Annotated in this window: 116 protein-coding genes, 4 tRNA genes and 4 pseudogenes (2 of these 124 only partly in view); 48 read left to right on the top strand and 76 right to left on the bottom strand. The window is 42.6% G+C overall.

Features of this window, described 5'->3' with window-relative positions; translation table 11 throughout:
- From NYE53_RS20130 to iolA, 8 genes are all read right to left on the bottom strand, one after another.
- Window positions 1-110, bottom strand: the start of a protein-coding gene (locus tag NYE53_RS20130) for a sugar phosphate isomerase/epimerase (protein ID WP_015250852.1). The gene continues 760 nt to the left of window position 1, outside the view; 110 of the gene's 870 nt are visible here — the first part of the coding sequence; its start codon is at window positions 108-110; its stop codon lies beyond the left edge, outside the window.
- A 19-nt stretch (window positions 111-129) separates the two neighbouring features.
- Window positions 130-1,164: a bifunctional inositol 2-dehydrogenase/D-chiro-inositol 1-dehydrogenase gene (gene iolG / locus NYE53_RS20135; protein WP_003244482.1), complete on the bottom strand. Its 1,035-nt coding sequence runs from the start codon at window positions 1,162-1,164 to the stop codon at window positions 130-132.
- Between the two features lie 22 nt (window positions 1,165-1,186).
- Window positions 1,187-2,503, bottom strand: a complete 1,317-nt coding sequence (iolF, locus tag NYE53_RS20140; protein WP_064671728.1) for a myo-inositol transporter IolF — start codon at window positions 2,501-2,503, stop codon at window positions 1,187-1,189.
- A gap of 14 nt (window positions 2,504-2,517) precedes the next feature.
- Window positions 2,518-3,411, bottom strand: coding sequence for a myo-inosose-2 dehydratase (gene iolE / locus NYE53_RS20145; protein ID WP_041338079.1), 894 nt, complete (start codon window positions 3,409-3,411; stop codon window positions 2,518-2,520).
- 15 nt (window positions 3,412-3,426) lie between these two features.
- Window positions 3,427-5,340, bottom strand: a complete 1,914-nt coding sequence (gene iolD, locus NYE53_RS20150) for a 3D-(3,5/4)-trihydroxycyclohexane-1,2-dione acylhydrolase (decyclizing) (protein WP_032725033.1) — start codon at window positions 5,338-5,340, stop codon at window positions 3,427-3,429.
- Between the two features lie 32 nt (window positions 5,341-5,372).
- Window positions 5,373-6,350, bottom strand: coding sequence for a 5-dehydro-2-deoxygluconokinase (gene iolC / locus NYE53_RS20155; RefSeq protein ID WP_339246494.1), 978 nt, complete (start codon window positions 6,348-6,350; stop codon window positions 5,373-5,375).
- 23 nt (window positions 6,351-6,373) lie between these two features.
- Window positions 6,374-7,189, bottom strand: coding sequence for a 5-deoxy-glucuronate isomerase (iolB, locus tag NYE53_RS20160; protein WP_041338083.1), 816 nt, complete (start codon window positions 7,187-7,189; stop codon window positions 6,374-6,376).
- Window positions 7,190-7,263: 74 nt separating this feature from the next.
- Window positions 7,264-8,727 (bottom strand): methylmalonate-semialdehyde dehydrogenase, encoded by a 1,464-nt coding sequence (gene iolA, locus NYE53_RS20165; protein ID WP_003243682.1) that lies wholly within the window; start codon window positions 8,725-8,727, stop codon window positions 7,264-7,266.
- Between the two features lie 416 nt (window positions 8,728-9,143).
- Here iolA and iolR point away from each other — a divergent pair, with 416 nt between their 5' ends.
- From iolR to NYE53_RS20190, 5 genes are all read left to right on the top strand, one after another.
- Complete coding sequence (gene iolR / locus NYE53_RS20170; RefSeq protein WP_339246497.1) at window positions 9,144-9,899, top strand: myo-inositol utilization transcriptional regulator IolR; 756 nt, start codon at window positions 9,144-9,146, stop codon at window positions 9,897-9,899.
- Window positions 9,900-9,952: 53 nt separating this feature from the next.
- Window positions 9,953-10,885, top strand: coding sequence for an aldo/keto reductase (locus NYE53_RS20175; protein WP_003227049.1), 933 nt, complete (start codon window positions 9,953-9,955; stop codon window positions 10,883-10,885).
- Between the two features lie 261 nt (window positions 10,886-11,146).
- Window positions 11,147-11,797 carry a hypothetical protein gene (locus NYE53_RS20180; protein ID WP_251187510.1) on the top strand — a complete coding sequence of 217 codons (651 nt, stop codon included), beginning with the start codon at window positions 11,147-11,149 and terminating at the stop codon, window positions 11,795-11,797.
- 3 nt (window positions 11,798-11,800) lie between these two features.
- The gene (locus tag NYE53_RS20185; protein WP_003227046.1) at window positions 11,801-12,109 is read left to right on the top strand and encodes a YxcD family protein; all 309 of its coding nucleotides are present in this window, start codon (window positions 11,801-11,803) and stop codon (window positions 12,107-12,109) included.
- Between the two features lie 236 nt (window positions 12,110-12,345).
- On the top strand, window positions 12,346-13,731 hold the full coding sequence (locus NYE53_RS20190; RefSeq protein WP_326236917.1) for a sugar porter family MFS transporter: 1,386 nt from the start codon (window positions 12,346-12,348) through the stop codon (window positions 13,729-13,731).
- A gap of 42 nt (window positions 13,732-13,773) precedes the next feature.
- Here NYE53_RS20190 and htpG read toward each other — a convergent pair whose 3' ends face one another.
- On the bottom strand, window positions 13,774-15,654 hold the full coding sequence (htpG, locus tag NYE53_RS20195; RefSeq protein ID WP_339246502.1) for a molecular chaperone HtpG: 1,881 nt from the start codon (window positions 15,652-15,654) through the stop codon (window positions 13,774-13,776).
- A gap of 167 nt (window positions 15,655-15,821) precedes the next feature.
- A complete protein-coding gene (locus NYE53_RS20200) occupies window positions 15,822-16,073 on the bottom strand; it encodes a hypothetical protein (protein ID WP_003244458.1) in 252 nt (83 codons plus the stop codon).
- A gap of 116 nt (window positions 16,074-16,189) precedes the next feature.
- Here NYE53_RS20200 and NYE53_RS20205 point away from each other — a divergent pair, with 116 nt between their 5' ends.
- Window positions 16,190-17,011 (top strand): SDR family oxidoreductase, encoded by an 822-nt coding sequence (locus NYE53_RS20205; RefSeq protein WP_064671723.1) that lies wholly within the window; start codon window positions 16,190-16,192, stop codon window positions 17,009-17,011.
- A gap of 29 nt (window positions 17,012-17,040) precedes the next feature.
- Here the strand turns inward: NYE53_RS20205 and NYE53_RS20210 are convergent, their stop codons facing one another.
- Window positions 17,041-18,183: a TetR/AcrR family transcriptional regulator gene (locus NYE53_RS20210; RefSeq protein WP_339246505.1), complete on the bottom strand. Its 1,143-nt coding sequence runs from the start codon at window positions 18,181-18,183 to the stop codon at window positions 17,041-17,043.
- Window positions 18,184-18,325: 142 nt separating this feature from the next.
- Here NYE53_RS20210 and NYE53_RS20215 point away from each other — a divergent pair, with 142 nt between their 5' ends.
- A complete protein-coding gene (locus tag NYE53_RS20215; protein ID WP_339246508.1) occupies window positions 18,326-19,663 on the top strand; it encodes an aldehyde dehydrogenase family protein in 1,338 nt (445 codons plus the stop codon).
- A 206-nt stretch (window positions 19,664-19,869) separates the two neighbouring features.
- Complete coding sequence (locus NYE53_RS20220; RefSeq protein WP_339246511.1) at window positions 19,870-20,337, top strand: RDD family protein; 468 nt, start codon at window positions 19,870-19,872, stop codon at window positions 20,335-20,337.
- Window positions 20,338-20,485: 148 nt separating this feature from the next.
- Here the strand turns inward: NYE53_RS20220 and NYE53_RS20225 are convergent, their stop codons facing one another.
- Entirely contained in the window at window positions 20,486-20,911 is a 426-nt protein-coding gene (locus NYE53_RS20225; protein ID WP_339246514.1) for a DUF5391 family protein, read from the bottom strand.
- A gap of 255 nt (window positions 20,912-21,166) precedes the next feature.
- Between NYE53_RS20225 and NYE53_RS20230 the strand changes: the two genes are divergently transcribed.
- Window positions 21,167-21,622, top strand: coding sequence for an RDD family protein (locus NYE53_RS20230; RefSeq protein ID WP_123374096.1), 456 nt, complete (start codon window positions 21,167-21,169; stop codon window positions 21,620-21,622).
- A gap of 29 nt (window positions 21,623-21,651) precedes the next feature.
- Here NYE53_RS20230 and NYE53_RS20235 read toward each other — a convergent pair whose 3' ends face one another.
- The 3 genes from NYE53_RS20235 to yxaF all read right to left on the bottom strand — a co-directional run bounded on the left by NYE53_RS20235 (window position 21,652) and on the right by yxaF (window position 24,650).
- Window positions 21,652-22,860, bottom strand: coding sequence for a DUF418 domain-containing protein (locus tag NYE53_RS20235; protein ID WP_339246517.1), 1,209 nt, complete (start codon window positions 22,858-22,860; stop codon window positions 21,652-21,654).
- 107 nt (window positions 22,861-22,967) lie between these two features.
- Window positions 22,968-23,981: a quercetin 2,3-dioxygenase gene (qdoI, locus tag NYE53_RS20240; protein ID WP_339246520.1), complete on the bottom strand. Its 1,014-nt coding sequence runs from the start codon at window positions 23,979-23,981 to the stop codon at window positions 22,968-22,970.
- A 93-nt stretch (window positions 23,982-24,074) separates the two neighbouring features.
- Window positions 24,075-24,650 (bottom strand): transcriptional regulator YxaF, encoded by a 576-nt coding sequence (gene yxaF, locus NYE53_RS20245; protein WP_014478503.1) that lies wholly within the window; start codon window positions 24,648-24,650, stop codon window positions 24,075-24,077.
- Window positions 24,651-24,781: 131 nt separating this feature from the next.
- Between yxaF and NYE53_RS20250 the strand changes: the two genes are divergently transcribed.
- A complete protein-coding gene (locus NYE53_RS20250; protein WP_339246524.1) occupies window positions 24,782-25,852 on the top strand; it encodes an SDR family oxidoreductase in 1,071 nt (356 codons plus the stop codon).
- Between the two features lie 58 nt (window positions 25,853-25,910).
- Here NYE53_RS20250 and NYE53_RS20255 read toward each other — a convergent pair whose 3' ends face one another.
- Window positions 25,911-26,342, bottom strand: coding sequence for a MarR family transcriptional regulator (locus NYE53_RS20255; protein ID WP_339246527.1), 432 nt, complete (start codon window positions 26,340-26,342; stop codon window positions 25,911-25,913).
- Between the two features lie 226 nt (window positions 26,343-26,568).
- Between NYE53_RS20255 and NYE53_RS20260 the strand changes: the two genes are divergently transcribed.
- Both NYE53_RS20260 and NYE53_RS20265 read left to right on the top strand, forming a co-directional pair.
- The gene (locus NYE53_RS20260) at window positions 26,569-26,973 is read left to right on the top strand and encodes a CidA/LrgA family holin-like protein (RefSeq protein WP_339246530.1); all 405 of its coding nucleotides are present in this window, start codon (window positions 26,569-26,571) and stop codon (window positions 26,971-26,973) included.
- Window positions 26,943-27,635 carry an LrgB family protein gene (locus tag NYE53_RS20265; RefSeq protein WP_014478506.1) on the top strand — a complete coding sequence of 231 codons (693 nt, stop codon included), beginning with the start codon at window positions 26,943-26,945 and terminating at the stop codon, window positions 27,633-27,635. Before NYE53_RS20260 ends, NYE53_RS20265 begins: the two co-directional genes overlap by 31 nt.
- Before the next feature lie 39 nt (window positions 27,636-27,674).
- Here NYE53_RS20265 and NYE53_RS20270 read toward each other — a convergent pair whose 3' ends face one another.
- Entirely contained in the window at window positions 27,675-28,706 is a 1,032-nt protein-coding gene (locus tag NYE53_RS20270) for a polysaccharide pyruvyl transferase family protein (protein ID WP_339246533.1), read from the bottom strand.
- Window positions 28,707-28,798: 92 nt separating this feature from the next.
- Complete coding sequence (locus NYE53_RS20275) at window positions 28,799-29,947, bottom strand: glycerate kinase (protein WP_339246536.1); 1,149 nt, start codon at window positions 29,945-29,947, stop codon at window positions 28,799-28,801.
- 195 nt (window positions 29,948-30,142) lie between these two features.
- Between NYE53_RS20275 and gntR the strand changes: the two genes are divergently transcribed.
- The 6 genes from gntR to ahpF all read left to right on the top strand — a co-directional run bounded on the left by gntR (window position 30,143) and on the right by ahpF (window position 37,782).
- Window positions 30,143-30,874 (top strand): gluconate operon transcriptional repressor GntR, encoded by a 732-nt coding sequence (gene gntR, locus NYE53_RS20280; protein ID WP_014478509.1) that lies wholly within the window; start codon window positions 30,143-30,145, stop codon window positions 30,872-30,874.
- Window positions 30,867-32,408 (top strand): gluconokinase, encoded by a 1,542-nt coding sequence (gene gntK, locus NYE53_RS20285; RefSeq protein WP_339246539.1) that lies wholly within the window; start codon window positions 30,867-30,869, stop codon window positions 32,406-32,408. The genes gntR and gntK overlap by 8 nt, the downstream gene beginning before the upstream one ends.
- Before the next feature lie 28 nt (window positions 32,409-32,436).
- Window positions 32,437-33,783 carry a gluconate permease GntP gene (gntP, locus tag NYE53_RS20290; RefSeq protein WP_003243139.1) on the top strand — a complete coding sequence of 449 codons (1,347 nt, stop codon included), beginning with the start codon at window positions 32,437-32,439 and terminating at the stop codon, window positions 33,781-33,783.
- Between the two features lie 22 nt (window positions 33,784-33,805).
- Window positions 33,806-35,212 carry a decarboxylating NADP(+)-dependent phosphogluconate dehydrogenase gene (gnd, locus tag NYE53_RS20295; protein ID WP_339246541.1) on the top strand — a complete coding sequence of 469 codons (1,407 nt, stop codon included), beginning with the start codon at window positions 33,806-33,808 and terminating at the stop codon, window positions 35,210-35,212.
- 463 nt (window positions 35,213-35,675) lie between these two features.
- Window positions 35,676-36,239 carry an alkyl hydroperoxide reductase subunit C gene (gene ahpC, locus NYE53_RS20300; protein ID WP_015483942.1) on the top strand — a complete coding sequence of 188 codons (564 nt, stop codon included), beginning with the start codon at window positions 35,676-35,678 and terminating at the stop codon, window positions 36,237-36,239.
- A gap of 13 nt (window positions 36,240-36,252) precedes the next feature.
- A complete protein-coding gene (gene ahpF / locus NYE53_RS20305; protein ID WP_003226996.1) occupies window positions 36,253-37,782 on the top strand; it encodes an alkyl hydroperoxide reductase subunit F in 1,530 nt (509 codons plus the stop codon).
- A 111-nt stretch (window positions 37,783-37,893) separates the two neighbouring features.
- On the opposite strand, the gene NYE53_RS20310 is transcribed toward ahpF, so the two are convergent.
- From NYE53_RS20310 to NYE53_RS20325, 4 genes and pseudogenes are all read right to left on the bottom strand, one after another.
- Complete coding sequence (locus NYE53_RS20310; protein ID WP_339246545.1) at window positions 37,894-39,246, bottom strand: polysaccharide pyruvyl transferase family protein; 1,353 nt, start codon at window positions 39,244-39,246, stop codon at window positions 37,894-37,896.
- Window positions 39,247-39,534: 288 nt separating this feature from the next.
- On the bottom strand, window positions 39,535-40,974 hold the full coding sequence (gene bglA, locus NYE53_RS20315; protein WP_327828825.1) for a 6-phospho-beta-glucosidase BglA: 1,440 nt from the start codon (window positions 40,972-40,974) through the stop codon (window positions 39,535-39,537).
- Between the two features lie 13 nt (window positions 40,975-40,987).
- Window positions 40,988-41,137, bottom strand: a complete 150-nt coding sequence (locus tag NYE53_RS20320) for a PTS glucose transporter subunit IIA (protein WP_339246548.1) — start codon at window positions 41,135-41,137, stop codon at window positions 40,988-40,990.
- A 57-nt stretch (window positions 41,138-41,194) separates the two neighbouring features.
- Window positions 41,195-41,384: pseudogene (locus NYE53_RS20325) on the bottom strand (PTS transporter subunit EIIB); the annotation flags it as partial.
- 157 nt (window positions 41,385-41,541) lie between these two features.
- Here NYE53_RS20325 and NYE53_RS20330 point away from each other — a divergent pair.
- Together NYE53_RS20330 and NYE53_RS20335 are read left to right on the top strand one after the other, a co-directional pair.
- On the top strand, window positions 41,542-42,252 hold the full coding sequence (locus NYE53_RS20330; protein WP_327828824.1) for a GntR family transcriptional regulator: 711 nt from the start codon (window positions 41,542-41,544) through the stop codon (window positions 42,250-42,252).
- 28 nt (window positions 42,253-42,280) lie between these two features.
- Window positions 42,281-42,439 (top strand): hypothetical protein, encoded by a 159-nt coding sequence (locus tag NYE53_RS20335; protein ID WP_327828823.1) that lies wholly within the window; start codon window positions 42,281-42,283, stop codon window positions 42,437-42,439.
- 130 nt (window positions 42,440-42,569) lie between these two features.
- On the opposite strand, the gene NYE53_RS20340 is transcribed toward NYE53_RS20335, so the two are convergent.
- From NYE53_RS20340 to NYE53_RS20360, 5 genes are all read right to left on the bottom strand, one after another.
- Window positions 42,570-43,292 carry a peptide ABC transporter permease gene (locus tag NYE53_RS20340; RefSeq protein ID WP_014478516.1) on the bottom strand — a complete coding sequence of 241 codons (723 nt, stop codon included), beginning with the start codon at window positions 43,290-43,292 and terminating at the stop codon, window positions 42,570-42,572.
- A 20-nt stretch (window positions 43,293-43,312) separates the two neighbouring features.
- On the bottom strand, window positions 43,313-43,942 hold the full coding sequence (locus NYE53_RS20345; RefSeq protein ID WP_014481448.1) for an ATP-binding cassette domain-containing protein: 630 nt from the start codon (window positions 43,940-43,942) through the stop codon (window positions 43,313-43,315).
- A 149-nt stretch (window positions 43,943-44,091) separates the two neighbouring features.
- Window positions 44,092-44,850 carry a zinc metalloprotease LiaK gene (liaK, locus tag NYE53_RS20350; protein WP_017697257.1) on the bottom strand — a complete coding sequence of 253 codons (759 nt, stop codon included), beginning with the start codon at window positions 44,848-44,850 and terminating at the stop codon, window positions 44,092-44,094.
- Window positions 44,831-45,790: a YydG family radical SAM peptide epimerase gene (locus NYE53_RS20355; RefSeq protein ID WP_003242609.1), complete on the bottom strand. Its 960-nt coding sequence runs from the start codon at window positions 45,788-45,790 to the stop codon at window positions 44,831-44,833. The genes liaK and NYE53_RS20355 overlap by 20 nt, the downstream gene beginning before the upstream one ends.
- A 57-nt stretch (window positions 45,791-45,847) precedes the next feature.
- On the bottom strand, window positions 45,848-45,997 hold the full coding sequence (locus NYE53_RS20360) for an epipeptide YydF family RiPP (RefSeq protein ID WP_339246552.1): 150 nt from the start codon (window positions 45,995-45,997) through the stop codon (window positions 45,848-45,850).
- A gap of 491 nt (window positions 45,998-46,488) precedes the next feature.
- Between NYE53_RS20360 and fbp the strand changes: the two genes are divergently transcribed.
- Window positions 46,489-48,414: a fructose-1,6-bisphosphatase gene (fbp, locus tag NYE53_RS20365; protein ID WP_327828822.1), complete on the top strand. Its 1,926-nt coding sequence runs from the start codon at window positions 46,489-46,491 to the stop codon at window positions 48,412-48,414.
- 482 nt (window positions 48,415-48,896) lie between these two features.
- On the opposite strand, the gene NYE53_RS20370 is transcribed toward fbp, so the two are convergent.
- From NYE53_RS20370 to NYE53_RS20390, 5 genes are all read right to left on the bottom strand, one after another.
- A complete protein-coding gene (locus NYE53_RS20370; RefSeq protein ID WP_339246556.1) occupies window positions 48,897-49,472 on the bottom strand; it encodes a hypothetical protein in 576 nt (191 codons plus the stop codon).
- Between the two features lie 980 nt (window positions 49,473-50,452).
- A complete protein-coding gene (locus NYE53_RS20375; RefSeq protein WP_339246557.1) occupies window positions 50,453-51,541 on the bottom strand; it encodes a hypothetical protein in 1,089 nt (362 codons plus the stop codon).
- A gap of 456 nt (window positions 51,542-51,997) precedes the next feature.
- Window positions 51,998-53,857, bottom strand: a complete 1,860-nt coding sequence (locus NYE53_RS20380; RefSeq protein WP_339246560.1) for an AAA family ATPase — start codon at window positions 53,855-53,857, stop codon at window positions 51,998-52,000.
- A 108-nt stretch (window positions 53,858-53,965) separates the two neighbouring features.
- On the bottom strand, window positions 53,966-54,445 hold the full coding sequence (gene rlmH, locus NYE53_RS20385) for a 23S rRNA (pseudouridine(1915)-N(3))-methyltransferase RlmH (RefSeq protein WP_339246562.1): 480 nt from the start codon (window positions 54,443-54,445) through the stop codon (window positions 53,966-53,968).
- A gap of 80 nt (window positions 54,446-54,525) precedes the next feature.
- Window positions 54,526-54,696, bottom strand: a complete 171-nt coding sequence (locus NYE53_RS20390) for a CxxH/CxxC protein (protein WP_003219122.1) — start codon at window positions 54,694-54,696, stop codon at window positions 54,526-54,528.
- 184 nt (window positions 54,697-54,880) lie between these two features.
- Here NYE53_RS20390 and NYE53_RS20395 point away from each other — a divergent pair, with 184 nt between their 5' ends.
- Window positions 54,881-55,294, top strand: coding sequence for a hypothetical protein (locus NYE53_RS20395; RefSeq protein WP_339246564.1), 414 nt, complete (start codon window positions 54,881-54,883; stop codon window positions 55,292-55,294).
- Window positions 55,295-55,327: 33 nt separating this feature from the next.
- Here the strand turns inward: NYE53_RS20395 and fdhA are convergent, their stop codons facing one another.
- The 6 genes from fdhA to NYE53_RS20425 all read right to left on the bottom strand — a co-directional run bounded on the left by fdhA (window position 55,328) and on the right by NYE53_RS20425 (window position 59,679).
- On the bottom strand, window positions 55,328-56,554 hold the full coding sequence (fdhA, locus tag NYE53_RS20400) for a formaldehyde dehydrogenase, glutathione-independent (protein ID WP_339246567.1): 1,227 nt from the start codon (window positions 56,552-56,554) through the stop codon (window positions 55,328-55,330).
- A gap of 62 nt (window positions 56,555-56,616) precedes the next feature.
- Window positions 56,617-56,787: a hypothetical protein gene (locus NYE53_RS20405; protein ID WP_327810364.1), complete on the bottom strand. Its 171-nt coding sequence runs from the start codon at window positions 56,785-56,787 to the stop codon at window positions 56,617-56,619.
- Window positions 56,788-56,891: 104 nt separating this feature from the next.
- The gene (locus NYE53_RS20410; RefSeq protein ID WP_339246572.1) at window positions 56,892-57,140 is read right to left on the bottom strand and encodes a DUF2651 family protein; all 249 of its coding nucleotides are present in this window, start codon (window positions 57,138-57,140) and stop codon (window positions 56,892-56,894) included.
- A 15-nt stretch (window positions 57,141-57,155) separates the two neighbouring features.
- Window positions 57,156-58,319, bottom strand: coding sequence for a hypothetical protein (locus NYE53_RS20415; RefSeq protein WP_339246575.1), 1,164 nt, complete (start codon window positions 58,317-58,319; stop codon window positions 57,156-57,158).
- Between the two features lie 10 nt (window positions 58,320-58,329).
- Complete coding sequence (locus NYE53_RS20420) at window positions 58,330-59,067, bottom strand: YiiX/YebB-like N1pC/P60 family cysteine hydrolase (protein ID WP_339246578.1); 738 nt, start codon at window positions 59,065-59,067, stop codon at window positions 58,330-58,332.
- A 141-nt stretch (window positions 59,068-59,208) separates the two neighbouring features.
- On the bottom strand, window positions 59,209-59,679 hold the full coding sequence (locus NYE53_RS20425; protein WP_339246580.1) for a GNAT family N-acetyltransferase: 471 nt from the start codon (window positions 59,677-59,679) through the stop codon (window positions 59,209-59,211).
- Between the two features lie 110 nt (window positions 59,680-59,789).
- Between NYE53_RS20425 and rapG the strand changes: the two genes are divergently transcribed.
- Together rapG and NYE53_RS20435 are read left to right on the top strand one after the other, a co-directional pair.
- Window positions 59,790-60,887 (top strand): response regulator aspartate phosphatase RapG, encoded by a 1,098-nt coding sequence (rapG, locus tag NYE53_RS20430; protein ID WP_014478534.1) that lies wholly within the window; start codon window positions 59,790-59,792, stop codon window positions 60,885-60,887.
- Window positions 60,888-61,004, top strand: coding sequence for a Phr family secreted Rap phosphatase inhibitor (locus NYE53_RS20435; RefSeq protein ID WP_003226961.1), 117 nt, complete (start codon window positions 60,888-60,890; stop codon window positions 61,002-61,004). It abuts the gene before it with no gap.
- A gap of 234 nt (window positions 61,005-61,238) precedes the next feature.
- Here the strand turns inward: NYE53_RS20435 and rocF are convergent, their stop codons facing one another.
- The 3 genes from rocF to rocD form a co-directional block, all read right to left on the bottom strand.
- Window positions 61,239-62,129: an arginase gene (gene rocF / locus NYE53_RS20440; protein ID WP_003226959.1), complete on the bottom strand. Its 891-nt coding sequence runs from the start codon at window positions 62,127-62,129 to the stop codon at window positions 61,239-61,241.
- A gap of 72 nt (window positions 62,130-62,201) precedes the next feature.
- Entirely contained in the window at window positions 62,202-63,605 is a 1,404-nt protein-coding gene (locus NYE53_RS20445) for an amino acid permease (protein WP_077670829.1), read from the bottom strand.
- A gap of 222 nt (window positions 63,606-63,827) precedes the next feature.
- Entirely contained in the window at window positions 63,828-65,033 is a 1,206-nt protein-coding gene (gene rocD, locus NYE53_RS20450) for an ornithine aminotransferase (RefSeq protein ID WP_033882758.1), read from the bottom strand.
- 240 nt (window positions 65,034-65,273) lie between these two features.
- On the opposite strand from rocD, the gene rocR reads away from it, so the two are divergent.
- On the top strand, window positions 65,274-66,659 hold the full coding sequence (gene rocR, locus NYE53_RS20455; protein WP_003244510.1) for an arginine utilization regulatory protein RocR: 1,386 nt from the start codon (window positions 65,274-65,276) through the stop codon (window positions 66,657-66,659).
- A 147-nt stretch (window positions 66,660-66,806) separates the two neighbouring features.
- Here the strand turns inward: rocR and NYE53_RS20460 are convergent.
- The 14 genes and pseudogenes from NYE53_RS20460 to dnaB form a co-directional block, all read right to left on the bottom strand.
- A pseudogene (locus NYE53_RS20460) lies at window positions 66,807-66,938 on the bottom strand (hypothetical protein).
- 20 nt (window positions 66,939-66,958) lie between these two features.
- Window positions 66,959-68,161, bottom strand: a complete 1,203-nt coding sequence (gene htrC, locus NYE53_RS20465) for a serine protease HtrC (RefSeq protein WP_327828813.1) — start codon at window positions 68,159-68,161, stop codon at window positions 66,959-66,961.
- A gap of 81 nt (window positions 68,162-68,242) precedes the next feature.
- Window positions 68,243-69,037, bottom strand: coding sequence for an MBL fold metallo-hydrolase (locus NYE53_RS20470; protein ID WP_268556091.1), 795 nt, complete (start codon window positions 69,035-69,037; stop codon window positions 68,243-68,245).
- A gap of 21 nt (window positions 69,038-69,058) precedes the next feature.
- Window positions 69,059-69,901 carry a WalRK two-component regulatory system regulator WalI gene (walI, locus tag NYE53_RS20475; RefSeq protein WP_003226937.1) on the bottom strand — a complete coding sequence of 281 codons (843 nt, stop codon included), beginning with the start codon at window positions 69,899-69,901 and terminating at the stop codon, window positions 69,059-69,061.
- Window positions 69,888-71,255 (bottom strand): WalRK two-component regulatory system regulator WalH, encoded by a 1,368-nt coding sequence (gene walH, locus NYE53_RS20480; RefSeq protein ID WP_032722849.1) that lies wholly within the window; start codon window positions 71,253-71,255, stop codon window positions 69,888-69,890. The genes walI and walH overlap by 14 nt, the downstream gene beginning before the upstream one ends.
- Window positions 71,245-73,080 (bottom strand): cell wall metabolism sensor histidine kinase WalK, encoded by a 1,836-nt coding sequence (gene walK, locus NYE53_RS20485; RefSeq protein WP_009968432.1) that lies wholly within the window; start codon window positions 73,078-73,080, stop codon window positions 71,245-71,247. The genes walH and walK overlap by 11 nt, the downstream gene beginning before the upstream one ends.
- Before the next feature lie 7 nt (window positions 73,081-73,087).
- Window positions 73,088-73,795, bottom strand: a complete 708-nt coding sequence (gene walR / locus NYE53_RS20490; RefSeq protein ID WP_003244363.1) for a cell wall metabolism DNA-binding response regulator WalR — start codon at window positions 73,793-73,795, stop codon at window positions 73,088-73,090.
- A 383-nt stretch (window positions 73,796-74,178) separates the two neighbouring features.
- Window positions 74,179-74,251: transfer RNA gene (locus NYE53_RS20495), tRNA-Phe, on the bottom strand.
- Between the two features lie 35 nt (window positions 74,252-74,286).
- Window positions 74,287-74,363: transfer RNA gene (locus NYE53_RS20500), tRNA-Asp, on the bottom strand.
- Between the two features lie 81 nt (window positions 74,364-74,444).
- Window positions 74,445-74,516: transfer RNA gene (locus tag NYE53_RS20505), tRNA-Glu, on the bottom strand.
- 9 nt (window positions 74,517-74,525) lie between these two features.
- Window positions 74,526-74,601, bottom strand: a tRNA-Lys gene (locus NYE53_RS20510).
- Window positions 74,602-74,825: 224 nt separating this feature from the next.
- Entirely contained in the window at window positions 74,826-76,118 is a 1,293-nt protein-coding gene (purA, locus tag NYE53_RS20515) for an adenylosuccinate synthase (protein ID WP_003226929.1), read from the bottom strand.
- A gap of 204 nt (window positions 76,119-76,322) precedes the next feature.
- The gene (locus NYE53_RS20520; protein ID WP_339246586.1) at window positions 76,323-76,742 is read right to left on the bottom strand and encodes a VOC family protein; all 420 of its coding nucleotides are present in this window, start codon (window positions 76,740-76,742) and stop codon (window positions 76,323-76,325) included.
- Between the two features lie 121 nt (window positions 76,743-76,863).
- Window positions 76,864-78,228 (bottom strand): replicative DNA helicase, encoded by a 1,365-nt coding sequence (dnaB, locus tag NYE53_RS20525; RefSeq protein ID WP_003226923.1) that lies wholly within the window; start codon window positions 78,226-78,228, stop codon window positions 76,864-76,866.
- Window positions 78,229-78,397: 169 nt separating this feature from the next.
- Between dnaB and NYE53_RS20530 the strand changes: the two genes are divergently transcribed.
- A complete protein-coding gene (locus NYE53_RS20530; RefSeq protein WP_003226922.1) occupies window positions 78,398-78,598 on the top strand; it encodes a DUF2188 domain-containing protein in 201 nt (66 codons plus the stop codon).
- 47 nt (window positions 78,599-78,645) lie between these two features.
- On the opposite strand, the gene NYE53_RS20535 is transcribed toward NYE53_RS20530, so the two are convergent.
- Window positions 78,646-78,849: a hypothetical protein gene (locus NYE53_RS20535; RefSeq protein ID WP_015250806.1), complete on the bottom strand. Its 204-nt coding sequence runs from the start codon at window positions 78,847-78,849 to the stop codon at window positions 78,646-78,648.
- A 120-nt stretch (window positions 78,850-78,969) separates the two neighbouring features.
- Here NYE53_RS20535 and NYE53_RS20540 point away from each other — a divergent pair, with 120 nt between their 5' ends.
- The 3 genes from NYE53_RS20540 (at window position 78,970) to NYE53_RS20550 (ending at window position 82,548) form a co-directional block, all read left to right on the top strand.
- Window positions 78,970-79,110 (top strand): YycC family protein, encoded by a 141-nt coding sequence (locus tag NYE53_RS20540; protein WP_003242786.1) that lies wholly within the window; start codon window positions 78,970-78,972, stop codon window positions 79,108-79,110.
- Window positions 79,111-79,182: 72 nt separating this feature from the next.
- Window positions 79,183-80,391 carry a CynX/NimT family MFS transporter gene (locus tag NYE53_RS20545; RefSeq protein WP_003226917.1) on the top strand — a complete coding sequence of 403 codons (1,209 nt, stop codon included), beginning with the start codon at window positions 79,183-79,185 and terminating at the stop codon, window positions 80,389-80,391.
- 105 nt (window positions 80,392-80,496) lie between these two features.
- Window positions 80,497-82,548 carry a glycosyltransferase family 39 protein gene (locus tag NYE53_RS20550; RefSeq protein ID WP_339246589.1) on the top strand — a complete coding sequence of 684 codons (2,052 nt, stop codon included), beginning with the start codon at window positions 80,497-80,499 and terminating at the stop codon, window positions 82,546-82,548.
- Between the two features lie 35 nt (window positions 82,549-82,583).
- Here NYE53_RS20550 and rplI read toward each other — a convergent pair whose 3' ends face one another.
- The 4 genes from rplI to NYE53_RS20570 all read right to left on the bottom strand — a co-directional run bounded on the left by rplI (window position 82,584) and on the right by NYE53_RS20570 (window position 86,349).
- A complete protein-coding gene (gene rplI, locus NYE53_RS20555; RefSeq protein WP_003226915.1) occupies window positions 82,584-83,033 on the bottom strand; it encodes a 50S ribosomal protein L9 in 450 nt (149 codons plus the stop codon).
- Window positions 83,030-85,009, bottom strand: coding sequence for a cyclic-di-AMP phosphodiesterase GdpP (gdpP, locus tag NYE53_RS20560; protein ID WP_003242517.1), 1,980 nt, complete (start codon window positions 85,007-85,009; stop codon window positions 83,030-83,032). Before gdpP ends, rplI begins: the two co-directional genes overlap by 4 nt.
- Before the next feature lie 36 nt (window positions 85,010-85,045).
- Entirely contained in the window at window positions 85,046-85,975 is a 930-nt protein-coding gene (locus NYE53_RS20565) for a YybS family protein (protein WP_003243969.1), read from the bottom strand.
- 224 nt (window positions 85,976-86,199) lie between these two features.
- A complete protein-coding gene (locus NYE53_RS20570) occupies window positions 86,200-86,349 on the bottom strand; it encodes a hypothetical protein (RefSeq protein WP_003226909.1) in 150 nt (49 codons plus the stop codon).
- A gap of 145 nt (window positions 86,350-86,494) precedes the next feature.
- Between NYE53_RS20570 and cotF the strand changes: the two genes are divergently transcribed.
- Window positions 86,495-86,977 (top strand): spore coat protein CotF, encoded by a 483-nt coding sequence (cotF, locus tag NYE53_RS20575; RefSeq protein WP_003243364.1) that lies wholly within the window; start codon window positions 86,495-86,497, stop codon window positions 86,975-86,977.
- 29 nt (window positions 86,978-87,006) lie between these two features.
- Here the strand turns inward: cotF and hypR are convergent, their stop codons facing one another.
- Entirely contained in the window at window positions 87,007-87,384 is a 378-nt protein-coding gene (gene hypR, locus NYE53_RS20580; RefSeq protein ID WP_122895658.1) for a transcriptional regulator HypR, read from the bottom strand.
- Between the two features lie 205 nt (window positions 87,385-87,589).
- On the opposite strand from hypR, the gene NYE53_RS20585 reads away from it, so the two are divergent.
- Window positions 87,590-88,519 (top strand): manganese-dependent inorganic pyrophosphatase, encoded by a 930-nt coding sequence (locus tag NYE53_RS20585; RefSeq protein ID WP_003226902.1) that lies wholly within the window; start codon window positions 87,590-87,592, stop codon window positions 88,517-88,519.
- 234 nt (window positions 88,520-88,753) lie between these two features.
- On the opposite strand, the gene NYE53_RS20590 is transcribed toward NYE53_RS20585, so the two are convergent.
- Together NYE53_RS20590 and NYE53_RS20595 are read right to left on the bottom strand one after the other, a co-directional pair.
- Window positions 88,754-89,200 carry a DUF6376 family protein gene (locus tag NYE53_RS20590; RefSeq protein WP_339246591.1) on the bottom strand — a complete coding sequence of 149 codons (447 nt, stop codon included), beginning with the start codon at window positions 89,198-89,200 and terminating at the stop codon, window positions 88,754-88,756.
- 11 nt (window positions 89,201-89,211) lie between these two features.
- The gene (locus tag NYE53_RS20595) at window positions 89,212-89,532 is read right to left on the bottom strand and encodes a hypothetical protein (protein WP_003226899.1); all 321 of its coding nucleotides are present in this window, start codon (window positions 89,530-89,532) and stop codon (window positions 89,212-89,214) included.
- Window positions 89,533-89,632: 100 nt separating this feature from the next.
- Between NYE53_RS20595 and NYE53_RS20600 the strand changes: the two genes are divergently transcribed.
- Together NYE53_RS20600 and NYE53_RS20605 are read left to right on the top strand one after the other, a co-directional pair.
- Complete coding sequence (locus tag NYE53_RS20600) at window positions 89,633-90,943, top strand: MFS transporter (RefSeq protein ID WP_268554110.1); 1,311 nt, start codon at window positions 89,633-89,635, stop codon at window positions 90,941-90,943.
- Between the two features lie 160 nt (window positions 90,944-91,103).
- Window positions 91,104-91,841 carry a MerR family transcriptional regulator gene (locus NYE53_RS20605; RefSeq protein ID WP_336155445.1) on the top strand — a complete coding sequence of 246 codons (738 nt, stop codon included), beginning with the start codon at window positions 91,104-91,106 and terminating at the stop codon, window positions 91,839-91,841.
- Between the two features lie 37 nt (window positions 91,842-91,878).
- On the opposite strand, the gene NYE53_RS20610 is transcribed toward NYE53_RS20605, so the two are convergent.
- On the bottom strand, window positions 91,879-92,667 hold the full coding sequence (locus NYE53_RS20610) for a hypothetical protein (RefSeq protein WP_336155427.1): 789 nt from the start codon (window positions 92,665-92,667) through the stop codon (window positions 91,879-91,881).
- A gap of 67 nt (window positions 92,668-92,734) precedes the next feature.
- Window positions 92,735-93,124: a nuclear transport factor 2 family protein gene (locus NYE53_RS20615; RefSeq protein WP_339246596.1), complete on the bottom strand. Its 390-nt coding sequence runs from the start codon at window positions 93,122-93,124 to the stop codon at window positions 92,735-92,737.
- A gap of 147 nt (window positions 93,125-93,271) precedes the next feature.
- Here NYE53_RS20615 and NYE53_RS20620 point away from each other — a divergent pair, with 147 nt between their 5' ends.
- Window positions 93,272-94,111 (top strand): pentapeptide repeat-containing protein, encoded by an 840-nt coding sequence (locus tag NYE53_RS20620; protein WP_339246597.1) that lies wholly within the window; start codon window positions 93,272-93,274, stop codon window positions 94,109-94,111.
- A 32-nt stretch (window positions 94,112-94,143) separates the two neighbouring features.
- Here NYE53_RS20620 and NYE53_RS20625 read toward each other — a convergent pair whose 3' ends face one another.
- On the bottom strand, window positions 94,144-95,358 hold the full coding sequence (locus tag NYE53_RS20625; protein WP_339246601.1) for an MFS transporter: 1,215 nt from the start codon (window positions 95,356-95,358) through the stop codon (window positions 94,144-94,146).
- A 187-nt stretch (window positions 95,359-95,545) separates the two neighbouring features.
- Between NYE53_RS20625 and NYE53_RS20630 the strand changes: the two genes are divergently transcribed.
- The 3 genes from NYE53_RS20630 (at window position 95,546) to NYE53_RS20640 (ending at window position 97,443) form a co-directional block, all read left to right on the top strand.
- Window positions 95,546-96,424, top strand: coding sequence for a LysR family transcriptional regulator (locus NYE53_RS20630; RefSeq protein ID WP_339246604.1), 879 nt, complete (start codon window positions 95,546-95,548; stop codon window positions 96,422-96,424).
- A gap of 13 nt (window positions 96,425-96,437) precedes the next feature.
- On the top strand, window positions 96,438-96,881 hold the full coding sequence (locus NYE53_RS20635; RefSeq protein WP_339246607.1) for a GNAT family N-acetyltransferase: 444 nt from the start codon (window positions 96,438-96,440) through the stop codon (window positions 96,879-96,881).
- Window positions 96,882-96,963: 82 nt separating this feature from the next.
- Entirely contained in the window at window positions 96,964-97,443 is a 480-nt protein-coding gene (locus NYE53_RS20640) for a DUF2798 domain-containing protein (protein ID WP_339246610.1), read from the top strand.
- A 36-nt stretch (window positions 97,444-97,479) separates the two neighbouring features.
- On the opposite strand, the gene NYE53_RS20645 is transcribed toward NYE53_RS20640, so the two are convergent.
- Entirely contained in the window at window positions 97,480-98,355 is an 876-nt protein-coding gene (locus tag NYE53_RS20645) for a LysR family transcriptional regulator (protein ID WP_339246612.1), read from the bottom strand.
- A 128-nt stretch (window positions 98,356-98,483) separates the two neighbouring features.
- On the opposite strand from NYE53_RS20645, the gene NYE53_RS20650 reads away from it, so the two are divergent.
- Together NYE53_RS20650 and NYE53_RS20655 are read left to right on the top strand one after the other, a co-directional pair.
- Window positions 98,484-99,062 carry a LysE family transporter gene (locus NYE53_RS20650; RefSeq protein WP_339246613.1) on the top strand — a complete coding sequence of 193 codons (579 nt, stop codon included), beginning with the start codon at window positions 98,484-98,486 and terminating at the stop codon, window positions 99,060-99,062.
- An 87-nt stretch (window positions 99,063-99,149) separates the two neighbouring features.
- Window positions 99,150-99,527, top strand: coding sequence for a VOC family protein (locus NYE53_RS20655; protein ID WP_339246615.1), 378 nt, complete (start codon window positions 99,150-99,152; stop codon window positions 99,525-99,527).
- 49 nt (window positions 99,528-99,576) lie between these two features.
- On the opposite strand, the gene NYE53_RS20660 is transcribed toward NYE53_RS20655, so the two are convergent.
- Window positions 99,577-100,239, bottom strand: a complete 663-nt coding sequence (locus NYE53_RS20660; protein ID WP_339246618.1) for an MBL fold metallo-hydrolase — start codon at window positions 100,237-100,239, stop codon at window positions 99,577-99,579.
- Window positions 100,240-100,368: 129 nt separating this feature from the next.
- Window positions 100,369-100,821: a MarR family transcriptional regulator gene (locus tag NYE53_RS20665; protein WP_217019865.1), complete on the bottom strand. Its 453-nt coding sequence runs from the start codon at window positions 100,819-100,821 to the stop codon at window positions 100,369-100,371.
- A gap of 119 nt (window positions 100,822-100,940) precedes the next feature.
- On the opposite strand from NYE53_RS20665, the gene NYE53_RS20670 reads away from it, so the two are divergent.
- Window positions 100,941-101,381, top strand: a complete 441-nt coding sequence (locus NYE53_RS20670) for a GNAT family N-acetyltransferase (RefSeq protein WP_339246621.1) — start codon at window positions 100,941-100,943, stop codon at window positions 101,379-101,381.
- 1 nt (window position 101,382) lies between these two features.
- Entirely contained in the window at window positions 101,383-101,985 is a 603-nt protein-coding gene (locus NYE53_RS20675) for a YitT family protein (protein ID WP_339246624.1), read from the top strand.
- Window positions 101,986-102,052: 67 nt separating this feature from the next.
- Here NYE53_RS20675 and satA read toward each other — a convergent pair whose 3' ends face one another.
- Window positions 102,053-102,574 (bottom strand): streptothricin N-acetyltransferase SatA, encoded by a 522-nt coding sequence (gene satA / locus NYE53_RS20680; RefSeq protein WP_339246626.1) that lies wholly within the window; start codon window positions 102,572-102,574, stop codon window positions 102,053-102,055.
- Between the two features lie 414 nt (window positions 102,575-102,988).
- Between satA and NYE53_RS20685 the strand changes: the two genes are divergently transcribed.
- From NYE53_RS20685 to NYE53_RS20695, 3 genes and pseudogenes are all read left to right on the top strand, one after another.
- The gene (locus NYE53_RS20685) at window positions 102,989-103,345 is read left to right on the top strand and encodes an MmcQ/YjbR family DNA-binding protein (protein ID WP_339246629.1); all 357 of its coding nucleotides are present in this window, start codon (window positions 102,989-102,991) and stop codon (window positions 103,343-103,345) included.
- A gap of 159 nt (window positions 103,346-103,504) precedes the next feature.
- Entirely contained in the window at window positions 103,505-104,071 is a 567-nt protein-coding gene (locus tag NYE53_RS20690) for a dihydrofolate reductase family protein (RefSeq protein WP_015715072.1), read from the top strand.
- A gap of 241 nt (window positions 104,072-104,312) precedes the next feature.
- Window positions 104,313-104,484: pseudogene (locus tag NYE53_RS20695) on the top strand (DUF255 domain-containing protein); the annotation flags it as partial.
- Window positions 104,485-104,847: 363 nt separating this feature from the next.
- Here the strand turns inward: NYE53_RS20695 and NYE53_RS20700 are convergent.
- Entirely contained in the window at window positions 104,848-105,684 is an 837-nt protein-coding gene (locus NYE53_RS20700; RefSeq protein ID WP_339246631.1) for a helix-turn-helix transcriptional regulator, read from the bottom strand.
- A 102-nt stretch (window positions 105,685-105,786) separates the two neighbouring features.
- Here NYE53_RS20700 and fabF point away from each other — a divergent pair, with 102 nt between their 5' ends.
- Together fabF and NYE53_RS20710 are read left to right on the top strand one after the other, a co-directional pair.
- Entirely contained in the window at window positions 105,787-107,019 is a 1,233-nt protein-coding gene (gene fabF / locus NYE53_RS20705; protein WP_339246634.1) for a beta-ketoacyl-ACP synthase II, read from the top strand.
- 171 nt (window positions 107,020-107,190) lie between these two features.
- Window positions 107,191-107,355, top strand: a pseudogene (locus NYE53_RS20710) (DUF255 domain-containing protein); the annotation flags it as partial.
- A 126-nt stretch (window positions 107,356-107,481) separates the two neighbouring features.
- Here the strand turns inward: NYE53_RS20710 and NYE53_RS20715 are convergent.
- From NYE53_RS20715 to NYE53_RS20730, 4 genes are all read right to left on the bottom strand, one after another.
- Window positions 107,482-107,853 (bottom strand): DUF1304 domain-containing protein, encoded by a 372-nt coding sequence (locus NYE53_RS20715; RefSeq protein WP_339246636.1) that lies wholly within the window; start codon window positions 107,851-107,853, stop codon window positions 107,482-107,484.
- Window positions 107,854-108,301: 448 nt separating this feature from the next.
- Window positions 108,302-109,315 carry an NADP-dependent oxidoreductase gene (locus NYE53_RS20720; protein WP_339246639.1) on the bottom strand — a complete coding sequence of 338 codons (1,014 nt, stop codon included), beginning with the start codon at window positions 109,313-109,315 and terminating at the stop codon, window positions 108,302-108,304.
- A 268-nt stretch (window positions 109,316-109,583) separates the two neighbouring features.
- Complete coding sequence (locus NYE53_RS20725) at window positions 109,584-110,333, bottom strand: SDR family NAD(P)-dependent oxidoreductase (RefSeq protein ID WP_339246642.1); 750 nt, start codon at window positions 110,331-110,333, stop codon at window positions 109,584-109,586.
- A gap of 59 nt (window positions 110,334-110,392) precedes the next feature.
- On the bottom strand, window positions 110,393-110,968 hold the full coding sequence (locus NYE53_RS20730) for a TetR/AcrR family transcriptional regulator (RefSeq protein WP_339246644.1): 576 nt from the start codon (window positions 110,966-110,968) through the stop codon (window positions 110,393-110,395).
- A gap of 478 nt (window positions 110,969-111,446) precedes the next feature.
- On the opposite strand from NYE53_RS20730, the gene NYE53_RS20735 reads away from it, so the two are divergent.
- Window positions 111,447-112,313, top strand: coding sequence for a DUF1259 domain-containing protein (locus tag NYE53_RS20735; protein ID WP_339246647.1), 867 nt, complete (start codon window positions 111,447-111,449; stop codon window positions 112,311-112,313).
- 87 nt (window positions 112,314-112,400) lie between these two features.
- Window positions 112,401-114,470: a thioredoxin domain-containing protein gene (locus NYE53_RS20740; RefSeq protein WP_339246650.1), complete on the top strand. Its 2,070-nt coding sequence runs from the start codon at window positions 112,401-112,403 to the stop codon at window positions 114,468-114,470.
- On the opposite strand, the gene NYE53_RS20745 is transcribed toward NYE53_RS20740, so the two are convergent.
- Window positions 114,467-115,343, bottom strand: partial view of a type II CAAX endopeptidase family protein gene (locus NYE53_RS20745; protein WP_032724963.1) — the 3' portion only. The gene runs 23 nt beyond the window's last position; the window shows 877 of its 900 coding nt (coding positions 24-900); its start codon lies off the right edge, out of view; its stop codon occupies window positions 114,467-114,469. The two genes, NYE53_RS20740 and NYE53_RS20745, sit on opposite strands and share 4 nt — an antisense overlap.

The following is a 115,343-nucleotide window of genomic DNA, read 5'->3' on the forward strand; positions in this document are numbered from 1 at the left end:
TCACGCGGAGACAACTCGATATATTCATAGCCAAGCTCCGCCGTTTTATAGACCGTTTCCTCTAAAGTTAAATCATCACGATACATGGATGGATCCAATGCTAACTTCATATTTTCACTCCTCTGTTTTTTAGTTTTGAACTGTTGTAAAAGATTGATAGAATTCCGGTTTTTCCTTCAATTCAACCTTTTCTTTTTGTCCAGATTCCTGGGCTTTTACACACGCGTCAGTCGTGACAGCAGCAATATAGCCGTCCCATGCCGTCGGTCCGCTGACCTCGCCTTTCTTTTGAATCGAATCAATAAAGTCTTGGATTTCCACATCGTACGCAGCAACAAAGCGTCTCTGCCAATCCATCAGAATATCTGTGCTGAATCTGCCTTCTTTTCTCAAGCTGATGCTTGATGGTTCTGGAAGCTTGATGATGCCGTCTTCTCCGACGATTTCACATTGAATGTCATAGCCGTATTTACAGTTCACATAGATTTCAGCATTGATGACGATACCGCCTTTTGTTTCAATCACGACGATTTGCGGATCTTTTAAATGCGGCAGCGCGTTTTTCGATTTTTTCGGGTAGATGACTTGAACGGACTCGTAGTCATCGTTGACGAGCCAGTGCAGTACATCAATTTCATGAACGAGCGTGTCGACTACGGCCATATCGGTTGTGTAGTTATCTCCTACAGTCGGGTTGCGGTGCGCGCAGTGAATCATAAGCGGTTCGCCAATCACATGGTTATCGAGTGCTTCCTTCAGCTGTACGTAACCGCTGTCATAACGGCGCATGAAGCCTACTTGAACAAGGCGTTTGCCCACTTTGATTTCTTCTTCGACGATGCGCATGCATCCTTCAGCCGTTGTCGCGAGCGGTTTTTCACAGAACACATATTTCTGGGCTTTAATCGCTTTCAGCACGCTTGACTCATGCGCAGGCCCCCAGCTTGTCACTAAGACAGCGTCTACATTTTCGTCTGCAAGCAAGCTGTCATCATTCGGATAAACCGTCGCGTTTAATTGGTATTGCTCAACGACCTTTTGTGCAGCTTCTTGATTAACATCCGTTACAGCTACAATTTCTGCGCCGGACAGCTTGTTCGTGATGCGGTTAATATGTTCTTTTCCGATTGCTCCAGTTCCAATTACGCCAATACGTAAACTCATTGACAGCCACTCCTTCTGTTGGTTACATGATTTTGCTTTCTGTTCCTTGCTTTACTTGGCTCTGAGGAGATCCGTAGAGTTCCTCTTGAATTTGTTCAAGCGACTTGCCAGACGTATTCGGCGCAAAGAGCAGCCCGATGATCATACTGGCCGTCACACATCCGAGAAGAATTGCAGCCATCGTTCCAATGCCGAAATTGGTGATAATCATTGGGACAAACAGACTCCAAATCCCTATTGAAATACGGACAAGGAAAAACATCAGCCCTTGTGCGGAAGCACGATATTGCGTAGGAAAGATTTCACTGGCCCATAACTGATAGTTCGCTTGCTGCCCTGCTCCGTTATTGATGCCGATCACGACAATAAACAGGAGCAGAATCGGCAGGCCTTCAACTGGCAGCAGAAACAGTGTCCACCCGATCACCGCCATGAAAGCGGCGATTCCAAATACGGTTTTTCTATATTTGTCGGCAAAGGGCATGAAGATCAAAGCGACCCCCAATCCTGTGAAGATAAACAGCCCCATTTGCAAAAGGTTGGCCATGTTGGCAGATACACCGCCGACCTGCTGATAAATGTATGGCATAAAGAAGCCCATGACCCCGGCGGCTAAGTTCCAAACCAAATACACACCCATCAAAAACAGTATGCTTTTTAGATACATAGGCTTGAGCAAATCAAAATACGATGTCTTATTCAATACAGCCGGCTTCTCTGCCTGAGCATCCTCCGGCTGATTTTTTGACTGCCAGGCGTCTGATTCCGGAAGCCTGATTCTCAGGATATACGTAATCAGCGCAATCACAAGCAGATGGGCAAATACGATTTTATTCCCCAAGAGTCCCAAGTCACCGGCCAGTACGGAGAGGAGCAGTACAACGACAGCGCCCGCGGCCCAAGCAACTTGTGCTACGCCGCAATGCCTGGCCCGATTCTTCTTTGGCGCATTTTCCGCAATAATGGTCCATGACGCGGTTATGTCAGCTCCTACTGATAAACCGATAATGATGTAACCGCTTAACAACATGGGGAAATTAACCCCGAACAAAACCAAACAAATCCCTAGTGCATAAACCAGCATACTATTGGTATAAACAGCCTTCCGTCCGACTTTATCAGCCAGAAACCCGCCAAGCAGCGCGCCGACAGCAGCAGAAATCGCGTTTGCGCTCAACGCGCCGAGCAGCCCGATTTGTGTATCGGATAGCTTAAGGTAACTGACCCATAATGATAAACCGGCGGAGCCTGCCACAATTGAACCGGCATCAATATAGTTGGCCAATGCTGCCGCGATTGTCCGTTTATTGAAGGCTGAATCTCCATTGGTATTGCCCATATGTTCATTCCCCATTAAGCCAGATCCAACAACTGCTGATCAATATAGTTTCTCGCAATCAATGCATACTCCAGCGGGTTTGCAACATCGGGGTCTTGTTCAGCTTCAATGACAATCCATCCGGAATAACTGTGCTTCAACAGCAGCTGATATACTTCTCTAAAGTCAATGCAGCCGTCACCGGGAACCGTAAACATGCCTTTTAAAAATGATTGCCGGAACGATTGTCCTTCGAGCCTGCATTGTTCCATGACATTCAGGCGGGCATCCTTAAAGTGCACATGCTTAATGCGGCCGATATGCTTCTCAAGCATCCCCATGTAATCGCCGTCAGAAATATACGCATGGCCTGTATCATAGAGGAGGTGTACATGCGCAGGGTCAGTTCCTGCCATCAGGCGGTCCACTTCTTCCGCTGTTTGGACACCAGTGCCGAGATGATGATGATAGACAAGCTTCAAGCCATGCTGAGCGGCAATTTCGCCAAGGTGATTCAGCCCTTCGCAAAGCCGCTCCCATTCATCATCCGTAAAGTGCGGCTTCTCTGTGAACACGTTTTTCTCCAAGCTTTGCACGCTGTACGTTTGTTCAGAGACAACTGCGACATCCGCGTTTACTTGCTGCAAATACTCACAATGCAGGGTAAATGCCTTTGCCGCTTCACCAAGTCCGTCACGCAAAATAAAACTGCTGAACCATTTTCCTGCAATGCGTAAGTTCCGAAGCTTCAGCTCTTTGTTCAGGATGGCAGGTTCGGGGAAAAAGCCCCCGACCTCCGTGCCTTGAAAACGCGCGACAACGATATCACTTAACAAATGCTGAAGTGTATTTCCCGCTCCAATTTCAGGCATGTCATCATTCCGCCACCCAATGGGAGCGATTCCCCACAGGATTTCATTTTTGCCCATCTTGGTGCCTCCCCTCTAATACTGCTTCGCAGATTCCAGCTTTTTCTCTTTTGCTTCGTATGCCTTCTGAACGCTTTCTTGTTCAGATACCTCTGCCACCCCGACATGCCACCAGCTGTCATAGCCGTCCGTCATTGTTTTAGGCAGCACCTTCATTTCAATTAATGTTGATACATCCTGTTTCTTCGCATCCTCTAACGCCGCTTTTAATTCTTCTACTGTGTTTGCGCGGTAGGTTTTCGCGCCGTATCCCTCAGCGACTTTCGCGTAATCGACATTCAGGATTTGGTTGTCATCTGTGCGGAACTCGCAATAGTAGCTGCCGCTGCCGTGATCCATTTGCAGGTTGTTGATGCATCCGAACCCTGAGTTGTCAAAGAGCAGCACATTGATTTTCTTGTTGTACTGAATCGCCGTGATCAATTCAGAATGAAGCATCAGGAAGCTGCCGTCTCCGACGATTGAATACACTTCTCTGTCAGGGTGGGCCAGTTTAAGACCGAGTGTCCCGGACACTTCATAGCCCATGCAAGAATACCCATACTCCAGGTGATACGTATTCGGAACATTAGAATGCCACAAACGCTGCAAATCTCCTGGGAGTGAGCCTGCTGAACAGATGATGACGCTGTCTTCAGGAATCGTCTCGTTGATTGTCAGCAATGCCGTTGTTTGCGGAAGCTCAGTATTCAACGCGTCAGCATATTCATTCAGAACCTCTTGAGAAAAATGATGTTTGATTTCCGGGTCAAATGCTTCCCGCTTAAACGTCACTTTGCTGAGACGCTCGCGTTCAGCGAGCCATTCGTCCTTCAGCTCCCGGATCGTTGTGCCGAACTCGCTCTCATAGCCTTCAAGCAAGCCGTGCAGTTTGCCAAGCGTCACTTTCGCATCCGCCACCACTTGGAATGCATCAAGTTTATACGCCTGCATTCGGCTGACGTTAATGTTCAAAAACTTCGCTTTATCAAAATCAAAAGCGGTCTTAGAGGATGTCGCAAAATCTGTATACCTTGTGCCGATGCCGATAATCAAATCAGCTTGGCGGGCCGCTTTGTTTGCCGCAAGTGTACCTGTGATGCCCATTCCGCCAAGGTTGTTCGCAAAATCTGCCTCAACAGTAGACTTTCCTGCCTGCGTTTCAACTAACGGAATGTTATAGGCTTCAGAAATGGCAACCAATTCATCGCGCGCACCGGAATATTTTGCGCCTCCGCCGACGAGAATCACAGGTTTTTTGCTGGATTTAATCAGCTCCGCCGCACCTTGAAGCTCGCGCTCGCTCGGCTGCATGCGATCAATATAGTGAACCCGTTTGACGAAGAAACTTTCATCAAAATCGTATGCTTCCCCTTCAACATCCTGAGAAATACAAATCGTTGCCGGACCTGCTTTTGCCGGATCAGTCATGACTTCAAACGCGCGCAGCAAACTGCTCATCAGCTGCTCAGGGCGCGTAATGCGGTCCCAGTATCTCGATACAGGTTTCAATGCATCGTTTGTCGTAATCGCCGCACTGTATTCTTGCTCCATTTGCTGCAGTACAGGGTCTGGCTGTCTTGTCGCAAATGTGTCTGCCGGAATCAAGAGAACTGGGATATTGTTTGCCAATGCAGTGCCGGCTGCCGCCACCAAGTTAGCCGCTCCAGGTCCGACGGATGTAGACACCGCATATATTTTTCTTCTCAGCATTTGCTTGCTGTACGCCATGGCCGCATGCGCCATTCCTTGTTCATTTTTCCCTTGATAGACTTTCAAATGGCCTGCATCCTGCTCAAGCGCCTGCCCGATCCCTAATACGTTTCCATGGCCGAAAATCGTGAAAATCCCTTCGACAAAAGGCTCTTCCTTTCCATCTACATGGATGTACTGCTGGTTTAAGAATTTAATCAGCGCCTGTGCTGTTGTTAAGCGAATTTTCTTACCCACAAACGATCCCACCTTTACTCGATCTTTTTCAATTATGACTGTGCTTCAATAAGCTGTACGATTTCATCCGCAGTCGGCATCGCTTCTGACGAACTGTGCTTGCTCACCACAATGGAGGCTGAAGCGCTGCCGTATTTCAATGCCGTTTCGATGTCTTTTCCGCTGACAAGGCCATAGATAAAGGCTGACGCATAGGAGTCACCGGCTCCAAAGGTTTTCAGCACTTTTGTCTTGTACGCTTGAGCGCGGAATACCTCTCCGGATTTGCTGTATGCGTAAGAGCCTTCGACGCCGTGTTTGATGACAACGAGGTCGGCTGAATGGCCAAATAAATGATTGACGGATTCTTCATTGCTTCCGCCTGTGCGGTTTTCCATCACATCAAATTCATCGCGTGTGCCGATGACGATATCAGACTGCTCGGCAACCAAAGAATAATAAACGGCTGTTTCATCTGATGACTGCCACGTATACGGGCGGTAATCCAGTTCGAACACCACTTTAACCTGATGCTTCTTCGCGTATTGAACAGCTTTTAATACCGCTTCCCGTGACGGGCTTTTGGCGAGCGCTGTCCCGGAAACAAGCAGCATTTTCGCATTTGCGATATAATCCTCGCTTACCTCTGAAGGCTCAAGATAAAGATCCGCCACATCATCGCGATACATTAAGATGCTGCATTCTTCAGGGCTGAGGATTTCTGTAAATGCAAGGCCTGCTTTGTGTCTATCTTGATCAACAACCATCTGTGTTGTATCAACGCCGGTCTTTCTCATATAGGACTCTATGAATCTTCCATGCTGGTCATCCGGAATTTTGCCGATGAAGCCCGCTTTTAAGCCAAGCTTCGCGCTGCCGATCGCGATATTCGCAGGTGAACCGCCGACGTATTTGGAAAATGTCATCGTCTCTTCCATTGGGCGGTTGTATTCCACTGCGTTCAGGTCAATACATGCCCGGCCGATGGCAATAATGTCAAAAGCCTTCTCTTCATTGAATGTATACTTCATCGTAAACAGCCACTCCTCACTTGTTAGCGTTCTAAAATCCACTCATGCACCGGGTCGTTATGAAACTTCCATTTTCGCGTCGGCCCTGCCATGACATTTAAATAGTAGGATGTGTATCCGTCCGGAACGCCTACCGGGTGGTATCCCGCAGGAACGATGACAACGTTTTCATTTTCCACAGTCATTGTCTCGTCAATAGAACGGTCATCTGTGTATACGCGCTGAAATACAAAGCCCTGTCCCGGGTCTAACTCATGGTAGTACGTTTCTTCTAAGAAAGATTCTTCCGGCAAGTTGTCTTGGTCATGTTTGTGAGGCGGGTAGCTGGACCAGTTGCCGCTGTCTGTATAGACTTCAACTACTAATAGACTGTTAGCTGAAGGGTCTGAATCCGGAAGAATGTTATGAACAGTACGTTTGTTTGAAAATTGCCCGCGATGCTCAATTCCGTTGTCTTCCGCTTTGATCAGCTTTGTCGGAAGCTGCTTTTCCGATGGAGAATAGCAAAGCGCCACTCTTGCGTCGCTAACCGCTGTGATCTCAAATGCACGGTCATTTGACATATAGACGCTGTCTGTCGGTTTTCGTTCAAATACGCTTTCGCGGGTGCCGATATTCTCAAAAGTCGACTCATGATCTGTCACTGTAATTTTCCCCGTTACCGCCACAATACAGATTTCTTGTTTTTTCAATTCTTCTGTATAGCTTGAACCTGATGCAAGATCTAACACTTTAAACTCTACATAAGTGAGATCAGAGTTGGATGTCGTTACTTCGTGCACGAGTTTGACCCCATTAGACACTTCATGCGACTGCGGCTTACGCAACAAATAACTCATAGTGAAGCCCTCCTCTTTCTATTGGCAGAATGAGTCCGAACAGCGCACATGGACGCCGTTCGGCTGTTCGTCGTTTAGTTGAAATCAGGTGCCGGATATCTTGCCGTTACCACTTTTTTACGTGTATAGAAGTCGACGCTGTCTTTTCCGTTCGCATGCAGCGTTCCAAAGAATGAAGATTTCCAGCCTGAGAACGGGAAGAACGCCATTGGAGCCGGCACACCAAGGTTGATGCCTAGCATTCCCGCATCAATGTTTTCACGGAAGTAGCGGATTGCGTTTGAGTTGGATGTGAACAAGCAGGCGCCGTTCGCAAACTCAGACTTATTGGCGATTTCAATCGCTTCTTTCAGGTTTTTCACACGGATGACAGATAAAACCGGAGCGAAAATTTCATCTTTCCAGATCGTCATCTCTGTTGTGACATTGTCAAAGATCGTCGGGCCGACAAAGTAGCCGTCGTCTGACACATTTTCACGTCCGTCACATACGAGTCTGGCACCTTCTTCAAGACCTTTTTCGATATAGCTGAGCGTGCGCTTCTTGTTGTCTTCGCGAATCACCGGTCCTAAGAACACGCCGTCATCAAGGCCGTTACCGATTTTAATGTCCGCCACTTTTTCCTGCAGCTTCGCCATAAATTCATCGGCGATTCCTTCTTCAACTGTCACAACCGCACAAGCCATGCAGCGTTCACCGGCAGAACCGAAGGCAGCTCCAACGATGTTTGTGACCGTGTCTTCAAGATTCGCATCGTTCAAGACAATCGTATGGTTTTTCGCGCCAGTCAGAGATTGAACGCGTTTTAAGTTTTCGCTTCCTTTTTTGTAGACGTATTCGCCTACTGGCTTGGAGCCTACAAATGAAATTGCTTTAATTTCGGGATGCTCAAGGATGCCGTTCACAACGTCATGCGCACCGTATACGACGTTGAACACCCCTTTCGGAAGGCCCGCTTTTTCAAAAAGCTCAACCAATTTCTCTGTTAACAGCGGAGTCCGCTCAGATGGCTTTAAAATAAATGTGTTGCCGAGCGCGATCGCCATCGGGAACATCCAGCAAGGAACCATCATCGGGAAGTTGAATGGCGCGATTCCGCCGACAACTCCGATTGGGTAACGGTAGTTCGCCGCTTCAACGTCCGTTGCGATGGAAGCAAGTGAGTCACCCATCATCAGGGAAGGTGCTCCAGCGGCGAACTCTACGTTTTCAATCCCGCGTCCCACTTCACCTAAAGCTTCTTTCGTGTTTTTTCCGTTTTCAATGGTAATTAGATGAGCCAGTTCTTCTTTATGCTGAGACAGCAGCTGCTGAAAGTTAAATAGAATTCTGGCACGGCGCGGAACCGCCACCTTTGACCATGTTTTAAATGCTTCAGCCGCCGTTTGCGCTGCGTAATCAATATCCTCTTTTGTAGAAATCGGCACTTGGCATAGTACTTCTTTCGTCGCCGGATTGACGACATCTTCATATTGATCTGTTTTGCTTTCAACCCATTCACCGTTGATGTAGTTTTTTAATTTTCTGATTTCTGCCATTCTTATTGCCTCCTTCATTAGTAAACACATACACTTGTATGGATGGTTCCGGATAGATTCATATCAATATCCACTTTTCAGCAAGCCAAGAATTAAACGCTTTCAAAAAAACCAAAAAAATAAATGGCGGATGCATATTTACATACAAGCAACCATTTCATGCACAACAGGTTACTTTTTGGTCATTTCTTGGTTATATTCTAATCGCATAATACCCATAAGTCAATCATAAACACTAAATTTTTTCATTATTTTTATTATATTAATCTTTTAATCAAGTAAGAGAGGTAAGAGAAGCCCGCCGAATCTTGCAAAAGATATACACTGATGTTATCATTTTTTAAGCAACTATTGATTAACTTTTGGTTTTTATTATATATTTATGTTACGTAAAGATTCAAGAAGGAGTTTTTAATATGAAACTGATGCGGATTCAGGAAATGGAGGAGTACATTTTATCGCATGGCACTGTTTCCTTAGATGAGCTGTGCCAGGTGTTCAATGTCTCCAAAAACACAGTCAGACGTGATATCAACAAGCTAACAGAAAAGGGTGCGATTGAAAAAGTTTACGGCGGCGTAACATCTATTGAAAAAACCGCATTAGTTCCTTTTGAAAATCGCACCATTCAGCACCAGGATGAAAAAACAAAAATCGCCCATTATGCTTCCCGATTTATTGAAGATCACGATTTGGTCTTCATTGATTCAGGAACGACGACAAAGTCTATTCTTGATACGCTTGAGCCAGCCAAAAATGTCACCATCTTAACCAACAGTTTAGACATTATCAATGCGGCGTCAGCTTTGAAGAATATTAACTTAATCATTATCGGAAACAACTATAAGAGAAAAACCCGCTCCTTTGTCGGCATGGACGACCCGGCTATGCTTGATAAGTACAATATCAACAAAGCCTTTATGTCCGCTACCGGAACGACGCTGACACACGGATTGACCAACTCGGATCTGCTGGAGTATGAAATTAAAAAGAGGATTTCAGAAAAAGCAAAAGAAGTGTATCTATTGGCTGACCATTCTAAATTCGGAAAATCAACGCTTCTGACATATGCGCCGTTTGACAGGCTGCATTGCATTGTGACCTCTCAGCCATTAGACGACGAGTACACGCAGTACTGCAATGAGCATCAAATCGGCATTCACCTGGCCTAACGTTTACAATAGTGTTGAAAGTCTATCATCCATTTTATTCTAGGAGGCAGATCATGAAAAAAGCGAAGCTCGGAAAATCAGACTTGCAGGTATTCCCTATCGGATTAGGAACAAATGCTGTCGGAGGACATAACCTCTACCCGAACCTAAATGAAGAAACCGGAAAAGAATTGGTGCGCGAGGCGATCCGTAATGGCGTGACAATGTTAGACACCGCTTACATTTACGGGATCGGCCGTTCCGAAGAATTAATTGGTGAAGTGCTGCGTGAATTCAACCGTGAAGATGTTGTCATCGCGACAAAAGCCGCTCACAGAAAACAAGGCAATGACTTTGTCTTTGATAATTCACCAGAATTTCTTAAAAAATCAGTTGATGAAAGCCTGAAGCGCTTGAATACCGATTATATCGATTTGTTCTACATTCACTTCCCTGACGAACATACGCCTAAGGATGAAGCCGTTAACGCGCTGAATGAGATGAAGAAAGCCGGAAAAATCCGTTCCATCGGTGTATCCAACTTCTCTTTAGAGCAATTGAAAGAAGCAAACAAAGACGGTTTGGTAGATGTATTGCAAGGCGAATACAACCTGTTAAACCGTGAAGCGGAAAAAACATTCTTCCCGTATACGAAGGAGCATAATATTTCATTTATCCCTTACTTCCCGCTCGTATCAGGTTTATTGGCAGGAAAGTATACAGAAGATACAACGTTCCCAGAAGGCGACCTGCGAAACGAACAGGAACACTTCAAGGGTGAGCGTTTCAAAGAAAATATCAGAAAGGTCAACAAGCTTGCGCCGATTGCCGAAAAACACAACGTGGATATCCCTCACATCGTATTGGCCTGGTATTTAGCAAGACCGGAAATTGATATTTTAATTCCGGGAGCAAAACGTGCCGATCAGCTGATTGATAACATCAAAACAGCCGACGTGACGCTTTCTCAAGAGGATATTTCATTTATTGATAAGCTGTTCGCATAAGAAGAAAACAGCCTTCTCCAATGGAGAAGGCTGTTTTTTTGTGCGATAAATTCCTAAACAACTGATTTTGAAGCAAAACCTTACAAAATGAGCCATAAATCCGATAAAATAAAGGTAGTTTATCTCAGAAAGAAAGTGATTGAGAAAGCAAAAGTATGAAACGTTCATATCATCCAGCTCATATGAAATAAAGCTGACCCAGCTTCTTTTATTTGCTGGTCAGAATAGCGGACCGTTTCGATGGTCTATGGAGGAAACAGAATGAAACTTAAATATGTAAAAGCCTTAGTTGCAGTAACCGTTGCTTTAGGTGTACTGCTGCCATCAACGATTTCTCATGCAAAGAGCTTTAGCGGCCGCTCATCATCTAGTTACAGCAGCCGAAGTTCAAGCTCGTCATACAGCGGAAGCTATAAATCAAGCCCGAAATCAAGCTACAGCTCAGGATCAAGCTCTTCTAGCAAAAAATCCAAGACGTCTGACGATTCATCATCATCGATTTCGCTTAAAAAGAAGCCTTCGGAAAAGGCAAGCTCATCAAGCTCTAAAAAATCGTCAGGCACCTTTTCCGGCGCTACATCAAAAGTAACCGGAAAGACATACAGCGGAAAAACGTCTAAAGCTTATGTTGGCGGACGTTATGTTTCAGTCAATCATTACTATCACGCAGGTTTCGCGCCATCAGGATGGTTTGGATATTATAGCGGATTCACAATGGGTATGTTCATGACCAGCATGATGCACCCATGGGGTTACACCTATCATCCAGTCGGAGGCCCAGGCTATGTTTCTTATGGCGCTTCACCCATTGCCTGGATCGTTGATATCATTGCTTTGATCATTATTTTAATCATTGTCATCGCATTGATTCGCGCATTTAAAGCACCGAAGACGTACAGAAGGAGATTTTAGGCAATGAGATTAATATTAAATGAGCAAGAAATTGTAGACGGAATTTGCGTGTATATTTCCAATGAAGAAGATATCTACCCTGAAGACGTTGAAGTAAAAGAACTATCGTACAACAAGCGTACAGGGTTCTTCGCTGAAGCCACATTTGGCCTGCACCACAAGCAGCTTATGTCAGATGACATTTCAGAAGGCATTATTCAGTTCTTAGAGGAATACCACAACTTCAATCCGGACGTTACCGTCGTTGAATTGCAATTTGATAAGAAAAAAGGCTTCTCCGCCTTGGTTTTCGTCAACGAAGCAGAAGAATAAAAATGTCTTAATCAAACCTTACTCCGCGCGGGTAAGGTTTTTTTAATGGTTTCTCTGAGCATAAAGTTATTTCGTTTTTCCTAAACTCAGCGGATCTGTGATCATCTCTTTTGGCTTCAACGTTTCCGTTTTTTCAAAACAAATGTTTCAAATGAGATAGGAAATGGGTACTAATCTATTAACTTTGTTATACATTTTAGATACTCATTGGCTCAACAACTGAGGAGGAGACATTTGTGAAGAAAGACACAAGGAAATATATGATCTACTTTTTCGGCGCTTTAGGGGGACTGCTATATGGTTACGATACAGGTGTTATCTCCGGAGCACTCCTGTTTATCAATAACGATATTCCTTTAACGACATTGACAGAAGGATTGGTTGTCAGCATGCTGCTCCTTGGCGCGATTTTCGGTTCTGCCTTGAGCGGCACATGCTCAGACCGCTGGGGCAGGAGAAAGGTTGTATTTGTCCTTTCCATCATTTTTATTATCGGTGCGCTCGCTTGCGCATTTTCTCAAACAATCGGCATGCTGATTGCATCTAGGGTGATACTCGGGTTGGCCGTCGGCGGTTCAACGGCGCTTGTGCCCGTGTATCTTTCCGAAATGGCACCGACGAAAATTCGCGGGACACTCGGCACAATGAACAACTTAATGATTGTCACCGGGATTTTGCTCGCCTATATCGTTAACTACCTGTTCACACCGTTTGAAGCGTGGCGCTGGATGGTCGGTCTGGCCGCAGTGCCTGCCGTGCTTTTATTAATCGGCATCGCGTTCATGCCAGAATCGCCAAGATGGCTCGTGAAGCGCGGCCGTGAAGAAGAAGCGAGACGAATCATGAACATCACTCATGATCCAAAAGACATCGAAATGGAATTGGCAGAGATGAAGCAAGGAGAAGCAGAGAAAAAAGAAACGACACTCAGCGTCCTAAAAGCCAAATGGATTCGCCCCATGCTTCTGATTGGCGTCGGCCTTGCCATTTTCCAGCAGGCGGTCGGCATTAACACGGTCATCTACTACGCGCCAACCATTTTTACGAAGGCCGGTCTTGGCACATCAGCTTCGGCGCTCGGCACAATGGGAATCGGCGTCCTTAACGTCATCATGTGTATCACTGCCATGATCTTAATTGACCGTGTCGGACGCAAAAAACTTCTGATCTGGGGAAGTGTCGGCATCACACTGAGCCTTGCTGCTTTATCAGGCGTGCTCCTGACACTGGGGCTTTCCGCATCAACAGCGTGGATGACAGTAGTCTTTCTCGGCGTCTATATCGTCTTTTACCAGGCGACATGGGGTCCGGTAGTGTGGGTGCTCATGCCTGAGCTCTTCCCGTCCAAAGCGCGCGGAGCCGCGACAGGGTTCACGACTTTGGTGTTATCGGCAGCCAACCTGATCGTGTCGCTCGTCTTCCCGCTGATGCTAAGCGCAATGGGCATCGCATGGGTCTTTATGGTTTTCTCAGTCATTTGTCTTCTCTCATTTTTCTTCGCGTTCTACATGGTACCGGAAACCAAAGGGAAAAGCTTGGAGGAAATTGAAGCAAGCCTGAAAAAACGGTTTAAAAAGAAGAAAAGCACCCAAAACCAAATGCTGAATGAGCGTACTTTATAAAAAAAAGGAATCGTCTCCTTATGGGACGATTCCTTTTTCTGTTTACACCATGACCTTGCAAATATTGTTGGTAAATTCCACAGGGTCCTGAATCGGCAGGCCTTCGATGAGAAGCGCCTGATTGTACAGAAGGTTTGTGTATAGGCTCAGCTTTTCTTTATCCTGTGCAAACGCGTCCTGCAGCGTTTGGAATACTTCGTGATTTGGGTTGATTTCCAGCACTTTTTCCGCCTTCACATTTTGGCTGTCAGGCATCGCGTTTAAGATTTTTTCCATCTCAATTGTCACTTCGCCGTCAGCAGCAAGGCAGACTGGATGTGATTTAAGCCGTTTTGAGATTCTGACGTTTTTCACTTTGTCTGACAGAATGTTTTTCATTTCCTCAAACAGATCCTTATACTTGCTTTCCTCTTCCTCGGACTGCTTTTGATCCTCATCCGTGTCTATGCCAAGGTCTCCGCTTGATACGGACTTGAATTCTTTTTCCTGATAAGAAGCCAGCATTTTAATTGCAAACTCATCGATGTCCTCAGTAAAGTAGAGGATTTCATAGCCTTTGTCCGCCACCATTTCCGTTTGCGGCAGTTTCTCAATGCGGTCGTAAGAATCACCGGTCGCGTAATAAATGAATTTCTGCTCCTCTGGCATTCTGGAAACATACTCGTCTAAGCTGACCAGTTTTTTCTCTTTTGAAGAGTAGAATAATAGGAGATCCTTCAATTGATCCTTATTCGCGCCAAAATCATTGTACACGCCGAATTTCAGCTGTCTGCCGAACGACTTGTAGAACGTCTCGTATTTCTCGCGGTCTTTTTTCAACAGGCTTTGCAGCTCGCTTTTGATTTTCTTGCTGATGTTTTTCGCGATCAGCTTCAGCTGGCGGTCATGCTGCAGCATTTCTCTGGAAATATTCAGCGACAGATCCTCAGAATCGACCATGCCCTTCACAAAGCTGAAGTGGTCCGGAAGCAGATCTGCGCACTTATTCATGATCAGCACGCCATTGGAATACAGCTCCAAGCCTTTCTCATATTCCTTGGAATAGTAGTCGAACGGCATGTTTTCAGGGACGAATAGAATCGCATTGTAGCGAACGGCTCCATCCACACTGATATGAACGTGTGTCAGCGGTTTATCAAACCCGTAATGCTTTTCAGCATAGAATTTTTCATAATCCTCATCTGTCAGCTCGCTTTTGTTTTTTCTCCAGATCGGCACCATGCTGTTGACCGTCTGCTCTTCCTGCACCTCTTCAAATTCATTTTCGCTGCCTTCCTTCGGCTTATTAATGGTTGTATCCATTTTGATCGGGTAGCGAATGAAGTCGGAGTACTTCTTGATGATCGCTTTTAAACGATATTCCTCTAAAAACTCGTCATAGCTATCATCTTCTGTGTTCTCTTTGATTTTCAGGATAATGTCTGTACCGACAGAATCCTTTTCACACGGTTCAATCGTATAGCCGTCTGCACCCGCAGACTCCCATTTATAAGCTTCTTCGCTGCCAAGCGCTTTACTGATAACTGTCACAACATCGGCAACCATAAATGCCGCGTAAAAACCGACACCGAACTGCCCGATAATGTCATGTCCGTCTTTCAGCTCGTTTTCCTTTTTAAACGCGAGGGAACCGCTTTTTGCAATTGTTCCAAGATGCTGTTCAAGCTCATCCTTTGTCATTCCGATCCCCGTATCAGAGATGGTTAATGTTCTCGCATCTTTGTCAGCTGCGACCTTTATGTAGTAACTGTCTTTATCAAACGTAAGCGCATCGTCCGTAAGCGCTTTGTAATAGATTTTGTCAATCGCATCACTCGAATTGGAGATTAACTCGCGCAGGAAAATTTCTTTTTGGGTATAAATGGAGTTAATCATCATATCCAGCAAGCGTTTAGACTCTGCTTTAAACTCTTTTTTCGCCACTCTTGATCGCTCCTTTACCATTATGTAAACCCTTTTCAGCATCTATTTATCACATAAGATGACAATTGTCAATTAGATTGATAGATGCATATATATGTAAATTTAACATTAGTTGGATTTGTTTTCACTCTTTTTCTCACTCATTCTCATAAAAAAGAGAGGCTTCATCATCCTCTCTTTTTTTCTGTGTCATTCCAGCGGCCAAACTCCCGCTTCATCCATATATGCACCGGGTAGAAAAACAAACCGAACGGTATCAAAAACAAAAGATTATGCCATGAAGCATTCAGAAATGCGCTTGCAGTCACCGGAAACGTAATCTCTTGCAATAAAAAAGAGATGACAGTCAGCACAACAAATGCAGATGGAATGGTCACGATGCAATAAAACTTGAGCTCCTTCTTATGCTGTACCTTCAAACATACAAACCTCCCAACAATTTCTAATTCATCTTAACATATGCTGGCCTTTCTTTTCTCGCATGTTTATCACTGCACATAGAGGGAAGACAAATAGAAAAAGGAGGTCTCGTATCATGGGAAGACTTGAAAACAAAACAGCAGTGATCACAGGCGCCGCGACAGGCATTGGGCAAGCGACGGCAGAGGTTTTTGCCAATGAAGGCGCGCGTGTGATCATCGGAGATATCAATAAAGATCAAATGGAAGAAACAGTTGACGCAATCAGAAAAAACGGAGGACAGGCCGAATCCTTTCACCTCGATGTGTCAGATGAAAACAGTGTGAAAGCATTTGCTGATCAAATCAAGGATGCATGCGGAACGATTGATATTCTGTTTAATAATGCCGGCGTTGATCAGGAAGGCGGAAAGGTGCACGAATATCCGGTTGACCTGTTTGACCGCATTATCGCCGTCGACCTGCGCGGCACGTTCCTTTGCAGCAAATATCTGATTCCGCTCATGCTCGAAAAAGGAGGCTCCATCATCAATACCTCCTCCATGTCAGGCCGTGCCGCGGACCTTGACCGCTCCGGCTACAACGCAGCAAAAGGCGGCATCACCAACCTGACAAAAGCGATGGCGATCGACTACGCACGGAACGGCATCCGCGTCAATTCCATTTCACCGGGTACGATCGAAACCCCGCTGATTGACAAATTAGCAGGCACCAAAGAACAGGAAATGGGCGAGAAATTCCGCGAAGCCAACAAATGGGTCACGCCGCTCGGCCGCCTTGGCCAGCCGAAGGAAATGGCGACAGTGGCCCTGTTCCTCGCGTCAGACGACAGCTCATACGTCACAGGAGAGGACATCACCGCAGACGGTGGCATCATGGCATACACATGGCCAGGGAAAATGCTGATTGATGAGAAATGGAAGAAAGAAACGAAATAAGAGAGGGGATGTCCCTCTCTTTTTGTCTTTCAAAGCAATACAACCTTATACTTTTTCACATCCAAAAACTGCAAAAATTCCCTCGCCAGCACTTCAGGCGGATGCGCCTTTCCTTCATCCAGCCGATACAAAAGCAACCCGATAATCATTGCGGATACATAATGGGCATAAAGCTTTTTCTCTGCGTGAATATCAGTTTGATGATGCAGATAAAACGATTCCAGCGCTTTGAACATATCAGGTATCACATGAGGAACACCCCATTCCTGGTTCAGAAAATGGACAATGGGCATGTTTGTCAAAGCAGAAAGCAGACTGGCGAGCGCCTTCTCCGCTTCCTTTAAGGAAAATTCATTCGGGCTGAAGGCAATCGTCAGGTGATCAATGATCTCCGCACATGATCGCTGTATCATGGTTTGGAGCAATTCCTCTTTATTGGCATAGTGATCATAAAAAGTTGCGCGGCGGATATTGCTTTTCCGGGTAATATCCGAAATTGTCATGGCTGCGTAGTCTTTTTTCTCCGCCAGCACGTCCAGAAATGCCTTCTGGAGCGCTTCTCTCGTTCGAACCACACGCCTGTCGATTTGCTTGTCCTTCTCTCGCTCTCCTGGCACAGCTTGTCCAAACAGCCAATAAAATCTCTTTTGAGAAACAAGCTCCCATACCTTTTGGCTGATAGCTTCCGGAGTCGCGGCCGCATCCTCATTCAGCCAATACAGGATAATTGCGTACGTGTACAAGGCCCGGTAATGTCCGTAAATGTCCCGTTCAATCGGCGTCAAATTCACATGAATTGGAGCGAGCAGCACATCCTGCTGAAACACATCCTTAAAAAAACGGTGAAAATGCCCTCTGTTCATCATCACTGAAAAAAAGGATCGATGCTCATGAACAAAGGACAGCGTCGGATGCACCGTTTGCCGTTTTTTGTTCAAATGAAGGGTATCCATATGACTGAAGGCGTCAAAAAGCGCTTTGCCCAGCCCTTCCTTCATGTCTTCGATCACATCCTCAATGATTGCAAACTTATCCTCATAGTAAAGGTAGAGCGATCCGCGGCTCACTTTGGCCTTCTCAGCGATTTCTTTCATTGTGATGTGTTGAATATCTCTTTCTTTCAATAAAGCCAGCAGCGCCTCTTTCACTTGAGCTTCAGCAGATTCCGGCACAAAAGACACCTCCAATCATTAGACAGATCTTCGATATATGTACGGTAACGTATAGATGGTTCATCGTTGTCTTTCTTACAGAAAAGGTACCACCTTATAATAGGTCCGAGAAAAGAAGAAAGCAAATGAGGGGGATTTTACAATGGAACAGCAAGTAAAGGACGACATCCAGCGTGTCTTTCAGCTTCAGAAAAAACAGCAAAAAGCCTTGCGCGCTTCAACAGCGGAACAGCGGAGAGAAAAGCTTCAACGCTTTTTAGATTCCGTCATCGCCCATGAAGAAGAAATCATCGAAGCGATCCGCAAAGACGTCCGCAAACCATATCACGAAGTCAAAAAAGCGGAAATCGAAGGAACAAAAAAAGCGATCAGAGATAATATGAATAACCTGGAACAATGGATGGCGCCTAAAGAAGTCGGTTCATCGTTAAGCCCTGACGCAAACGGAATTCTTATGTACGAGCCTAAAGGCGTCACACTCATCCTCGGCCCGTGGAACTATCCGTTTATGCTGACGATGGCGCCGCTTGCCGCTTCTCTCGCAGCCGGAAACAGCGCGATTGTGAAGCTGTCCGATTTCACGATGAACACGAGCAACATTGCCGCTAAAGTGATCAGAGACGCGTTTGATGAAAAAGAAGTCGCGATTTTTGAAGGAGAGGTTGAGGTGGCAACCGAGCTTCTTGATCAGCCGTTCGACCATATTTTCTTCACTGGAAGCACAAATGTCGGGAAAATCGTCATGACAGCGGCGGCCAAACACTTGGCATCTGTCACACTTGAGCTTGGCGGCAAGAGCCCGACGATTATCGACAGTGAATACGATCTGATGGACGCAGCGAAAAAGATCGCCGTCGGGAAATTCGTAAACGCCGGCCAAACCTGCATCGCACCTGATTACCTGTTCATTAAAAAAGACGTTCAGGACAGGTTCGCGGGGATTTTACAAACAGTCGTCAACGCTGGATTTATGGAGGATGATCATACCCCAGACCGCAGCAAATTTACGCAGATCGTCAATGACCGCAACTTCAACCGTGTCAAAGATCTGTTCGACGACGCCATCAAAAAAGGGGCGGAAGTGGTGTTCGGCGGCGTATTTGATGCCAGCGACCGCACGATCTCGCCAACCGTTTTGAAAAACGTCACGCCTGACATGAAAATCATGCAGGAGGAAATCTTCGCTCCGATCTTGCCAATGATGAACTATGAAGACATCGACGAGGTCATCGATTACGTAAATGACCGCGATAAACCGCTTGCACTTTACGTGTTCAGCAAAAACCGAGACCTGATTGACAACGTCCTTCAGCACACGACATCAGGAAATGCCGCCATCAATGATGTCGTCGTCCATTTCAGTGACGTCAACCTGCCATTCGGCGGTGTCAACACAAGCGGAATCGGGTCCTATCATGGGGTATATGGATTTAAAGAGTTTTCTCATGAGAAAGGTGTATTTATTCAAGCCTCTAAATAATCATAGTGAAGAGAATCTGCATCATCTTGCGGGTTCTCTTTTTATCATTCTATTAACCTAAAATCAAAAAGGAAAAACAAAGAAATAAATAGTAATAAAATACTGTTTTTATTACGAGACAAAATTCCTCTAGTCTATCTCATTGAAACCCTACAGCCCCCTAACGTATAATATCCCAGAAAACTTCAAAGGAGAGAATATTATACATGGAAAAACCAGCTGGATTTTGGATTCGGGCAGTTGCCTCTATTATTGATGATTTAATTATCTATTTTTTTGCTTTTATTATGATCCAAATTAACACCTTAATTGTCCTGCCTCTCATTGATGCAGGAAGCTCCTCTATGACAGAAGGTCAATATAAATTTTATATCCTGATATTCGGGACGATCCCTGTTATCGCCATCATATATATCTTCGGCATTCTTTATTATAGCTTGCTGACTTCTTTAAAAATGCAAGCAACACTAGGCAAAAAACTCATGGGTATCATCGTTGTCAATCAATATGGCGAGCGAATTTCATTTTGGCAAAGCTTTGGCCGTTTTTTCGCTTACATACCATCAGGAATTTTGTATATCGGTTACATTATGGCAGCTTTCCCCTCTAAACTGGCATTACACGATTATATTTGCGGGACAAAGGTTGTTTATAAAAATAAATATCTTGATTGATCAAAAAAACAGGCTGCCGAGTTAACCTCGCCAGCCTGTTTTACTATTCCCCAAAAGCCATCGGCGCTTTCATACGAAATGACTTGACCATCATAACATATTAACCCATTTTATAATTCTACTTCACAAAACATCACAAACTAGAAAACTATGTAAGAGTATGCGCAGACGTTTTTTCAGCACCCGGCCGAAATGCAGCCACAAACCAAATGACGTTGACAGCAGCCGCAGCGAGACTAATTCCGAAAACAAAGATCACCTCAGAAAGCAGATGGTCACTAAAGAAACTAAACATCAAGATAAAACCGGCCGAAGACAAATGAATCAAAAGCCCGAAGCCGCAAAGCACCGCCATGACATACCTCATTGCATCGACTCCGAGCATATAAACGAGAAATGGAATGAAATACAATACAAGGATCATACCGATAGCTGACCACATGCCTGCTGAATTAAACTGATTGGCCGCCGCTCCCGTTCCGGCCAGCGGCGAAAGTGAAGCCGCCACGATCACAGCGCAAAAAAGAAACGCAGAAATGGCTGTCATGATCGCCACGCTGTTTTTTCTAGACATCAAACTCCTCCTTAGATAGAAATATTAACCTTTTCATTATAAGTAAGTTGAATGTTATATTCATTATATTTTTAAAAAATTCCAGAATACATACACAAATGCTCTGCTTCTTTCTAGTATATTTATATAGTAAAAAACAAAGGATAAAAGACTCATTTTTCTGTAATATCAGGATTTTATCACCATATCATATTGCATGTACTTCTTTTTCAAAGTATACTATTCCAGATTAATTCAGAGGAGAGAGAAAAATACATGGAAAAACCAGCAGGATTTTGGATTCGTTTTTTAGCTTATTTTATTGATGGCATTATTGTATCTGTTCCTAGTTATATTATTCTATTTGTGATCAATTCTGTGTTTGTAGCTGGGGCTGTGGCAACAAACCCTTACATGACGGAAGAAGAGTATTTAGTGAAATACATGACGATTGCATTTTTGCCTACTATGCTGATCATGATCGTCATCAGTGTGTTATATTACGGACTGCTCACAGCTTCTAAAATGCAAGGCACACTTGGCAAAAAAATTCTTGGCCTGAAAGTGGTCAATGAACAAGGTAAACGGGTTTCTGTCGGACAGGCAATTGGCCGTTACTTTGCCTATATCTTATCTGGAATCATCTTTTATATTGGGTTTATCATGATCGCCTTTGGAGAGAAAAAAGGCCTGCATGACATCATTTGCAAAACACGTGTCGTGTATAAATAATAGAAAAAAGTCTAGACGCCAATAGGCGTCTAGACTTTTGTTTTCTTTACAATAGGCTGCCACGACAGATACGTAGCGCTTCTCCACAGCCACTCAAACGGCCCCATCCGAAAGACACGAAGCCAAAGGTGGCTGAAGACCATTTGAACGGCACAAACAGCAATTGTAATGAGCACACCGACAGCAGGGTACACTTTTCCATACAGGCCCAAGCCGTAATGATAAAAAATCCAAGTACATACAATAGACTGCATCAGATAATTGGTAAATGCCATCCTCCCAACAGCGGCGAATGATTGCAGCACTGTTCTCACTCTTGTTTTATGATAAAGATAGACAACCGTTGTAACATAGAAAAACATGAGGAAAGGCGCGCCAATCAGCAGAAATAGTTCCTTTTCCGTTACACTGTACAGCACCTGGGCGCCGATGCCGATGACAAGCCCGGCTATCCATAATCGTTTTAATCCTTTCCGATGCTTTTCCGGTTCGTGCAAATACCGTGACTTTGCCGCCGCAGTCCCCAGCAAAAACATGCTGAAATAAGGAATGGATGCAAAGAAGAAGTTGAGAGGATTATACGTAAGCATGCCATTCGAAGACATGTAAACAAGACGGTCATGGACCCGTTGTTCTGCAATGTCCCTCAGGCTGCCGCTTCCATAAACATGAATCGCTTGTTTTGCCTGCTGTGTTACCGCTTGTACCCATTCCTGTCCGTTTGATTGATCAAAACTTGTCAACATGAACGGAATGGAAAACAGAAGATACAAAGAGACCGCCCATATCAGCAGTGTTTTCGGCTTTGCTTTTCGAAACAAGAGCAGGACAAAACCGAGCAGGGCATATTCTGTTAAAATATCCCCGTCCCATATCAAAAAGGCATGAATCGTTCCAAACAAGAGAAGCGCCATTAACCTTCTCACATATAACGGAACAAACCGTTTCCCTTTGTTTTCTGCTCTCTCCATCATGACAACCATGCCAAATCCAAATAAAAAGGAAAACAATAAAATACATTTTGTTTGAATGAAGAATCTCAGTATGTCTGCGGCGGCAAAATCAGCTTCAGACCACTTATCCATGAAAAAATTCTCTTTTCCAAGCATAGACAAATACATATCCGGATAACTGAAATGTGCCAGATTGACAAATAAGATGCCGAAAATCGCCATTCCTCTCAGCACATCAAGCACACCGATCCGCTCATTTGTTAAAGTCGGCTGTAATGAAGACATAGCCATCACGCTCCTTTTTTCTGTACCTTAAGGGTATGAAAAAATGAAGCGCGGAAACATCGATTTAGGTGTCAGGCCGGCATGAAAACCTTACAATCTTGTCATCTTTATGGTTTCATCACCTTTAAATCTAATGCTTCGATATTCTGCAAAACGCGATCAAAGCGCAAAGCCTTAGGCTCACATGGGAAGATGTGGCCTTCATACGGGTCGCCTAGCGTCCGGAAAAACGGTTCAAATAAACCAGGAACCAATACGCCCACCATCTTTGTATAGTAAGAATCAAGGCGATAGGAGTGAACGGTATTTGCAGGGACATGCAGGAAATCTCCCGGATTCAGCTGAATTTCCTGGCCATCTGCCCACATCGTCATCTGGCCTTCAAGGCAATAAAATGTTTCTGTATGATGTTCATGGTAGTGATCAACGATTCGGTCACCTTTAGGGCCTTCAGAGGATACGACGATAAACTGGCCATCTGTATTTTTTTGTGCAGCCACAATGCGGTGAAGCTGATCTCCAGTCAACAGGCGATCTCCTTCTCCAGATTCAAGAACGTATGGAACGGCTCCATCTGGCAGCTCTGTAAGTTCCGCTAATTTGGCCGAACATGCAGGCTTTCCTTCATCTAGAAATACAATGTCCGCTACAGCGGCTGCTTCTGCAAATCGCTCGTTTGAGACTTCTTCGCTTGCGTACGGCGGATGTTCAGCGTGATCATATGGATTCCCAATAACGGAATACATGTGTGCTACGTTTCCTCTCATCGTGTAGGACACCAGTCTTGTTCTGTGGCTCTGCATCCGGTAGCTGTGCGGTGTTCCCGCCGGAATGTTGGCATAATCACCTGATATTAATAAATAGTGTTCTCCATCAAGTGTCAGTTCCAGTTTCCCGTCCAAAACGAGAATTCCTTCATGTGTGTCCTTGTGGACGTGAAGCGGAAAGGCATCTCCTTTTCCCCCGGAAAGAAGCACGATCTCAAACAAATCACCTGTGCTCCTGCCATTCGCCATCACCGCGGCAACCTGTCTGCCGAACAGATAGCGCTCGCCTTCTCCGCTCCGGAGCAAATAAGGCATTTTTTCTTTAGGCAATGAATGTGTACATAATGTTTTCATATTATCGCTTCCTCCAATTTAGACCAGTCTATATATTATTATTTATTTGTCTAGACCGTTCTATATAATTGTAGGAGAAAGGATAACAAAATGCTACCCTTTTTTTCTCACCAGCACTGGTATTTGTTCGGCAATGAGAAGAAGAGGCGTTTTGTCTTTATTCGTTAACGAAAGCATGATGCCGCCCTCAATCATCGAATTAATCAGCGTTCCAAGCTGATTTGCTTCTTCTTCTGCAAATCCGTTTTCCATTAATTTTCTGGCAAAAACCGCTTCCCAGCTTTTAAACACCTTCATGCAAACCGTCCGCAGCGGTTCACTGATTAACGCTGTCTCACTCGCCAGCAAACCGACTGGAATACCTTTTATGCTTTCTGTGTTGTCAAATTGGCTGGCTGTTTTTTTGATAAAAAGCTGAATCGCTTCAACAGGATCAGAGGATTCATCCATGCTTTTCTGTATCACATGTTCAACGATCTTACCTGTATATGTAACCGCTTCAATTGCTAGTTCTTCTTTGCCCTTCGGAAAAAAGTGATAAAGCGATCCCTTAGGAGCACCGCTTTCTTTTACAATCTGGTTCAAACCTGTCGCGTGATATCCTTGCAGCTGGAACAGACGTGACGCCGTGTGAAGGATTTTTTCACGTGAATCTCCTCTGCTAGTCATTAAAACATTCCCTCCTAGGTATGGTAGAGCGACTTATATAATATAAAAAAGAACCCTGTGAATGTCAAAAGGGGTAAGACCCTCCCGGATGGGGTAAATGTAGAAAAACAGCGTCTAGGAGGGATCTCTCAATGACAAACGATCATTCAGTCACGAATACAGAGCAGCTTGAACAACAAAACCCCGGCATGAAAACAAAGCTCAAACTGAAAAAGCTTAAGGATCAGGTGATCGTCATTACCGGCGCTTCAAGCGGAATCGGACTTGTCACGGCACGTATGGCAGCTGAAAAAGGCGCCAAGGTCGTGGCAGCAGCGCGAAATGAAGACGCGCTGAAGGAGCTCACTGATGAACTTAAGGAAAAAGGGCACGACGCCATATGGGTAAAGGCGGATGTCGGAAAAGAAGAGGACGTCAACCGCATCGCAGAAACCGCGATCAGCACATTCGGCCGCTTTGACACATGGGTCAACAATGCGGCCGTCTCGACTTTCGGACATGCCATGGACGTCACCGTCGAAGACATGAAGCGCATGTTCGACACAAATTTCTGGGGACCTGTTTACGGAACAAGAGCGGCTGTCAAACACTACACCGGCAGAGGTGTGCCGGGCGCACTCATTAATGTAGGAAGCCTGTTCGGAGACAGGGGAACGGTCATTCAATCCACATATGCATCTGCCAAATTTGCGCTTCACGGCTGGACGGAAAGCATCCGAATGGAGCTCGAAAAGGAACAGGCGCCCGTCTCGGTAACGCTCATCCACCCGGGCAGAATTGACACACCTTATAACGAGCATGCGCACAGCTACCTCGACAAACAGCCGGCTCATTACCGCTCCATGATCTATCCGCCGGAAGCAGTCGCCGAAGCTATCCTGTTTGCCGCCGAACACCCTAAGCGCGACATGTACATCGGGTCACAGGCCAAAGCCATCGCCATGCTGGGCACGCTTTTCCCTCGTCTGACCGACAGACTGATGGAAAAAATCATGTATCACAGCCAGCATGCCGAAAAACCGTCCAAACCGCGAGAAGAAAGTGCTCTTTATGATGCGGGCTGCGGTATGCATGACAGAGGAACAAATAAAGGATGGATGAGGTCAAGAAGCTACTACACGAAAGCGACGAAGCGCCCCATTGTATCTGCGGCTGTTGTTGCCGGACTAGTGGCTTGGGCTGCCGCCAAACGATGCAGATAATCTCTGACCATGATAAAAAAACCCATGCTGTTCCAGCGAACCATGGGTTTTTCAGCTGTTAATCGATAAAAGCCTTGTTCATACGCTGCAGCAGCTCGCCGAACATCTCTTTTTCCTGTGTTGACCATTCTTTCAGCATCTGTTCATAACGTTCAAGGCGCTTTTGCTGATCGGCTTTTAATAGTTGTTTGCCGAGTTTTGTAATGGTAAACAGGCTGACTCTCCCATCAGACGGGTCTGAGAAACGATAGATGAGCTCCTTTGCCTCTAATGCAGCTGCTTGTCTTGAAAGAGTAGAAATATCAAGCTTAAACGATTCTGACAATTCCTTAACACGAGCAGGCCCAAACTCATCCAATTGTCTCAGCAATAAGTACGAAGATCTCTCCAAATTCCCTGTTCTTTTCTCTGATTGATCCAGATAAACAGCTCTCCTGATAAAAGTCGTCAGCTCATATTCAATTAATTCAACTGGATTTTGATTTTGCAATCGCTCTCGCTCCCTATTCCAATCTCCGGCATTGACAACACCATATATACTTGTATAATACAAATGTATATTAACTGAATAAATACAAGTCGTTATATGACTTAATCAATTATTATACTTGTATAGTACAAGCATATAAAAAGAAAGTAAAGCGATTCCTCAGAACCATCCTAGAAGCAAGCACCAGAAAGGAGGAAGCTGTTCTAATTGGAGAGCAGCACTTGATGTGAAAGTCATACGAATTATCTTGCAAGTGTTGATATTATATGTGTTTTTTATGATCGGGGAAGCCATTCAGCATCTGTTTCATTTACCCGTGTCAGGAAGCATCGTTGGGTTGGTATTGCTTCTGATCTGCTTGGGCCTCCGTATTGTTCCCGTCTCCATCATTGAAGACGGAGCAGGGTTTTTATTATCCTTCCTTCCATTGTTGTTCATCCCGGCAATGACAGGAGTGATAAACTATCCGTCTCTCATTTCATTCAATGGTCTGATGCTGCTGATTACAGTCGTTCTGAGCACCATCGTCACGATCATTGCGGCTGGATTCACCAGCCAGCTATTAGAGAAAAAAGCAAAAAAACGGGAGGAGAAAGAGAAATGCAGCAAGCATGTATCGCGATCATTATAATTCTATTAACAGTTGCCGCTTATTTAGCGATGGTCAAACTCTATAAGCGATTCCCGCTTCCATTTCTGATCCCCGTTCTGACAACGACCATTTTGATTGTAGCGGTTTTGATGATGTTTCATGTTTCCTATGAAGGCTATATGATCGGGGGGAAATGGATTAATTCTTTGCTTGGGCCGGCTGTTGTGGCACTGGCCTATCCGCTTTATAAACAATGGCATATCATTGTCAAACATTGTGTTCCCATTTTAGGCGGCGTCCTGGTCGGATTATGCATGGGAATGATCAGCGGGCTGATCTTCGCAGAAGCATTCGGGATTGATCATGATCTCTTATTATCCATTCTGCCAAAGTCGATCACAACACCTGTCGCTATTCAGATCGCCGCCGGTCTTGGCGGCGTCCCTTCCATGACAGTCGTATTTGTCATGATTGCGGGCTTTTCAGGCGTCATCCTCGGGCCGCTTTTCCTAAAATGGCTTCGCATACGCAGTTCCCTTGGACAAGGCATTGCATTAGGCAGCGCCTCCCATGCACTGGGCACCTCCAAAGCATTGGAATATGGGGAATTGGCCGTATCCATGAGTTCCGTCTCCATGACGCTTTGTGCGGTGCTCGGCTCATTCTTCGGCCCGCTCGTCGTCTGGCTGTTTCATATTTAACAAAGAAAGACTGCCCCGGGGGAGGGCAGTCTTTTTCGTTTAAGAAGCAAAAAAATCAATCAGCGGCTGAAAGTCCTTAGATAAATCAACGTCATTCGGTTCTGCTTGAAGCAGGCGGTCAATCATGCGCTCCAGCTCCTCAACATCATTCTTATCCGTATACTCAATGAAGTTTAAGCTTTCAAGCCAATCCCGGTATGAATGTTTGGCTTTGCCATAGCTGTTTCCAAAGACAAGGCAAGGTGTTTTGGTGATAATCGAGAAAATCATCGCGTGAAGGCGGTCAGTAATCACCAATTTACTGGAGCCGATGCGGTCTAGCATCTCCATAAAATGCTTTTCACGATCGGCGTAGTCGATGGTGTCTACCGTATCCAGCACCGTATCGGTACGCTCTGTGTAAGTTGTTTTTTCTGCCCATTTCTTCATCTGTGAAATAAAATCTTCGTCAGTCACTTTCTCCTTATCCGCTCTTAAAATAAAGAGAACGCCGTCCCGATCGAGCTCTCGCGGCACAATATCCAAGGAAAGCACCATGTCCGGTGTAAAGATCACATTGGAGTTGAAGGTCTCTTTCACAACATCCAGTGTTTGCGTCTCACGCGCAGCAATCGTTAAGTTTGTATTTTGATGGTACGCATCCTGTGTTTTTTTCTTTTCCTTCTGCCCTTTCTCTGTATCCTCAAAATAAACGGATTGTGGCAGAGAAATTGATTTGTAGTCTTTAAACGCCGAAAAGACCTTTCTTCTGTCTTCCTCAATATCGAGATAAAGGTTTCCTAAGTTCCCTCCGCCTGTAAAGCAGACAATATCGTCTTCACGAATGATCTCCTTCACCAGTTCAATGCCCTCATCCGTCGCATAATCCATAATCTCAATGTATTCATAATACGGAAAATGATTTTTGATAAATTTCTCTTCCGCATACGCAATCGCTTGGTCTCCAATGTTTGTGTAACTAGGGGAACCAAACAAAAATACTTTTCGTTTATCATTTAACAGAGCTTCCGGCTCCACATTTGGCGCAATGCCTTTTACTAGTTTTTTGCCTTTGATTTCTTGTACAGTCATATCTGTGTCCTCCTTCTGGGATGAATTCCTCATTGTGTGTTAACTGTCTCTACCCAAAAAGAAGGATGGCTATGCATTGGCATGTGCATCGGCTATATCAGAAACATCGTTTTCGCCAATTTGATAGACGCTGCAATGTCCCGCGCCGTTCTTTCCATATATTCCGCGGCATGTTCAAACGCGTCTTCTAGCGGCACGGCTCCGGGGACGATGCTGAAAAGCGCATCGATTCCGTGTTGATAGACGGCATTACTGTCTCGGGAAATTGATCCCGCAATGCCGATAACGGGCACATCGTATGATTTAGCCGCCTTGGCCACCCCGATCGGCGTTTTTCCATGAACCGTTTGGCTGTCGATCCGTCCCTCGCCGGTAATCACAAGATCTGCATCCTGAACGATACTTTCAAAATCAACAGCATTAAGGACAATATCAATGCCTCTTTTCAGGTCAGCCTGAAGATAAGTCAGCAGGCTCCATCCAAGACCGCCCGCTGCACCGGCGCCCTCTGTATCTCGGAAGGTTGATCCGAGCTCTTTTTCTGCCATATCAGCGAAATGGCTTACGTTCTTGTCTAGTACATCCAGCATGTCGGCCGTCGCGCCTTTTTGCGGCCCGAAAACAGCCGTAGCACCCTTTGGTCCTGTTAACGGATTGTCCACATCACAGGCAACTTCCAGTTTGACATTCCGCAATCTGGAATCAAGCCCGCTGACATCTATTGATGCAAGCTGAGATAACGCGCCGCCCCCTGGGCCAATCTCGCTGCCTGAGTTATCAAGAAGCCTTACGCCCAATGCCTGAATCATCCCGGCTCCCCCGTCGTTCGTGGCGCTTCCGCCGATTCCGATGATCAATCGCTCCGCTCCCGCATCAAGAGCTGCTCCGATTAATTCTCCCGTTCCCCTTGTTGTAGTGATGAGCGGATTTCGCTTATCTACAGGCACCAGATGCAGCCCTGAAGCAGCAGCCATTTCAATCACAGCTGTTCTCCCATCTCCCATCATGCCAAAGAAAGCTCTCACCGGTTCCCCCAGCGGCCCCGTGACAACTTGCTCTATGATCCTTCCATTGGTCGCATCGACCAGAGATTGAACGGTTCCCTCGCCGCCATCCGCCACCGGCAATTTTCTGTAATCAGCACCCGGAAAGACCGATTTGAAGCCTCTTTCGATCGCTTCGGCTGCCTCCAGAGCTGATAAGCTTTCCTTAAAAGAATCAGGTGCAATGATGATTTTCATCCAAATCGCCTCTTTCAAAACATGATTCACTTATGCTAGTTATCTCCAATGTACCATATTCCATTTAGAAATAAATACCATAATGATTGGGAAAAATTTTATTAAAAATTAGAAATGAAAGTGTTTGCATAAAAGAAATATTCACGTTATCATACTTGTATACAAGTATACTCCTTGAGTGAGGAAGGTGAGTGTATGCTAGACTCCAAAGACCTGTTGTATCCCGCAAAATGGCTCTCAAAAGCGTCAACCGGGGTTCGTGTCGCATACGAGCTGAGAATGCGGATCGTTTCAGGCCTGATTGAAAGCGGTACCATTTTATCAGAAAATACAATCGCCGCCGAGTTTTCAGTAAGCCGTTCGCCGGTTCGCGAAGCGCTAAAAATACTCGCATCCGAAAAAATCATCCGCTTAGAACGAATGGGAGCGGTCGTAATTGGTTTAACTGAGAAGAAAATCGCGGAAATTTATGATGTGCGGTTACTATTAGAAACATTTGTCTTTGAACGGCTTGTCAAAATAGACATTGAGCCTTTAGTTAAGGATCTCAGCAAAATTCTTGAAATGATGAAAGTCTCAATCAAATATGAGGACGCTGACGAATTTTCATTTCAAGATGTGCTGTTCCATGAAACCATTATCCGAGCGATTGATCATTCATACATTCAGATGATCTGGAACAATCTAAAACCCGTCATGGAAAGCTTTATTCTTTTATCGATGCGGGTACGGTTAAAGGAAAAGTATGAAGACTTCACAAGGATTTTAGATAACCACGAGCTTTATATTCAAGCCATCAAAACAAAGGATAGGGCGCTGATGATTCAGTCTCTTCACCAAAACTTTGATGATGTGCAGGATAAGGTAGAAGACCTATGGCTCTCACAACAAATGCTGGCAAAAGGAGCTGAATACAGCAATGACTAGTTATATGTTAGGAATCGATATCGGCACGACAAGCACAAAAGCTGTGCTGTTCAGTGAAAACGGGGATGTGGTACAGAAAGAAAGCATCGGCTACCCGCTCTATACACCGGACATCTCAACAGCAGAACAAAACCCGGAAGAGATATTTCAGGCAGTCATCCATACAACAGCGAAAATTACTAAACAGCATCCCGAAAAACAGATCTCTTTCATTTCATTCAGCAGCGCCATGCACAGCGTCATTGCAATCGACGAAAATGACAAGCCGCTGACGCCATGCATCACATGGGCCGACAACCGAAGTGAAGGCTGGGCGCATAAGATCAAAGAGGAATTGAACGGACATGAGGTATACAAACGGACGGGAACACCGATTCATCCGATGGCACCGTTAAGTAAAATTGCCTGGATCACGAATGAAAGAAAAGAAATCGCTTCCAAGGCAAAAAAATATATCGGCATCAAAGAATACATTTTTAAACAGCTGTTCAATGAGTATGTCATCGATTACTCATTGGCATCAGCGACAGGCATGATGAACCTGAAAGGCTTGGATTGGGACGAAGAGGCACTGCGCATCGCAGGCATCACGCCGGATCACTTATCCAAACTCGTGCCGACAACCGAGATCTTTCAGCACTGCAGACCGGAAATAGCGATCCAGATGGGAATCGATCCGGAAACGCCTTTTGTCATCGGGGCCAGCGACGGCGTGCTGTCCAACCTCGGCGTCAACGCCATTAAAAAGGGCGAAATCGCCGTCACCATCGGAACAAGCGGTGCCATCCGGACGATTATAGACAAGCCGCAAACCGATGAAAAAGGGAGAATTTTTTGCTATGCCTTGACGGACAAGCATTGGGTTATTGGGGGACCTGTGAACAACGGGGGCATCGTCCTTCGCTGGATCAGAGACGAGTTTGCCTCCTCCGAAATCGAAACAGCGACACGGCTGGGCATTGATCCATATGACGTGCTGACGAAAATTGCCCAACGCGTCAGACCTGGTTCTGACGGTTTGCTGTTCCACCCATATCTCGCCGGAGAACGCGCTCCGTTGTGGAATCCGGATGTACGCGGCTCATTTTTTGGCCTGACCATGTCGCATAAGAAAGAGCATATGATACGCGCGGCATTGGAAGGCGTCATTTACAACCTGTACACTGTGTTCTTGGCGTTAACTGAATGCATGGATGGCCCGGTAACCCGCATCCAAGCGACAGGGGGATTTGCAAGGTCAGAGGTTTGGCGCCAAATGATGTCGGATATCTTCGAATCAGAGGTTGTCGTTCCGGAAAGCTACGAAAGCTCATGTCTCGGCGCCTGCATTTTAGGCCTGTATGCAACAGGAAAAATTGACTCTTTCGACGCCGTGTCCGACATGATCGGCAGCACATACAGACATACGCCGATCGAAGACTCAGCCAAAGAATACAGAACATTAATGCCGATTTTCATCAATCTATCAAGATTATTAGAAAATCAATATACACAAATTGCAGATTATCAGAGGGGCTTAATCACACACAAATAGTACATGACATGAAGGGGAGGGCATTACCATGCCGTTAATCATCGTTGCACTTGGGATCTTAGCATTACTATTTCTGATTATGGGCTTAAAATTAAACACATTTATTTCCCTGCTGGTCGTATCGTTCGGCGTGGCACTGGCACTCGGGATGCCGTTCGATAAAGTTGTCAGCTCCATCGAGGCAGGAATAGGGGGGACTCTTGGCCATATCGCGCTCATCTTCGGACTCGGTGCGATGCTGGGCAAGCTGATCGCGGATTCAGGAGGCGCACAGCGCATTGCGATGACGCTCGTTAACAAATTCGGTGAGAAAAATATTCAATGGGCCGTTGTCATTGCCTCATTCATTATTGGGATTGCGTTATTTTTTGAAGTAGGACTGGTTCTATTAATTCCGATTGTCTTTGCGATTTCAAGAGAATTGAAGATTTCTATTTTATTTCTCGGAATCCCGATGGTCGCGGCACTATCCGTCACACACGGTTTCCTGCCGCCGCACCCGGGACCTACGGCGATCGCCGGTGAGTATGGCGCAAACATTGGAGAAGTGCTGCTGTACGGCTTTATCGTTGCTGTTCCGACAGTGCTCATCGCAGGGCCGTTATTTACAAAGTTCGCGAAAAAAATCGTTCCTGCATCATTTGCGAAAAACGGCAATATTGCATCACTCGGCACACAAAAAACGTTTAATCTTGAAGAAACACCCGGCTTTGGAATCAGTGTCTTTACTGCAATGCTCCCGATTATCATCATGTCGGTCGCGACCATTATCGACCTGCTTCAAGAAACAATCGGGTTTGCAGATAACGGAGTTTTAGCTTTTATCAGATTGATTGGAAACGCATCGACTGCTATGATTATTTCGTTATTGGTCGCAGTCTATACAATGGGCATCAAGCGCAACATTCCAGTCAAAACCGTGATGGATTCTTGTTCAACTGCCATTTCACAAATCGGCATGATGCTTTTGATCATCGGAGGAGGCGGCGCCTTCAAACAAGTGCTGATCAACGGCGGTGTCGGCGATTACGTAGCAGACTTATTCAAAGGAACGGCATTATCGCCAATCATTCTGGCATGGCTCATCGCGGCGATCCTGCGCATTTCTCTAGGATCAGCGACTGTTGCCGCACTAAGCACAACAGGTCTGGTCATCCCGTTATTGGGCCATTCTGATGTTAACCTGGCGTTAGTCGTGCTCGCAACAGGCGCCGGAAGTGTCATCGCTTCACACGTCAATGACGCCGGCTTCTGGATGTTCAAGGAATACTTCGGATTAAGCATGAAAGAAACATTCGCCACATGGACATTGCTGGAAACCATTATTTCCGTTGCTGGACTGGGATTCATTTTATTGTTAAGTTTAGTTGTATGAAATTAAGAAGGAGCTGTAACACATGTTCAATACGATTGGTGTCATAGGCTTAGGCGTAATGGGAAGCAACATCGCCTTAAACATGGCAAATAAAGGTGAAAACGTCGCTGTCTATAATTACACCAGAGATTTAACGGACCAGCTTGTCCAAAAGCTGGATGGACAATCTCTCAGCCCGTATTACGAGCTTGAGGACTTTGTTCAATCGTTAGAAAAACCAAGAAAAATCTTTTTGATGGTCACAGCGGGAAAACCCGTAGATTCCGTCATCCAATCATTAAAGCCTTTGCTTGAAGAAGGCGACGTCATCATGGACGGAGGAAACTCCCACTATGAAGACACAGAAAAAAGATATGACGAGCTGAAGGAAAAAGGGATCGGCTACCTGGGAGTCGGCATTTCCGGCGGTGAAGTCGGTGCATTAACAGGACCTTCTATCATGCCGGGCGGAGATCGCGACGTCTATGAGAAAGCCGCTCCTATCCTGACGAAAATCGCAGCTCAAGTCGGAGATGACCCTTGTTGTGTCTATATCGGACCAAAAGGGGCAGGGCACTTTACAAAGATGGTGCACAACGGCATTGAATATGCAGACATGCAGCTGATTGCAGAAGCGTATACGTTTCTAAGAGAAACGCTTCGTCTGCCGCTAGATGAAGTTGCATCTATTTTTGAAACATGGAATCAAGGTGAGCTGAAAAGCTATTTAATAGAGATTACAGCTGAGATTTTACGCAAAAAAGACGAAAAAACAGGACAGCCTCTGATCGATGTCATCCTTGATAAAACCGGACAAAAAGGCACTGGGAAATGGACGAGCATGCAGGCGATTGATAACGGCATCCCGTCCACGATCATCACAGAGTCCTTGTTCGCCCGCTACTTGTCATCCTTAAAAGAAGAACGGATGGCAGCTCAAGACGTATTAGCAGGCCCGGAAGCCGAAGAAAAACACTTGGATAAAGACACCTGGATTGAATACGTCAGACAGGCTCTTTACATGGGGAAAGTATGCGCCTATGCACAAGGCTTTGCCCAATATAAGATGTCATCTGAGCTTTACGGCTGGAATCTGCCGCTCAAAGACATTGCCTTGATTTTCCGAGGCGGCTGCATCATCCGCGCTGATTTCCTAAACGTGATCAGCGAAGCATTCAGTGAGCAGCCAAATCTGGCTAACCTGCTGATCGCGCCTTATTTCACAGATAAGCTCCATGCCTATCAAACAGGCCTGCGAAAAGTCGTTTGCGAGGGTATCAGCACCGGAATCTCTTTCCCATGCTTAACTACCGCGCTCTCTTATTACGACGGCTACCGCACAGGGCGTTCCAATGCGAACCTCTTGCAGGCGCAGCGCGATTACTTTGGCGCTCACACGTACGAACGGACTGATATGGACGGCGTTTTCCATACGAATTGGTCTGAATAACCTGTATTAAAAACACGGTCAGTTTCAACTGAACCGTGTTTTTTTCTTCTATCCCAAACAACAGAAGACATAAGTTATGTTTTAAATATCATAAACAGTGATACAATAATAGCTAGAAACAATCCCCAAGATCATCATGTGACAGCAGCTTGCTGTTCCGTTCTATTCTGCTTTTGGCCATTGTCCTTTGCCCTTGACCATGGTGTCATAAAATGTTCAAATGCCAAAACGGCCTGTCATTCTGATTTACAAAAGTCCCTGAAAACCTTGTCTAATTGAGAATCAGCCTCTCATTTGTTATAAAAGAAATGCATAAATCCTACCTGTCACACCTTTAGTAAGATGAAAAAAAGTAGGTTATGGCTTGACAAAAAATATATATTAATTAATAATTCATATATAATTAGAATTATTATTGAAAGCGAATATGCTTTCTAATACATTTTTAGGAGGAATATACATTATGTCTTTAATCGGTAAAGAAGTACTTCCATTCGAAGCAAAAGCATTCAAAAACGGTGAATTCATCGATGTAACAAACGAAGATTTGAAAGGCCAATGGAGCGTATTCTGCTTCTACCCAGCAGATTTCTCTTTCGTATGCCCAACTGAGCTTGAAGATCTTCAAGAACAATATGCTGCTCTTAAAGAATTAGGTGTTGAAGTCTACTCTGTTTCTACAGATACTCACTTCGTACACAAAGGCTGGCATGACAGCTCTGAAAAAATCGGCAAAATCACTTACGCAATGATCGGTGACCCATCTCAAACAATCTCTCGCAACTTCGATGTTCTTGACGAAGAAACTGGTCTTGCTGACCGCGGAACATTCATCATCGATCCAGACGGCGTCATCCAAACTGTTGAAATCAATGCAGGCGGTATCGGCCGTGACGCAAGCAACCTTGTAAACAAAGTAAAAGCAGCTCAATACGTTCGTCAAAACCCAGGTGAAGTTTGCCCGGCGAAATGGGAAGAAGGCGGCGAAACTCTTACACCTAGCCTTGATCTAGTAGGTAAAATCTAAGGAGTGCATTCAATTGGTACTTGATGCAAACATCAAAGCACAATTAAATCAATATATGCAGCTAATTGAGAATGACATTGTTCTCAAAGTTAGCGCAGGCGAAGATGACACTTCTAAGGACATGCTGGCTCTCGTTGATGAGCTGGCTTCCATGTCATCGAAAATTTCAGTTGAAAAAGCTGAATTAAACAGAACGCCAAGCTTCAGTGTCAATCGTGTCGGAGAAGACACTGGCGTGACTTTCGCCGGTATCCCTCTGGGCCACGAATTCACATCATTAGTGCTGGCGTTGCTCCAAGTGAGCGGCAGACCGCCTAAGGTAGACCAAAAAGTCATTGATCAGGTGAAGAAGATCAGCGGTGAATACCACTTCGAATCTTATATCAGCCTGACATGCCACAACTGTCCTGATGTTGTACAAGCTTTAAACATGATGAGCGTGCTGAACCCGAACATTACGCACACGATGATTGACGGCGCAGCATACAAAGCAGAAGTTGAAAGCAAAAACATCATGGCAGTGCCGACCGTTTACCTGAATGGCGAATCCTTCGGAAGCGGCCGTATGACGCTTGAAGAAATCCTTGCGAAAATGGGCAGCGGCGCAGATGCATCTGAGTTTGCTGACAAAGAGCCGTTTGACGTTCTTGTGGTCGGAGGCGGACCTGCTGGTGCAAGTGCAGCGATCTACACTGCACGTAAAGGCATCCGCACTGGTGTTGTGGCTGAGCGCTTCGGCGGACAGGTTCTCGACACCATGAGCATCGAAAACTTCATCAGCGTCAAAGCGACGGAAGGACCGAAGCTAGCGGCAAGTCTTGAAGAGCATGTGAAGGAATATGATATTGATGTCATGAACCTTCAGCGTGCGAAACGCCTTGAGAAGAAAGATCTGTTCGAACTTGAACTCGAAAACGGCGCTGTCCTGAAAAGTAAAACAGTGATCCTTTCAACAGGTGCACGCTGGCGCAATGTCAACGTACCTGGTGAACAAGAGTTCAAAAACAAAGGTGTCGCATACTGCCCGCACTGTGATGGGCCATTGTTTGAAGGCAAAGACGTTGCGGTAATCGGCGGCGGAAACTCTGGTATCGAAGCAGCGATTGATCTTGCAGGTATTGTGAATCACGTTACTGTGCTAGAATTCGCGCCGGAACTGAAAGCAGACGAAGTCCTGCAAAAACGTCTCTACAGCCTGCCAAACGTCACTGTCGTGAAAAACGCACAAACAAAAGAAATCACAGGTGATCAGAGTGTTAACGGCATCACATACGTAGACCGCGAAACAGGCGAAGAAAAGCACGTTGAACTTCAAGGTGTATTCGTCCAAATCGGTCTCGTGCCAAACACAGAATGGTTAGAAGGAACGGTTGAACGCAACCGCATGGGCGAAATCATTGTCGACAAACACGGCGCAACAAGCGTACCAGGCTTATTTGCTGCCGGCGACTGCACAGACAGTGCGTACAATCAAATCATTATTTCGATGGGATCAGGAGCAACGGCCGCTCTCGGCGCGTTTGATTACCTTATCCGAAACTAATATAAGAAAGCCGCAATATTGCCAGATTGGCAGCATTGCGGCTTTCTTTTTTATTCCAAAAATATTGCAAGTTTTATACAACTGTAATATAGTTGTAATGTTAGTGAATGGTCACTTCACACTCAGCATATTTGCTGTTTTTAAAGCGATACGCACTGATTTTCTATTTAACGTGCCCTGATACTTTTTGACCTTTTTTTTCAAATCTTTAATGGTTTTTTCCTTTTTGGCATTTTCTAATGCCATCAGCGCTTCCCAGCGTTTCGCTGTTTCTGTGGAACTGCAGCCGCTAACTGTAGTCACAGGCGGAAGAAGCTTCGTGTTAGATAGTTTTTCGTCAAAAGGAACGGTATCAGGAATCGCTTTCTCTTTATAAATATGGTCTAATTCATTTTGATTCAAGAAGCTGATGAAATGGTCAAAGTTTTGCGCTTGCCGTTTCTCAGGCTGATGAAAATCAAGTGTTTCAATTAATTCTGACAGTTTTGTCTGATCGGTTATCTCATTTGCCATGACATGCGTTAATTGATGGTACTCAGCTAATTCACGCATTCTGGCATCTTTCGGAAGCAACAGGCTCGGTGTACCGGCAATCGTCGCTGCGATATTTCCATGCAGCCTTGCGCCAAAGCTCAAATCGGCTTTTCTCAGGAAATCCAGCCAAGTCGGCACATTTAAAAAGAATCGGACTTTATCATTCTGATAAGCCGGGTCTTCCATGCTGACCGGATAATTATCAGCAGGCTTCGCCAGCGCAGGCGCACCCGCATACGTCAGAATCATTTCTTTTCGCCATTGCGGGATAAAGTAATGATTCGGAAACTCTTTCATGCTTCTCGTAATGAAGTCCAGCACATGCTTTGGAGACAGTCTTGATGAGTTAACCGTCACCATAGATTCTGTTGTGATATTAGTTTCTCTTATCTTCAGTTCTCTGCCAAACGCATACATAGAAGGACACCCAATCACCGTATGGTCAATGCCTTCACGGAAGCCTAATCTGGAAAGGTATTTCGCTGTAATTTCACCGCGGACACCGATCATATTTGATCTCTCCAGCACAGCACTTACAAACGCTTTTACATCCTCATCAAAAGGAAAACCTTCATTTAATTTTGGTTCAAACGGAGCCCGCAAACCAACACCAATCACAACAACCGGAATGGTTAGTTTCTTAATTAATTGGGTATATTTCCGTAAAGAAGGCACGAAATCCTCGCGGAATGCATCTGCCAGCGGAATAATATACATATCATAATTTTTATTAATTTGTTCAGCATCCGCTGGATGAATCCGATAATAATCAGGAGTAATCGTCGTTCCTTCTGTCATCAGCGTGCGAAACACACTGTAGGCATATACTAGGTTTCCTACGTTGCCGCCAATGGAGTTGCGAACAATCATTTCAGCTGCATTAAATGTATCAAATGGTGATATGCCAGCTCTTATTAAAATGTTTTTCAATGTGATGTTGCCCCTTCCTCGCCAAATTTTTTTCAGGAGATTTGCTTAGGGAACTCTATCATGATCTTAAAACTTCAGCCGGACACCCGCTTTCATCCCTTTTTACTCACAAACTCTCTCCCTTTCTTCCATTCTAATATTAAATTATACAAAAAAGGATCTTACAGGTGAAATCATAACATAGCAATCAGCGCTAGTAATCTATTCCCATTATTGGATATCGGATCGGATCATGCCAAAAACCCGAACCAGGCACTACGGTAAAAGTGCTCGATTCGGGCCAGATTCTTATAGTTCCTCGCCGTTCGTTTGAATGACATTTTTGTACCACTCAAAGGAATCTTTCTTATACCGCTTCATGGATCCGTTTCCTTCATTGTCACGATCAACATAGATCATGCCGTAGCGTTTTTTCATTTCGCCAGTTGTGAAGGAGACAATATCAATAATGCCCCACGGCGTGTAGCCAATTAAATCAACACCATCGTACGTGACCGCTTTTTCCAATGCTTCAATATGTGATTTTAAATATTGAATGCGTTCCGGATCATGAACCTTGCCGTCCTTCTCCAGCGTATCCACTGCGCCAAAACCATTTTCAACGATGAATAACGGGATTTGGTATCGGTCATAAAAACGATTTAACGTATATCTCAGCCCGGTTGGATCAATCGCCCATCCCCAGTCACTCGAAGTGATATACGGATTTTCGACACCATTCGGCAAGCCGCCATTTACAATATCGCCAGTGTTATCATTCTTCACATCGCTTTTCACGGTTGTTGACATGTAATAGCTGAAGCCTAAGTAATCGACGGTTCCGTTTCTTAAAATCTCATCATCGCCGTCTTCGAATGTGATATTGTAGCCTTCTCGCTCAAATTCCTTCAACGCGTAGCTTGGATAATAACCGCGAACCTGCACATCAGGGAAGAAATAGCGCTGCCTCATTTCTTCTTCAGCCAGCATCACATCTTTAGGATTGGAGGAGAAAGGATAAATCGGCACGTGTGATACCATGGCCCCGATCTGGAACTCTGGATTGATGTCTTTTCCTTTTGCCACTGCTAATGCGCTCGCCACTAATTCGTGGTGCGCCGTTTGATACATGACTTCCTTGGCGTTTTCGTTTTCGCCAACCACAACACCTGAATTCGTCCATAGGAACAGCGGATTGTTCACATCCATTTGGTTGTTGATCTCGTTAAATGTCATCCAGTACTTCACTTTATCTTTGTAACGGGTAAAGCAAGCATCTGCAAAGTTGACGAAGAAGTCCACGACTTTCCGGTTTCTGAAGCCGCCATATTCTCTTGCCAGGTGCAGCGGCATTTCAAAGTGAGACAGGGTAATGACCGGCTCGATCCCATGCTTCAGCAATTCATCAAACACATCATCATAAAACTGCAAACCCGCTTCGTTCGGTTCAGCCTCATCGCCTTTCGGAAAAATGCGGCTCCAGCCGATAGACGTCCGCAGGCATTTTAATCCCATTTCTGCAAACAAAGCGATATCTTCCTTGTATCTGTGATAGAAATCAATGGCTTCATGGTTCGGATAAAACTCGTTCTCTTCAATCGTATCCGTGATTTTTCTCGGCACGCCGTGCGCACCCGCTGTCATCACATCGACGACACTCGGCCCTTTACCTCCTTGATTCCATCCGCCTTCAAATTGGTGGGCAGCTAAAGCACCGCCCCATAAAAAATCTTTCGGCATGTTTCCCATGTTTCATTCCTCCTCAGCTTACGACTGTAAATATTTTTTGATGCAATGCACTTTCCTCAATCTCTTCAATGAAAGCTTTATCAAACTCAACAAGCACTTCGCCTTTTTTTACGGTATCGCCTTCTTTTACCTTCAAGGAAAAAGGAGTGCCGTCTAATGTCACCGTATCCAGCCCGATGTGCGCAAGCAATTCGACGCTGAACGCAGGTCAATCGCATGCTTTGACAACCGTAATGACGCCGGGATGGTGGCATCGATTTCACGATTTCCTTCGCTTTAGGGGTAGACCGCTTCAGCACCAATCGAAGTCTGGTAGCGCAGCGAGAAGCCCCAATCACATTCTCTTCCTCGCCTACGGCCTCTAAAATGTCTTTTGCTAGTCTCGTATAATCTCTCACTTTCCCCGACATTTTCACCCACCCCTTTGTTTTGGTTACGCTTTCATTATAATTGTACCGGTATAATTTATCAATACCGAAATAAAATATTTACGCACTAACTATCATTGTAAGCGGTTTATGCTATAATTTTGACAAGTGAAACTAAACGAATAAATGAGGAATGCGTATGTTAAAATACCAGCAAATCGCAGCGGAAATTGAAACATATATAGAAGAACACCAGCTTCAGCAGGGAGACAAACTGCCAGTCCTGGAAACCCTCATGGCCCAGTTTGAAGTCAGCAAAAGCACCATCACAAAGTCCCTGGAGCTATTAGAGCAAAAAGGCGCGATCTTTCAGGTCAGAGGAAGCGGCATTTTCGTCAGAAAACATAAACGAAAAGGCTATATCAGCCTTCTGTCGAATCAGGGATTTAAAAAAGATCTCGAGGATTTCAACGTCACCTCAAAAGTCATCGAACTGGACGTGAGAAAGCCAACGCCGGAAGCGGCGGAAAATCTGAACATCGAAATAAACGAGGACATCTACTATGTCAAAAGGGTCCGCTACATCAACGGCCAGACCCTTTGCTACGAAGAATCCTATTACAACAAATCCATCGTGACGTATTTAAACAACGAAATCGTCTCCCACTCCATCTTCCATTACATCCGCGAAGGACTGGGGTTGAAGATTGGTTTTTCTGATTTGTTTCTGCACGTGGGCCAGCTTAATGAGGAAGAAGCAAAGTATCTAGAGTTGGAGGCTGGACTGCCGAAGCTGTATATAGAAAGTATTTTTCACCTGACAAATGGGCAGCCGTTTGATTACTCGAAGATTTCGTATAATTATAAGCAGTCGCAGTTTGTGGTGCAGGCTAATAGTTTTTTGCTGTAGAGCTGCTGCACTATGGAAGGTGGTCGACATGTATAAAATTATCATTCCTGCCATACTAGCTATCTTTACACTCTGGATACTCTTACAGATTTCACTAGAGATGAGCATCGTTAAGAATCCAATGAACTACTTTATCGTATTCATTATCTTTTTCCTCTTTGTAAAGATGGTGAAAGAAAAACAATAATAGTTTGGGCGATGCAAACAGAAAAACATCCTTCCCTTAACAAACTCAGTCAGTCACATGCATTAATCTTGATGTTAATGATATATAGGTGCACATAAAAAGCTACTTCACTGTGAAGTAGCTTCCTCTATTAAATGCCCATTTTGATCCATCTAGTTTTAGAAAAGCGAAGGATAATCGCATTTATGATAATGATTGAAACTAAATACAAAATAATAAATAAAACATCATTACTCCCAAGTGTCATGTTATCAGATTGCAGCACTCTTTCTATTCGGGGATACATAGTGTTGCCTGCCTCAAAAGGAGCAATGAAACCAAACGTTTTATTGCTTATAGCTACTAAGATAACAGAAGTCATCCAATAAACGATACTGACACCTATACTAATTAATATATTAGGACATAACATGCTTATAGTTCCGATAATTAGAATATACTGCAGTATAACTGCAGAAAATAAAAAAAGTAATAATGCAAAATGCGAAAAATCATGGTACATCAACGATATGATTAGCAGGCCTAGCGTTATAAATGCAAAACATTCTAAAAATAAAACAGCTATCTTTTTATAAAAGAAAGTATAGATGTTCTCTCCAATTAATTTGTAAAAGAGAATATTTTTGTTTGAATACTCTCTATTAATAAAGAAAGCTATAACAAATGAAAATAACATCAAACCAAACTGGGTCGCAACAGTATAGGAGCTAAAGAAAAACATTTCAGGTGTAACATTGCTGACTTTATCAATTCCAACAAGTAAAAAATAACCCAGCAAAAATAAAAATACAAACATTGCTCCTAAAATAATGATAACTTTGTTGCTAATACTCTTTTTAAACTCTAATTTCATCTCAAGCCCCCACTGTTTTATTACTCATTTATATACACTTCAATTAATTTATCCACTGAATGATATTGTTGAATTTCTTGGTGATTAAATATATAATAATCCCCTTCTATCGCCTTTAAATCAGACAAATCATGTGTAATGTTGATGATAATCTTCTCGGGGTTCTCCTGAATATACTTGTTTAAGAAGCCATGAATCTCTATAACCGTTTTTTTGTCTAATGAATTCGTTATTTCATCTAAAACAATAATATTTTTATCCTCTAATAAGAAACTGAGCAATTTTAACTTTTGCTTTTGTCCATCACTCAAATTTTTGATCAGAACTTTCCCATCAATATTATCCAGATTAAGTAAATGTGCGATTTTATCTATCATTTCTGCATCAAATTTTTTACTCAAAAAGTGTAATAAAAAGTCCTTAGAAACATCATTAGGTATATTCGACGAGCTGGATATTAAAGAAACATTTTGACGAATATCTCTACCAATTCTTTTGCTATTATTCAACAAAAAGTCTTTAGCAAGCTGTGATTTACCGACTCCATTTTTTCCGACAACGTGATTAATTTTCCCGCTCGAAAAATGCAAGTCTGTGTCCTGAAGTAACGTTTTGCCTTTCACTTTTAAAGTGTAATTCGCTATATTCATATACATACTCCTAGGAAATATTTGCATAATAATAAAATGTTCTGCCTTGTGATTTGTTACTAATGTCTAAGCTTTTGAGGTACCTCTTTCGTTTCCGACCCGGAAGCGCAAGAAATATTTTTAGATGGCTAATTTGGAGATCTTTTACTCTAGTTTACAATATATAATATCCAATGTACAACTGAATTCACTGCAAGGCCAATCCCTATAATTTGAATCGTAAGAACTAACCAATGATTTGTCTTAAAACGGCTATATTCATCTAAGCTCAGAAAAGCTAAAAGAATTTTGTAACCATCAGAATTCAGTATTGGAATTAAGTTCCACAATAAAGTAGACGAGAAAAGCATAAATGCCATAGTTAATGCTTCACTGGAAAATGTAAATTGATTTATTAATTCTAATGTGTTTATTAAAAAATAATTGATAAACAAGCCAAATAAATGAACGATTATCTTTTCATTTCTTGATAGCATATAGGTTTCATTCAATTGGACATAAAAAGCAGGAAATACATAAAAATTCAGTTTGAATCCCACTTTATCAAAGTTTTTCCCGAAAAATTTTAAGGAATAAATATGTCCCAGTTCATGAAGCACTATATTCATTATAAAGTAAATAACTATAATTATCCACATTTTCCAGCCGTAAAATACTGAGGACAATCCATTTTGCAATTTTATTAAATGAATATAATTTAATATGAACATGAGAGCCGTAAAGGATAAGAACAGATAAAAAAACTTTGGTGATACTTTCTCTTTATACATTTTAAAACGTAATAATTGTTCATCTGACAGAGAATTTAAACTATTTTTATAGTATTCTCCGCTTTTTTTGTCTTTTATAAATACGTTGTTTTGCACAAGCACTTCATATTTTTCATCTTCATACTTTAAAATTTTCATTATAGTATTTTTCCATATAAGGATAGAAGTAGTTTATTTTTTCTGCAGAGTTGAATAAGGAACCACAAACTCCACAAATAGAGGAAAATTCATAAGGAATGTCAAATTCCTCTATTTTGTTATTTTCTTTTAAAATATTCAAAAACCATTTGAATCCTTCTTTTCGGAGAATAAATAATAGCAAATTGGAATTTAACTTTTCCACGGTTCTTTCGAAACTTTGGTTATATTCTTCCCTTAGGGTTATTTTCGTTTCAAAAATAGCAGGGGAACAACATGGATAAATTTCTCCATCATGATGATATACAATGTCATATCCGGGACAATGTAAGGAATCTTCATCTTCAAGACTGTAAAATTTATGTATGTTTTCTTGCTTAATTCTAGTTTTAGCAGCGCCAACTGATATCATTGGAAATTTTGTTATCTTTACACCTAAGATTGAATCCCCCAATTCCTCTAAAATATGGTTGGACATTTTGTCTTTGGTAACTGCCATATTAAGAGAAATATCGATATCAGGGTATTTCCTGCTATGTTCTAATATGTTTTTAATACTGGAAGACTTGACAAATGGAGCATGGTACTCATCATAACTTATAGTCAGTGCTATCACATTTAAAGAATTCATATCATGAAAGTACTCCTGGACCTTTTTCTTGCTCAAACCCCAAAATCCATTAGAGATCAACGTTATTTGTTTTTCATATGGTTTAATGATTTCCATTAGTTCTTTTAAAAATTTATAATCTAAAAAAACTTCCCCACCTGTAAAAGAAATCACTTGAATGGTTTTGTTTTTTGCAAATTCAGTTACTAACTCTCTTATGTATTCTTTTTCCATCCTGGTTGTTGAAGTTGGTGAACTAGAAAAACAACAATGGTCACAGGATGCATTACACCTTGAATCTAAATTGATTGATACTGTTTTATTATACATGAAATATCCCCCAACAAATGGTAAAGGAGAGTTAGACTCTCCTTTGTACCCCTCTAATTAATGACCACTTCCAAGAATCCAGCGATTTTCTTTTGATTTTACAAAATACCAAAGATCATTCACTTTTGCTAACTTTTGTGATTCATCTAATAGACCCTTAAATTCTAAGTTTTTCACAGTCTCATTGTTAGAGTTTTCCTTTTTCATATTATCACTCCTCCTTTTCTAATATAACCCAATTATTCTATATGATTCAATACATGTCAATATATTGTACCTAAGAAATCTGAAAAATGTCACTATTCTTGGTATATAAAACCTATAGTCCTCTAGCCCCTCTAAGCTATACCGAATGAAAGGCCATAGTTTGATTTAAAGCTTCGTAATGAAAAGTAAAACATCAATATTGACTACACTAGTTAAGGGATATACAGATTTTAAGTGGAAGAAATGAGGCAAACAATCTTACCCCAAACCAACCTGCAAGATCCTCTATGGATACTACTGAAAAGCTGTTTTAAGCTCTTGCTTACCCCATTTGAACATCTCTTTCTCTCGTTTCAATTGTCTATAAAAGCAGTTATGCGGTACTATCATATAAAGGTCCAATGATGAAAAATAATGTCATACTTTTAAATTCACCTTATCATGCACATGCTCATAAATAGGGGTTTATTCTAAAAAGGGGATGGACGATTTTGGAAAGCAAGTACCTAGATCTACTCGCGCAAAAATACGATTGTGAAGAAAAAGTGGTAACAGAAATCATTAATTTGAAAGCGATATTGAACCTGCCAAAGGGCACTGAGCATTTTGTCAGTGATTTGCACGGGGAGTATCAGGCATTCCAGCACGTGCTGCGCAATGGTTCAGGACGAGTCAAAGAGAAGATACGCGACATCTTCAGCGGTGTCATTTACGATAGAGAAATCGATGAATTAGCAGCATTGGTCTACTATCCGGAAGACAAACTGAAGTTAATCAAACATGACTTTGATGCGAAAGAAGCGTTAAACGAGTGGTATAAAGAAACGATTCATCGAATGATTAAGCTCGTTTCATATTGCTCCTCCAAGTATACCCGCTCCAAATTGCGCAAAGCACTGCCTGCCCAATTTGCTTATATTACGGAGGAGCTGCTATACAAAACAGAACAAGCTGGCAACAAGGAGCAATATTACTCCGAAATCATTGATCAGATCATTGAGCTTGGCCAAGCCGATAAGCTGATCACCGGGCTTGCTTACAGCGTTCAGCGATTGGTGGTCGACCATCTGCATGTGGTCGGCGATATTTACGACCGCGGACCGCAGCCGGATAGAATTATGGAAGAACTGATCAACTATCATTCTGTCGATATTCAGTGGGGAAATCACGATGTCCTTTGGATCGGCGCCTATGCCGGTTCCAAAGTGTGCTTGGCCAATATTATCCGCATCTGTGCCCGCTACGACAACCTGGATATTATTGAAGACGTGTACGGCATCAACCTGAGACCGCTGCTAAACCTGGCCGAAAAATATTATGATGATAATCCAGCGTTCCGTCCAAAAGCAGACGACAACAGGCCAGAGGATGAGATTAAGCAAATCACAAAAATCCATCAAGCGATTGCGATGATCCAATTCAAGCTCGAGAGCCCGATTATCAAGAGACGGCCGAACTTTAATATGGAAGAGCGGCTGTTATTAGAGAAAATAGATTATGACAAAAACGAAATCACGCTGAACGGAAAAACATATCAACTGGAAAACACCTGCTTTGCGACAATTAATCCGGAGCAGCCAGATCAGCTATTAGAAGAAGAAGCAGAAGTCATAGACAAGCTGCTATTCTCTGTCCAGCATTCCGAAAAGCTGGGCCGCCATATGAATTTTATGATGAAAAAAGGCAGCCTTTATTTAAAATATAACGGCAACCTGTTGATTCACGGCTGTATTCCTGTCGATAAAAATGGCAATATGGAAACGATGATGATTGAGGATAAACCGTATGCGGGCCGTGAGCTGCTCGATGTATTTGAACGATTCTTGCGGGAAGCCTTTGCCCACCCGGAAGAAACCGATGACCTGGCGACAGATATGGCTTGGTATTTATGGACAGGCGAATACTCCTCCCTCTTCGGAAAACGTGCCATGACGACATTTGAGCGGTATTTCATCAAAGAGAAGGAAACGCATAAAGAAAAGAAAAATCCGTATTATTATTTACGCGAAGACGAGGCAACCTGCCGAAACATCCTGGCAGAATTCGGCCTCAATCCAGATCACGGCCATATCATTAACGGCCATACACCCGTAAAAGAAATCGAAGGAGAAGACCCAATCAAAGCAAACGGAAAAATGATCGTCATCGACGGCGGCTTCTCCAAAGCCTATCAATCCACAACAGGCATCGCCGGCTACACGCTGCTATACAACTCCTACGGCATGCAGCTCGTCGCCCATAAACACTTCAACTCCAAGGCAGAAGTCCTAAGCACCGGAACCGATGTCTTAACGGTGAAACGATTAGTGGACAAAGAGCTTGAGCGGAAGAAAGTAAAGGAAACGAATGTCGGTGAGGAACTGTTGCAGGAAGTAGCGATTTTGGAAAGTTTGCGGGAGTATCGGTATATGAAGTGAGGGTATGGGGTTCAGGGATTATTCTCTGGGCTCTTTCTTGCGGTTACTTACTTATTTAGTACATCAAATTGCTAACAAGTCTGGTTTTTTGCTCAGTCATAAGTGCGTATATAATATGATGAAAATTTAATTTTGTTCTCATATGAGAATAACTTAATAAATCAAGATATTGAGTATGAACTTTTTCTATAAACAACAACTCTTATATACACTCAATTATGTTGAATTTAGTTCCTTACAGGCCAAAAATCAATTCACCTCGCTCATACAACAACTAGTAAATTATTACTAAAAAATCATTGTTTTTGTTCCATATTTTTAATACCTCCCAGTATGATGTTAGAGTAAACTTGAAATGCCTATTATTGAATTTCCCCCGAAAATAATAATTCAGGACTAAAATAAGATAAGAAAAAACAGTCTAACCATTAATTAGACTGTTTGCTTGTAATTTCAGAAGTGTCATTTCAAACAAATATATATCATTTTTTTCTAAAGTTTTCTCTTATATTATTTGAATTTGGATCTAAAAGCATCTCTTTATATGAATTATAATACCTTATAATTTCCGATGTAATATTTCCTACATCAACCTTGATATAGTCCTTATCCTCTGTTTTCATTAGCTTCACTGCATAATCTTGATTAAATGTTAGTTTACTCTTTCCTTTAGTTTGTGCTGAATGAAGTATTCCACATCTAATATCTGAATAAAATATATTGGCTATTTTTTTATTAAAAATATCTGGGAAAACGTTTGATAAAAACTCAGAATAACTTTTTTTATTTCCACCCTTTGTTTCATCCCATCCATACCTAAATTGTAATAGCGTCTCTATTAATAAACAATTAAGAGCCATTATTGCAAATCCATCTCTTATTAATTCATTTTCTTTAATTAATTTATCTATTATATCTAAATATCTTCCTTGGATTCTATCATCAAAAATCTTTACAGCTCTATCCCAATTATTATTGGACTCTAAACGAATACCTAAACTTAAAAATTCCTCCTTAGTGTAACTCAAGGAAACAAATGATTTATTGTTATGTTCCATTAATTTTACTCCTTCACTACGTATAGAATCAAACCTCATCTACTTATTATGATGCAATTTACTTCTTTATCTATTTAAGGCTATATTTCATATTCAATCTCAAAAATATTTTTCTTATTTTTATTAGTTTGAAGATTAATATGTTAACAAAAATGAGCTATCAATTTAATGACAACTCATTATAGAGGATTTCTTTATCACAGTATATTTAATAAAGATTAGAATAACTCAGTAATCGAGGAGAGAGTCATTAATTAATTTTAAAGCGATAAGACTTAAAACATAACTAATCTAACAAGAAAACCAACGATAGTAGCAGTGTCACTAATCATAGACATCTCCTCCTGAATACCAACTATTTGCGTATGTCTCCATTGCTCACTAACCTTTCATCGTTTTCACAATTCCGAGGAAAGACAAATAAATTGTATCATTATTTTACCAAATAATTTAAAACAAATTTTCTATAACTATGATATGTGTAGAAATTAGTAGATCGTCTATTGGGATTTTCTAAGCTCCTTAAATCTCTAACAACTCATTTTGAGTAAGCTTATTTAAAATTAATATCTAAATTTTCAGAAATTATATATTTGTATTAATACAATACGGGTTTTAAATTTATCATTAGAAAAATCAGTGTCTTTAAGATTTACACAAAAAATTACATCTTTCTAAATAGCTTAGAAGCACTATATCTTATATTTTGAAATACGGAATCATTAAAATTATTTATATTTGTCTTATATTGACGCTCATTACTTCTTCCATTCATTTTTTGTAATATTAGCTCAATTAAAAAGAACATTTTCCTTCGTCGTTTTTAGGTTAATTTTAATTTTTTCTACCTTTTATTTTTTCCTCTCCCCCTTTAATTTTCCAATTTAAAAAAACTACTAAATATAATTAAATAGGAGATAACTAGATAAAACATTTCACTTATGAAAAGGCTCTCCATAATATGTCTCAATGAGGTTTTATTATGAAAAAGGTGAGCGAGATTTATATAGAGGTAGTCTTGAAAATATATCCAATTCACTCCGGAGATTTTCCCAGTTTCTTTGAGTTGCTGATGCATAATGTACATAGTCTTCACTATTAATAGTTTCTTCTATACAATTATAATTTGTATAAAAAATTTCATTATAACACTTCTCAGCGTATACAAATCCATTCACAAATGATTGTAATAGTTTCTCTTTGCTATCTCCAACCCTATAATTGATTTTATATGTATCACTTTCTATAATATTTAACATTGATCCTAATATTAAAATCCAACGTGCTACACTTGGTAAATGAGTTTTATCAACTTTATATTCCTCATCATTTAAGATTCTTTGTGTTATTAAAAAATTGCTTCTAATTGCAAATGACCACCAATAAAATAAATCTATCGGTTTTATATTTAAATCACTATCCACCTTTTCTTCAAAAAGTTCGTATAGTAAAATCAAATTTCTACAATTATCTGTTGCAGCAAAGGCATCTGCATCCATTTCTAGAGTCCTGAAATCTAGTGGAGAAATAGTCTTTGTAGTTTGATTCTTATCTTTTTCAAACATTGAAATATATTGAATATTCTTTTTATCTTTTGAATATAGAAATTCACAATGCCCATTAAGTAAATGTCCTAATTCATGGGTTATTATAAAGCGTGATACAAAAATTGTAAGCAATCCAGCTAATTTAATATCTATAATTTTACTATCAAAAATATTAGCTTTTCCATTATCAACGAATTTCAACAACTCGTAAGATACTTCAGTTTCATCTTCATAGTTAAAATGTAATTTTTCCAAGAAACTTTTGCTTTGCATTTTTGTAAAGCTATAAAAATAATCAAAAAAATTATCTATAACCCCCTTATATATTAGTATATTATCTGTATATTTTTCACACCATGCTTTTCCACCTAAATTCGCATCTTCTTTAATATAGAAATTCAGTTTATATTTTGAGATGTTGGTTTCATTTTTAAAAATTCCTTTCATAAGAAATTGGTATTGTTCATATATATTTAATGCTCTCTCTTTAATATCAACATAAAAGTCTTCTTTATTTTTCAAATTTTTTACCTCACTTTACTTTTCTCACAACCTTATTAGTTACATGTATCAATAAATGATATTGAAATATTTAAAAATCCTGAGTCCTAGGTGATTCCTTTTATAAACTGAACTTTTATATATTCTAAGACTTTTAGTCCCCAATCCATCCGTAGACCTTCCATAGAAACTCAACCTTTTAATTGAGTGGAGCAGAGTATAAACTTATTTGCATTATTTAACTATTTTAAATGTGAAAAAAGACCTGAAAAATTAGTTAGCCGGTGTTCACTTCCTAGATAATCAATTCTTTTTAGAACGATTAATTAACGTAAAATTAGAAAACCACACTTACTTATGATACGGTTCTCTACAGATATCTAAATACATATAAATAATTAAAAATAAATTTCACTAAATTTCTTTTATAACAACCGCTTATTATCATTTCTATTAAGCTTATTTCTTTTATAACAACTACTGTTCAAAACCCAGCTCATTTAGAATGATTGATTTTAGATTATTAACTTCAGTAGTTTTCAATTTAATGCACTCTCTGACAAGCAAATGTATAAATCTATCATATTTAATACCTTCTACAAACTGGTTTACAAACTCCTTTAATATATCTCTTCCAGGGGGAAAGTCCATCCATATATTTTCCCAGTTATCCTTGATATAATTCTTTTTTTCATCTAGGTTATTGACTATACTACTATCACCAAGTATTTCATTTATTCGCTCTCTTTGAGCAGCTACTCTTTCTTTGAGTCTTCCCTCTAAATTTTGGCCACCCACATTAAAATTAAATTTTCTTAACTCCTCATGTAATTCAAATGCAATCCATTGAGCTATAACATCATCTCTTTGACTATCAGCAATTTCTTTTAATTTAATCTCAATCTGATTTGAATTATCGAACTTATCAAGACCTACATTTTTCATGACATTTATAATCGCTTCACCATTTAAAAAATAATTTTCAATGTGATACTTTGATAGGACATGAATTTTTTGGTTAAGCTTTGCCTTAAGTTCTTCTATTTGGGAAGTTATCAAGAAATCTTTATCTCTAACTAAATAAAAATCCGATGCTTTACTCGCCTCAGTTAATAAATCCACTACAGCATTACTTACTCTCATTAGATTATTTATACCAGTAGACTGAACAAAACTTATTTGTTCTTTATATTCATCAAATAATAATTGAAAAAATTCTTTATCAGTTTTCCCCTCGACAAACATAACTTTTTCAGATATTAACTGTAAACCCACATTTGCACCTAATGACTTAAAAGTTTCAAACTTATCCTCATTACTGATAAGCCTAAATATTTGGTTTTCACCGGAATAATGAACAATTTGAAAAACATCTGTATAATTTGCAGAATCCAGTATTTCGTAAGAATGAGTTGCTAGCCAAATCTGATTATTACCCTGTAATTGCTTCAAATGTGAGGATAATAATTTTTCTAAATTAGCGTTAAGGTGCAATTCGGGTTCATCATATAAAAATATATAACTTTCTGCCTGTATCCATTTTAAATTAACGAATAACATTACTATCTCTTTCTCTCCTGAACTAAGTTCGTCAATATCATGTATCAATTCACCGTATTCTATAGGAAAGGTCAATCCGGAAATATCCCTTTTTACACCTAAAAACTTTTTAGGTTTAATATAAGAGTTAATTATTTGAACTAACTCATTAAGTTCATTCCCTATATTTCCACTTTCAACTACCTTGATTAAGTCATCAAAGTATATAGCTGCTAAGTAGTCTTTTACCCTTTCAAATCTATTCTCATTCTCATTTCTTCTACCATATCTTCTATCATCATCTTCTCCATAGAACCGCGCTAACGAACTAAGGTTTATTTCTTTATTTGATTTTGATGTCAAATTTCTATTAGCATTTATATGATTAATTTGGGAAAATTTATTACCTTCTAACAATAATTCTCCTAACTCATTATCAAATCTACAGTTGTTTATCTCATTAAAATCAAGTTTCCCGGTAATTAAATCTTTATCAGTTTTAAGAAAGGATTTCTCTTTTTCTGATAATTGGAAAGTAATTTCAATTTCTCCGTTTTGAGTTTCATTCCCAAAGGGGAATATGTTATTATTAGTAAAATCAATTCTTCTTTTTATACCATGCTTTAAATCACTTATATAAATGCGTTTTATTATTCTTTGAAATTGCTTTATTGCGTTAAATATTGTTGATTTACCAACTCCATTTGGGCCTGCAATAACTACAAAGTCTGGTATATCATTCATTTCAATATATCTAATTGCATTATAATTACGTATAGTCAATTTTCTTATTTTCACTATAATCCCCTATTTAAATTAAAGTTTATTAACTCCAATATTCGACAATTAATTTAGTTTTTCCTTTATTTTATTTTTTAAAATGTATTTACTAAGTAAAAACCTCATTCACTTATGATAAGGCTCCCCACGATTAATCCGAAAAGCCCGATAAACCTGCTCGACTAGTATGAGACGCATCAACTGATGAGGAAACGTCATTTTCGAGAACGACAGCTTTTCATCCGCTCGCTTCATTACCGCGTCACTCAGTCCGAGTGATCCGCCGATGACGAAGGTGACTTTGCTTTTTCCATATGTAGCCAGCTTATCTATTGTATCGGCTAGTTCTTCGGATGTTTTCATTTTTCCTTCGATGGCGAGGGCGATGACGTGAGCGTCGGGGCTGATTTTGGATAGGATGCGGTCGCCTTCTTTGTCTTTTATGATTTTCATGTCCTGGTCGCTTAAGTTTTCCGGCGCTTTTTCGTCCGGGAGTTCGATGATGTCGATTTTTGCGTAGGCCGAAAGTCGTTTGATGTATTCTTCAATGCCTTGCTTGAGGTATTTTTCTTTTAGTTTTCCGATTGTCACAATATTGATATTCACAGGTCATCCCCACTTTAGAAACAAGTTATTCATATATGTTGTCCACAATTGTGGATATCTTTTCTGTATTTTGTGTAAGATCATTCGTTCCCCACTATATATACTGCGGGGTCTCCACATAATTCACAGGCTGTGGATAAACTGTTAGTATGTTCGATTTTTCTGATTTCGGGCGGCAGCTCGTGGTCGTCTATGTACATATCCAGCACCGTTTCGATGTGTTCTTCACAGGAATAATACGCTTGTTTCATGTTCAAATCCTCCGATGTTTTCTTCCATTTTTACAATTGTTCTCTTCTCAATATAACCTATTTATTCACATGTTAGTAGTGCTTCGGGCTGAGTTTTATCCACAATTCGACAAACAAGCTGTTGATGACTCTATTTCGTTAGTGTGTTAGTTTGGATGTAACCGATGTATGGGGAGGTCTGCATTTGCGCTTTAGATGGGTTTGGCTTTTTGTGATCATGTTGCTGCTTGCTGGGTGTCAGCCGTCTTATTGGGTGTTGGAGAAGGATCGAATCGGTGAAGGCAGTCCAGACTTAGAAATATACGCTAATTACCTTCAAATGCATGATGATGTGAAAGGATATCAAGTCTTCACCATATCAGAAGGCAAAAAAATGGTCGTCGTGTCTCTCGGAAGCAGCGAGAACGAAAAACAGCTTGAGGTGTCAGACGTCAAATTCTCGCCTAAAGAAACGATTGTAACTGTGAAACGAAAACCCGCTTCAGAGGAAAATGAGAAAAACCCTTATATTTTGATTGGACTGGACAAAATCGAAGGGGAATTCATTGTACAGGATGAAAAGGGAAACCGCTTTGAAGAAACGGATTACCAGCAATAAAGCCGGCGTTCTGAGAACGTCCGGCTTTTTCTTTTACTTCAGTGTTCCATGCGGGTCGATGACGAATTTTTTGGCTGCGCCTTTGTCGAAGTCGCTGTAGCCTTTTGGCGCGTCGTCCAGAGAAATGACGGTGGCGTTGACGGCCTTTGCGATTTGCGCTCTGCCGCTCAGGATCGCTTTCATCAAATTGCGGTTGTATGTCATGGCGGGCGTTTGTCCGGTGACGAAGGTGTGGGCTTTGGCCCAGCCGAGTCCGAAGCGGATTTTTAGTGAGCCTGTTTTGGCGTCCGCATCCTTTGCGCCGGGATCTTCGGTCACGTATAAGCCTGGAATGCCAAGGCTGCCTCCGACCTGGGTGACGTCCATGATCGAGTTCAGCACGGCGGCAGGCGCTTCTCCTTGATTGCCGTGCCCAGATGCTTCAAAGCCAACACAGTCCACTGCAGCATCAACGGTCGGTTCACCTAGTATTTGTTCAATTTGCTCGCCGAGGCGGTCGTGTTTTTGTACGTTGACCGTTTCACAGCCGAAGCTTCTCGCCTGTGCCAGTCTGTCTTCGTTCAGATCGCCGACAATCACGGTGGAGGCGCCTAGGAGCTGAGCGGAGTGTGCAGCTGCCAAGCCAACAGGCCCCGCTCCCGCGATATAGACGGTTGAACCTGTTTGCACGCCCGCTGTGTAAGCTCCATGGAAACCGGTCGGGAATATGTCCGACAGCATGGTCAAATCGAGAATCTTTTCTAGCGCCTGTTCTTTATCAGGGAATACCAAAAGCTGAAAATCAGCGTACGGCACCATGACATATTCAGACTGGCCGCCGACCCAGCCGCCCATATCGACGTAGCCGTAAGCCGATCCCGGACGGTCCGGATTGACATTCAGGCACACATGCGTTTTCTGCGTTTTGCACATCACACAGCGTCCGCAGGCAATATTGAAAGGAACGGATACGATATCTCCTTTTTTGATAAATTCAACATCACGCCCCGTTTCAATGACTTCTCCCGTAATTTCATGCCCGAGCACCAAGCCTTCTGGCGCCGTTGTGCGTCCTCTGACCATATGCTGGTCGCTTCCGCAAATGTTGGTTGTAATGACTTTGAGAATAACCCCATGCTCACATTTTCGATTCACATTCGCCTTTGGAACGCCGGGCCCGTCCCTTAAGATTAACTCCGGATAACCGATATCCTCCACCGCTACAGTCCCATTGCCTTTGTACACAACCGCTTTGTTTCCTGTCAACGCCATTCCTCCCATGCATGTGTTTGGACTTTGCGTCCTTGATCATGACTTCGGTTCGGCATGACTCTTTCCCTTTCTCACGACTGTTTTTTCTGTATTCTTATAACAACAAATATGCCAAGAAGGCAGCCAATAATGGTTCCGCCGATGTCTAAGAAGTCGACTTTACATCCATTTAACAAGAACACAGTAATGGCCGAAACCAGGCAGATCATAACTGCCAGAAGAATAACCCGTTTGGTCTGCATGTAATTCCTCCTTTAGATTCGTTTCTAAACCATACCCAAAATCCTCTGCAAACTTCGGTTCAACAAAAAAAGAGACATCACACCAGTCTCTTCATAAACAGAGATCACTCAAAAAATTTCCTGAGAAATAATGTGGCAACACTCGTTACTAACGCAATCCCCGTATACATAACAACCCAAAACAAGAATGAGCTATTGCCCGTAGCTAACGTAAATAACAATATCAAGCTCGCTATAAGGACGATGAGCGGCGCCACCCAAAATCTCTTAAATAAAAAATGACCCGCTATACCAAATACACCTGCGATGATCGGAAAACCAAAAACGATAAATAACACAGCGATGGCTCCCATACTACCCTCCTTGCCTTAAAACCTCTTCATCACCTCAACATCATACAGCTTCAAATGACTCTTCGGCGTCACGACATCCTTTACCTTCCTAATCTCTTTTTCTTTCATTTTCTTTCCGGTTTTCAAACTGTACTGTTCAATGTAGGCAGGCTTGTTATACGTGTATGTGAAGAAATAGAGGCTGCTGCCTTTTTGGGTGATTTCTTTGAAATCGGCTTTCATTTTGTCCTGGGAAAAGGTAAAGACGATGCTTGTTTTTCCTGTCTTGGCATCGATTTTGTGTACCTTTCCGAAGCCGTCAATGAAATACAGGTTCCCGTCATAAGGGAAAAAGCTGTTTTTAAAGCTGAAGGGCATGGAGCTGTATATCGTTTGTTCGTCGTTTTTGTATTCGGCGATGTCGTGCAGCTCTACTTTGCCGCTTTTTTTGTTGATCTTGACCATTTGATAGAGATTGCGGGCTTTTTGGCCGCGAACCATAACATAAACAGCTTGGTCGTCTACAGCAAGCTGGGATTCGACTGAGGCTCCTTCCCGGTACTGCCATTCCGTTATGGTGTGATAGGTAAGCTTCTTCTGATCTGCTTGAATCTGAAGGAGCTCATAGCCTTTTTCGTCATCTGTCGGGACGAGTGCATAAATGGTGCCGTCATGAAAACCGGAGGCTCGGATGTAGTAGGGGATGACGTCTTTTTTCCACTCTCCGTCCATTTGGCGGTACAGCTCTGAGCGGTATCCGTCTTTCTTTTTGTCGTAGCCGGAGTTGTATAAGGTGTAAAAGCCGTCCGTGTTTTGCAGAAAGCCTGCACTGTCGCCTGTGTGCTGATAGGCTCTTTTATGGGAGCGCAGGCCGTTTTTGATCGTATAAATCGTGTTTTTGTCCTCCAGCATCACGCTGTCACCGTGAACCTTGGCTGAGCCCAGCTCAAGGCCCTTCATCTTAAAGGAAGACAGCGTCCCGTCCTGGCTGATAAACAGGGCGTAGCTTTTCCCGCCGCCAAATGCATCTTGATCCGCAGAGGATGAGAAATACAGCAGGACTTCTTTGTCATCCAGGAAATCGGGGTTTCTGAGATCCTGCTGACTCACGGTTTTATGGTTTTTGAGAGGAGAAATGAAGACAAATAGTGCGATTCCTGCGAGAATCAGCATGGCGATGGTAATCATCCACTTTTTCATATCCTTCTCCTTAGTAAATGGTCATGATGGTTGTCGTATACGAAGAACTTGTGATGTCGCGCGGATACACACCTAAGCCTCCGTTGCTGTCTATATCAATGCCTGCTTTCAGCAAAAAGGCAGACCATAGGAGCTTTGAACAGTTTTTGGCGCCGTCATGGCCGGTACTTCTGTTATTGACGAAGTTAAATGAGTATGGGTCGCCCACTTTTGATACCGCCCAGTCGGCAGCAGCTGTTTTTTGAGATGAGGATACGCTGACGGTTTGCACAATGGAGTTGTCTTCCACGTCTCTGGCATTATAAGCGATCTGCCTGACGCCGTCGCTCGGGACAGATTCAACAATTTTGTCAGCAGCGGAGTACATGCCGACGTGGCCGTGATTGTAGTAGGCTGTGTAGGAGTTCGTGTAATAGATATTGCCTTTCGCGCTTGTCGGGAGTTTTTTCGTGCCGGACGAGCCGCCCATGATAGACATGCCGCTTTCCTTGGCGAGCCGGTCTCCCGCTGCTTTATCAGCCGTGATTTCCTTATAGAACTGTTTTAGGATAACATCCTGCTTTACGTGCTGTTGTTTGGCAATCTGGCTGGCAGATTTCATGATTTCTTCCGGTGTCGTGCCTGGCTGCAGTGCGGCGATTTCTTCAGCATAATTTGTGGTCTTTACGGCTTTGGCGGGAGAAACAAACAGGCCGCCGCACATTGTAAGCGCTACCAAAAACATCGACACTCGTTTCTTCAACTTCATTACATCTCCTCTTTTCTTGTGAGTGTAGGAAAGGTAATTTCCTCACCCACATTATATTAGGAAAATAAGGAAAGTAACTAGGTTATTTACAGAATTTTTAGAAATCGTTTACAGAAAAAGGCCTTTATCAGGCCCTTTTCGTTAAAGCTTCTTGCTCATCACTACGTCTGTTTCTTGAAATCCGGTTTGCTCATATAGCTTTCGCGCCGTCTGATTATGAGCAAAGACATGAAGGGACAGCTTGCGGATTCCCATACTGCGTGCCGTTTGATCTAATGCCGCCAATGCTTGCTTTGCGTAGCCCTTTCCTTGATACGGTTCATATAACCCGAAATCATAAATAAACGCTTCCTGCTGCGGATGTTCCGGTTCAGCATGTATCCAGAGCCAGCCAACGACATCCTTTTCATTCAGCTTGAGGCTCCACAAATGGTGATGGGGTGTTTCCAGCCCTCTCGGAAGCAGATCAGTAAATGCCTGCTTAGACAAAAGCTGTGCATCTTCAGGCAGCCATGTTCCCGCTTTTACCTTTTCTTCCGCGTAATGCTTTGTTGTGTACGTGAGATAAGACCGAAATTCTTCTGTCTGCATAGGGCTCAGCATGATTGTCATATCATCTCTCCTTCATATATTGACTAGAGGATTTTACATAAAATAGAAAGAGGTGTTACTATCAGAATAAGCAACTGAGATTGATAAGTCACTAGAGAAAGGAGTTTCACATGAATAAGATTGCACCCGCAGAAATCGCTAGCATGCTCAACGATTGGTACCTTGCCATCAAGAAACATGAAGTTGAAGAATCCTCCCGTTTATTTGAAGAAGTGAAGCCTTTATTGGATGACATGGAAGAGGATCAGGAGGTGCTGGCCTACTTCTCCTTATTGGAACTGCGCCACAAGGTTTTGCTTCACGAGGCGAGAGGACAGGGCTTTCAGCATGAGGAGCCTTCTCATATGAATGCTACGTCTGACATGCTGAAATATTACTTTTTTCTGTTTGAAGGCATGTATGAGGCCTATAAAAATAATTATGACATTGCCATTGGGCTGTATAAAGATGCAGAGCAGTATCTCGACAACATTCCCGATCCGATTGAGAAAGCCGAATTTCACCTGAAGGTCGGAAAGCTCTATTATAAGCTGGGACAAAATATTGTATCCCTCAATCATACACGGCAAGCGGTCAAAACGTTCAGGGAAGAGACTGATTATAAAAAGAAGCTGGCTTCAGCGCTGATTACCATGTCAGGCAATTTTACAGAGATGAGCCAGTTTGAAGAAGCTGAGGCTTATTTGGACGAAGCAATTCGGATCACGAGTGAATTAGAGGATCATTTTTTTGAAGCCCAGCTTTTGCATAACTTCGGCCTTCTTCATGCGCAAAGCGGCAAATCAGAAGAAGCGGTTTCGAAATTAGAAGAGGCCTTACAGAACGAAGAGTATGCCCGCTCCGCCTATTATTATCATTCTGCCTACCTGCTGATACGAGAGCTGTTTAAGATCAAAAAGAAAGAACAGGCCTTATCTTATTACCAAGAAGTGAAGGAAAAATTGACTGCTGAGCCGAATAGAATATGTGAGGCAAAAATAGACATTTTATATGCCATTTATGCAGAAGGGGGTCATGCGGAAACGTTTCACTTATGCAAACAACATATGGATGACTTGTTGTCCGAGAAAGAGTATGACAGTGTAAGAGAACTTTCCATTTTGGCTGGCGAACGGTATAGGGAACTTGAGCTTTACAAAGAAGCTGCCCACTTTTTTTATGAAGCATTACAAATTGAAGAACTGATTAAACGAACGGAGGTTATATAAATGAAAAGATTTCTGATTGGCGCAGGCGTCGCAGCGGTGATTTTATCAGGTTGGTTTATTGCAGACCATCAAACCCACTCACAGGAAATGAAAGTCGCTGAGAAAATGATTGGATAAATGAAAAACCCCCGCGGGTGCGGGGGTTCAATTTAACGAAAGAATCCTAAAACGGTTTGTAGTTTTAGGATTCTTTCATCTTTTCAGCGTGATTGAAAACCCTTGAAGTCTAGGAAGAACGAGCATTGGAGCGCAGCGAATGTTTGGAATTCGTGAGCACCGAAGCGCAGGCCTGACAACGAATGCGAGGGTTTGTCGACACGCTGAAACCCCCGCGGTGCGGGGGTTTTCTTATTACAGCAGCTTCTTCCCTAACAGGGATTCTACGAGCTCTACTGCTGTTTTGCCTGTTTTGTTTTTGTGATCAAGGATCGGGTTAACCTCAACGAATTCGGCTGAGGTAATGATGCCTGCGTCATACAGCATTTCCATAGCCAGATGGCTCTCCCGGTAGCTGATGCCGCCGACGACAGGGGTTCCGACACCCGGTGCGTCGTTCGGATCAAGTCCGTCCAGATCAAGGCTCAGATGGACGCCATCACATGCTGATAAATAATCAAGGGTTTCTTCAATGACCTTTGTCATGCCAAGACGGTCGATTTCGTGCATTGTGTACACCTTCATGCCGCTTTCCTTAATGTACTTGCGCTCCCCTTCATCAAGTGACCGGGCGCCAATGATAACGACGTTTTCCGGTTTGATTTTAGGCGCGTAGCCTTCAAGGTTAACCAGTGACTCGTGGCCAATGCCGAGGCTGACCGCGAGCGGCATGCCGTGAATATTGCCCGATGGTGAAGTTTCAAGTGTATTCAAATCGCCGTGCGCGTCATACCAGATGACGCCGAGATTATCGTAATGCTTCGCTGTGCCTGCAAGCGTGCCGATCGCAATACTGTGGTCACCGCCCAGGACAAGCGGGAATTTTTTCTCTTCAATGACTTTGTTGACCTTTTGCGCGAGTTTTTCATTTCCCGCCAAAACGGAATTCAGGTTTTTCAGTTCCTCGTCATTTTTTATTTTTTCGCGGTTGATCGGAATGTCACCAAGATCCTCAACCGTATACCCCATGTCTGACAGCCGCTCGATCAGATGAGCGTACCGGATGGCACTCGGGCCCATATCTACTCCGCGTCGTGCTTGTCCTAAATCCATTGGCATTCCAATAACCGAAATCGTTTTATCCATCTGTGATTCCACCTCAACATTTAAGATAATGTCCTATGCGGGTTATAACAAAGATGACTTACGGACAACGTTTTAAAGCTCTAGCTGACGATTCGCCTGCTGGCGTTTTTTAATGACGACATGATAAATGATGTAGCAAATGACCATAAACGGTACGCCGCAATACAGCGCGATACGCTGCTCCGGATCAAATGCAAGGCTGATGAGCACGACCGTATTTAATGTTAGGCCGATCAGCGGAAGCACCGGGTACAGCGGTGTTTTAAATTTCAAATCTTCTATCTTCCCGCCCTCACGGATATATTTGCGTCTGAACATGATCTGGGAAAGCGAAATCGCGATCCAGCCGACCTGAGCACTCATGCCCGCCAATGATAACAGCACCATATATACGGTTTCAGCCGCCGCCACTTTTGACAGAAGCGACAGGCAAGCCACAGCCATCGTTACAATTAACGCGTTCAGCGGCACACCTCGCTGATTTGTTTTGCCGAGCGCTTTGAAAGCCTGTCCTTCATTCGCCATCGCGTACAGGATACGCGTTGATGCGTATAAACCTGAATTCGCAACAGATAACAGCGCGATTAAAATAACAAAGTTCATGATATCAGCTGCATATGGGATTCCGATTTGCTCAAATACGGCAACAAATGGACTTTCCACGACACCCGCCTGTTTCCACGGAATCATGCCGGCAATGACAATGATTGAAAGCACAAAGAAGACAAGCGTTCTCCATACTGTCTGTTTGATCGACCGCGGAATCGTTTTTTCAGGGTTTTCACTTTCTCCGGCCGCAACCCCGATCAGCTCAGTTCCCTGGAACGCAAAGTTCACGGTAATCATCGTTATCAATATGGCCTTTATGCCGTTCGGAAATAACCCGTCTTCATAAAAATGTGTCAAAAACGGCGCCTGCTCTCCGCCCTTCAGATCAATCAGGCCAAACATGGCAGCTCCACCGAGAATAATAAATAAAAGGATAATCAAAATTTTAATGCCTGAGAACCAGAATTCAGATTCCGCAAAGGCTTTTGTGGTGATCGCATTTAAAATAAACATCAGTGCCGCAAAGACCAGACACCAGATCCACACGTCTATATGCGGAAACCAGCGTTGCATCAGCTGCCCCGCTGATAAAAATTCAATGGCGCATGTAACCGCCCAGCCGAGCCAGTACAGCCAGCCGAACGCAAACCCGAAGGCCGGGCTGATAAATTTTGTCGCATAGGTCTGGAAGGACCCCGACACAGGAAAGGCGACTGCCAGCTCTCCTAAGCAGAGCATGGTCAAAAACATGATAAAGCCGCCCACTAAATAGGACAGAACCGCGCCGAGCGGTCCCGCTTGGTTAATGGTAAACCCGGTTCCAAGGAAGAAACCGGTTCCGATCACTCCGCCCAATGAAATCATGAACAAATGGCGTGATTTCATTGTCCGCTGGAGCTGATTTCCGTTATCTTGGTTTGTATTCACATTCTGCACCCCTTCAGCAACTTGTATTGGATCTAAGCTGGAACATCTGCATGGTGCTATCCCAGTTTGCTGTCCAAAGAGTCTCTATCTATTTAATATAAAATTCACTTCTTCTCATAAAGATACATTATACTAAAATACTGTAGCTGAGCAAATAGGGAGTGCTGATTTTTCTGTTGTAAATTTATACAAACGAAGTGAATATCCCGCCATGGTGCGGATTTATGCGTTTTGCAGCACGTGCTTAATTTTCTCTATTGCCCAATCCAAATCCTCTTTGGAAATGATTAATGGCGGTGCAAAACGAATGACTGTATCATGCGTTTCCTTGCATAAAAGCCCTTCTTCCTTCAAACGCTCACAATACGGACGTGCCGCTTCAGTCAATTCCACACCGATAAACAGCCCTCTGCCGCGGACTTCTTTAATAACCGGGTTGTCAATGCTCTCAAGCTCGCTTTTAAAGTATTCGCCAAGCTCAAGAGAACGATCCGCCAGCTTTTCATCCTCCAGCACTTCTAATGAAGCGATAGACACTGCACATGCAAGCGGGTTTCCGCCAAATGTTGAGCCGTGTGAGCCAGGGTTAAACACGCCTAGGATCTCGCGGTCCGCCGCAATGCATGAGATCGGGAACACACCGCCGCCAAGCGCTTTGCCCAAGATATACATATCCGGAACAATGCCGTCCCAGTCACAGGCAAACGTCTTGCCTGTACGTCCGAGACCCGTTTGAATTTCATCCGCAATAAACAAGACATTCTCTTCCTTACAAATCGCCGCCGCTTCCTGTAAAAATCCTTCAGGCGGAATCACAATGCCCGCTTCGCCTTGAATCGGTTCAAACAAGAATGCCGCTGTATTCGGCGTAATGGCCTGTCGAAGCGCTTCCACATCGCCGTAAGGAATGAGTTTGATTCCCGGGAGCATCGGGCCGAATCCTCGTTTATATTCCTCTTCAGAAGAAAGAGATACCGCCAGCATCGTGCGGCCGTGGAAGTTCCCGACACATGCGATAATTTCCGCTTGATTGTCAGCTACGCCCTTCACTTCATACGCCCAGCGTCTCGCCGCTTTCACCGCAGATTCAACCGCTTCGGCTCCTGTATTCATCGGCAGAATCATCTCTTTGCCTGTCAGTTTAGCTGTTTTTTCGTAAAACGGCCCAAGCTGATCGTTATGAAACGCGCGTGACGTGAGGGTGATTTTATCAGCCTGATCCTTTAATGCCTGAATGATTTTCGGGTGTCTGTGCCCCTGGTTTACCGCAGAGTAAGCACTCAGCATATCCATATATTCATTGCCTTCCGGGTCCTTTACCCAAGCACCCAGCGCTTCAGAAATAACAATCGGGAGCGGATGATAATTGTTGGCTCCGTAATGAGACGTCTGATCAATAATTTCTTTGGATTTAGATAAAGCTGGCATATTTAAATTCCCCCTTGTTTTCTGTTTCAACATGTTATCCTGCTTTCCCTTTATATAAATGCAAGTTCTGTGCCAAATCAAGAATTCGTGTGTTTTCTACAATTTTCGAGGACAAGGTGCAAAAACATTCTGATATTTCGAGCAAAAATTCCCGCAAGTGCAAAATTTTTTTGCATATCCTCTCCACTTTTTTATAAAATAGAAGCAATATTAAGAAAATAATTGAGGGAGGTTCATACAGTGGTCAAAGACAGCGAATTCCTCACATTGGTTTTTCAGAGTATTTTAGATGAAATCGATGTTGGCCTGCACGTGGTAGACGAGCATGGAAACACAATCGTTTATAACAATAAAATGATGCAGATTGAAGATATGGAGAAGCATGACGTCTTGAATAAAAACCTGATGGATGTGTTTATGTTTTCAAAGCAGCAGGACAGCACACTGGTACAGGCTCTTCAGGAAGGCAAGACGATTAAAAACGTCAAACAGAGCTATTTCAATAATAAAGGCCAAGAAATTACGACGATCAATCATACTTATCCCATCGTCCAAGACGGCAAAATCAGGGGCGCAGTTGAAATTGCCAAGGATGTGACAAAGCTTGAACGGCTGATCAGGGAGAATATGAACAAAAAAGGCAGCACAACCTATACGTTTGACAGTATTCTCGGCACCAGTCCGGCCATTCAAGACGTCATCGAAAACGCCAAGCGGGCAACCCGTACGTCATCATCTGTGCTTCTCGCAGGCGAAACCGGTACGGGAAAAGAACTGTTCGCGCAAAGTATCCATAATGGAAGCGATCGTTCTGGCGGCCCGTTTATTTCGCAAAACTGTGCGGCGCTGCCAGACAGCCTTGTGGAAAGCATCTTGTTCGGAACAAAAAAAGGCGCGTTTACCGGCGCTGTCGACCAGCCCGGCCTGTTTGAACAAGCCCATGGCGGCACACTGCTGTTAGATGAAATCAACTCGCTGAATCTCAGCCTTCAGGCGAAGCTGCTGCGCGCCCTTCAAGAACGGAAAATCAGGCGCATCGGGTCAACAAAGGATACACCGATTGACGTACGTATTATTGCCACGATGAATGAAGATCCAATTGACGCGATTGCCGGCGAACGAATGCGGAAGGACTTGTATTACAGGCTGAGTGTCGTCACACTGATCATCCCGCCGCTTCGGGAACGAAAAGAAGACATTTTGCTTCTCGCATCGGAGTTCATCCAGAAAAACAACCATCTGTTCCAAATGAATGTTGAACACATCAGCGATGACGTGAAGCAATTTTTCCTATCTTATGACTGGCCGGGAAATATTCGTGAGCTTGAACATATGATCGAAGGCGCAATGAATTTCATGACGGACGAGCAAACGATCACAGCTTCCCATCTGCCCTATCAATACCGCATGAAAATCAAGCCGGCTGACATCCCAGAGCCGGAAACACCAAGACACCAGCCGGCCGCGGACTTAAAAGAAAAAATGGAGAGCTTCGAAAAATATGTGATAGAGAACGTGTTAAGAAAACACGGCCATAACATCTCGAAAGCTGCTCAGGAGCTTGGCATCAGCAGACAAAGCCTCCAATATCGGCTCAAGAAATTTTCTCACTCGTCTAACGAATAATCCGGGGCAGGAAGCCTGATCAGAAAAACAGTGCCTCTGCCGATTTCTCTTCAATCGTCCCATTGGGGCTAACGATAATAGATTTGGCAAGGCCTAATCCGAACCTCCATATTTCCGGGAGAATGCTGAGAATGGAGGTATTTGCAGCTAACTGCCATTTGCTGCTGTTTCACGTGTAACATCCATCTTGTATTTTTCTTCATATTCGATATATCCTTTTCAACTGAACGGGCGTGACCCCTGTTCAGTTTTTTTTTGCATATCAAAACAGCCTGGCAAACGATGCCAGACTGCTTTTATTAACTGCCTAATTGGTCTGCGGAGGACAGCTTGATGTCTACAGATTTTTCTTTTCCGCCGCGGTAAAACTTCACCTTCACCCGGTCACCGACTTTTTTCTGATAAAGCCGTTTTCGCAGGTCAACAATATCATTTACTTTGTATCCGTCAAATTCCGTGATGACATCCAGTTCCTTCAGTCCCGCTTTTCCGGCAGGTGAAAAGGCGTCTACACCCATCACAACCGCTCCATTGGTGACGTTCTTAGGAAGCTTTAATGTTTCATCCCAATGATAGCTTGCAATGTCGCTTAGCGATTTCATCTCAATCCCAAGGAACGGGCGTTTGACCTTTCCGTATCTCTCTAAATCCTCTATCACAGGGATCACGAGCTTAGATGGAATCGACAGGCCAATCCCTTCAACCGCCGACTCCGCAATTTTCATTGAATTGATGCCAATGACCTTCCCATCCATATTTAACAAAGCACCGCCGCTGTTCCCAGGGTTAATGGCCGCATCTGTTTGCAGGACTTCTGCGTTCCAGTCAGGCTGTCCATCACCGTTTGAATCCACGGGGATCGCCCTCTCCGTACCTGAGATGACGCCTTGTGTGACAGAGCCTGCAAACTCAAGGCCTAACGGGTTCCCGATCGCAATAACCGGCTCCCCAGACTTCACTTTATCTGAATTTCCGAAATCTGCGACTGCTTTAATTTTATTGCTTTTCACCCGTAAAACGGCAAGGTCCATCAGCTGGTCGCTGCCGACAAGATCAGCTGATACACGTGAACCGTCTTTCAAGCTGATTTCAATTTGTGAAGCGCCTTCGATGACATGATGGTTGGTCACGACATAAGCGGAATGGTCATTTTTCTTATAGATGACGCCAGAGCCGCTCCCAGCCTCGCCGCTCTCTCCCCGTATATCTGATTTTTGGATGTTCACAACACCCACAACGGCGGGCGACACATTGCTGACAATCTTGGTGACCGTATTGTTGACACTGACATTCACCGTCCTGATTGATTCCCGGCCGTTGTTGTTTTGCTGCTGATCTAAGGCGCCTGTATCCAGCCCTTCATTTGAAAGGTACGGCATGATAAACGCCATTAATACGGCACCGACAATCACGCCAATCAGACTCGAAAGAAAATATCCTTTTTTGCTTCTCTTTGGCTGTTCAGGAGTAGTATGTTCTTCCTCACGTTCGTAATCCACCATATTCCATCCTTTCCAAGAACGTTAATATGGTTATATTGTGGGTTAGAAACTCCTAGAATAGTCATGATTTACATAGAAAAATTATACAGCGCAAAGCGGAGTGGCCTTCTTCGGATCGGTGTCATATAAGTCAAATGTCTCACCCGTCACAAATCCTTTAGAAGCCAATGTCTGCTGCACGGACATTCTTGCCAGCTCCTTCATGTTGTTGTCCTGGCTCAAATGCGCCAGGTAAATACGAGACGTCTCATCGCCAATGACATCCGTCATCGCCAAGGCAGCATCTTCATTTGACACGTGCCCGACGTCACTTAAAATCCGCCGCTTAATGCTCCATGGGTATCTTCCCATTTGCAGCATACCGACATCGTGATTGCTTTCAAACACAAACACATTCGCTGAACGGATAATGCCTTTCATTCGGTCGCTGACATATCCCGTATCTGTCATTAACGCGAGCTTTCGGCCGTTATAATGGAACACATAAAACATCGGTTCGGCCGCATCGTGGGAGACGCCAAACGATTCAACATCAAGTCCGCCGAACGACTTTACCGTCTCCATCGGAAATATAAACTTTTGATCGGTGTCAATTTTGCCGATTTGATTCTCCATCGCTTTCCAAGTCTTCTCGTTCGCATAGATCGGAAGCTTGTACTTTCTGGCGACGACACCAAGGCCCTTAATATGGTCACTATGCTCATGCGTCACAAAAATGCCGTCTACATCATCCAGCTTACGCCCGATCTGCGCCATCAGCCCATCCATGGCTTTTCCGCTCAAACCGGCGTCCACTAAAAATGCGTGATCCTCTGTTTCGAGGTAAAACGCATTTCCCGTACTCCCGCTCGCAAGTACGCTAAATTGCAAGCTCATGTTTGTCTCACTCCATTATTTTCATTGATCTGTATCTAAAATCGTACTCTCCAAAGCATTCACAGTAAAATACTCTTGTACTGTCTTTTTCTCACCGTTCACTTTTTTCTCGTACTCGACCGTAATTCTCCATACCGGCGCCAGCACCTGCGTACTTGTCAGCGGATATTGTGCTACATAGCCGAATTTACAGCTCTTCACAGTGCTGTATTCTTTTAATTGATTTTGATAGTACAATAGCTCAACCGCATCCATTTCAGTAATTAAGCTTTCTTTCTGGATTTGCTTGAAGGTCTCAAGCGTAGTCTGGTCGTATGACACAACCTCGTTTTTACCGTTTAAGTGCAGCACCACTTGCCCGATCATATTAGAGGGATTGTCGGTCTTTTGGTAAATATAATGGCCTTCGTACGTTTGGAAGAAAATAATTTCTTTCTTCGATTTATCAACCTTCCAAAGCTTATATTTTTCGCCATCTTGAATTTTCGAAGAAACAAGTGCCTGAGCATCGTCCTCGATATCCTTCTTTGATAGGGCTATTGGATTTGCGAACTTCATTTTCAGGCTCGTTACTTTATGATCATCACTAGGCATGTCCATCAAAGGCTTTTGATCCTTCAGCGCCTCAATTTCCTCCTTGGTGAAGGCTTTTTGATTTGCCGTGATCCGATAGCCTTCTGTTGCTTCCTTATTCAAACCCTCATACGTGATATGATCGGCCTTCATGTCATGCTCGACATCATTTTTAATGACTTCATATTCCTTGCCGGTAGCCTGCCATTTTTGAAAAAACTGATAGCCTAAGAAAATATCTAAAATGAGGAAGGCAACGATGAAGATTGATTTTGTCTTATTCCACTCCACTGTTGGCCCCCTCCTTCCTCAATAAATCCTTTGTAATCGGCACAATTTTTCCATTTACTTTCATCGCCCAAACTGGTTCCAGTTCAACGAGAGGATCATCGTTGGTTGATGTTGATACCAATTGATAAGCAAGGAAGATCTGATCAATTTTGTCCGTATCATAAGCGGTTTGTTTCGAAAGCAGCATCCTCACTTCGCTGCCGCTCATGAGCTCTGTTTCACTTGTTTTAATCGGATTCGTTCCGAGACTGTAATTCGGCCGCTTATAGCTGAGAATATCATCATTCGCCCATTGCACCGTAATCGCCGATGTCGCTCCGAAAGGTTTGGCGGTGCTGTTAATGACCGGAATCTGATCCATAAAGATATAGAAGCTCAGCTGCTGGCTGTCATTGATATTGAAAAATTGATAGTGATCCGTCCAGCTTCCGGTATCCTCAAGATATTTTTGGCTCTTTTTGATTAATTCACCTGTTTGATAGGATGTGCTCTGCACCAAATTGCGCTGCTGGAATTGCACCTGTCGCTGGCTTAGATTCACATCTAAACGGCTGATCCCATCTGTCAGCACATTTCTGTTGTTGTAATTCGAATCTTCTCTTACAATGCTCGGATCGCTAAACAAAGCCTGCTTAAAGGTATTTGTTTTAATCGATTCTGTGACAAATTCTTTTTTGTCCATCGTAAGCGGTTTGTTCGGCAGCAAGAACTCTTTCTTTGAGCCAATGGAGAACAAACTGAACGCCGGCATATTTGATTGCCTGTTTTTCAAGTCGTTCATAATGTTCCGGTAGTTTGCTGATTCAACCGTCACTTCAAGAATGAGCTGCTTGCTGTAAGACACCAAATAGATTTTCTTGTTTGCTTTTGTTTCATTGAACGGGATCAGAATATGGTCAAACGAACTGTATTCAAACGACTGATTAGACCATTTAAACAGCGTTTGGAAAATATCAATCGGAATCGTATCGCTGAATTGTAAGTCAAGCTTGGCTTCAGAACCGCCTATTCCATAAAACCAGCTTTTGAATCCAGCCTTGTCATACTGATCCGAAATATCTTTAATCCCTTTCACATCCCAATGCGGCAAGTCAGACCAGATTTCTTCATAGAGGGCATTGTCATCCACTTTGTAATGAGCGCCGTCATCATGGATAAACATGTCCCTTGGCCTTACCGTTTCAGACAGCTTTTGGGTGGTTTTTTCGATTTTATGTTTTACACGAACAGTAGACTCTGTTGAGGATGAGCCTTCAGAAAAGTTTGGCTGGAACGTCCATATCCCCCATGTAAAAACAAGACTGATGACGACGAGTACCGTAAGTAATATCGTTTTTATATTTTCACGCTTCATCCCAATCATCCTCTTGTTCCTCTTTATATGGAAGAGTAAATGTAATCGTCGTGCCTTTTCCTTCTATGCTGTCCGCCCAAATATCTCCACCGTGCGCCTGTACCATTTCCTTGGCAATCGCCAATCCCAGACCGGTGCCGCCAAGCTTTCTCGTTCTCGCTTTATCCACCCTGTAGAAGCGGTCAAAGACTTTTTCGACATCTTTTTTCGGAATGCCGATCCCTTCATCCTTCACGCTGATATAGAGAAGTTCTTCCTCTTCATTGACATCAATCGAGAACGTGACATGTCCGCCTTCCGGTGAATATTTTAAAGCGTTAGAAATAATATTATCGAGCACCTGCGTTATTTTATCCTGGTCAATCTCGACATACAGATCTCTGTCCGGCAGATTGCGGATAAACTCCACATGCTGCTCTTTTGTCATTTCAAAACGGTCAATAATAAGTGACATAAACCGGACAATCTGAATCCATTCCCGGTTAAATTGATAATCTTTACTGTCAAATTTCGACAGCTGAAGCAGATCATTGACAAGCCGGATCATACGCTCTGTTTCATTTTGCGTCACCATTAAGAAGCGCGGAGCAATGTCTTTATTTTCCCACGCGCCTTCAGCTAACGCTTCTAAATAGCTGCGCATTGTCGTAAGCGGCGTCCGCAGCTCATGTGATACATTCGCAACGAATTCTCTGCGTTCCTGATCCATTTTCTCTTGTTCGGTTACATCGTAAATGACAGCGATTAAACCATCAATTTTGCCGTGTTCCCTTTGAATCACAGAGAAATTCACGCGAAGCACCGTTAATTCATCATCGCGCTCAATTTCAAGCAGCATAGAATCCTGCTGCTCCACTAAATCTTCAAAAGTATAATTCTCTTGAAGCCCCAGCAAACTCGTAATCGGCATTTCTAAGGCTGTTTCACGTGAAACGTTCAACAGCTCCAGCGCCGGGCTGTTTAAGAGAATAATCGCTCCGTTTCGGTTTGTGGCGATTACGCCGTCTGTCATATAGGCAATGACAGAGGCTAGCTTTCTGCGTTCTCCTTCAGTCATCGCTTGGGCATCTTCAAGCTCTCTCGTTAAGTGGTTAAACGTTGTGGCCAGCTGCCCAATTTCATCATGCCCGTACTTTTTAACCTTCCTCGAGAAATTCCCTTTCGCAAGCTCCATCGCCTGCTTTCGCATATCTGAAAGCGGGTGGGTAATGGTTCTTGCCAGAAAAATACCGAGAAGAGCCGTCAAAACAAGTGCCAAACCTGTGCCGGACGCCAGTATCGTGTTGATCGTCTTCATTTGATTAAAGACATCTTCCATACTCGCGACAACATAGATCGCGCCGACAACCTCTTGGTTTTCAGTCATGACGGGCTTCGCGGAAATAAGAACTCTGATTTTGCTTTTCGGGTCATAATATTTTCTTAAATACGACTGTTTGGTAGAAAAAATTCTTTTGAAAATCAGATCGGTCGTTTGTTTCCCTGCCACTTCCTCACCATACGGCTTTGAAGAACCGACCACTTCATAGCTTTTATCTACAAAGCTAATTTCCCGAACCTCATCACTTTTCGTGAAGTCATTCAAAATACGGCTGACGTCATCCTTTATGACGGTGCTGTCGTTATCGCTCTTATATTCTTGTTCGATATAATAAGAAAGGTTGTCGATTCGCTGATTCAGCGATTGTTCATAAGAGCTGATTAGCGACTTCTCTACCTGATTGACAAAATACACACCAATGATTTGCATGGCAATGATAATCAAAAGCACATAAATCAAGGTAATCTTAAATTGGATCGACCGAAAAAAACCAACCTTATTCATATGGGCATTAGTCCTGTTCTGGGTTTCTCAAGTAATAACCTACACCGCGGCGTGTGACGATCCAATTTGGATGGCTCGGGTTGTCCTCGATTTTTTCACGAAGCCGGCGGACTGTTACGTCAACCGTTCTGACATCGCCGAAGTAATCATAGCCCCAAACGGTTTGAAGCAAATGTTCACGGGTCATCACTTGTCCGATATGTTTTGCTAAATAATGAAGCAATTCGAACTCACGATGAGTCAATTCGATTGTTTCGTCTCGTTTTGATACAACGTACGCGTCAGGGAAGATGACGAGAGAGCCGATATGAATCTCGTTAGAGGAAGGCTCTTCCTCCGCAGGCGCTGTTGTCAGCTGGCGGCGCAGGTTCGCTTTTACACGCGCCAAGAGCTCGCGTGTGCTGAATGGTTTTGTGACATAGTCATCAGCACCGATTTCAAGCCCGATAACCTTGTCAATTTCTGAATCCTTAGCCGTCAGCATAATGATTGGCATATCGTATTTCTTTCTGACTTCGCGGCATACTTCAACGCCGTCTTTATTCGGGAGCATAATATCTAAAAGAATTAAATCAGGCTGAAGCTCTTCTACCATTTCAACGGCTTCGTTTCCGTCGTGGGCACAGTGCACTTCATAGCCTTCTTTTCTTAAGTTAAATTCCAATATATCTGCAATCGGTTTTTCATCATCTACTACAAGGATCTTTTTATCCATCATTTTGATTTTCCTCCTGCCGAATGACTTCATTTCATCTATATAACATTCGTTTCATCACTTATGGCCCATGTAAAGAATGGGTCCTTGTCTATTATAACGGTTTAAGGTCAAAAGATAAAAAAAATAAAGGTTTAGAAAAAAAACACATGTTTCACCTTTATCGCCAGTTGTTTATCTATTGTCATGCTGGTCAACTTTTTTTAAAAAAGATAACTTTATTGAAACCTCCCCTCACCGGAGTGCGTCTTTATCAATGACGTCTTCTTCTTTGAACCGGCCGCAGGGCCGGTTCTCCCTTTTTCTTCTATTATAACACTCCTCATGTTTGCCTTTTTCCTAAAAGAAAAAACGCACCTACGATTGCAGATGCGTTTGGTAAGTGGCTCGGGACGGAATCGAACCGCCGACACACGGATTTTCAGTCCGTTGCTCTACCAACTGAGCTACCGAGCCAAATGTTTTATTTTTCTCTACTAAGTAAAGTAAAATGGCGGTCCGGACGGGACTCGAACCCGCGACCTCCTGCGTGACAGGCAGGCATTCTAACCAACTGAACTACCGGACCTTACAGTAATTGCCCGGAGAGCTGTCGTGTCAGCTCTCACAGACAAATAAGGAATTTAGCAATAACGCTAAAGTAAATCAATGACCCGTACGGGATTCGAACCCGTGTTACCGCCGTGAAAGGGCGGTGTCTTAACCGCTTGACCAACGGGCCTTCACGAAATGGTGAGCCATGAAGGACTCGAACCTTCGACCCTCTGATTAAAAGTCAGATGCTCTACCAACTGAGCTAATGGCTCTTAAAGATGTCGGAATTTCTATAGAGCAAACGACTTAGATCTAGTTCTTATCTCGTACTCTATTGAAGCAGTTTCCGTAACAACGAGATTTATAATATCACGAACAAATAGAAGTGGCAATAACTTTTTTGGTTTTTTTTCATATTTTTTTCTCAGACCAACTTATATGCGGCTTTCAAACAAAAAACAAGCCCCTTATATAGGGGCTTGCAGACATATTCTATTTAGTTCGCACGGTACACACTGCGAAGGACATTTGTTTGTGAGCGGTCTGGACCGACAGAGAAAATAGAAAGCGGAATGCCTGTCAGCTGAGACACACGCTCAAGATAATGGCGCGCATTTTCCGGAAGCTCGCTCAAGCTCTTCGCACCTGTAATATCCTCAGTCCAGCCTGGCATTTCTTCATATACCGGCTCACATTCAGCAAGTGCTTTAAGACTTGCTGGGAATTCTTCAATAATTTCGCCTTTGTAGCGGTACGCCACACAGATTTTCAACGTTTCAATTCCTGTTAGGACGTCAATAGAGTTCAGAGAAAGATCTGTAATTCCGCTCACACGGCGGGCGTGGCGGACAACAACGCTGTCAAACCAGCCGACACGGCGCGGGCGGCCTGTTGTTGTTCCATATTCGCGTCCGACTTCACGGATTTGATCGCCGATTTCATCTTTCAGCTCAGTCGGGAAAGGACCGTCGCCGACACGAGTCGTATATGCTTTTGATACACCGACAACGTGCTTGATTTTGGTCGGGCCGACACCAGAACCGATCGTGACACCGCCGGCAACCGGGTTAGATGACGTAACAAACGGGTATGTTCCTTGGTCGATATCGAGCATAACCCCTTGTGCGCCTTCAAATAATACACGGCGCCCTTCATCAAGAGCATCGTTCAAGACAACAGATGTATCGCAAACATATTTTTTAATCTGCTGGCCGTACTCATAATATTCGTCTAAGATATCCTCAAGTTTAAACCCTTCTGTCTCGTACATTTTCTCGAGAAGACGGTTTTTTTCTTCAAGATTGCGCTCAAGCTTTTCCGCAAACGCGTCACGGTCTAACAGATCCGCGATGCGAATTCCGATGCGGGCTGCTTTATCCATGTAAGCAGGACCGATTCCTTTTTTCGTTGTGCCGATCTTGTTAGCCCCTTTACGCTCTTCTTCCACTTCATCCAATTTCAAATGATACGGCAGAATGACGTGAGCTCTGTTGCTGATTCTCAGGTTATCTGTACTCACGTTGCGCTCATGAAGATACGCAAGCTCTGTGACTAATGCTTTCGGATCTACAACCATTCCGTTTCCGATTACACACGTTTTATCCTTATAGAAAATTCCAGACGGGATTAAGTGAAGCTTATATGTGATTCCGTCAAACTTGATTGTATGCCCTGCGTTATTTCCGCCTTGATAACGGGCGATCACTTCTGCATTTTCTGATAGGAAATCTGTAATTTTACCTTTTCCTTCATCGCCCCATTGCGTACCTACTACAACTACTGAAGACATGTCCGTGCACCTCCGTTAACCTTTCAAAACGATTCTATTCAAACAAATCAAGTTTATCAGTGAAGAAACAGAAAGTCAATTGTAAATCCGAACATTAAATTATTGCAAATCTATATTCGTTCGCTTTCATTCGTTTTATAAGCGTTTTCTCACTACTTTGTCATAAAAAGCTTGGAAACTTTCATCCTTTAGCATAAGAAAGAATCACTTGCCTGATATCCCTTTTGAATTCATTAAAACGACCCGCCAGCCGTCCGGGTCCTCTATCGTCACGCCCCCATTGCTCCAGTACGGGTTCTCTGATTCGACCTCTTGATAGCCCATGTGCTTTAGCTTTGAAGTGATCGCTGCCAGTTCATCTGCATTCGGCACATAAAAAACAAGAAGGCTGTCGGGATGGGGAACGGGGGCAGTGCTTCCCCCTTCATACTGGGTGAATTCCAAATGATAATCGGCATGAGGAAGGCCGAACATGACACCGTCATACCCGTTATGCTTTGAAAACTCTCCTATTCGTTTCAAACACAGTCCCTCTTCGTAAAAACGAATAATCTCATCAAGCTGGCCCGTAGGACGCGCAATTCGGATTTGTGCTGCTTGAAAAGACGAAAAACGTTTTCCCATATTGTTACCATCTCCTTTTTGCACCATTTTATTAAAACGCTTTCAAATTTTCATCCGCTGAGCGAACGGTATTTCTTCCATCTTTCGAATGAAAAAAAACCCCAAGAGCAGCTCTTGGGGCTTATGCGCCGGGCGGAACGCCTGCGTCATCAAAACGCCGTTCCAGGTTGACGAATTTGTTGTATTCTTTTACGAACGCAAGAGACACAGTTCCTACCGGGCCGTTACGCTGTTTGGCGATAATAATTTCGATAATATTTTTATTCTCGGTTTCTTTGTCATAGTAGTCATCACGATAAAGGAACGCGACAATATCCGCGTCCTGCTCGATACTTCCTGATTCCCGGATATCAGACATCATCGGACGTTTATCCTGACGCTGCTCAACACCCCTGGAAAGCTGAGAAAGCGCGATAACAGGGACTTGCAGCTCCCTCGCAATCGACTTCAGTTCACGGGAAATTTCAGATACTTCCTGCTGACGGTTGTCCTTTGAACGACCGCTTCCCTGAATCAATTGCAGGTAATCGATCAAAATCATGCCTAGCCCGCTTTCCTGCTTCAAGCGGCGGCACTTGGCACGGATTTCACTCACCCGAATACCCGGTGTATCATCGATGTAAATCCCGCTGTTCGACAGGCTTCCCATTGCCATCGTCAGCTTGCCCCAATCCTCTTCGGTCAGGTTACCTGTACGGAGATTCTGGGCATTGATATTTCCCTCGGCACAGAGCATACGCATAACGAGCTGCTCTGCACCCATCTCAAGACTGAAAATCGCTACGCTCTCATCGGTCTTTGTCGCCACGTTTTGTGCGATGTTCAGGGCAAAGGCTGTTTTCCCTACTGACGGACGGGCAGCCACAATGATCAAGTCGTTGCGCTGGAAACCCGCAGTCATCCGGTCAAGCTCCGTAAACCCTGTTGGAATTCCCGTGATATCACCTTTTCGATTATGAAGCTGTTCGATATTATCATAGGTCTGGACAAGGACGTCCTTAATATTTTGGAAGGCACTCGTGTTTTTGCGCTGTGCCACTTCCATAATCGTTTTTTCCGCTTCACTGAGCAAATCCTCGACCTCATCCTCACGGGTATACCCGTCTTGAGCAATCGTTGTCGCAGTTCTGATTAATCGGCGAAGAATCGATTTTTCCTCAACGATTTTCGCGTAATATTCTATGTTAGCCGCTGTCGGCACCGAGTTTGCGATATCTGTCAAATATGAAATGCCGCCTACTTCTTCCAGCAGGTCTGTGTTCGCAAGCTCTGATGTTACTGTCACCAGATCAACCGGTTCACCTCGGTCACCGAGCACCAGCATCGCATTATAGATTTTTTGGTGGGACATTCTATAGAAATCATCTGGAATCAATACTTCTGAAGCCAGTGTTAAAGCAGACGGCTGTAAAAAAATAGCGCCTAACACGGCTTGTTCGGCTTCTATATTTTGCGGAGGAAGCCGGTCATTCAGAAGGTCTGTCATGCTAAGCACCGTCCTCTCATTAAAAAATCTCCAACCTCCATTCTACCATTTCTACAGAAAAAAAATAGAAAAATTGTCTGTTTCCTGTTTTTTTCAGTTAGCAGATTGGATCGTTTCGGACAGTAACAAGGCGGGAAAAATGCAATAAAACATGAGGGAGGAATGAAAGATGATAAAGAAATATGCGATTACACCTAATGTTGATGCGGACGGCTGGTTTATTGAGGTGGAGAATGTAGCGCCGACAGCTTTGTATACGTCTAAAGACGCCGCTATTGAAAAGGCCAAACAGGTGGCTAAGGAAAACAGTCCGTCTAAGCTTGTAATTTATGACCAGTTTAAAAATGTGGAAGAAGAACACTCATTTTAATGAATGAAAGCCTTCGCTGCAGCGAGGGTTTTTTAGCGGTTATCGGTTTATTTCATCCATTGGATGCCTATGTGCATCATCAAATCTGCCGCTTTTTGATACAGATCCCACTCCCCGATCGAAGCAAATTTCCCCATCAGCTCCTGAAGCTTTAACCTCACTGCTATATATTCTTCGAAAGTGACAGCTTTTTCAGTGTCTATTTGGTGTTCCTTCAGCATTTGTTTTAATAAGGATAACGGTGCGTGCATAAGAACCCTCCTTACCTCTTTTATAACGGTCATTTTCCGATCGCTCTATTCCTTTGTGACATCTTCTTACATTTCACATCTGATTCTTGTACAATGGACAGAAGAGAGGAGGGATCTTTTGTGAGACCTTTGCAAATTTCTGCTGAAACTGCACAAAAGCTTGCAGAGTCCTTGAATCTGCCGCTTGAACAGATCATGCATATGCCTCAGCATATTCTGCTTGCCAAAATGGCTGAACTGCAAAAAGAGGACAAATCATAGCCTTCATTCACATACTTGCTTACCTGTTTCGGGATAATATCATGTATATGTTAGAAAAGAGGAGTAACTGCTTTGCCACATCCACATAATAAAAAAATCCAATCATTTTGGCTGATCACCGGCATTATCTTTATCGCCTTTAATTTACGGCCCGCGATCACTTCAGTCGGTCCGGTCATCAGCTCTATCCGGGCAGAGCTGCACATGTCCAATGGGGCAGCCGGTTTTTTGACCGCACTGCCGCTGCTTTCGTTTGCAGTTCTTTCTCCGCTTGCACCTAAGCTTGGACAGCGCCTCGGAAATGAGCGAACTTTATGGCTAGGTCTCGTGATACTGCTGATCGGTGTTTTGACTCGTTCTACCGGCTATACTGCCGCTTTGTTTTTCGGAACGGCACTTATCGGCGTCGGGATTGCGATTGGTAACGTACTTTTGCCAAGCTTAATCAAACATAAATACCCTGAAAAGCCAGGGATCATGATCAGCCTGTATACGACATCAATGAATATATTCGCAGCTTTAGCATCGGGTGTCAGCGTTCCTTTAGCGACCCAGATGAATGGCGGGTGGAAACAAGCCTTTCTCTTATGGGGCGGGCTGGCTTTGCTTGCATTGCTGATCTGGATACCTCAGCTGCGCCATCGAGATACGGCAAACCAGACAATGAAGCTGCAATCCAGTTCCATTTGGGCTTCCAAAATGGCATGGTATGTCACCATCTTTATGGGCCTGCAATCGTTTTTATTTTACAGCAGCATCGCTTGGTTTCCTGAAATTCTCCGTTCACACGGGATTGATACGGCAACAGCCGGATGGATGGTATCACTCATGCAATTTGCGAGTCTGCCTTCCACTTTTCTGACGCCAGTTTTAGCTGACCGTGTGAAACAGCAGCGCGGTATCGTTGCGGCGCTGGCCTCAGTTTATCTGATCGGCCTCTGCGGATTATTAGCGGGCGGAAGCCATACATTGCTTGCCATCTGGATGATCATTATCGGTATCGGGCAAGGCTCCAGCATTAGTCTGGCGCTCACTTTGATTGGTCTCCGCAGTGAAAATGCCCAACAGGCCGCTGCGCTGTCAGGCATGTCTCAGTCATTCGGCTACCTGCTGGCAGCAGTCGGGCCAATCTTTGTCGGCTATCTCTTTGACCAGACGCATTCTTGGACGATGCCGATTGTGCTTCTTATTGCTGCCCTGATCGTAATGGGAGCAGCTGGACAGGGAGCCGGACGAGATCGATACATTTTTCAGTCAGAAAAACAAAGAAATTCAGCATAAAAGCGGGAAAAATATCTCCGCTTTTTTCTTTGAATATTTATGGTTTATTCATAAGTTTTTCATATTTGTTTTTTACAATTAGACACCATAAAGAGGTGAAAAACGATGAAAACCAAACGATTCGACGCAGCCCTTATTTTTATTTTGCTGGGAGCAGCTTTTTTGAATACGTATCACATTTGGCAGGAGGACACAGCGAACCAGTACTATTTGGCGGCTGTAAAAAGCATGACGCAAAGCTTCCATAATTTCTTTTATGCGTCATTTGACCCTTCTGGATTTGTGACAGTAGATAAGCCTCCTGTCGTGTTATGGATTCAAACGATTTTCGCACTGATTTTCGGTGTTCACACGTGGAGTGTCATCATTCCCCAGGCTCTTGCCGGAGTTGGGTCTGTATTCCTTCTCTACAGAATGATTAAGCCGACTTTTGGAATTGGAGCGGCCCGCATTGCCGCACTTGTCATGGCACTGACCCCTATCGCAGTAGCTGTCAGCCGGACAAACAATATCGACAGCATGCTTGTTTTTACCTTATTGCTCGGTTCAGCTTGCCTGTTTCGGGCAGTAAAACAAGGCAAGCTGGTTTGGCTGCTGATGGCATTTGCCCTAATTGGGCTCGCCTTTAATATGAAGATGATGCAAGCGTTTATGGTATTGCCTGCATTTGTGTTATTCTACCTAGTTGCATCTCGGGTTTCTCTAAAGAAAAAAATCGGGTCCCTGCTTCTGTCTCTTGTCCTTCTGACAGGCCTTTCACTCTCATGGGCGATTGCAGTGGATTCAGCCTCTTCCTCAAGCCGGCCTTATGTAGGAAGCAGCCAGACTAACTCAGTGCTAGAACTGGCCTTTGGCTACAATGGCACAGAGCGTCTGCTTGGGCAAACTACGGGCCTTGCAAAGGGTGATATGAATGCTGCTGGCGGAGGGAACATGCAGAATCAAGACAACATGCAAGCGCCAAATGGCAACGGTTCATCTTTTTCTCAGAACGGAAATCAATCATTCGGAAACCATTCACAGGCGCCTCAGCCGCCTAACGGACAAACCGGCGCTCTCAATGGAGGCGGAGGCACACCTCCCACAGGTGGCAACGGGCCTGGAAATGGAGGGCCTGGCGGCGGAAAAAGCATGAATATGTTCGGCACCGGTGATCCTGGCCCGCTTCGTCTTTTCCAATCAGCACTTTCCGGCCAAATCAGCTGGATGCTTCCATTCTCATTGATCGGATTACTGGGCGCAATCGTCAGCTGGTACCGTGATCGCCGCGGACATGCTGCTAAAATGAAAGAAACGCTATTCTGGGCGGCTTGGCTTGTTCCCGTGGCTGGTTTCTTCAGCATCGCAGGATTCTTCCACCAGTATTATTTGATTATGCTGGCACCGCCGATTGCCGCCCTTTCTGGTATCGGATGGTATACGATGCACCGCTTATACAAAAATAATAAAGACTGGTCCAGCTATCTTCTGCCGGCAGCCGTCTTGATCACAGCCGTGTTTCAGATGTATATTCTGAGCGCTTATACAAGCCAAATCGGCAGTGTATGGATGTATGTCCTGGGGCTCTTAGGACTGAGCATCACCCTTGCACTTCTGATGCTTAAACGCAGCCATCCGTTCAGTAAGCTGCTGACCATCATCAGCTTGTGCGTTCTGCTTCTCACACCAGTTTACTGGTCAGCAACGCCGCTTCTATACGGTGGCAACAGCGTCCTTCCTGAATCCGGCCCGCAGCTCAAAGGCTCAGCAAACGGCGGGAACATGTTCTCTTCAGAGGTCGACAGCGGGCTCCTGTCCTATCTGAGAAAACACAATACCGGCGAAGAATATTTATTTGCTACTTTGACAACCGTAACAGCTGCGCCATACATCATTTACGAAAATGAATCTGTTATGGCAATGGGCGGATTTAACGGCACGGATCCCATTCTGACTGTGTCGGAACTGAAAAAACTGATCAACGAAGGCAAAGTGAAATACTTCCTTCTGTCAGAAAACAACTCAGGCAACAGCGAACTTGTTTCCTGGATTAAGAAAAACGGAAAAGAAATAACATCTGACGAGTACAGCGGTTCCTCCAGCAGCACAAACAGCGTGCAGGGAATGCGAGGAGGACCTGGCGGAGAAAGCCAGCAAACTCTTTATCTCGTGGAATAAAAAAGAGGCTTGGATGAATCCAAGCCTCTTTTCTATTAAGCTTCTTCTTTTACATGTACCTTTAACACAGCCTGCACTTCAGGATGCAGCTTCACAGGCACGTTTGTATATCCTAATGCACGAATGCCGTCCGGCAGTTCAAGCTTCCGCTTATCTACTTTAATGTTATGGTCTTTTTGGAGCTGTTCAGTGATTTGCTTGCTTGTCACTGAACCAAATAAACGGCCGCCCTCACCTGATTTTGCGCTAAGCTCAACAGTCAGTTTTTCTAATGTCTCTTTCAAGCTCTTAGCCTGCTCAAGCTCAGCAATGGCTTCTTTTTTCTCTTTCTGCTTTTGTCCGTTTAACGCGCTGATGTTTGACGCGTTCGCTTCAACCGCGAGGCCTTTTTTAATTAGAAAGTTATGCGCATAACCGTCTGCTACGTTTTTGACTTCGCCTTTTTTTCCTTTTCCTTTTACATCTTGTAAGAAAATAACCTTCATCTCTGTACGCCTCCCTCAAAATACTCATCTATGGCGTGCTTCAGCCGTTCCAGCGCTTCAGAAACTGAAATGCCGGACAACTGAGTCGCCGCATTTGTTAAATGCCCTCCGCCTTCCAGGGCCTCCATGATGATCTGAACATTTACCTCGCCAAGCGACCGCGCACTGATACAAACCGTTTGTTCATCCCGTCTCGCCACCGCAAATGAAGCCTCAACCTCACTCATCGATAGCAGCGAATCGGCAGCCTGCGCAATCAGCACTTGATCGAAGTATTCCTCTTCATTTTCAGGAAGAGAAGCAATCGCAATGTTATCTTTATAGAGGACCGTATGCTGGATCAGCTTCGCCCGTTTAATATAGGAATCAACGGTTTCTTTCAGGAACTTCTGCACCAGCACCGTGTCGGCGCCTTTTGCCCTTAAATAAGAAGCCGCATCAAAAGTCCGCGAGCCCGTGCGGAGAGAAAAGCTCTTTGTATCCACTATTATACCAGCTAATAGGGCTGTTGCTTCAATCATATTGATTTTTAAGCGCTTCGGCTGATATTCAAGCAGCTCTGTCACCAATTCCGCTGTGGAAGAAGCGTATGGTTCCATATAAACGAGCAGCGGATCTCTGATAAACTCCTCACCTCTGCGGTGATGGTCGATGACCACGATATGTTCAATTTTATTGACCAGCCGTTCCTCCATGACGAGTGACGGCTTATGTGTATCAACGATCACAAGCAGTGTGTCATCATTGGAAATTTCCATTGCTTCTTCAGGCGTAATAAATCTTGACCACAGTTCTTCATATTTTTTGATTTCCCCAATCAAACGCTGCACACTTGATCCGATTTGATTTGGATCAATCACGATAAAACCATCTTTGTTATTTGCCTGAGCCACCTTTAAAATCCCGATCGCTGCGCCGATAGAATCCATGTCGGGGAATTTATGCCCCATGATAATCACATTGCTGCTTTCGGTGACGATTTCCTTTAAGGCGTGAGAAATCACGCGGGCCCGCACCCTTGTTCGTTTCTCCATTGGGTTTGTTTTACCGCCGTAAAACTTCACCTTGCCGTTTGGCAGCTTAATGGCTACCTGGTCTCCGCCGCGTCCCAGTGCTAAGTCCAAGCTGGATTGCGCCAAATCGCCAAGTTCTTTCAGGGAAGAGACTGAAGCCCCGACACCGACGCTTAACGTCAGCGCTACACCGTCAAATGAGGTTTTTTCCCGCACTTCATCAAGAATCGAAAACTTCGAATTTTCGAGTTCAGTTAAGATGTGTTCATTAAGTACAGCGATAAAGCGTTCTGAAGACGTCCTTTTCAAGAAGATCCCGTACTCCTGCGCCCAAGCGTTCAGCAAAGATGTCACCTGGCTGTTCATCGTGCTTCTCGTCTGGTCATCCAATCCTTGTGTCACATCATCATAGTTATCAAGGAAAATATATGCCAGGACGGTTCTTTCGTTTTCATATAGCTTTTCAATCTGAATTTGTTCTGTTACATCAAAGAAATATAAGAGACGCTCATCCCGTTTGATGACAACCCTAAACTTGCGGTCATTCAATGTAACCGTTTCCGATTCCACCTCTTGTTTGATAAGCGGCACTACCGATTCACAAGTATCGTAAAGTGATCTCCCCACTAAAGTGCTTTCATTAAAACAAGAGGAAAGAAACGGATTTGCCCATTCTATATAATATTGGTCATTAAAAAGCATGATTCCAATCGGCATTTCCATCAATGCCTCTTCACCGACTTTTTTCAACCTATAGGACAACGTAGAAATATAAGCATCAATCTCTTGTCGAATAAGAGAATCAGCACGCTTAATAAAAAACAAAATAACTGCCAGCAGCAGCACTTCAACGGTTCCTAATATCCAGTTAAAATAAAAGCTGATGAGGATTGTAATAATTGACAGAGCAATCAATGCATAGATGGGATACCGAAACAGCGGTTTTTCATAAAAGCTTGGCATTTCTATCACTCCCCACCATGTGAGTAAAACTCATGTTCACTTCACCTTATTCCTTATATGAAAGCCCATATCTAAAACGCCTAAAATGCGAATGGCTGCCATGAAGACCGGATGCACAAACCCAAGTATGACAGCAATCACAGCCGCAGCCTTTGGATATTGTTTCTTATGGCAATAGAAAAAGATAAATGATAAACCTTGGATGAAAATCAGAAACCCGAGTATAAACTCCCCATTTAAAGCGATAGAGTACAGCATTTGGCCTTTTTCTAAAGGCAAAAATGAAAGCATGACAATAATCAAATACAGTACTACAACACTTTGCGGAAACTTCAACTCTCTAAAAGGCTTTAGATTAGGAATATCGGGGGAGAATCGCCTTAAGAGCGGCTTAGCGATAAGGTAACTGAGGAAAGAAAAAATAACTCCTACCATCACAATAGCTGTTGGAAAAAGATATTGAACGATACCCAATTGTTCTTCCATCAGTTTTAATTGCTTCTCAAACTGCCCAGCATTGCCCGACTGCTTCGCTACAGTTTCTACAATATCAAGAGATTGCCGGTATTGTGTCATTGCCTCATCAATGATATTGATACCCAAAAACTGAATGCTTATCACAAAATAGAAGACAATACTAAGCATATAAATAAGAGCGCCCGAAATAATGGCGTGCCCGGGCTCTTTCCTTTTGAAAAAATGTCCCATGGCAATGCCGGCGCAAGCTGACATAAAAGCTACAATAAGCCCGTTAAAGGACCCGACAATAAAAACAACCGGAAGACTGACAGCGCCCATCCATATCCCTAGCTTCAATCCATGTCTGATCGTATACAAGATCATTGGCAGCGGCAGTGCAAATAACAGAATTGTTCCAATCACAGGAACATAAACGACCAGAAGCGTGATGATCGCAAACAGACTGATTAAAATAGCACCTTCCATTAAAGCTCTCGTTTGTTTCACTTAGTCACCTCGTATCATCCTGAACATACGAATAGAAAAGAGCAGCATAAACGACTGCTCTTTTTCATCGCTGCAACATACTTTGCACCGAATGTTTTTATATCATCTCTAAATTTTACTTTTATATTTTAACATAAGTCCAAATCGCAAGTAAAATGACGCTAATGTTTCATGTGAAACATGAAAAATGAAAAGACATTCTTTGAAAAGAATGCCCATCACAATTAATGTTTATCATCCATAAAGCCAGAAGATTCCTTGTTTTTCTTTTTCGTTTTTCTGACATACATAAAAATTAAGATCACCAGTAAAAGGGTTGTTGCTTGCAGAACGCCGCTGCTAAACAAGAAAAAGTTCTTTATCATGTCCCACATTGTGTTTCACCTCTTTGTGCATGTTCTCAACCCGTATCCTATATAAGGTGAATTTCCCTTTTTAAAAACTTCAAAACATCATGAACAACATTGAGCGTTGGGCATATGCTGATATGGAATCTGATCGATAAAGGAGAATTTTCACATGGATGAACGCAGAACATTGGCTTGGCATGAAACATTAGAAATGCACGAGCTGGTTGCTTTTCAATCAAACGGACTCATTAAACTGAAGAAAATGATAAGAGAAGTAAAAGACCCTCAGCTCAGACAGCTTTATAACGTGTCTATTCAGGGTGTTGAGCAAAATTTGAGAGAGCTTCTTCCGTTCTTTCCACAGGCTCCGCACAGAGAGGATGAGGAAGAAGAACGCGCAGATAACCCATTTTACAGCGGTGACCTGCTCGGTTTTGCCAAAACATCTGTCCGCAGCTATGCCATCGCAATTACAGAAACAGCAACACCTCAATTAAGAAACGTACTGGTCAAACAGCTGAATGCTGCCATCCAGCTGCACGCCCAAGTTTATCGATACATGTATCAGCATGGATATTATCCGTCTTACAACCTTTCTGAACTGTTGAAAAACGATGTCAGAAACGCCAACAGAGCCATTTCAATGAAATAAAACAAGCAGCAAAGGAGTTCCCTTTGCTGCTATTTCTGCTGATCCTTCAGTAAGCCGTTCGAACGATAAGATTCCAGCACGTCTCTGTTGGATTCTCCCCATTCTTTCATTTGCAAAACGATCGGTTCAAGCGTTCGCCCGAATTCTGTCAGAGAGTACTCAACCTTGGGCGGCACCTGGTGATAAACCTCACGATGCACGATGCCGTCCGCTTCCAGCTCCCTCAGCTGAAGAGTAAGCATTCTTTGAGTAATACTCGGGCAGATTCGCCGAAACTCATTAAATCGTTTCTTGCCATCTATCATGTGATAAAAAAGAATTCCTTTCCACTTTCCGCCAATAACATCTAGAGTAAATTCAACTGGACAGCCTTCTTTGTTCGGGTATATATTCTTTTTTCCACTCATTCTTGACCCTCCAATAGTACCTTTTTTGATACTACATTACATTTTGCAACTAAGCTACCCAGTATTTTACACACCTTTTCTCCTTAGCTCAAAGAAAATGCTTCTTATTCACATCAATTTTTAAGGGTTTGCATGATTACACCTGCAGCAAGACGTGTTAAACTATATAAAGATTACACTACTTAAAAAAAGGATAGGAGCTATCATGGAAAAGATACTTATTTTCGGACACCAAAACCCAGACACAGATACGATTTGTTCTGCGATTGCTTATGCTGATTTGAAAAACAAACTCGGCTTCAATGCTGAGCCTGTCCGCCTCGGACAAGTCAACGGCGAAACACAATACGCGCTTGACTATTTCAAACAAGAAAGCCCGCGTCTTGTTGAAACAGCTGCAAACGAAGTAAACGGCGTTATCCTGGTTGACCATAACGAACGCCAGCAAAGCATCAAAGACATTGAAGAGGTTCAGGTTTTAGAGGTTATCGACCATCACCGCATCGCTAACTTTGAAACAGCTGAGCCGCTTTACTATCGTGCTGAGCCTGTAGGCTGTACGGCTACCATCTTAAACAAAATGTACAAAGAGAATAACGTGAAAATCGAGAAAGAAATTGCCGGCCTTATGCTGTCTGCGATCATTTCTGATTCCCTGTTATTCAAATCTCCAACTTGCACGGACCAAGACGTAGCAGCAGCAAAAGAGCTTGCGGAGATCGCTGGAGTAGATGCTGAAGAATACGGCTTGAACATGTTGAAAGCAGGCGCTGATCTAAGCAAAAAAACAGTGGAAGAGCTCATTTCTCTTGATGCGAAAGAATTTACACTCGGCAGCAAGAAAGTCGAAATCGCACAAGTAAACACAGTGGACATTGAAGATGTGAAAAAACGCCAAGCTGAATTAGAAGCTGTGATCTCAAAAGTTGTGGCTGAGAAGAATCTTGATCTGTTCCTTCTCGTTATCACAGATATCTTAGAAAATGATTCACTTGCTCTTGCAATCGGTAACGAAGCAGCGAAAGTGGAAAAAGCGTTCAACGTTACATTAGAAAACAACACAGCCCTCTTAAAAGGCGTTGTTTCCCGTAAAAAACAAGTCGTTCCTGTCTTAACAGACGCAATGGCTGAATAATAAAAATAGCATCCCGTCCTCGGGATGCTTCATATTACTGACAACATCCTAAAACGGTTTATAGTTTTAGGATGTTGTCATCTTTTCAGCGTGATTGAAAACCCTTGAAGTCTAGGAAGGACGAGCATCGGAGCACAGCGAATGTTGGAATTCGTGAGCACCGAAGCGCAGGCCTGACAACGAATGCGAGGGTTTGTCGACACACTGATGCATCCCGCGTCGGGATGCTTTTTCTTATTCACCCAGCTTCTCAATTTGTCCCATCACATCAGTAATTTGCTTTGCGTTTTGGACCAGGTCTGACTGCTCCAATTCTTTAAGCGATACCTTGCCTTCCTCGGCTTGTTTCAACACATCTTCAGCGCTTTTCTGCAAGGTTTCGTTATGCTCCTGAATGATTTTATGAATCTCCGCTGCGGCATCAGGCGGCGTTAATTCATTAAAATCAGCGGCAGCCTTCTGAATCGACTCAAGCTGCGCTTCAAGTTTTTCTTTCGCCTCGGTGTCATTTACAGCTTTCTCAGCCAATTCAGGCGCTTCCTCTGCAAATGTCTTCACCTTCTCCACATAACCAGCTGCTTCACTCGTATAGTTCAATCCGTCGTTCACCTGATCAAGCATGCCGCGTCCGCCTGCACTCAAAAGTCCCACTCCGGCAAGTATTGTCAAAATGATCTTCATCTTCAGCCCCCTCATCGTTTCTTTTTCATTTTTTCTTTTAAGATCGGAATCAATTTCTCTTTCGCTAACGGCAGCCCTTTCCTCACCAATTCACGCTTCAGCCACTTTTTCAGCTTAGACATTCTGATGCTCCTCTCCCTTTTTGATAAAAATGAAAAAACTCCACCAATTTGGTGAAGTTCCTGAAACAAAAAGACCTTCACCAAATCAGATTTGGCAAAGGTCTCGCTAACAATGAGATTGCCAGCAAAGCCGAGGACACCTTGTCCCGTAATGACGACTTTACTGTGAAAGCTACTCCCCTTTGGAGTATTCATTTTTATTACTTTCATTCTAAAGCACCAATCTGTTCCAGTCAAATTCCTGCCGTTTATATAAAAGCGCGCTGTGGTATTTAAAATTTGAATGGTTTTTCCATCAGGAGATCATGCTATGACAGAGGAGGTTTTCATCATGAGTCAAGAGCGCGTGAAACGGCCTGGGCATACCAGATGGTACATATCTTCGTTACTTAGCGGCATTATTATTCTTAATTATTTTGACCGAGTGGCCATCTCGGTAGCGGCCCCTGCGATACAGGATTCGTTTCACCTTACTGCAACTGAACTCGGCATCGTGTTTTCCATTTACACCTATTCCTATACACTGATGCAGCTGCCTGTCGGAAGTTTGCTGGACCGTTTTGGGGTCGCATGGGTCACGAGGGTTGGAATGACAATATGGAGCTTTTTAACGATCCTTCTTGCTTTTTTGCAAGGAAAATTGCTGTTGTATCTGTTCCGGTTTCTCATTGGGCTGACGAGCGCCTCTGCGTTCCCTGCTGCCTCTAAAGCAACCGCTCTCTGGTTTCCTCCAAGTGAGCGGGGATTAGCAAACTCACTGTTCGATTCGGCCGCCAAGTTTTCAAATGTAATCGGCGCGCCATTGGTCGCCTTTCTTGTCACAACATTTGACTGGCGTGTCGCTTTTTTGACGATTGGATGCATCAATGTGCTGTTTACAATCTTTTTCTGGCAGTATTATGAACAGCCTGAACGGCACAAACGTATTTCTAAAAGTGAACTAAACTATATTCAAAAACACAATGCCATTACAACAGAGCAAATCCCTTACAAAACAGGCCCGCTTTTAAAAAAGCTTTTCACCAATCGAAAAGTATGGGGCTTAATGATCGGATTTACAGGGTACGGGTATACATTCAACCTGCTGCTCACTTGGCTTCCGACTTTCTTTAAACATACATACGGTATGGATCTCATGTCGTCCGGTTTATTTACAGCTGTGCCGTGGCTGATCTCAACCATTTCCGGAATTGTGGTCGGAGGCTGGCTCGTCGATTATTTTATTAAGAAAGGCTACTCTAACACCAAGGTGTACCGAACCGTAATCATAGTCGGAATGAGCTTTGGCTTTTTCTTTTTAGGCTCCATTCTGACGAACAATATTACCGTAGCGATTATTTGCATTTCCATCGGGCTCGCCGGAATTTCCGCAACCGCTCCGGTCGGCTGGTCCATCTCCGCAGAACTCGCGCCGATCGGTTCCGTATCCATGCTGAGCTCCATGGTGAATCTCGCAAACAACCTGTTCGGAGGCATTATTGCTGCGTCACTGACAGGGTATTTGTTTGATGTGACAGGCTCCTTTACGCTCAGCTTTCTGGTAGCTGGTTTTGTGCTGTTGCTGGGATTGGTTTTTTATGTGTTTGTATTAGGGGATGTAAAACGAATTAAACTGGAATGAAGAGTGCTTGCTGAAAAGCACTCTTTTCTTTGAATCCGCCAGGTGTTATTTTCTTTCTCCCAACATTCACTAGGCTGTTCTCGGACGAAAACACCACCATTTTATCCTTGACTCCAACCAAAGGTAAGGCCTCATAGTGAAAGAAGAAAGGAGGAGTCAGATGGTGAAATTAACAGTAAAAGAACGATCCAATATTGCGAATGTCACAATCAAAACGCTTTATCATTACCACAAAATCGGCTTGCTAGCCCCAAAGGAAATAAGCGAAGCCGGATATCGGTACTATGGTGCTGACGAACTAAAAAGACTGCAGGAAATCCTTTTTTACAAAGAATTAGATATTCCTTTGTCAGAAATCAAAAGATTATTAAATGAGGATGCTGAAAGAACAAGTACATTAGAAAAACAAAAAAAGCTGTTTGAAAAGAAAATTGAAAAGTATCAGCGTCTCATTCAAACAGTCAACACATCTTTAGAATACACGAGAAAAGGTGAAAACATGGATCATAAGGTAATGTTTAAAGGATTTGAAAGCGCTGAAGAATGGAAACAATCTTTAGCAGAACAAAATGGGTATTTAAAAGAGCGTTACGATTTTGAATTGGATACACATACAATCAATGTCGATGAAATGAACAAAATGGCAATAGAGGCTAAACATTTTCTTGATAGGTTGGCTGATTTTTTAAGAAATGGTGTAACGTATCATGACCCTTCCGTGCAAGAGCATGTCATGAATCATCTTAAGTTCCTAAATCAGAACGGGCATCCGACAAGTAAAGAAGATTACGTAAAACAAACACGTTTTTTTATGCAAGATGATTTCCATAGAGGAATGTTAGAAGAGCAGCAAGCCGGTTTATCTTATTATTTGGTTGTCGTTGCAGAACACCTATAATGTTTTGTCACCCTTTATAGAGTGACAGCCATCAGGATTACGAGACAGCACCGCCAACAATCGAAACATTCTGCCGGTCAACGGCAAAACGCCGTCCGTTCCATTTCAATACAGTTTGAACATATCCCAATGAGTCGGCGTTATACCTTCCCGCTATCCGCTGGTACGCCAATAATTCGTATACGCCGTCTCTGTCAAAATCAACCGGATACAAGCCCGATAAAGGATTCACCCATCCTTCTATCGGCATTTTTAACACACCTTGGCTGTTATAAATCTCATTCAAATATTCCCTGCCTTTGTAAGTAAGGTCGAGGATATACGTTTCGTTTTGCTGATGACTGATGACGCTCGCTTTATATTGATTTTGATACCTCACACTGTACTTTAATTCATCATTCAATACATCTGAATTGAAAATTCGCCGGAACTGCCTGTTTAGATAGGCAAACACATATGCATAAATAGCACCGCCGCTTCCCCCTGTGTCTATTACCACTGCCACATCCTCAATCTTGTCGCCTGTCATATCCCCCAGAAAAAGTGACGGATTGTATCCCATATTGTTTTGAAGCTGAATCTGCTGCTCCTGATGGGTTCTGCCATCACGGATCACCAATGTGATATTTCTCCATAACGGGCTGCCGGGCATTTGATTTCCAGTTAGAAAGACCTCGTCAATAACGCCGTCTCCCGTGACATCGCCGCGGGTAGATGCAATGATTGCACGTGAGGAGACAGGCTGCCGAAATACGTATGGATGTTGAACAAGTCCTCTGCCTTCATAAAACCAATAAGGAGCCATTCTGATGTCATACACATTCAATTGTGTCACCTTCCCTAATCAGCTGAATGAATCATTATATGCAGGAATGACACATCAAAGACATATCTTACACACCAATTAAATCCGTACCATATGAATTATCGATTACACAAAGCCACTCGCCTTGCGCATTCTTCTTAAATACATAGGTCGCCCTTCTTTCCATCGTATACTCGGAGTCCTTTTTATCCGAATCAAGCAGTGTCTGAGAAAGGACCAGTGCAGTGTCTCCTGCTTCCAAAATGATCATTTCCCCTTGTGTCGGGACAATATGATGATTGAAATAATTCGCAATCGTGATAAACGCTTTTTTGATTTCTTCTTTGCCTCGCGCGATCATGCCCGGCTTCACAACTAAAATGGCATCTTCCGAATAATAATTCATCAGTGTATCAAAATCTTCATTTTGGATTGCCAAATCACACGCAGAGATGATGTCTTTCAATTGCTGTTCCATATGAATTCCCCCAATCATCATGATTGGATATATTATACATCGTTTGACCAGCTGAAGCCGTAAAAACAAAATGAAAAGTATCAATATTTCCTATATAATCAAATAGCATATATTTAACAAAGTACCCAAGTGAAGGGGTGGACAATATTGTCTGCGGAAGTAACGTTATATGACAATATACATCATGATTTAAGTGCGGATTGCCAGCACTGTTTTGGCCTGTGCTGTGTCGCCTTGCCTTATGCGAAGTCGGCAGATTTTGCTTTTGATAAAGACGGGGGCACGCCTTGCCGCAACTTACAATCAAACTATCAATGTTCGATACATAAAGATCTCAGAGAAAAAGGATTTCGAGGCTGTTCTGCATATGAATGCTTTGGCGCCGGCCAAAAAGTATCCCAAATCACTTATGAGGGAAAGGATTGGCGAAACAGCCCCGAAACGGCCAACCAGATGTTTGACGTTTTTCCTATCATGCAACAGCTGCACGAAATGCTCTGGTATTTACATGAAGCTCTTTCTATAGATATAGCCAAGCCGATTCATTCTGAACTGAGAACCAGTTTCGAAAAAATAGAAAAGCTCACTAAACTCAGCAAAGAACGCTTGCTGACACTGCAGGTGGACGAGCATCGAGCTGAGGTCAATGAATGGCTGTTAAAAACAAGTGAGCTGGTGCGTGCCCAAGCCCGCCATCCAAAACTCCCGAAAAAGGTCAGCCGGGGAAGTGTCCTGATCGGCGCGAAACTGAAAGGGCTTGATCTGCGAGGAGCAAATCTAAGAGGGGCGCTGCTCATAGCCACCGATCTGAGAAATGCCGATTTGAGAATGACAGACTTTATCGGTGCAGATATGAGAGACGCTGATCTCAGCGGCGCCAACCTGACCGGGAGCATCTTTCTGACACAGGCACAGGTGAACGCCGCCAACGGCGATTCGAACACAAAGCTGCCGCTGTCTTTACGAATCCCTGCCCATTGGAAATAAAAAAGGACCCGCTAACGGTCCTTTTTTACTGATCAATTCAATCCTTTTTCGTTCCTTTTATCCGGCATTTTCACACTTCTTGCCAAGTATCCCGACAGCCATAACGCAATCAGCAGCATGAAGGTGATCATACCGACAACGCCCAGCCAGTGAAAAGCAGACCAGAATAGCCCTCCGATTGTTCCGAAAACACTTGAACCGGCGTAATAAAAGAACAAATACAGCGATGAAGCCTGTGCTTTGTTGTGAAGGGCTCTCCTGCCCACCCAGCTGCTGGCAACTGAATGCCCTCCGAAAAAACCGAATGTAAAGAGGGCAATCCCCAGAATTTTCACTGCCAGCATACTGTTTATCGTGAATAAAGCACCTGCAATGACGATGAAAATATTCATCACCAATATTTTCGGATAGCCATACCGATCAACCATTCTTCCAATGAAAGACGAGCTGAAAATGCCTACAATCATCACAATAAAAATCCAGCTGGAAAATGCTTTATTAAGCGAATACGGCGGGCCCAACAGCACATACACAATGTAATTAAACAATGCAACATTGCTTCCAAGCAGCAAAAAACCAATGAGAAACAAGCTAAATAGTTTTCGGTCCTTCAAGTGGCCGATCAGAGACATTCCCAATTTCCCGAGCTTCAATTTTCTTGGCGTAAAATGCCTGGATGGCGGCAAATTCATAAAAAATATAACACTAGCAATCAAACTAATGACACCAATTGATCCCATCGCCATATGCCAATTCAAGTACTCGCTCAGGAGCCCGGAAACGATCCTTCCGAAAACGGCGCCGATTGCATTTCCGCTGATATACAGCCCCATCGCTGATCCAAGACTTCCGGGTTCAATTTCTTCCCCAAGATAAGCCATCGCAATCGACGGAAGGCCTGCGAGCGCAACGCCTTGAACGGTTCTCAATACGAGCAGTGTATGAAAGTTCGGACTGAAAGCCGATGCCAGACAGAGAACCGATGCGGCCAGCATGGAAATACCCATAATCGGCTTACGCCCCCACACCTCGGATAATGAACCAAAGACAAGCATGCTCACAGCTAACAGCATTGTGGTAACAGATAAAGAAAGACTCGCCGCAGTAGGCGTCACATGAAATTCCCGAGTGAATTCCTCCATGAGCGGCTGTACGCAATATAGAATCGCAAATGTATTGAAACCCGCAGCGAAGAAAGCAAACGTAATTTTTCGAAAAACCGGTGTGCCTTTTTGAATGTATGTCATCGGGACTTTATCGGTCCCTCATCATGTTGTGGATCACTGTAATTCATAAACAACCATCCTTTATTTCTTCCGATTTCAAACATCCTCGAGTCTGTTTATATTCTTATCTTAGCACCGTTGATATATGTTGTATAATGCATATAAAATATCATTTTCATGCTTATATGTAATAAAGGAGGGATGATAATTGGAATGGGAACAACTTGAATATTTTCAAACACTGGCCCGGATGCAGCACGTCACGAAAGCCGCAAAAAGCCTCTCCATCACACAGCCTGCGCTTTCACGCTCTATCGCCAGGCTGGAAAATCATTTGGGCGTCCCACTATTTGACAGGCAAGGACGATCCATTAGCTTAAATCAATACGGATACATTTTTTTGCGACGGGTTCAGGCGATGATGAAGGAGTACACCGAAGGAAAAGAAGAAATCCAAGCTTTATTAAAGCCAGACCAAGGCGAAGTCTCTCTCGGTTTTTTGCATACATTAGGCACCACGCTTGTTCCGGATCTCATCGGCTCCTTTCAGCAGGAATACCCAAACATTGCCTTCCAGCTGAAGCAAAACCACTCTTATTGGCTGCTTGAACGATTAAAATCCGGGGATCTGGACCTCTGTCTCCTCGCTTCGATTAAGCCTGAAGATCCGATCCAATGGATCAAGCTGTGGAGCGAAGAACTCTTTGTATTTGTGCCAAATGATCACCCCTTAGCCAGTCGCGAAAGCATTACCCTGAATGAGATTGCCGGGGAGCGTTTTATTTTATTGAAAAAGGGCTATGCGCTTCGGATGACGGTCGATGAGCTGTTTGAGAAGGCCGATATACAGCCGAACATTTTGTTTGAAGGAGAAGAAGCAGCTACTGCCGCAGGTTTTGTGGCAGCCGGACTGGGCATATCTATTCTCCCAGACCTGAAAGGCTTAGACCAAAGCAAAATCACCAAAATCCGCGTCAGCTGGCCGGAATGTCAGCGTGTCATAGGAATTGCCTGGATAAAAGGCAGGTTTTTATCACCGGTTGCTGAGACCTTTAAACAATATGTGATCAGCCATTTTTCTGAGTAGGGAGGATTCAAGCATGAATGTCAAAAAAATCACGTCAGAACAGGATTTACATACAGCGTTTGAAATCAGAAAGGCAGTATTTGTAGAGGAACAAGGCTGTCCCATTTCGGATGAATTCGATGAGTTCGATACACTCCACGGTGATTGCCAGCACATCTTGGCTTATCATCAGAATGTACCTGTTGGCACTGCACGTGTCCGTATCGTTGACCACGCGGGGAAACTGGAACGAATCTGCATTCTGAAGTCTTACCGCAAATTCGGTTTGGGAAAAGTGATCATCGATGCATTAGAACGTATTGTGAAAGAACAAGGCATTTCTGCCTTCAAATTGCACGGCCAGACACAGGCGGCAGGCTTTTATGAAAAGCTAGGCTATCAGACTGCATCAAAAGAATTTATGCTGGACGGCATTCCACATGTGCTGATGACAAAACAAGACGATTCTGCGCTATAGATTGTTCACAAGTTTGTCACTTATGAGCATGAACAGTTCATTGGTATACTAATCACCGATTATGGAGAGAAGGAATGATTGTATGCCAGCAAATAAAAAAGAAGGCCTTATATTTGGCGTGATGATGTGCTTTGGAATGGTCTGCGTCATGTCGATTTACAATGCCATCATCAACGGAGCCATTCAGGATTTTTCACTGGTGACCGTTTTTGAAATGGTCATCGGTTTTATGGTCGCCCTCCTGTTAGATTTACTGTTAGTGGGCCCCCTCGCCAAGAAGATTGCATTCCGCATGCCGTTCGACAAGACTAAAAAAATATATGTCATCCTTGCCATGTCAACTTGTATGGTGATCGGCATGGTGCTTTGTATGTCTGTGTTCGGTTTAGTGACAGCGGTTCTGGCAAATGGGCTGAACGGAGACAGCCTCTTCAGCACTTATCTTATGATTGTGTTGAAAAATTTCATCCTGGCCTATCCATTGCAATTACTGATTATGGGCCCATTAGTCAGAGGGATTTTCATGAAATTTGTAAAACCAAAGCTCACAGCTGCAGTTTAACTAGAAAAGGGGTGAGCCTGACGCTCACTCCTTTTTCTAACGAATCAAATGTAAAACAAGCTCCGCAAAAGCCTCTGCGGCAGGCAGCTGCCATTTTTTCTTTTTGAGTAACAGATGTGAGTAAATCGGATCAAGGGCTTCAGCATGATGAAGGATTTTCAGCTTCCCCGCCTCCACTTCTTCTTTCACTGTGATATAAGGCAAAACGGAAAATCCAAGCCCGCTCATGACCGTTTGTTTGATTGCTTCGATACTCCAAAGCTCCATCGTTTGAAAACCGCTGATGTCATGCTTCACAAGGTATCGTTCAAACATCGACCGGTAACTGCAGCCCTCTTCATTTGTGATAAAGAAATGGCTGCTGTTTTCTTGTTTATAGTCATCAAAATGATCCGGCCCATCCATACTGCCCACAAGGACGATCTTTTCCTCGGTTAACGTGTAATGAACGCATTTTTCGATATGAATGTCCGGATAGACCATTAACGCGACATCGACCCGTCCGCTTAACAACTCCACCTGATTTTGTCCGCATGTGCCGTTGCTTAAGATGATTTTGACATGAGGATATTTCAGTGAAAATTCCCTTATGATCGGTCCAAGTCTGGAAATGGTTAACGACTCAGGTGCCGCTACTTTCAACACACCCTTAACTTCGTGAACGTTTTGCATATTCTTGATTTGTTCATGGGTTGATAGTAAATCCTCGGCTAAAGGTATCAATTCCCTTCCTAAAACAGTCAGTCTTAAACGCCTTTTCTCGTACGTGAATAACGCCCCTCCGATCTCCTGCTCCAGCGCTTGGACATGAGTGGTGATCGTGGATTGCGTATAGCCTAGCTTCGCCGCGGCGCCTGTATAGCTCCCCTTTTCTACGATGGTCTGAAACGTGATAAGATGTCTGATCTCCATACGATTTCTCCTTTTATGATCTATTGAAAAAAATGATAATGACTTTTTATATTTCAATTTTATTTATAGATATCATTATCATACAATAAAAACTGCCCCGTACGACATTAGTAAATGAAGGTGATGTTATGAGTATAATAGCTTTTCTTTCGTATGTGATTTTGACATCCATTACGCCTGGCCCGAGCAACATCTTAATGATGAATGAAGCGCGGCGGTTTGGCTTTATAGGGTCATGGCGTTTCAATAGCGGCATTTTGGCAGGTTTTGCAGTCCTTGGGATTCTCAGCGGTGTATTTACGATAGGACTATACAATTGGATTCCGGTTGCAGAACCATACTTCAAAATAGCAGGTGCAGTCTATCTGCTTTATTTGGCATGGCAGGTCGGCATGTCCAAAAAAGCAAAGAAGGATTCTGAAGATGTGCATTCTTCTTTTCTATCAGGTTTTATTTTTCAAATGATCAATGTCAAAAGCATTCTGTTCTTCTTAACATTGATGAGTGCATTTATCCTTCCGTTCCAGCATTCAATGACATCGGTCATTCTTTATCTCACATTAGCCATCATTCTCGGCTGGCTGGCGCTGCTGCTATGGTCAGGATTCGGCTCTGTGTTCAAAAAACTCTTTGACAAATACGATAAAGCATTTCGCACTATTATGTGTTTGCTGCTTGTTTACTCTGCCGTCAGTATTTATCTGTAGCACCTGTAAATCTATCTTATAAAGCAGGTCATCTAGTGATTGTGATGATTTTCGTTATTTCGATTACCTAAAAGGAGGGAATTCATCTTGATCAAACGAATTGATCATCTGGTGTTGACTGTACAAAACCTTCAAGAAACGATCGACTTTTATACATCTGTTTTGGGAATGGAAGAAGAAACATTTGGCGCAGGCAGAAAAGTCTTGTGTTTTGGCAATCAAAAAATCAACTTGCATGAGGCCGGTCATGAATTCGAACCTAAAGCCAAGCACCCGCTCCCGGGATCTGGCGATTTATGTATGATCACGGATGAACCCATCAATAAAGTGATGGAGCATCTCAAGAAAACAAACGTCAATGTCGAGGAAGGCCCAATAAAAAGAACCGGTGCACTCGGCCCGATTCAATCTGTCTATATAAGATACCCCGATCAGATCCTCATTGAGATATCGGAGTATATTTAAATTCCTCTCTAAACATACCAATTCATTTGGTATGTTTTTTTTACTTCCATTAATCCCTATACCTTACCACATAGTTTTTATACAATTCTTCGTTATAAAGAATTTCTTCGCCATGTGAAGAGCAAATGAGCGTTGGTTTGATTTGATCTATGATTGAGCCGCTATCAATGTTCTCATTTATATCAACACTGAATCTTCTTATAGGTGGGTGTAAATCCTCCTTACTTGTGATAAAAAGGTCACCCGTTAAAAGAGTACGATCGATTTTATGATAATACACGACATGACCCGGAGAATGGCCAGGTGTTAAATAGTATTTCAGAGGCAGGTGAGCAAGCGTTTGCTCCGTCAGCGGCTGGACAACATGGGCTACCCCTGTGTTCTCCACTTCATTTTTGTTCGGATATGGCTCTTCCCCATTGATGTACTTTAGTTCTTTCTGGTGCGCAAAAATCGGAATATCAAATCTCTCTAACCATTTTGATGCACCTCCGATATGATCACTGTGGCCATGAGTAAGCAAGATGGCTTTTGGATCGCCGATCGCGAGTGCTGCCCTAATTTGAGCATCAGCAAAACGTTCTATTCCCGTATCAACAATATAAACATCATCACCATCTTTGATAAACCAAGTATGAACCGGAATACGAAGAGGCACATCAAGCTCAAATTCACATTGATAGACATGTTCTGATAATTGTCTCAAGTTCACGCAAACCACTCCCTTTGGAGATTTTTGATAGTTCAAAAGTAAACAGAAGTGAACGGCCAGCGGACTGGTATCCTTGAGAAGGAAACGCCGATTTTCGCCAGCATCAGCTCAACTTGTTAACGTTGTCCATTAATAATCCCTTTTGTTCCCCTTCTTCACATATTCCCAATCACGTTCTATATTCTTCCTCACTCTATGAAGGAGTGCAGAAATGGTTTCCTTTTCCTCTGCAGTAAAACCGGACAAGGCCACTTCCGTGGAATGTTCTCCTTCTCTTCTTAACAATGGATATACCTTTTTTCCTTTCTCAGTCGGGAACAGTTTTTTTATTTTTTTATTTTGCTCATCCGGCAGTTTTTGAATAAATCCCTGCATTTCCAGCTTCTTAATGGCCCGCGCGGCCGTTGTCCGGTCCACTTTTATCATTTCCGCCAATTTTTCTTGAATAATTCCCGGATTTTCGTATATACGTACGAGATAGAGATACTGCCCTCTTGTTAAGTCCAAATCTTTAAATTCGATGTTGCTTATGGAATCCAACGCTCTTGCTATCATGCCGATCTCACGCAAAATATCATTCATTCCTAAAACCCCTCACGTATTTTTGTTGCAATTACAACAAAAATGTTTTACCCTTACTATTATAAGACCACATGCGTGCTATACAGTCCAGACTAATATCAGAAAAGGATTGATTCATAATGAATATAAAAAGAATAACAACTGAAGCTGATTTACATGAAGCTTTGAATATTAGAAAGACGGTTTTCATTGAGGAGCAACATGTATCTGAATCCGAAGAGTTCGATGAATTTGATACGCTCCAGGAACAATGCCAGCATGTCTTGGTATATTATGAGAATCAGCCTGTCGGCACGGGCCGTGTGCGCATCGTTGACCATACAGCAAAGCTGGAAAGAATCTGCATCCTAAAACCTTACCGTAAGTATGGATTGGGGAAAGTCATCGTAAGCGGGTTAGAAGAAATCATAAAAGAAAAAGGACTGACTGCATGTAAGTTGCATGGTCAAACACAAGCAGCAGGCTTTTATCAAAAACTGGGCTACCAGATTTCTTCACAGGAATTTATGGAAGACGGCATCCCTCACGTCCTGATGACAAAAGAAATATCGCGGATTTAACATGAAATATATTTTTTACGGATTAGGCATACTCATATTAAGTTTGGGCATTTCCTTAACCATACAATCAGGACTGGGCACATCACCCTTCGATGCCCTTTTGGTTGGTCTGTCAAAAGAAATCGGACTTACCGTAGGAAGTTGGGAGGTCCTTATTTCTGTGCTCCTCTTATTCTGCAACGCTATGTTAACGAGAAAAAAACCTCTTTTGCTGGGCTTGATTACAGCATTCATTACTGGAATAGGCATTGACCTATGGTTGTTTGTTGTAAAAAACACCATCTATCTAAACGCGTTGTTAAGCAAACTGATTTGTTTCGGAATTGGTTTGGTGCTCATCGGTCTTGGAACAGCCATCTATCTTCAAACGAAATTCGCATCAACACCCATCGATCATTTAACACTTATTATCCGAGATCTCTCCAAAAGAACAATCTTGTTTTCAAGAACATTGGTATACGCTCTTTTCTTAGTATTAGCCAGTATCTTTAAAGGCCCTATCGGCATCGGAACCCTATTAACCGTCTGTTTAGGAGGAATGCTCCTTCACGTTTTTATGCCTATTGTGGAAAAACAATTCTTATCAAAGAATAGAAGGGGTTAAAAAACCTCTTCTTTGAAAAAACGAAACGCAAAACAAGCTACGTTTCGTTCAATAATTTTATGATAAATTAAAATTTATAGTACCAAAAAATCGCAATTTCATTTGCTGTTGGAAGATTGGAATAAAGCATCGTATCAACTGCACCTATTATAAATTGATGTTTGGCATAAAAATGACAAGCTGAAACATTAATATCTTGTGTTTCAAGCATAAGGCCACAAAATTTATTCTCCTTTGCCCACTCAATCGCTTTATGTAATAATGCTGTTCCAACGCCTTTTTTTCTATAGTCTTTTGCAACGGCAATGTCCTCTATTAGTGCATACCCATTCCAGTTAGAACGAATCTTAATCCGGCCGATGCAGTTGTTTTCAACATAATATAAAAAAACCGCTTTTCCCTCTTCTTCAACATAACTAACATCCATTTCATCATCTACATATTGTTTAAAATAAAGTTTAGAAAATCGTTCCTCAGTATATGTCCAAACACCGTTTTCAAAAGCAGGTATCATTCTCCCAAAAACAACGAAAGGTTCATTTGGTTTATTGAAATCTTTCATATTCAATTGAGTCATTTTAATGATCAAATCAATCTCCGCCAATCGAGATAATATTTAGTAAACTCGTTTCGATACTATTCAATAACAGCTTCCAAAAGTGCACTCTTTAAGAGAACAGCAATAGATAAGACATCCATTACCTTATATATAAATTTCACTATCGTAATGAAGTATTTCATCAAAGGATTGTGGTACAGTAAAAAAGAATAGAAACAAGAGCAAAGAAGATGATCCCATGCCCACTAACAATAAACTCAATGAGAAATATCATCCTTCATTCAACTCGCCCACAACCCTGTTGAATAGTACCCATGGAGAGAGGAAGCTTTGACACAGCTTCTGCCATTGGTGACATCTCTATTGAAGTATCCAAAGGACAACCAAGGATCGCTCTTTGGTTTTTCCTAGAAGAAATTAGAGTGAATAAAGGAGTGATTGAGTATGTTGACAAGAGAAGATATCTTTAAACACGTCAAAAAAAAATACGGTACATCGCCTGATTATCCGTGGGGGAAATACCCAAACTATGCTTCTTTGAGACATACATCAAACAAAAAATGGTACGGTCTTATCATGAATGTTCTCCCAGAAAAATTAGGCTTGGATGGTCATGGCGAAATAGATATTCTAAATCTAAAATGTCCCCCTGAAATAAGTGATAGCTTAAGAAACGAGGAAAATATCTTACCCGGATATCATATGGATAAGGAACATTGGATTTCAATTGTTTTAGAACGGACAGATCCAGAAGGCGAAATCTATAACTTAATCGAGCAGAGCTTTCATTTAACCAAGTGAAGATAAAGAGTGTTCCTGCTAATCAAGCTGCGAAGAGTAGTGGGCACTTTCATTTTAGGATACTGTTCTTCACTCTGTCCACAAATGCAACTTAGTTCATCTAGTGCGAGAGTGGGAGAAGAATTTCAACCAACTTCTTATGTAAAAGGATGAATAGTTATGACAAATAACTTAAAACAGAGAAGAATCATTTTAGATTTAGCAGTTACTTTAGATGGTTTTATTGAAGGAAAAAATGGAGAAGTTGATTGGTGTATTATGGACCCTGATATGGGGTTTACTGATTTTTTAAATCAAATTGATACTATTTTATATGGTAGAAAAAGCTACGATTTATGGGGACAATATATTCCAAAAAATGAAGACCCTGATACAGAAAAGGAACTTTGGAAATTGGTTCATAGTAAAAAGAAATATGTTTTTTCCAGAACACAAAATGAGATTGATAATCAAGCCATATTTATAAATGATAATATTCTTGAAGAAGTAAATAAATTGAAGAAAAAGTCTGGCAAAGACATCTGGCTATATGGTGGAGCGAGTCTCATTACAACTTTTATAAATTTGGGGCTTGTTGATGAATTTAGATTATCTATTCACCCTGTTGTTTTGGGAGAAGGAAAACCGTTGTTTATTGATGTAAAACAGAGGATAAATTTAAAAATGGTGAATACAAGAACATTTTCCTCTGGCGTTGTGCAAATCGTTTATCATTGGAATGGCTAACATTGTAAAGTAACACTCGACAGTAATCCTTCTTATTGAACTAAAGGGGAATCCATAAATAATGGGTTCCCCTTAATATACTATGGAATTATCAATATCAAATTTTCTGTAATAAAAGAGGATTGAAAAGGACGGTGTCTCCTCCATTAACATCATTAAGCATTATAGTATATTTTCTTCTCCCTCTTTTAAGTAATCGGCTAAGTTTTGTGTTTATAAAAAAACGAAAGAAGGTGATCCAATGCCTACTAACAATAAACCCAATAGATTAATCGCTGAGAAATCTACTTATTTTACTTCAACATGCTCATAACCCTGTGGACTGGTTCCCTTGGGAAGAAGAAGCATATGAAAAAGCGAAACGCGAAAACAAGCCTGTTCTCGTCAGCATCGGTTATTCGACTTGCCATTGGTGCCATGTCTCTTAAAATAACCATAAAAGGCAACCAGTTTAGGTTGCCTTTTAATAATTTTATTGCAAATTTTTAGAAACCTAGATTCAAAAACTTTTTCTCTTCTAATTTAAATACTGTTGTTTTTTCTTTTGATTCATTCCATTTTATCTTGACCTCTAATTTGTGTCCCTTAATATCTTCCTCGGGCATATAATCAAAAGTTGAAACGTGATTAGGTTTTTTTTCACCTTTTTTTAATTGTTCACCATTATATTCAAATAGATGGTAAGGGCTAACTTCTACTCTCCAAACGATAGCTAGCCTTGGCCTATTCAAAAGAACATTGTCATTTATGCAAATTAGGAAACTAATTTATCATAACTAGCCTTCCATTAAACGTTTTAACTTAAGCTCAGTTTCAGTATTCTCAACTGGAGTATAGACGCTGCACCTTAAATCAGTATCCCCATGCACTTGTAATGAAGTCAGATTAAACAACATTTTACCTGCCTTAGCATGACGAAACTCAATTAATACTTCAGGAGCAGAGCTAATCTCATTTTCATTCCAAATTTTACGGAACTCAGGATATGCCTGTTCCATTTCTTGTATAAATTGCTCATACCAGTCATCAGCCACATACTGTCCATAATACGTTCTAAATATTGCGATATATCCTCTAACAAAATGCTCCCAATTCACTGCTAAACTTTTAAATTCCTTTCTTGCGAATAGTAAGCGTATTATATTCCTTTCTGCCGGATTGATTTGTTCAAAATCCAAAAATACATTAGCTGCTGCTTGATTCCACCCAACAATCTGACTTCTTCTATCTGATATAATCGTTGGGCAATAACGAAGTTCCTGCAAAATTTTTACTAAAGCCGGACTGATTTCCTTCTCTTTCTCATTTATAAAGGGTTGTTTCACTCCTTCCTCTAACGCTAGAGCATACAAATATCTCCTTTCATCGTTATTTAATTGTAATGCTCGAGAAATAGCATCTAATACCGAAGTAGACACTTTTATATCTCTGCCTTGTTCTAACCATGTATACCATGTAAGACTTACACCGGCTAGTTGAGCCACTTCCTCTCTTCTTAAACCTGGTGTTCTTCTGCGGGTTCCCACAGGTAAACCAACCATTTGGGGAGTAATTTTCGAACGTTGGTTCTTTAGAAATTCTGATAAAGCTTGAAGTCTTGTTTCAGGTTTCATTAAGATCCCCCTTTAAAATAGTATTAATTATACTAGGATAAACAACAACTTGTAATAGGATAACACAATAGTTAAAGTTGATAAAAACAAGGAGGAATGATCATGAAAAGAGTTGTCATTACTGGAATGGGAGTTATTTCTCCACTAGGAAATGATGTAAATAGCTTTTGGAATCAACTAGTTAAAGGACACTCGGGAATATCTCTAATTGATTCCTTTGATACTGCTGATTATAAAACCAAGATAGCTGGAATTGTTCGTGATTTTGATGCAGATGAAATATTAGGGAGAAAAGAAGCAAAACGATTAGATCGTTTTAGTCAGTTTGCCTTAGCAGCAGCAGCACAAGCATTAGAACATTCACAATTACAGTTAGATAAGGTTGATCTTGAACGTTTAGGGGTATATGTTGGTTCAGGAATCGGAGGCATACAATCACTTGTTGATAACGTAAATGTATTAAATAAACGAGGTCCCGGAAGAGTGAGTCCAAGCCTTGTACCAATGATGATTTCAAATGCAGCTGCGGCTCAAATCAGTATTAGATTAGGAGCACAAGGCCCGTCATTATCACCAGTAACGGCCTGTTCAATCGGGAACACCTCTATTGGTGAAGCTTTCAATGCTATCCGAAATGATGAAGCAGATATTATATTTGCCGGTGGAGCAGAAGCTGCAATCACACAGTTGTCTTTGGCTAGTTTTGGAAACGCCCATGCTTTATCTACAAGAAACCAAGAACCAAGTCGAGCCAGCCGTCCATTCGATACAGATAGAGATGGCTTTGTTATGAGTGAAGGCGCAGGTATCTTAGTATTAGAATCATTAGAAAACGCTATTCTTAGAGATGCGCCGATATTATGTGAAGTAGTGGGGTACGGAGCTAGTTCAGATGCTCATCATATGGTAGCATCACATCCAGAAGGCAAAGGTGCTTACTTGGCAATGAAAAAAGCACTAAAAAGTGCTAACATATTACCAGATGAAATTGATGTTATTAGTGCTCATGCAACAAGTACACAAGTAGGTGACCGTTCTGAAGTTCTAGCTATCAAGGAATTATTTGGTGAACATTCACGTAAAATTCCAACAACTGCAAACAAGTCAATGACTGGGCACATGCTTGGTGCTGCTGGCGGAGTAGAAGCAATTGCTTTAGTGGAAAGTTTGAGACGGGGAATGATTCCGCCAACTATTAATGTAGAGAATCAAGATCCAGATTGCGACTTAGATGTTGTATCAGAAGCGAGACATCTCCCATTGAAATATGGGCTATCAAATTCTTTTGGTTTTGGCGGACATAATTCAGCAATCGTGTTAAAGCATTACGATTGAAGACCCGTCTTTATAGTTCAAAGGTGAAATAATGAATCTATCAAGGGTTTATAGCCCTTGGTTTTCATTATGGAATACCTCACAGACAAATTATGATGGGCCTCAGCTATCTGGTATATTAAATGGAGGAAAGAGAAAACTTTAAAAAACAGTTAGAAAGAAGGTGATCCCATGCCAAGTAAACCCAATAGATTAATCAATGAGAAATCACCATATTTACTCCAACACGCCCACTACCCAGTAGACTGGTTCCCTTGGGGAGAAGAAGCCTTCGAAAAAGCAAAACGCGAAAACAAGCCGGTTCTGGTCAGCATCGGTTATTCGACTTGCCATTGGTGTCCAATACATACTTATTTGATTTCATAAAAAAGTTGCCAATTAAGGAATATCTCAATTGACAACTCAATGCAACGTCATCTGCATTTTTTCCAAAAATGGGTTGTTGTTATTTAAGCTTGGGATCTATATCACAGATAAAAGGGCAACCAATGCTAAAATAGCTGGAAGTCCTTGTTTCACAATAATTGATTTATTGGATGTGAAACCTCCGAAAATGGCTGCTACTACCACACAAATCACGAAAAATAATTGAACCATATAGCCAATTGGGTTGAGCCCAAGTATAAGTCCCCAAATGAGACCAGCGGCTAGAAATCCATTATATAAACCTTGGTTTGCAAACATAACTGCTACGTTTCGATCTCCTTCTAAATTCATCGGTAATTTGAACGCACGTTTTGCCACCTTTGAATCAATAAAAAACATTTCAAGGATCATAATGAATAAATGTTCTAATGCTACGATCGACACTAAAATAGCTGCGATTATTTCCACATTACTTTCTCCTCTCTACTCCCTAAAATCAGTTTTATATTCCATTATACATTTTTTAACAGGGAAAGTGTAAAGCACATCCTTTACCGATAGATAGAAGCATGACTGTACATAGCGCTCTTTTTCTTTTGATAAAGCCACCATAATAGCTAAATCATATTTTCTAATATAATCATTGTCCCATTACTGACATGTACTTGGTGCCAAGTATATTAGAGTAACCGCCTAACTTAATTGCATTTCAACATTCTTTTATAAGAACAATTGAGATGGCTAGTTCTCCATGTTTTATAATGAACTCCGGCTTGATAAAGTTTTTCTATGATTTGATTTTTATTTTTCCATTTCTTAATCAGCAGAACTCTCGGTTTGTAACACCTTATTATTGCCTTTTAAAATCCTTTGCATAAATAATCTCAACTTTTTGACTGCTTTCTTCGTATTCCCCTTAAAATTTAATAATCACCTTCCCTTTTGGCCGTCCATTTGCGACCAGTTCTAGCGCTTCATTTACGTTGTCTATGGCAAATTGTGTTGGATGAATTGCTGGAACAATGTTGTTTTCTTCAATGATTTTGGTAATCTCTTTAAGTTGTGCGCCGTCAGAACGAACGAAGATAAAATGGTATTCCACGTTTTGTTTCTTGGCTTTGCGATCATACTTTGCACCAGCAAGGGAAAATAGCATTTGTTTCCACAATGGGAAATCTCGGTCTTTTCCGAAACGTTTATTTGGTCCTGTACGGAGAGAGAGCAATCTTCCGCCCGATTTGATGATACTCAATTCACTGTCGAATTCTTTAGGTCCCAGTGTATCAATCACGTAATCCACATTCGACAACAAGTCAACATAGTTTTCTGTTGTATAATCCAAATATTGGTCTGCACCCATTTCCAAAGTGCGTTCGCGCGCTTCTGAGCTGCCGCTAACAATGACATTTAGGCCCATTGCCTTTGCGATTGGTACAGCCATTTGACCAAAGCTGCCTGATCCACCTGGAATGAAGACAGATTTACCTGACTGTGCCTCAAGTTCTTCATGCAGGCCTTGATACGCTGTGAGTCCAGCCAGTGGTGCAGCAGCGGCTTCCACGTAAGACAAATTTTTTGGCATGGGTGCAATTGCGGCAGCGTCAATTGCGGCATATTCCGCAAAAGCACCAATTTTTTCGAGGGGTAGACGTGTATAGATGGCATCTCCTACGTGAAATTCTGTTACATTTTTTCCGACTTTTTCGATAACTCCTGTCAATTCATTACCAAGTGTTAATGGGAATTCATAATCTTGAATCAGTTTCACGCTGCCTGTAATAATTAACATTTCTAGTGGATTGACTGCCGCAGCTTTGACCTTTACCAAGACTTCGTTTTCATCGATTTCTGGAATTGGAATGTCATTGACTTTGGCATGGATATTTTTTGAATACTTGGTGATCTGAGCTGCTTTCATGAGTGTTTTCATATTTTTATCAGCATCCTCTATCATATTACACTTATTAGGTTTTTACTTTTTTATATAATCGTTTAGGTGGAGGGGAATCTTACTTTAAGCGAAGTCTGACTTCCAATTTTATGATTAACCCGCCACCTAAACATTCGTTAATTTTAGAACGAACATTCTCAAATGATTAAATTTTTTAGGACCGATACTATAAATAAATGTTTCTCATCTTCCTAGTGTTATTGATATAGAGCATCGTTATATAGATTTAATAACTTGAAAGATTAGATTACATCTCTAGAATCGGATAGATTTGATCTCTTAATTGAAATTCATAGTTTTCGTCTACAATTCCTACTACTTGATTACTATCATAAAGCTCCATCATAAAACTCGCCACTTGCTCAACTGTGTGGTACATCGGGATATTTGCTTTGTAATCAAATTCTTTCGTATCAGATGCATTTTTCATGAATTCTGTTTCCGTGATTGCTGGTGCTAAAACTTTCACCTTCATTTTCGCACCTTTGCGTTCCAGTTCTTTTGCAAGCCCTTCTGTAAATGCACTAACAAAGTATTTAGATGCAGAATAAGTAATACTGCCAACAGCAATAGCATATCCGAGTGCTGATGATACGTTAATTAACTGGGTTCCCTCTACATCCGAATAATCACGTACAAATAGTGTAGAAAGAATCGTTAAGGATTCTACGTTGACACGTAACATGGTTTCCACTTTATCTAATTTCTGATCCGTGACAGAAGAAGATTCACCAAGCCCGGCATTATTAATCCAAGTCTCAATTTGATATTCCTTTAAATTGTCATACAGTGTGTATGCCTGAGCTGTGACAGATAAGTCACTTGTACGAATCATAACATCCAAATCAGGATTAATATTCTGAATTGTTGATTTAAGCTCTTCTAATTTATCTAATCTTCTAGCTACAATAATTAAGTTTTTGCCGCGAGCAGCTAACGCTAATGCTGTCTCATATCCTATACCTGAGCTTGCTCCTGTAATAACTGTATACTTCATATTATTCTCTCCTCGAAAACAAATTTTTTTAATTAGATCATCCATATAACAAAATAGATTCAGTCTAATGTCGACAAAGTCAAATCAATAATGTTTTCTAATTTTTCCTCATCATTTGTCATTTTTGCTAATACTCGTATCCCTACGAGTGAATTATGAATAAATTGAGAAAGCCCTTTGATGTCATAGTGTTTAGGAATTTCTCCTTGTTCTTGGCCATGTTTTAGCAGATCAAATAATAATGCTTCCGCATTTATAAAAATCTCTGTAATTTTCTTAGCTACTTCTTCATCTATTAGGGATAATTCAACAGCTGCATTAACAGCTAAACATCCTTTTGGATGATTTTCTTTTGGGTAAATAACCATTTCAAATAATTTTCGTATAGCCTGCTTAACCGTTAATTCTGTTTTCACTTCATTCTTCATTCTTACTTCCATTACTTCTACATAGTGACATAAGGCTCGCATAAATAAAGTATGTTTGTCGCCAAATGTATCATAGATACTTCTGCGGTGAACGCCCATATGGTCCACCAAGTCTTGCATGGATGTTTTTTCATAACCCTGTTCCCAGAAAAGCTTCATTGCTTTTTTTAATGCTAATTTTTCATCAAATTCTTTATTTCTAGCCATGTAATCCCACCTTAGAACGTATTACCTCTTTATTCTGAGAAAGGACTGAAAATCATTGATGCATTCATCCCTCCCTCATTCCTAATCATTAAAGAATGATCATTCTCATTTGAGTAGCAAAACAGTTAGATCTAACGTGTTTCAAGTATATCAAATTTGAGAACGATCGGTAAAGAATTTAGAATTAACCATGTGTTTTTTATATGGCTATGTGTGGCTATTACCTGAATTTTAACGAATATCGCTCCTTCTTATTTTTATCAAATCAGTTCTGTAATGTCATTGGTGCCAATACATATTTTATTTTTTTAAATTTACCACTCCCGACTAAAGGTAACGTGGATATCGAGTAATTCATAATTTCATTGTTAAAAAGATTAATTCCCCTTATATGGACAAATGTCGTGTTACATTTTTTTCCTTCTCCACATATCTTTAAAATAAGTAAGTAGTCAACTTATTCAGGAGGAGATATTAAGTGGAAGAAATGGGCATGGGGCCATCTCAACTTTGTAGGGAATTTGCAAGGATTCTCAATTCAACACCTAGTGTCGTAAATGGTGTATGTACGGCTACAAGATTTCGAAACAACATTCATCCAGTAGTACTTGGAAGAAGAGCAGAAGCATTTCCTTTTATTCCTCAAGCCTTTTCATTTGAAAGCATGGATCGGAATGGCAGAGCTTTATGTTTAGGTGAGACTGTTTTACTTCAAGAAGAAGTGAACCCGTTTATGACTGAGTTACGCGAATTTGGTATTATTGTAACTGCCGTTCATAACCATTGGCTGTTTGATAAGCCACGTCTGATGTTTATGCATTTTGAATCAATAGACGAACCTCTCACCTTTGCAAGAAAAGTCAGGGAGGCTATGAAAGTTCTTATCAAGAGAACAGTCCGTGCGGAAGCAAAAGTTGATGGTGAAATGATTAAACAGCATGGTCTTTGTGACGAATTCAACGATATTCTAGGTGGAACCATGCATACTTTTGAAAATGGAATTTGTACAGTGATGAGATCACGAACGAATATAAAACCAGAAGTACTAGGAAGACCAGGAAGATCATTTTTACTCATTCCTCAGATGTTTTCATTTGAATCAATGACAAAAGATGGCCGTGCTCTTTGTAGTGGTGAAACTGTGATTCTCCAAAAAGAAATCAATCCATTTATTAGTGTGCTTCGAGAACATGACCTTATTGTAACGTCACTTCATAATCACTGGTTGTTTGATAAACCAAGACTGATGTATATTCATTTCGAATCAATTGAAAAACCTATCAACTTCGCATTAAAAGTAAGAGATGCTTTAAAAGTTCTTACTGATAAAGAAGTTAGAGGTTAACATTATTTTGAGCAAAAAAAGCGATTTAAAAAAATCGCTTTTACATATGCTAAGGTAAAATATTGATTCAAGAAAGAAGGTGATCCCATGCCAAACAAAAGTAAACCCAATAGATTAATCGCTGAGAAGTCTCCTTACTTACTCCAACACGCCCACAACCCTGTGGACTGGTACCCTTGGGGAGAAGAAGCATTTGAAAAAGCAAAACGCGAAAACAAGCCGGTTCTGGTCAGCATCGGTTATTCGACTTGTCATTGGTGCCACGTGATGGCCCACGAAAGCTTTGAAGACGAAGAAATCGCGCGTCTTCTCAATGAACGGTTTGTGGCGATTAAAGTCGACCGGGAAGAGCGGCCTGATGTGGATTCTGTTTATATGAGAATCTGCCAGCTGATGACCGGGCAGGGCGGCTGGCCGCTGAATGTATTTATTACGCCTGATCAAAAGCCGTTTTACGCGGGTACATATTTTCCAAAGACGAGCAAATTCAATCGTCCCGGTTTTGTTGATGTGCTTGAGCATCTGTCTGAGACGTTTGCGAACGACCGCGAGCATGTCGAGGATATTGCGGAGAACGCCGCTAAACATTTGCAGATCAAAACAGCCGCCAAATCAGGCGAAGGCCTTAGCGAGTCAGCGATTCACCGGACATTCCAGCAGCTTGCCAGCGGGTTTGATACGATCTACGGCGGTTTCGGGCAGGCACCGAAATTTCCGATGCCCCATATGCTGATGTATTTGCTTCGTTATCATCACAATACGGGGCAGGAGAACGCTTTATACAACGTGACGAAAACGCTGGACAGCATGGCGAATGGCGGCATTTACGATCATATCGGCTATGGGTTCGCCCGCTATTCGACCGATGACGAGTGGCTCGTTCCCCACTTTGAAAAAATGCTGTACGACAATGCGCTGCTGCTGACCGCTTATACAGAAGCCTATCAGGTCACGCAAAACAGCCGTTATAAAGAGATTTGTGAGCAGATCATTACGTTCATTCAGAGGGAAATGACTCATGAAGACGGAAGCTTTTTCTCTGCTTTAGACGCAGATACAGAAGGAGAAGAAGGAAAGTACTACGTGTGGTCAGAGGAAGAGATTCTGAAAACGCTCGGAGACGATCTCGGAACGCTGTATTGCCAAGTGTATGACATCACTGAAGAAGGAAACTTTGAAGGCAAAAATATTCCTAACCTCATTCACACAAAGCGAGAACAAATCAAAGAGGATGCCGAGTTAACCGAAAAAGAGCTCAGCCTCAAACTCGAAGATGCAAGACAGCAGCTCTTGAAGACACGCGAGGAAAGAACCTATCCCCATGTCGATGATAAAGTGCTGACCTCATGGAACGCGCTGATGATCGCGGGTCTTGCGAAAGCAGCAAAGGTATACCAGGAATCGAAATATCTCAGCCTAGCGAAAGACGCCATCACATTTATTGAAAACAAATTAATTCTCAACGGCCGTGTGATGGTCCGATATCGTGATGGCGAAGTGAAAAACAAAGGCTTTATCGACGATTATGCTTTTCTCCTATGGGCTTATCTGGATCTCTATGAAGCTTCGTTTGATCTTTCTTATTTACAAAAAGCGAAGAAACTGACAGACGATATGATCGGCTTATTTTGGGATGAGGAGCATGGCGGATTCTACTTCACCGGACACGATGCAGAAGCCTTAATCGTACGGGAAAAAGAAGTGTACGACGGCGCCGTGCCTTCCGGAAACAGTGTGGCAGCTGTTCAGCTGCTGCGTCTCGGCCAAGTTACAGGCGACTTATCACTGATCGAAAAAGCGGAAACAATGTTTTCTGTGTTCAAGCCGGACATCGACGCGTATCCGAGCGGCCATGCTTTCTTTATGCAAAGTGTGTTAAGGCATCTAATGCCTAAAAAAGAAATCGTGATTTTTGGAAGCGCAGACGATCCAGCCAGAAAACAAATCATAACAGAGCTTCAAAAAGCCTTTAAGCCCAACGACTCCATTCTGGTAGCAGAGCATCCTGATCAATGCAAAGATATTGCGCCATTTGCAGCAGACTACCGCATCATAGACGGCAAAACAACCGTGTATATTTGTGAAAACTTCGCCTGCCAACAGCCGACAACGAATATTGAAGAAGCCATCCAAACGTTAATAAGCAGCAGGGATTAAGACCCTTGCTGCTTACTTTTTGATTTCTTATGGTACCATAAAGCGATCCCCGCAAACACAAGGTTGACCGCAATCGTAAAGAAAGCCTCCCACATCGGGTTTCCCCGCGTAACCGTAAAGAGAGAAGGAATTCCTCCATACACACTGTTTTTTTCTGTAATAAACATACACAAAAACATATTATTCGCGGCATGGGCGCCAAGTGATATTTCGATGCTTCCAGTTTTAATCGTGTAATACGTCCACACAAATCCAAATGTTAAGTACTCAATTCCTGCCCAGACAGCGCCATTGTTCATTTCTGGATTCGCAAAATGCAATACGCCAAACAATCCTCCGACAATCAGTGTCAAAAATAGAGGATTTTTCGTCAATCTCCCGAAGGCTTGAAGCAAAAATCCTCTAAAAAACAATTCCTCGGCTGATGTCTGAATCGGAACCAAAATGAGGGCGGCCGCTAGCAGCCAGATAAATCGTGATGCATTAAACTCTTGCATTGAATAGCTATCAGGATGAATCACAAAATCAATCAATTGTACGGCGATCATTAGCAAGAAATAAGCAATAAAACCAAAGGAAATTCTCCGCCAATTCATCTTTGAATTTGGTGTAATCACCGTTCGGAAAGGCCGCTTCAAAATAAAGCGCACAGCCAGCCAAACTCCCGGAATGGCGAATAAATAAATCACATGGGACAAATAAAGATCTACGAGAGGATCACTCAACACAGCTTCATCCAAATCAAACGTGATATTGGGATTCACAATAACCGTGAACAGTATAGCGAAAAGGTAAGCTATATTCCCGAATACATATAACCCTACCATCACCAAAAAAGCGAAAAAATATCTCCACAACGTATTGTTTCCTTCT

Origin of the sequence: Bacillus sp. FSL R5-0523, from assembly GCF_037975295.1 — a bacterium.
GTDB lineage: Bacteria > Bacillota > Bacilli > Bacillales > Bacillaceae > Bacillus > Bacillus subtilis.

Excerpts from the sequence above, each read along its gene's own strand:
- walK (WP_009968432.1), bottom strand. The coding sequence starts at position 73,080 with ATGAATAAGGTTGGTTTTTTTCGGTCGATCCAATTTAAGATTACCTTG.
- NYE53_RS20720 (WP_339246639.1), bottom strand. The coding sequence starts at position 109,315 with ATGAAAACACTCATGAAAGCAGCTCAGATCACCAAGTATTCAAAAAAT.
- NYE53_RS20250 (WP_339246524.1), top strand. The coding sequence starts at position 24,782 with ATGACAAACGATCATTCAGTCACGAATACAGAGCAGCTTGAACAACAA.
- gntK (WP_339246539.1), top strand. The coding sequence starts at position 30,867 with ATGACTAGTTATATGTTAGGAATCGATATCGGCACGACAAGCACAAAA.
- NYE53_RS20415 (WP_339246575.1), bottom strand. The coding sequence starts at position 58,319 with ATGAAAAAGTGGATGATTACCATCGCCATGCTGATTCTCGCAGGAATC.
- NYE53_RS20175 (WP_003227049.1), top strand. The coding sequence starts at position 9,953 with ATGAAAAAAGCGAAGCTCGGAAAATCAGACTTGCAGGTATTCCCTATC.
- dnaB (WP_003226923.1), bottom strand. The coding sequence starts at position 78,228 with ATGACAGACCTTCTGAATGACCGGCTTCCTCCGCAAAATATAGAAGCC.
- NYE53_RS20410 (WP_339246572.1), bottom strand. The coding sequence starts at position 57,140 with ATGGGAGCCATCGCTGTGTTATTTATCGTTTTTGGTTTTCCGATCATC.
- liaK (WP_017697257.1), bottom strand. The coding sequence starts at position 44,850 with ATGAAAATTTTAAAGTATGAAGATGAAAAATATGAAGTGCTTGTGCAA.
- NYE53_RS20425 (WP_339246580.1), bottom strand. The coding sequence starts at position 59,679 with ATGACAATCATGCTGAGCCCTATGCAGACAGAAGAATTTCGGTCTTAT.
- iolC (WP_339246494.1), bottom strand. The coding sequence starts at position 6,350 with ATGAAGTATACATTCAATGAAGAGAAGGCTTTTGACATTATTGCCATC.
- NYE53_RS20360 (WP_339246552.1), bottom strand. The coding sequence starts at position 45,997 with ATGAAAAAGGAAAACTCTAACAATGAGACTGTGAAAAACTTAGAATTT.
- NYE53_RS20180 (WP_251187510.1), top strand. The coding sequence starts at position 11,147 with ATGAAACTTAAATATGTAAAAGCCTTAGTTGCAGTAACCGTTGCTTTA.
- purA (WP_003226929.1), bottom strand. The coding sequence starts at position 76,118 with ATGTCTTCAGTAGTTGTAGTAGGTACGCAATGGGGCGATGAAGGAAAA.
- qdoI (WP_339246520.1), bottom strand. The coding sequence starts at position 23,981 with ATGAAAACATTATGTACACATTCATTGCCTAAAGAAAAAATGCCTTAT.
- NYE53_RS20205 (WP_064671723.1), top strand. The coding sequence starts at position 16,190 with ATGGGAAGACTTGAAAACAAAACAGCAGTGATCACAGGCGCCGCGACA.
- gnd (WP_339246541.1), top strand. The coding sequence starts at position 33,806 with ATGTTCAATACGATTGGTGTCATAGGCTTAGGCGTAATGGGAAGCAAC.
- walH (WP_032722849.1), bottom strand. The coding sequence starts at position 71,255 with ATGAAGCGTGAAAATATAAAAACGATATTACTTACGGTACTCGTCGTC.
- bglA (WP_327828825.1), bottom strand. The coding sequence starts at position 40,974 with ATGGGAAACATGCCGAAAGATTTTTTATGGGGCGGTGCTTTAGCTGCC.
- rplI (WP_003226915.1), bottom strand. The coding sequence starts at position 83,033 with ATGAAGGTTATTTTCTTACAAGATGTAAAAGGAAAAGGAAAAAAAGGC.
- NYE53_RS20520 (WP_339246586.1), bottom strand. The coding sequence starts at position 76,742 with ATGGGAAAACGTTTTTCGTCTTTTCAAGCAGCACAAATCCGAATTGCG.
- NYE53_RS20605 (WP_336155445.1), top strand. The coding sequence starts at position 91,104 with ATGGTGAAATTAACAGTAAAAGAACGATCCAATATTGCGAATGTCACA.
- NYE53_RS20390 (WP_003219122.1), bottom strand. The coding sequence starts at position 54,696 with ATGAAACAAGCGTATTATTCCTGTGAAGAACACATCGAAACGGTGCTG.
- NYE53_RS20675 (WP_339246624.1), top strand. The coding sequence starts at position 101,383 with ATGAAATATATTTTTTACGGATTAGGCATACTCATATTAAGTTTGGGC.
- NYE53_RS20690 (WP_015715072.1), top strand. The coding sequence starts at position 103,505 with ATGACAAATAACTTAAAACAGAGAAGAATCATTTTAGATTTAGCAGTT.
- NYE53_RS20225 (WP_339246514.1), bottom strand. The coding sequence starts at position 20,911 with ATGTCTAGAAAAAACAGCGTGGCGATCATGACAGCCATTTCTGCGTTT.
- NYE53_RS20235 (WP_339246517.1), bottom strand. The coding sequence starts at position 22,860 with ATGTCTTCATTACAGCCGACTTTAACAAATGAGCGGATCGGTGTGCTT.
- NYE53_RS20535 (WP_015250806.1), bottom strand. The coding sequence starts at position 78,849 with ATGCACGCACCGTTATCCTTATTAAAACAAATGCTGAAGGAACACCAA.
- NYE53_RS20600 (WP_268554110.1), top strand. The coding sequence starts at position 89,633 with ATGACAGAGGAGGTTTTCATCATGAGTCAAGAGCGCGTGAAACGGCCT.
- walR (WP_003244363.1), bottom strand. The coding sequence starts at position 73,795 with ATGGATAAAAAGATCCTTGTAGTAGATGATGAAAAACCGATTGCAGAT.
- rapG (WP_014478534.1), top strand. The coding sequence starts at position 59,790 with ATGAATAAGATTGCACCCGCAGAAATCGCTAGCATGCTCAACGATTGG.
- NYE53_RS20635 (WP_339246607.1), top strand. The coding sequence starts at position 96,438 with ATGAATGTCAAAAAAATCACGTCAGAACAGGATTTACATACAGCGTTT.
- iolE (WP_041338079.1), bottom strand. The coding sequence starts at position 3,411 with ATGGGCAAAAATGAAATCCTGTGGGGAATCGCTCCCATTGGGTGGCGG.
- NYE53_RS20650 (WP_339246613.1), top strand. The coding sequence starts at position 98,484 with ATGAGTATAATAGCTTTTCTTTCGTATGTGATTTTGACATCCATTACG.
- NYE53_RS20355 (WP_003242609.1), bottom strand. The coding sequence starts at position 45,790 with ATGTATAATAAAACAGTATCAATCAATTTAGATTCAAGGTGTAATGCA.
- fdhA (WP_339246567.1), bottom strand. The coding sequence starts at position 56,554 with ATGGGAGGAATGGCGTTGACAGGAAACAAAGCGGTTGTGTACAAAGGC.
- NYE53_RS20570 (WP_003226909.1), bottom strand. The coding sequence starts at position 86,349 with ATGTGGGACATGATAAAGAACTTTTTCTTGTTTAGCAGCGGCGTTCTG.
- NYE53_RS20185 (WP_003227046.1), top strand. The coding sequence starts at position 11,801 with ATGAGATTAATATTAAATGAGCAAGAAATTGTAGACGGAATTTGCGTG.
- htrC (WP_327828813.1), bottom strand. The coding sequence starts at position 68,161 with ATGGTGGATTACGAACGTGAGGAAGAACATACTACTCCTGAACAGCCA.
- NYE53_RS20740 (WP_339246650.1), top strand. The coding sequence starts at position 112,401 with ATGCCAAACAAAAGTAAACCCAATAGATTAATCGCTGAGAAGTCTCCT.
- ahpC (WP_015483942.1), top strand. The coding sequence starts at position 35,676 with ATGTCTTTAATCGGTAAAGAAGTACTTCCATTCGAAGCAAAAGCATTC.
- cotF (WP_003243364.1), top strand. The coding sequence starts at position 86,495 with ATGGATGAACGCAGAACATTGGCTTGGCATGAAACATTAGAAATGCAC.
- NYE53_RS20230 (WP_123374096.1), top strand. The coding sequence starts at position 21,167 with ATGGAAAAACCAGCAGGATTTTGGATTCGTTTTTTAGCTTATTTTATT.
- NYE53_RS20420 (WP_339246578.1), bottom strand. The coding sequence starts at position 59,067 with ATGAAGTTGAAGAAACGAGTGTCGATGTTTTTGGTAGCGCTTACAATG.
- NYE53_RS20470 (WP_268556091.1), bottom strand. The coding sequence starts at position 69,037 with ATGAGCTTGCAATTTAGCGTACTTGCGAGCGGGAGTACGGGAAATGCG.
- NYE53_RS20435 (WP_003226961.1), top strand. The coding sequence starts at position 60,888 with ATGAAAAGATTTCTGATTGGCGCAGGCGTCGCAGCGGTGATTTTATCA.
- gntP (WP_003243139.1), top strand. The coding sequence starts at position 32,437 with ATGCCGTTAATCATCGTTGCACTTGGGATCTTAGCATTACTATTTCTG.
- gdpP (WP_003242517.1), bottom strand. The coding sequence starts at position 85,009 with ATGCCAAGCTTTTATGAAAAACCGCTGTTTCGGTATCCCATCTATGCA.
- rocD (WP_033882758.1), bottom strand. The coding sequence starts at position 65,033 with ATGCCAGCTTTATCTAAATCCAAAGAAATTATTGATCAGACGTCTCAT.
- yxaF (WP_014478503.1), bottom strand. The coding sequence starts at position 24,650 with ATGACTAGCAGAGGAGATTCACGTGAAAAAATCCTTCACACGGCGTCA.
- iolG (WP_003244482.1), bottom strand. The coding sequence starts at position 1,164 with ATGAGTTTACGTATTGGCGTAATTGGAACTGGAGCAATCGGAAAAGAA.
- hypR (WP_122895658.1), bottom strand. The coding sequence starts at position 87,384 with ATGAGTGGAAAAAAGAATATATACCCGAACAAAGAAGGCTGTCCAGTT.
- NYE53_RS20640 (WP_339246610.1), top strand. The coding sequence starts at position 96,964 with ATGCCAGCAAATAAAAAAGAAGGCCTTATATTTGGCGTGATGATGTGC.
- NYE53_RS20615 (WP_339246596.1), bottom strand. The coding sequence starts at position 93,124 with ATGGAACAGCAATTGAAAGACATCATCTCTGCGTGTGATTTGGCAATC.
- iolA (WP_003243682.1), bottom strand. The coding sequence starts at position 8,727 with ATGGCAGAAATCAGAAAATTAAAAAACTACATCAACGGTGAATGGGTT.
- gntR (WP_014478509.1), top strand. The coding sequence starts at position 30,143 with ATGCTAGACTCCAAAGACCTGTTGTATCCCGCAAAATGGCTCTCAAAA.
- NYE53_RS20275 (WP_339246536.1), bottom strand. The coding sequence starts at position 29,947 with ATGAAAATCATCATTGCACCTGATTCTTTTAAGGAAAGCTTATCAGCT.
- NYE53_RS20625 (WP_339246601.1), bottom strand. The coding sequence starts at position 95,358 with ATGACATACATTCAAAAAGGCACACCGGTTTTTCGAAAAATTACGTTT.
- NYE53_RS20345 (WP_014481448.1), bottom strand. The coding sequence starts at position 43,942 with ATGAATATAGCGAATTACACTTTAAAAGTGAAAGGCAAAACGTTACTT.
- NYE53_RS20530 (WP_003226922.1), top strand. The coding sequence starts at position 78,398 with ATGATAAAGAAATATGCGATTACACCTAATGTTGATGCGGACGGCTGG.
- iolB (WP_041338083.1), bottom strand. The coding sequence starts at position 7,189 with ATGAGTTATTTGTTGCGTAAGCCGCAGTCGCATGAAGTGTCTAATGGG.
- NYE53_RS20665 (WP_217019865.1), bottom strand. The coding sequence starts at position 100,821 with ATGAATGATATTTTGCGTGAGATCGGCATGATAGCAAGAGCGTTGGAT.
- NYE53_RS20330 (WP_327828824.1), top strand. The coding sequence starts at position 41,542 with ATGTTAAAATACCAGCAAATCGCAGCGGAAATTGAAACATATATAGAA.
- fabF (WP_339246634.1), top strand. The coding sequence starts at position 105,787 with ATGAAAAGAGTTGTCATTACTGGAATGGGAGTTATTTCTCCACTAGGA.
- NYE53_RS20270 (WP_339246533.1), bottom strand. The coding sequence starts at position 28,706 with ATGACTGTACAAGAAATCAAAGGCAAAAAACTAGTAAAAGGCATTGCG.
- NYE53_RS20550 (WP_339246589.1), top strand. The coding sequence starts at position 80,497 with ATGAAAACCAAACGATTCGACGCAGCCCTTATTTTTATTTTGCTGGGA.
- NYE53_RS20265 (WP_014478506.1), top strand. The coding sequence starts at position 26,943 with ATGCAGCAAGCATGTATCGCGATCATTATAATTCTATTAACAGTTGCC.
- NYE53_RS20405 (WP_327810364.1), bottom strand. The coding sequence starts at position 56,787 with ATGCAGACCAAACGGGTTATTCTTCTGGCAGTTATGATCTGCCTGGTT.
- NYE53_RS20335 (WP_327828823.1), top strand. The coding sequence starts at position 42,281 with ATGTATAAAATTATCATTCCTGCCATACTAGCTATCTTTACACTCTGG.
- NYE53_RS20645 (WP_339246612.1), bottom strand. The coding sequence starts at position 98,355 with ATGGAGATCAGACATCTTATCACGTTTCAGACCATCGTAGAAAAGGGG.
- iolF (WP_064671728.1), bottom strand. The coding sequence starts at position 2,503 with ATGGGCAATACCAATGGAGATTCAGCCTTCAATAAACGGACAATCGCG.
- NYE53_RS20595 (WP_003226899.1), bottom strand. The coding sequence starts at position 89,532 with ATGAAAGTAATAAAAATGAATACTCCAAAGGGGAGTAGCTTTCACAGT.
- NYE53_RS20215 (WP_339246508.1), top strand. The coding sequence starts at position 18,326 with ATGGAACAGCAAGTAAAGGACGACATCCAGCGTGTCTTTCAGCTTCAG.
- NYE53_RS20685 (WP_339246629.1), top strand. The coding sequence starts at position 102,989 with ATGTTGACAAGAGAAGATATCTTTAAACACGTCAAAAAAAAATACGGT.
- NYE53_RS20220 (WP_339246511.1), top strand. The coding sequence starts at position 19,870 with ATGGAAAAACCAGCTGGATTTTGGATTCGGGCAGTTGCCTCTATTATT.
- NYE53_RS20585 (WP_003226902.1), top strand. The coding sequence starts at position 87,590 with ATGGAAAAGATACTTATTTTCGGACACCAAAACCCAGACACAGATACG.
- NYE53_RS20730 (WP_339246644.1), bottom strand. The coding sequence starts at position 110,968 with ATGGCTAGAAATAAAGAATTTGATGAAAAATTAGCATTAAAAAAAGCA.
- rocF (WP_003226959.1), bottom strand. The coding sequence starts at position 62,129 with ATGGATAAAACGATTTCGGTTATTGGAATGCCAATGGATTTAGGACAA.
- NYE53_RS20340 (WP_014478516.1), bottom strand. The coding sequence starts at position 43,292 with ATGAAATTAGAGTTTAAAAAGAGTATTAGCAACAAAGTTATCATTATT.
- NYE53_RS20590 (WP_339246591.1), bottom strand. The coding sequence starts at position 89,200 with ATGAAGATCATTTTGACAATACTTGCCGGAGTGGGACTTTTGAGTGCA.
- NYE53_RS20370 (WP_339246556.1), bottom strand. The coding sequence starts at position 49,472 with ATGGAACATAACAATAAATCATTTGTTTCCTTGAGTTACACTAAGGAG.
- NYE53_RS20725 (WP_339246642.1), bottom strand. The coding sequence starts at position 110,333 with ATGAAGTATACAGTTATTACAGGAGCAAGCTCAGGTATAGGATATGAG.
- iolR (WP_339246497.1), top strand. The coding sequence starts at position 9,144 with ATGAAACTGATGCGGATTCAGGAAATGGAGGAGTACATTTTATCGCAT.
- NYE53_RS20670 (WP_339246621.1), top strand. The coding sequence starts at position 100,941 with ATGAATATAAAAAGAATAACAACTGAAGCTGATTTACATGAAGCTTTG.
- NYE53_RS20700 (WP_339246631.1), bottom strand. The coding sequence starts at position 105,684 with ATGAAACCTGAAACAAGACTTCAAGCTTTATCAGAATTTCTAAAGAAC.